Here is a 109,922-nt window from a genome sequence, read left to right on the forward strand (position 1 = left end):
CCACTTCTCCCGCACGACGACCCGGTCGAGCCGCCAGCCGTCGTCGGTGCGGGTCATGCCGAAGGCGTACCGGCCGCCGCAGACGAAGTCGGGGGCGGCGGAGGGCTCGCCGTCGCGGGCGAGGCGCATCGGGTTGACGTAGTCGGCCTGCACCTGGGCGGTGTCCCCGGTGTCCTGGTCCAGGGTCCCGAAGCGCACGCGGCGGTTGACGATGAGGTGCTGGCGCATCGGGAAGAGCCGCATGTTCTCCGCGAGCCACTCGGCGATCTGTCCGGCGTCCCCCTCGATACCGCCCGCGGAGCGGTAGTCCGCGCGCCCCGCGGGGGCGAACAGCCCGCGGTACGCCTCCCAGTCGCCGTCGTCCACGGCCACCGCGTACTCGGTGATCAGACCGTCGACGGCCAGCCGGTCCATCACGGTCGCGAGCTCCACACGCTGCGTCATCGGCTCAGTGTTGGGCATGGGACGAACGACGCCAAGAGGCATGCCGCGACTGCGTCGCCCTATGCCGCCTCGATGACCTCGCAGCGGATCGCGGACGCCCATTCGACGACCAGCAGTTCGTACTCGGCGCGCTCCTGGGCGGACAGGGTGCCGCCCGCACGCACCCACAGGGCGCGGATCTGCTCGTTCACCTCGGCGGCCGAGCGCACGGAACCAGGGGTTAAGAAATCCGGGGACATGCGGGCAAGCCTAGGGGCAAGCACTGACACTGCGCTACCGAACGGCTACGCATCCCGTATGTGATGAGTCACGGAAAATTCCGCCGCGGTCAGTGCGCAGGCTCGCCCGCGTGAGGGCTCAGCGCACCGGTGGCCACCAGCACGATGATCAGGATGCCGAGGGCGATGCGGTAGTAGACGAAGGGCATGAAGCTCTTGGTGGAGATGAATCGCATGAACCAGGCGATGACTGCATATCCGGTGAAGAAGGCGATGACCGTCGCGAAGATCGTCGGGCCCCAGGTGACGTGGCCGCCCTCCATGGCGTCCTTGAGTTCGAACAGGCCGGAGGCGAGGACCGCGGGGATCGCGAGGAGGAAGGAGTAACGGGCCGCCGACTCGCGGGTGTAGCCCATGAACAGGCCGCCGCTGATGGTGGCGCCGGACCGGGAGACGCCCGGGACCAGGGCCGCGGACTGGCAGAGGCCGAAGATCAGGCCGTCGCGGACGTTGAGGTCCTTGAGCTCCTTGCGCTGCTTGGCGGCGCGGTGCTTGCCGCCGCTCTCGTCGCGGGCCGCCATGCGGTCGGCGATGCCGATGATGATGCCGACCACGATCAGCATGGTCGCGGTGATGCGCAGATCGCGGAACGGGCCCTCGATCTGGTCCTTCAGCGTCACGCCGAGGACACCGATCGGGATCGAGCCGACGATCACCAGCCAGCCCATCTGAGCGTCGTGGTCGCTGCGCATCGCCTTGTTCGTGAGCGATCTGGACCACGCCAGGATGATCCGCCCGATGTCCTGGCGGAAGTAGATCAGCACGGCCGCTTCCGTGCCGATCTGGGTGATCGCGGTGAAGGCCGCGCCCGGGTCCTCCCAGCCGGAGAACGCCGCGGTCAGCCGCAGGTGGGCGCTGGAGGACACGGGGAGGAACTCAGTCAGCCCCTGGACGAGTCCGAGGATGAGGGATTCAAACCAGGTCATGAAAGTACGACGTCCAAGTGCTGATGGCGGTAGGCGAGAACGGCCACACCGCGCCACGGGGGCACGGTGATCACAGTGGTCGAGGGCAGCGTAGCGCCCCTCGGTGACGGCCATGGCACAGGGGTTTGGCAGAGAGCGCCCGGCCCCGCCCGTCGCTAGCCTGGATTCATGGCTACCGTGCGGGTCAGAGGGGTCGAGGTCGCCTACGCGCGCGTGGGAGACGGACCGGGGCCGCCCCTGGTCCTGGTGCACGGCGCGGGTCTGGACGGCCGGATGTGGCGGCCGCAGACCGAGGCGCTGGCCGGCGACTTCACGGTCGTCGCCTGGGACGAACCGGGCGCCGGGCGCTCCTCGGACGTGCCCGGCGGATTCGGGCTCGCCGACTACGCCCGCGCCCTCGCCGCCGTCATCGAGGACCTGCGGCTCGGCCCGGCCCATGTCGCCGGGCTCTCCTGGGGCGGCACCGTGGTGCTGGAGCTGTACCGGCAGCGGCCGGAGCTGGTCAGGACGCTGCTCCTGGCCGGCACCTACGCGGGCTGGCAGGGCTCGCTGCCGGCCGACGAGGTGACCGCGCGGGTGGTGGCCGCCGAGCGGATGCTCGCCGCGCCGCCCGAGGAGTTCGATCCGACGCTGCCGGGGCTGTTCGCCACCGGCGCTCCGCCCGCCGAGTTCGCGGCCCTGCTCGACGCGATGCGGCGTGACGTGCGCCCCAGGACGCTGGGGGCACAGCTGCACCTGATGGCCGAGGCCGATCTCCGGGACGTGCTGCCTCGCGTCGCGGTGCCGACCCTGCTGCTGTGGGGCGAGGCCGACGCCCGGTCGCCGCTGGCGGTCGCCCGGGACTTCGCCGCGGAGATCGCGGGCGCCGAGCTGGTCCTGCTGCCCGGGGCGGGGCACTTGAGCAACCTGGAGGACCCGGAGGGGTTCACGCGGGCGGTGCGCGCCTTCTGCCACGCCCACGCGTGAGGGCTCAGGCCGCCGCCGTCGGCCCCGCCACCGTCCAGCCCTCGGCCTGCGGATGGGCGCTGAGGTCCTCGTGGCGCACCTCGTCGCCGCAGGCCGAGCAGGTGACCACCGGGAGCAGTTCGTTGCCGCAGACGTGCTCGATCACCATCGGCCGGTTCTCGTCCCCGCGCAGATGCCGGTCGCCCCACGCCATGAGGGTCACCAGGACCGGTTCCAGTTCCAGGCCCGCCCGGGTGGGCCGGTACTCGAAGCGCTGCGGCCGTTCGCTGTAGGCCCGCTTGGTCAGGATCCCGGCGTCCACGAGGCGGCGCAGCCGGGTGGCCAGGATGTCGCGCGGGGCGCCGATGTTGCGCACCAGCTGGTCGAAGCGGCCGTTGCCGAGGCACACCTCCCGCAGGACGAGCAGGGAGTACTTCTCGCCGACCAGTGCCAGGGCGTCGGCGATGGAACAGGGGCGCGGGTCCTTGGGGGCGGGCATGACGCCAAGCCTAATAGAGGGTTTGTTTTTCCAACTCACCGGTCTATGGTGAGTTTGGATTTCCTACTGACCAGTAGTCGCGGAGGCCGCTCCATGCGTGACGCAGTGATCGTCGAAGCCGTACGCACCCCCCTCGGCAAGGGCAAGCCCGGCGGTGCCCTCGCCCACGTCCACCCCGTCGAACTCCTCGCCCACACCCTGCGCACCCTCGTCGAGCGCTCCGGCGTCGACCCCGCGCTGATCGACGACGTCATCGGCGGCACCGTCGACCAGGTCGGTGAGCAGGCCATGAACACCACCCGCTACGCCGCCCTGTCGGCCGGCTTCCCCGAGTCGGTGCCGGCGACCACCGTGGACCGCCAGTGCGGCTCCTCCCAGCAGGCCGTGCACTTCGCCGCGCAGGGCGTCGTCGCGGGCGCCTACGACCTGGTGGTGGCCTGCGGGGTGGAGTCCATGAGCCGGGTGCCGATGTGGTCCAACGTGCCGCCCGGCAAGGACCCCTTCGGCCCTGGCATCGCCGAGCGCTACCCCGAGGGCCTGGTCCCACAGGGCATCAGCGCCGAACTCATCGCCGCCAAGTGGTCGCTCACCCGGGACCGGATGGACGCCTTCGCGGTCTCCTCCCACCACAAGGCCGCCGAGGCCTGGGCCACGGGCCGCTTCGACGCCGAGGTCGCCCCCCTGGACGGGGTCGCCCGCGACGAGTGCGTCCGCCCGGACAGCACCACCGAGATCCTGGCCGGACTGAAGCCCGCCTACCACGACCCCGCCTTCGCGGAGCGCTTCCCCCAGATCGAGTGGAACGTCACCGCGGGCAACGCCAGCCCCGTCAACGACGGCGCCTCCGCGGTGCTCATCACCTCCGCCGACACCGCGGCCCGGCTCGGCCTGCGCCCGCTCGCGCGGCTGCACAGCTTCGCCGTGACCGGCTCCGACCCGCTGCTGATGCTCACCGGAGTCGTCCCCGCCACGGAGCAGGTGCTGCGCCGGGCCTCGCTCACCCTGGACGACATCGACCTGTTCGAGGTCAACGAGGCCTTCTCCAGCGTGGTCCTGGCCTGGCAGCAGGAGACCGGCGCCGACCTCGCGAAGGTCAACGTGCACGGCGGCGCCATCGCCCTCGGCCACCCGCTCGGCGCCAGCGGCACCCGGCTGACGACGACCCTGGTGCACGCGATGCGCGAGCGCGGCGCCCGCTACGGCCTGCAGACGATGTGCGAGGCGGGCGGCCTCGCCAACGCGATGATCCTGGAGTCGGTCTGACCGCTCAGTGGCCGCGCAGGTGATGACGCTTGCGCCAGGCCACCACCACGCCCGCCAGAGCCGGTACGGCGATACAGGCCAGCGCGATCAGGAAGGCGGGCGAGGTCGGCGCCGAGGCACGGGCGCCGGCCACCACGTAGGCGGCGGTGTTCGGGATCGAACCGAGCGCCGTCGCCAGCAGGAACGGCACATAGCCCATGCGGGAGACGGCGGCGCAGTAGTTCGCCGCCCAGAACGGCACCCCGGGGAACAGCCGCACCGCCAGCATCGAGCGGAAGCCGTGCCGGGACAGCTGCCCGTCCGCCGCCTTCAGCCAGCGGCCCCGCAGCAGCGGACGCAGCGCCTCCTGGCCGAGGATCCGGCCGAGCCCGAAGGCGAGCCCCGCCCCGAGCACGGTCCCCGCCACCGCTGCGGCCAGACCCAGCTGGGAACCGAAGAGCGCGCCCGCGCCGAGGTTCAGCAGCGGCCGCGGCACGAACGCCACCGTGCACAGCCCGTACACCACCGCGAACACCACCGTCGCCGCGGCCCCGCTCACCTGCGGGGGCCAGCCGTCCGCCAGCAGCCGCTGCGGCTCGAAAAGCAGCACGGTGACCGCGGCCGAGGCCAGCAGCGCGACCAGCAGGGACAGCCGCGTCCAGGGCGAGAGCAGCGCTCTGGTGCAGCGCGCGGCGAAGCTGGAGGGTACGGCGACGGCGAGCTCCGAAGTGGCGGCCCGGGGAGAGACCACGGCAGTGCCCCCAGAGCGGGTGTGGGCATCGAGCATCCGGTGACACTAACCGACAAATGTGTGTGATCGCCGTATGGTTCGTCTCATGAGCGTGACAGGCGGGAGAACCCCCGAGGTCCCCGACAGCGCGTGCACGGCGCCGCGGCCGATCCGGAACGGGCCGCGCCCATGCGGGCGTACATGAAGGACGTGGCCCACCCCGTCCTGCGCTGCTGGCGGCTGCCGGAGCGCGAGTACCAGTACTGCGCTACCGCCCTGCTCCACCAGCTGCGCTACCGGCAACACACCGACAGGGACGCTTCGTGCCACTGTCGGTGCGGGAGGCGCTGAAGAACATCGGGGCCTGAAGTCCCGTATCCCGGGCGGCGCCTGGGGTGATACCGCCGAAAACCATTCGACGTCGGACACCGCGTCGACGAGTATCGGCCTCATGTTCCGGCACGCCTTCGTCCTCGCAGCATCCGCGGTCGCGGATGCCCCGAAGGCTGCCGTCCTCGTCTTCCCGGCCGCAGTCGACGGCGCCCGAAGCTGACCCTCTCCGGATCGTCCGGCGGACCCCGCAGGGGGAGGGTCGGCCGCTTCCCGGGGTCCCACCGCCACTTCTGACGCTTCGAGGTACCGCCATGTCCAAGACGGCTTACGTTCGCACCAAACCGCATCTCAACATCGGCACGATGGGCCATGTCGACCACGGCAAGACCACCCTGACCGCCGCCATCACCAAGGTCCTCGCCGAGCGCGACTCCGGCACCCGTTACGTGCCCTTCGACCGCATCGACCGGGCGCCGGAGGAGGCCGCGCGCGGCATCACCATCAATATCGCGCACGTCGAGTACGAGACCGACACCCGGCACTACGCCCATGTGGACATGCCGGGCCACGCCGACTACGTCAAGAACATGGTCACCGGCGCCGCGCAGCTCGACGGGGCGATCCTCGTCGTCTCCGCGCTCGACGGGATCATGCCGCAGACCGCCGAACACGTACTGCTGGCCCGGCAGGTGGGCGTGGACCATGTGGTCGTCGCGCTGAACAAGGCGGACGAGGCCGACGAGGAGCTGGTCGAACTCGTCGAGCTGGAGGTTCGCGACCTGCTCACCGAGCACGGATACGGCGGTGACAGCGCCCCTGTCGTACGGGTCTCGGGGCTCCGCGCCCTGGAGGGCTACCCGAAGTGGACGGCGGCCGTCGAGGCGCTGCTGGACGCGGTGGACACCTACGTCCCGACACCGGAGCGGTATGTGGACGCGCCGTTCCTGCTGCCCGTCGAGAACGTGCTGACCATCACCGGCCGCGGCACCGTCGTCACCGGCGCCGTCGAGCGGGGCACCGTGCGGGCCGGCGACCGGGTGGTGGTGCTCGGAGCCGGCGTCGAGACCGTCGTCACCGGCGTCGAGACCTTCGGCAAGCCGATGGCTGAGGCGCAGGCCGGGGACAGTGTGGCGCTGCTGCTGCGCGGGGTGCCCCGGGACGCGGTGCGGCGCGGGCACGTGGTGGCCGCGCCGGGGAGCGTGGTGCCGCGCAGGCGGTTCACCGCGCAGGTGTATGTGCTGTCGGCTCGTGAGGGCGGCCGTACGACCGTGGTCTCCACCGGCTACCGGCCGCAGTTCTACATCCGTACGGCGGATGTGGTGGGCGACGTCGACCTCGGTGCGGCGGGGGTCGCGCGGCCCGGGGAGACGGTCACGATGACCGTGGAACTGGGGCGCGAGGTTCCGCTGGAGCCCGGGCTCGGGTTCGCCATCCGTGAGGGCGGACGGACCGTGGGCGCGGGGACCGTGACCCGTGTGATGGCCGGCTGATGTGCGTGGGGGACTGCCGGCCCGGTCGTGGCTGGTCGCGCAGTCCCCCGCACCCCTTCCCGGCGTTCTCCGCCCCGCACAATGGGGACGTGACCGAAGCCCTCCCCGTCAGCCGGACAGTCGACCACGGCACCGCCAAGCTCATGCCCGACGTCGACCGTGAGCGGGCCTGGCTGCTCACGGTCGACGGGGCTCCGCAGTCCTACGTCGACCTCGACGAGCCGGCTCATCTGGAGTTCGAGTACGCGCGGCGGCTCGGGCATGTGCTGGATGTCGTGGCGGAGCCGGGTGCGGCCTTGGACGTGCTGCATCTCGGGGGCGGGGCGCTCACGATGCCCCGGTACGTGGACGCCACCCGCGCGGGGTCACGGCAGGACGTCGTCGAGGCCGACCGGGGGCTGCTGGAGCTGGTCGTCGAGCACCTGCCGGTTCCCGAAGGCGTACGGCTGCACCCCGCGGACGCTCGTGCCTGGGTGGAGGCGGCCCCCGCCGACTCCGTCGACGTCCTCGTCGCCGACGTCTTCGGGGGGTCCCGGGTCCCGGCGCATCTGACGTCCCTGTCCTACGCCCGCGCGGCCGAGCGCGTGCTGCGCGGCACCGGGGTGTACCTCGCCAACCTCGCCGACGCCGCGCCGTTCACGTTCCTGCGCTCCCAGCTCGCCACCTTCGCGGCCGTGTTCGAGGAGCTGGCGCTGATCGCCGAGCCGGGGGTGCTGCGGGGGCGGCGGTTCGGCAACGCCGTTCTGGTCGCCGCGCACCGGCCCGTCGACCTCGCCGCCCTGACCCGGCTCACCGCGTCCGACGCCTTCCCGGCCCGGGTGGAACACGGGCCGGCCTTGCGGAGGTTCATCGGCGGCGCGCGGCCGGTACGGGACGAGGACGCCGTACCGTCACCCGAGCCCCCCGACGGGGCTTTCGGCATCGGCTGACGGCTGCGCGGAGGCCGCGGTCACGTGCTTGGTACGGCGGCGCAGATTCCGTACGTCCGGGACGCACAGCACCGCCGCCGTGACCACGACGACCAGCACCGCGCAGCCCCACAGTGCCGACGTCCGCCCGAACGCCGACTCCGCCGGGCCCGCCAGCGCGGCGGTCAGCGGGACCAGGGCGACCGAGCCGAACCAGTCGTAGGCGGAGACCCGGGAGAGCTTGTCCTCCGGGATCTCCTGGTGGAGCGCGGTCATCCAGCTGACGCCGAACACCTCGAGGGTCACCCCGGTGAGGAACATCACGGCACACAGGACGCCCACCGAGGTGGGGATCGCCAGGGCGGCGGAGGGCAGGGCCAGCGGGAAGACGCACAGGGAGCCGGCGAGGAGCAGCCGGCGGGGTTTCCAGCGGGTCATCAGCAGGGCGCCGGCGACCGTGCCCGCGCCGAAGAAGCCCAGGGCGAGGCCCCAGGGCGCGGCGCCGCCCAGATGGTCGCGGGCGACCAGGGGGCCGTAGACCGCGTCGGCCGCGCCGACCACCGCGTTCGCGATCGAGAACTGCACGACCACCGCCCACAGCCACGGCCGGCCGCTGAACTCCTGCCAGCCCTCCCGCAGATCGGAGAGCAGGCCGCCGCCGGGGGCGCGCGGCGCGATATGGCTGACGTCGAGGAAGGCGCGCAGCGACCCGGCGACGGCGAAGGCGGCGGCGTCCGCCGCGAGCACCCAGCCGGGACCGATCGCGGCGACCATCGCACCGCCCAGGGCGGCACCGCCCACCGCGGCGCCCTGCATGGCCATCCGGAACATGGCGAACGCGCGGCTCACCTGGTCGCCGCTGACCGAGGACATCAGCATGCCCTCGGCCGCGGGGGAGAAGAAGGCGTGGCCGGTGCCGCCGAGCGCGGTCAGCAGCATCATCTGCCACAGCTGCGGCTCGCCGGTCAGCACCAGCACCGCGAAAGCGGCCTGCGACACGCAGTTCAGGGCGTTGGCCGCGACCATCACCCGGTGCCGGGGCAGCCGGTCCGCCACGGCTCCGCCGATCAGCAGGAACAGCACCAGCGGCAGGGTCCGGGCGGCCGCCACCAGGCCCACGTCGCCGCCGTCCCCGCCCGACTCCAGTACGGCGAACGCGGCGGCGATCAGCGCGCCGTGGCTGCCGAGGTTGGTCACGACCGCGGACGCGGTCAGCAGGGTGTAGTTGCGGCCCGCCCAGGTCGGGCGGCGGAGCGGGATGGTGGGCTTCACCCGGCGACTATCGCCGCGGCGGGGCCGACTTGCCAAATACGATTCCGGGCAACTTCGGTCCCCGCCGGCTGCGCCTAGGTGTCGGTCGGCATGGCCTCGGTGAGGCGGACGGTGCTCAGGATCTTCTGGATCGTCGCCTCCGGGATCTCCTCCTTGACGCCCTTGGCGCCGAAGAGGTTCCAGGTGACGAAGTCGCCCGCGCCGTTCTCGAACGCGAAGGTGATCGCCTTGCCCTCGCTGTCGCACTTGCCGTTCTGCGGGGTGTTCTCCGAGTGGGCGGTGGCCACGCTGCCCTCGATGCCCGAGGTCGTGGTGTACGGCTTGGGCTTGGTGAACTTCACGCTCTTGCGGTCCGGCTGGGTGTACCCGCCGAAGATCCACCACGGCACCCGGGTCTCCGCGGCCTCGGCGAGGTCCTTCGCGCCGTTCTCGCCGCGGGTACCGGCGGTGACCAGGGCGGTGTCCTCGGTGCGGCCGTCCTTGTCGGAGTCGACCGTGCACCACTTGGACTTGAGGTAGGCGGGGGCGGTGACGGTGGACCGGTCGAGCTTGCCGTCCTTGTCCTCCCACTCGAAGCCGACGCTGGTGTCGGCGTTGTCGATCTCCCAGTCGGCGGGCACGTCGAACATCGTGCCGAAGCGCGGGTTGACGACGACCTTCCAGCCCTCGACGGTCGGCTCCAGCTCCTCCTCGCCGCGCGGGTCGGCCTCAGAGCCGGACTCGGAGGCGGTGGGCTCGGCCGACTTGCTCACGGTCGGCTTCGGCGACGCCTTGCCGTCCGCCTTGTCGCTGTCGTCGCCGCCCAGCACCAGGAGCCCGGTGACACCGGCCGCCACGACCACGGCCGTGGCCGCCACGATCGCCACCAGCTTGGTCCGGTTGCCGCCGCCCCCACCGCCCTGCGGAGCCGGCGCCCCGGCCGGGGTCGGCGCGCCCCACTGAGGCTGCTGACCGTAGGCGTTGGGCTGCTGATAGCCCGGCTGCTGGTACGGATTCGGCTGCTGGTACCCCGGCTGCTGGTACGGGTTGTTCTGCTGCTGCGGGTTCTGCTCGCCCCCGGGCGGCTGCTGTCCTGGCCACATGGGCAGCAACCCTAACGGCGCCAGGGACACGATTCGGTCACCGGACCTTGTCAGGGACGTAGCAAAACGGTGGCGGATCGGCGGAACGTCCGTACGGCGAGCGGGACGGGAATCTGGCCAGCGACGCTACTCGTGGGTAACATGCCGCCATGAGCGCAGATCAGATGTCGATCGGCGAGTTGCTCGCCGCCACGGTGCCGATGGTTCGGACGCTGAACCTGGAGTACCTGGAGACCACCCCGGAGAAGGCCGTGCTGGCCCTTCCGGACCAGAGCGAGTACCGCAACCACGTCGGCGGACCGCATGCCGGCGCGATGTTCACGCTGGGGGAGTCGGCCAGCGGGGCGATCGTGCTCGCCGCCTTCGGGGACCAGCTGTCCCGGGCCGTCCCGCTCCCGGTCACCGCGGAGATCGCCTTCAAGAAGATCGCCCTGGGGGCGGTCACCGCCACCGCGACGCTGGGCCGTCCGATCGACGAGGTCGTCGCCGAGCTCGACGCGGGCGAGCGGCCGGAGTTCCCGGTGAGCGTGGCGATCCAGCGCGCGGACGGCGCGGTCACGACCGAGATGACCGTGGTGTGGACGCTCCGCCCCAACGGCTGACCGGACACAGAGTTCTTCCGCAGAGGGTCCCCGGTGGGGGCCCTCTGTGTCATGTGCGGAGAATCCGTGCGGTAATCCCCTTGCCGTGCGCACACCTTCGGGATTGGTTCGGACCACAGCTTCGAATGCCGGTGCGGATACCGGCGGTAACTATTCTGCATTCCAAGGCACTTGCCTAACGGGCCCTTCGAACTCCTTGTTTCCCGTCAGTCGTTTGTGCGAAAGTGAGCGCCCCCTCACGGGGTGTGCCGCAAGCGGCCTGGAAGGAAATGATTCCGTGCAATCCCCTTACCCCCCACGCCCCCCGTACCCCCCACGCCCAGGACTGCGCCTCGAAGACTCCGACCGTGATCTCCTCGCCCGTCTCGCACCGTCAGGCACTGGTGCCGACGGTGTTCCGTTGCTGATGGCCCGGCACTGGCGGCCCGCCCACGAGTACGCCGTGATCTGCCTGGCCGTGGCCGGTAGCCCGGCGTCCATGGTGACCGCGAACGCCTTCCACCGGGTCCTCGGCAAGCCGGCCGGCGGCGCGCTGCGTCCCCAACTCCTCATGGCCGTACGCGAGACGGTCAAGGAGTGGGCGGCCGACGAAAGGATTTCCGCCGCCCTTCCGGAACTCCGTAAAACGACCGGAGCCCGTGGGCTTCGGGCGGCGAGGTCCGTGACCCCTGAAAGGCGACGGCTCGCCGAACACGCATTCCGGGCCCTTCCGGGCGCCTCGCAATGCCTCTTGTGGCACACCGAGGTCGAGGCGGAACCCATATCCGTACCGGCTGGTCTGCTGGGCGTGGACGGCGTGACGGCATCGGCCGCCCTGGAGCAGGCCCGCGAGCAATTCCGCACCGCCTGTGTCCGCGCCCACCATGAACTCGCGCCCACCCGGGAATGCCGCTTCTACAACCGCCTCCTCGATGTCCCGATCCGCCGGGGCGGTTCGCTGCTGCCCGATGTCCAGCGGCACCTGACCGAGTGCCGCTACTGCCGGCAGGCCGCCGAACAGCTCAGCCACTTCGAGGGCGGCCTGGAGGAACTGCTCGCCGAGACGGTCCTCGGCTGGGGCGCCCGGCGCTATCTGGACTCCCGCCCCGGCCGCGCCCACGAGCACCCGACGACATCGGCACGCGCGCGTGGCGGACGCCACCGGCCCGTCGCGGCACGGAAGACGACCCGGCCCGCCGGGCGGACCAAGGTCGTCGTCGGTGTCGGTCTGACCTCCCTCGCCCTGCTCGCGACCGTCCTGATCAGCAAAGGCTGGACGGATGACAACGGTGTCCCCGCCCCGCACGCCACCTGGGGCGCGCCGAGCGCGGCCACCGAGCCGCCGACGCCGGACCCCGCCTCCGTGAGCCGTTCCCCGGAACTGGGCCACGGCCGACTGCGCAACCTCGGCACCGGACTCTGCCTCGACCTCCACGGCGCGGCGCCCCGGCCCGGCGTGGCGACCGTCCTCGCGGGCTGCTCGGCCGCCGGATCCCAGCGGTGGTCGTACCGAAGCGACGGCCTGCTGCGCAGCGCCGCCGATCCCACCCTCTGCCTGAACTCCCGCGCCGAGGAGGGCACGGTCGTGCTCGATGACTGCCTGGTGCACGCCGGCGAGGTGCGCCACGACCTCACCGTGCACGGCGAGCTCCTGCTCCGCGGCGGCCAGGACCGAGTCGTGGCGCCCGGCGACGAAAAGGACGTGACGGTCGCGGGGCGGGACGGATCCGCGGACCAGCGCTGGGCGTTCGACACCCCGGAGGTGAGGAAGGAGCGGCAGACCCCCGACCGGAGCCGGCAACAGGAGCCGTACGAGACCCGCGTCGCCCAGGCCGACACGCGTACAGAACCCGAACCGGCAGCTCAGCCCGACCCCGTGGACGGGGCCGCTTTCCTCCCCGCCGGGGCGCTGGACACCCTCTCCGCGGTCACCGAGCCGCTCGACTCGCTGCTCTCCTAGACCAAGGGGCCACTCCCACCGGGGTGGCCCCTTCTCTGCTCGGCTTATTGACACGAGTCACCGCCGGTCCTACGTTTCCGACGCGCCGGTGGCGTCGCTCACGGGGTGTCAAGTCCGATTGACGCATAGTGCGTTCAAAGGGCGAAGACAGACCGGGCGCTCCAGCGCACCGCGGTTCACATCGTCGTGCCCGCACACCGAAGGAGTGACGGCTGCCATGACCGACACTGTTTCCCGGCGATCCGCCCTGCGGCTGGTGGGCGGCGCCGTCGCCGTCGCCGCCGCGGCGACCGGTGGACCGGCCCCACTGTCCAGCGCCCACGCGCACGGCCGAACCGGCCCGAGCGCCGGGCGGCGCGTCGAGAGCCTCCTCGCCCGGCTCACCCTCGACGAGAAGATCTCCCTCCTGCACGGCGCCACCGACCCCGCCCCGCTCGGCCAGGCGGGCTACCTCCCGGGCGTCGAGCGCCTGGGCATCCCGCCCCTGCGCCTGGCCGACGGCCCGGCCGGGGTCCGGGTCACCGCACATGCCACCGCCCTGCCCGCACCCGTCCTGCTGGCCTCCGCCTTCGACCCGGAGCTGGCCCGCCGCTACGGCCGGGTCATCGGGCACGAGGGCCGCGCCCTCGGCCAGGACGTCCTGCTCTCCCCGATGGTCAACCTCATCCGCACCCCGTACGCCGGGCGCAACTTCGAGACGTTCAGCGAGGACCCGCTGCTCGCCTCCGACCTGGTGGCCGCCGAGATCGAGGGCATCCAGGGCGAGGGACTCGTCGCCACCGTCAAGCACTTCGCCCTGAACAACCAGGAGCGGGACCGCGAGACCGTCGACGTCCGGGTGGACGAGCAGACCATGCACGAGGTCGAACTGCGCGGCTTCGAGGCCGCCGTCGGCGCCGGCGCCGGCGCGGTCATGGGCGCCTACAACAAGGTCAACGGCACCTACGCCTGCGAGAACAAGGCCCTCCTCACCGAGATCCTGCGCACCCAGTGGGGGTTCGAGGGCCTGGTGATGACCGACTGGTTCGCCGCCCACAGCACCCACAAGGCCCTCACCGCGGGCCTGGACCTGGAGATGCCGGACGGCACCCACTTCGGCCCGGCGCTGCAGCGGGCCGTACGCGACGGCAGCGTGGCCGAGCGGTCCGTCGACCGGGCCGTACGCCGGATCCTGTCGGTGATGGACCGGTTCGGTCTCCTCGACGGCAGCGCACCGCCGAGACCCGCTCGCGACAGCCGGGCGGGAGCGGCCGTGGCGCTGGAGGTCGCCAAGGCGGGCGCCACCCTGCTGCGCAACGAGCGCGGCACCCTCCCGCTGACCGGCGGCAGCATCGCCGTGATCGGCCAGCCCGGGTCCCTGCCCTTCATCAGCGGCGGCGGCAGCGCCCATGTCGTGCCCGACCGCGCCGACAGCCCCCTCGACGCCCTTCGCGCCCGCGGCGGCCGGGTGACCCATGCCCTGGGCGAGGACATCTTCGGCAAGCCCCTCCCCGCCGCCGCGCTCAGCCCCGGCTTCGCCAGCGAGGGCAAGCGGGTCGAGGCGGGACGGACCTGGTCGTACGACGGCACGCTCACCGTCGACGAGGACGACGAGTGGACCTTCGTCATCCACTACTCCGGCGCGCCGACGATCCGGCCGAAGGTGGTCCTCGACGGCGAGGAACTCTTCCCGCTCGTGCCGGGCTGGGGCGAGTACTTCATGGGCGGTTACGTCACCACCGCCGCTGACGGGATGTCCGTGCGCCGCAGGACGGTCGAGCTCGCCCGGGGCCCGCACAAGCTGAGGATCACCGCACCGGGCGGGGACACCGGGCAGGAGTTCCGGTTGCGCCGTATCACCAGCGCGACCCGGGCCCAGGACGTCGCCGAGGCCGTACGGGCCGCACGCGCCGCCCGCCAGGTCGTCCTGTTCGCCTACGAGGACGCCACCGAGGGCCAGGACCGCACCACCCTCGAACTCCCGGGTCAGCAGGCCGACTTGATCGAGGCGGTGACGGCGGTGAACCCGCGCACCACCGTGGTCCTCAACACCTCCTCCGCCACCTCGATGCCCTGGCTGGAGCGCACGGGAGCCGTGCTCCAGATGTACTACCCGGGTCAGGAGGGCGCGGCCGCCACCGCCGCCGTCCTGTTCGGCGACTGCGATCCCGGCGGACGCCTCACCCAGACCTTCCCCGTCGACGACGACCGCCATCCCGTCGCCGGGGACCCGCGCCGCTACCCGGGCGTCGACGGCACCGAGGTCTACTCGGAGGGCGTCCACGCCGGACACCGCTGGTACGACGCCGAGGGCGAGCGCCCGCTGTTCCCCTTCGGGCACGGGCTGTCGTACACCTCCTTCACCTACGAGGACGTCTCCGCGCAGTGGAACCGGCGCGGCCTCGACGTGCGCTTCACGGTCCGCAACACGGGGCGGCGCGCCGGGATCGCGGTACCGCAGGTGTACGTGGGCCGCTCGCCCGACCTGGAACTCGACCAGGCGGTACGGGTGCTGGGCGGATACCGGCGGCTCGCGCTGGGCGCGGGGCGGCGGCGCCGGGTGACCGTGCGGGTCGCGGCGCGGACGCTGTCGTCCTGGGACGCGGACCGCCACGACTGGGTGCTGGGCACCGGGCGGCGCAGCGTGTGGGTAGGGGCGTCCGCGGGGGATCTGCGGCTTCGTACGAGTGTGGAGGTGCACGGGTGATACGTCGTGTCGTGACAGCACTGGCGGCCCTCGCGGCCGCGGTGATCGTCCCCGCTCCGGCGCAGGCGGCCGAGGGGCAGCGGGGGCCGGTCGTACGCACCGAGGCGGGGCTGGTGCGCGGTGAACGCACCGCCGAGGGGCGGCAGTTCCTCGGCATCCCGTACGCCGAGGCGCCCGTCGGCGCGCTGCGCTGGAAGGAGCCCCGGCCGGTCCGCCCCTGGCAAGGCGTCCGCGGCGCCCGCGACTTCGGCAACAAGTGCGTGCAAGGCGCGAGTTGGGACCCCGGGTACGAGCGGCCCAGCCACACCGAGGACTGCCTCGACCTCAATGTCTACGTGCCCGAGGGCTCCCGGCAGCGGGCGGTGCTCGTCTGGTTCCACGGCGGCGGACTCACCGCCGGAGCCGGTCAGGACGTCGTTCCCGACACCTTCGCCCGGCAGACCGGCACGGTCGTCGTGACCGTCAACTACCGCCTCGGGGCGATGGGCTTCCTTGCGACAGCCGGCCTCGACGACGCGGCCCAGGACGGCGTCTCCGGCAACTTCGGCATGCTCGACCAGCAGGCCGCGCTGCGCTGGGTGCGCGCCAACATCGGCCGCTTCGGCGGCGACCCTCGCCGCGTGACCATCGCGGGCGAATCGGCGGGCGGCCGCTCGGTCTGCACCCAGCTCGCCTCGCCCACCGCGACGGGCCTGTTCCGGGCGGGCATCATCCAGAGCGGCGCCTACGACGACTGCGCCGCCCGCACCCGGGAAACGGCGGTGGAACAGGGCGCCGCCTTCGCCGAGAAGCTCGGCTGTGCCACGGTGGCGTGTCTGCGCGGTAAGTCGTCCGCCGAGATCCTGGCCGCGCAGGGCGGCTTCGACTGGGGACCGGTGACCGGCGGCGCCTTCCTGCCCGTGCAGCCCGCCGCGGCCTTCGCCTCCGGAACGGCGGCCGGGGTGCCGGTGATGAACGGCGCCAATCTGGACGAGGGGCGGCTGTTCGCCTTCGGCCGCTTCGACGGGGCGGGCGCTCCGCTCACGGCCGACCGGTACCCGGCGGTGATGCGGGCCTCCTTCGGCGAAGAGGCGCTCGCCCGCTACCCCCTGACCGCCCACCCCTCCCCGACGATCGCCTTCGGTACCGCCCTCGGCGACCGGATGTTCGCCTGCTCCGCGCTCCGGCTCGACGGCACGCTCGCCGGACGCGGCCCGGTGTACACGTACGAGTTCGCCGACCGCACCTCCCCGCCCTTCGCCTCCCTGCGCGGCCTCGGCACCGACTTCGACTTCGGCGCCACCCACGTCAACGAGGTGCAGTACCTCTTCAAGCACTTCGGGCTGAAAACCCCGCTCAACGCCGAGCAGCGGGCGCTGGCCCGGCAGACGGTCCAGTACTGGGGCTCCTTCGTCCGCACCGGAGTGCCCCGCGCCCACGGGCAGCCCGCCATGCCGGAGGGCGGGCCGGAGCGAGTGCTGTCACTGCGGACGGCGTCCGCGGGCGGCAACGCTCCGACCACGTCCGTGTACGGCGACCACCAGTGCGACCTGTGGGACGCGGAGCCACCGCGCTGACCAGGTAGGCTTCCCCGGCGCGCGCTCGCCCACGAGCGCGCGCCGGGGACACGCCCGGAGGAGAGGAAGCGGTGTTGCACGTCCAGGAATGGCTCGAAACGGTGCCCCCGCTCGCCATCTATCTGCTGGTGGGCGTAGTCATCGGTCTGGAGAGCCTGGGCATCCCGCTGCCCGGCGAGATCATCCTGGTCTCCTCGGCGCTGCTCGCCTCGCAGCACGGTGAGATCGACCCCGTGATCCTCGGCGCCTGCGCCACCGCGGGCGCCATCATCGGTGACTCCATCGGCTATGCCATCGGCCGCAGGGGCGGCCGGCCACTGCTGGCCTGGCTGGGCGGCAAGTTCCCCCGGCACTTCAGCGAGGGGCACATCGCGACCGCCGAGCGCTCCTTCCAGAAGTGGGGCATGTGGGCCGTCTTCTTCGGCCGCTTCGTCGCCCTCCTGCGCATCTTCGCGGGCCCCCTCGCGGGCGTCCTGCACATGCCGTACTGGAAGTTCCTCACGGCCAACGTCCTCGGCGGCATCCTCTGGGCGGGCGGCACGACGGCGGTCATCTACTACGTGGGCGTGGTCGCCGAGTCCTGGCTGAAGCGGTTCTCGTGGCTGGGCCTGGTGGCGGCGGTCCTGATCGGCCTGACGTCGTTCCTGATCCTGAAGCGCAAGGCGAAGCGGGCGCCGTCCGCGGAGCCGGAGCTGGTGAGCGCCGGGGAGTAGGGCTCCCTCCGGGGCGCGGGGAACCGCGCGATCGACCCCCGCGCCGCCGCAGACCGCATACGACCCCTAGTGACCGTGCTCTTCTCGGTGAGCCCCTGCCAACTGCGCATACATCGTCCCGTTGAGCGTGATCCCCTGACGCTCCTCTTCCGTGAGCTCCCGCTTGACCTTCGCAGGCACTCCGGCCACGAGCGACCCGGGCGGCACGATCATCCCCTGCGGTACCAACGCCTGCGCGGCGACCAGGGAACCGGCCCCGATCACCGCCCCGTTGAGCACGGTCGCCCCCATCCCGACGAGGCAGTCGTCCTCCACGGTCGCCCCGTGCACCACGGCGTTGTGCCCGATGGAAACACGTTCCCCCACGGTGACCGGAAAGCCGGGGTCCGCGTGCAGGGTGCAGTTGTCCTGCACGTTGCTGCTCGCGCCGACGGAGATCCGCTCCACGTCACCGCGCAGCACGGCGCCGTACCAGACGCTCGCCCCCGCCCGCAGCGTCACGTCACCGATCACCGAGGCGGTGGGCGCCACGAAGACGTCCTCGTCCACCTTCGGCTCCCGGCCGCCGATTCCCTTGATCATCATCGCCTCCCGGTCATGTGACTCAGGGCACCGTACGCCACCGGTTGGGGTGAAGATCACAGGCCCTCCGGCTCATCAGGGCGCCGGACGCTCAGTACGGTGAGCGCGTGCCGAAGAGCAAGAACACGTTCTCATCCTGGCGTCGCCGAGTGGCGCAGCGGGCCGTCCACGCGGGCTGGGCCTGGGTGCAGCGCACCGGCTCGGTGACGGCCGAGCGGCCGGGGCGCTTCCACTTCGGCGCGATCGGCGAGGCCACCCGCCTGGCGTTTCCGCTCGGCACGGTCTTCGGCGAACCGTGGATCCACCTGGGCTCCCACTGCATCGTGGGCGAGCAGGTGACGCTGACCGCGGGCCTGATGCCCGACCTCGACCTCGGCCCCGAACCGATCCTGCGCATCGGCGACGGTGTCGTCCTCGGCCGGGGCAGCCATGTCATCGCCGACACCACGGTCACCATCGGCAGCGACTGCTACTTCGGCCCGTACGTCTACGTCACGTCCACCAACCACTCCTACGACGACCCGCACGAGCCCATCGGCAAGCAGTGGCCGCGGATGGAGCCGGTGTCGATCGGACCGGGCTGCTGGATCGGCACCGGCGCGGTGATCCTGCCGGGTGCGCGGATCGGCCGGAACGTGGTCGTGGCGGCCGGGGCCGTGGTCCGCGGCGCGGTCCCCGACCACGCGGTCGTGGCGGGCGCGCCCGCCCGGGTCGTACGCCGCTGGACCCCCACGGACGGCTGGCAGCCCCCCTTGCGGACACCGGCACCGGTCCCCATACCGGACGGCGTGACCTCGCAGCAACTGGCGGCCCTGGCGGACCTGGACGAGGAGTCGGTGGCGCGACTGGCGGAGCTGGACGCGGAGGGGTGAGCTGAGGGGTGCAGAGCCTGGGCATGGGCGTGGTGGCAGTCGCCAGGGCGGGAGTGTCCGCCGGTCCTGGTGTGGGCTGTGCTGGCCCGGTGCCGGTGCCGGTGCCGGTGGCGGGCGCCGAGGGTTGATGGGGCGGGCCGTCCTGGATTGAGCGGGCGCTGCCCCGGGCGCCTCCCGGCGGGGGCGGCTGCGTCGGTGTTGCTAGCGGGCGGCGACAGCCGGGCCGGGTCGGGCGGGGTTGGACCCCATGACGGGTGGCCGTTGCGGTGGGGTGTCGAGGTCTGTGGGCGTGGGCGTTGCTGGGCATCCCTCCGAGTGGCTGTGCTGGACGTGCCCGGCGGTTGGGGCTGATGTGGGCGGGCGCCAGTGGGGCCTATGCGGGTGGGCCTCTGCGCCGGTGTCGATCCCGGGCGGGATGGTCGCCGTCGGGGGCGGCGAGATGGTTCAGCCCGTGGCCAGCAATAGCGTGCCGGCCAAGGCCAGGCCTGCTCCCGCCGCCTGGATCCCGCGGAGCCGTTCGTTCAGGGTGATGCGGGCGGCCAGGGCCGTCACCACCGGGAACAGGGAGGCGAGGACCGCCGCCACGGTGACCGGGCCGTTCTGGGCGGCGATCGAGTACGTGCCGTTCGCGGCGACATCGGCGAGCCCCACGAAACCGAGCGCCGGCAGCGCGCGCCAGGGGAAACCGCCCTCGGGCAGGGCGGGGGAGCCGCGCCGCACCGAGACGTACAGGGCCGTGCCGCCCACGACGACATTGGTGACGCGCTGGACGAACAGGGCCAAAAACAGGCCCGTGAGGGACGTCGACGCTTCGGAGATCAGCGCCATCACCGCGCCGAACCCGAGCGCGGCGACCAGCGTCAGCACGATGGCCCGGCGCTGCACCGAGGCGCCCTTGACCTGCGGCCCGCTCGCGAGTACCACCCCCGTCACGGCCGCCACGATCCCGCCGAGCTGGAACATCCCGGGACGCTCGCCGAGCGCGAGGCCCACGCCCACGGGGACGGCGACGCTCAGTGAGCACAGCGGGGACACCACCCCCATCGGGCCGAGGGCGAGCGCCTTGTAGAAGGCGAACATCGCGACCGGTCCGACCACCCCGGCGGCGACCGCGAACCACAGCTGCGGGCCGATCTCGGTCCAGCCGCCGGTCGCGAGGACCATCACGCCCAGCACGACCACGGCGACCGACTGCGAGACGACCACCACGGTGAGCGCCGGGATGCGCCGGGCCAGCAGTCCGCCGCCGAAGTCGGCCAGCCCCCAGAGCAGACTGGTGGCCAGGGCGAAGAGTGCTGTCACGGGGCTGCCTCGCAGTACAGTTCGGTGCACGATCGGGTGCACCCCACCGTAGTGCAGTAAATTGAACCGTGCCATTCACTGTGATGGACCAAACGTTGGACGGAACGTGTCGGACCTCGCCCTGCTGACCCAGTCCCTGGCCCGCAACGTCAAGCACTGGCGTGCGGTACGCGGCTTCACCCTGGACGTGCTCGCCACCCGGGCCAACGTCAGCCGCGGGATGCTCATCCAGATCGAGCAGGCGCGCACCAACCCCAGCCTCGGCACGGTCGTGAAGATCGGCGACGCGCTCGGCGTGAGCATCACCACGCTGCTGGAGTACGAGCAGGGCCCGCAGGTCCGTATCGTCCCCGCCGACCAGGCCGTACGGCTGTGGCGCACCGACACCGGCAGCTACAACCTCCTCCTCGCCGGCACCGAGGCACCGGGACCGCTGGAGCTGTGGGAGTGGCGGCTGATGCCCGGCGAGAGCAGCGCCTCGGACCCGCATCCGACCGGCACGGCCGAACTGCTCCACGTCCTGGAGGGCGAGCTGACCCTCACCGTGGACGGCGTGGAGTACCGCGTCCCGGCGGGCGCGACCGCCTCCTTCGAGGCCAACACCCCCCACACGTACGGCAATACCGGCGAGGTGCCGATGCGCATGGTGATGGCGGTCTCCGTCCCACCCGTCAACTGAGCGGCGCCGCACGCTTGCTACCGTGCGGCCATGCGCGCACCCATCGGACACTTCGACCGGGCCGTCCCGGCCCCCGACTGCCTCGACGAGCTGACCGCCCCGGTCGCCGACGCCGTACGCCACTGGAGCGGCGCCGTCCCCGCCGACCAGATCGTCTACGTCGACACCGACCCGCAATGGGCCGACACCGCCGTGTTCGTCGAGCACTACGGCCAGGAGCTGCTGGAGCAGTCCGCCAACTGTGTCGTGGTGGCGGGCAAGCGCGGCGGTGAGACCACACTCGCCGCCTGTGTCGTGCTCTCCACCACTCGCGTCGACGTCAACGGTGCCGTCCGCCGCCAACTCGGCGCCCGCAAGGCATCCTTCGCCGCCATGGACACCGCGACCGGCGAGACCGGCATGGAGTACGGCGGCATCACCCCGATCGGACTGCCCGCCGACTGGCCGGTGCTGGTGGACTCCGCCGTGGTCGACCTTCCTTACGTCCTCGTCGGCAGCGGACGCCGCCGCGGCAAGCTGCTGGTGCCGGGCAAGGCATTCGCCGAGCTGCCCGGAGCCGTCGTACTGGAAGGGCTCGGGCTCGCCTGAGCTCAGGCCGCCGTGTGGTGGGCCAGCGGCAGATGTGGATCCGCCTCGCCGGGCACGGGCGCCGGGTCCGCGTGGACCAGGGCCGCGGTGAGCCGGGGGACGGCGTGCAGCAGGGCGTGCTCGGCGTCGACCGCGATCGCGTGGGCCTGCCGTACCGTCGCCTCGCCGTCCACCACGACCGCGACCTCCGCGCGCAGCCGGTGCCCGATCCAGCGCAGCCGCAGCTCGCCCACCCCGCGCACCCCGGGCACCTCCCGCACCGCCCGCTCGGCCCGGTCCACCAGGGCCGGGTCCACGGCGTCCAGCACCCGCCGGAACACCTCCCGCGCCGCGTCCCGCAGCACCAGCACGATCGCCGCGGTGATCGCCAACCCGACGACCGGGTCGGCCAGTTGCCAGCCGAGCGCCGCCCCGCCCGCGCTCAGCAGCACCGCGAGCGAGGTGAATCCGTCGGTACGGGCGTGCAGACCGTCCGCGACGAGTGCGGCCGAGCCGATCGCCCGGCCGACCCGGATCCGGTACCGCGCCACCCACTCGTTGCCCGCGAACCCCACCAGCGCCGCCGCGGCGACCGCGGGAAGATGCTGGACGGGGCGGGGGTCCAGCAGCCGGTCGAACGCCGTCCACGCGGCGAACGCCGCCGACGCCGCGATGGTCAGCACGATCACCAGCCCCGCCAGGTCCTCCGCGCGGCCGTAGCCGTAGGTGAAGCGCCGGGTAGCCGCGCGGCGGCCCAGCACGAAGGCGATGCCGAGGGGTACGGCGGTCAGCGCGTCGGCGGTGTTGTGCGCGGTGTCGCCGAGCAGGGCCACCGAGCCGGACATCGCCACGACGACCGCCTGGACGAGTGCCGTCGCGCCCAGCACCGCGAGCGACACCCACAGCGCGCGCATGCCGCGGGCCGATGACTCCAGGGCGTTGTCGAGCTTGTCGGCCGTGTCGTGGGAGTGGGGCCGGAGGAGGTGGGTGATGCGGTGGCGGCGTGTGGGGTGGTGGTGCGGTGGGCGGTGCGGGTGGCTCACGGGGCCCCCTTGCGGTGACGGCGGTTCCGGTGGCGGGCGGTTCCGGTGACGGCGGTTCCAGTGACGGTGGTGGACTTACCCGGTCCACGGCGTCATTATGTGCGTATGAGCGCACGCATGCACCTGTCATCTGCGCACGATGCGCATCCGCGCACCCCCGGCGAGGAGCAGTTCGCCCTCGCCGCCGAACTCCTCGCCCTCCTCGGCGACCGCACCCGCCTTGCCCTGCTGCACGCGCTGACCCGGGAAGAGGCCGACGTCAGCACGCTCACGGAGGCATGCGGAGCGGCCCGGCCCGCCGTCAGCCAGCATCTGGCACGGCTGCGTCTCGCCGGTCTGGTGAACACGCGCAAGGAAGGCCGCCGGGTGATCTACTCCCTGCACGACGGCCATCTGCGGCGGCTGGTGGAGGAGGCGCTGAAGGTGGCGGACCACCGGATCGGCGACCGGCCCCCGCATGACTGAGCCGGCAGTACGGGTGCTTGTGACCTAGCCGTACGTGTTCTTGCCCAAGTACTGCTCCGCGAAGGCGAGTCCCGCGGACGGGGAGCCGAGCAGACGGTGCAGCCGGGCCAGCGCGGTGCCCGCGCGATGCGGGTCGCCGGAGGAGGCGCCGTGGTACACCTCCGACAGCCACTGCGAGAACTCCTGGTAGTCCCAGACTCGGCGCAGACAGGCCGCCGAGTAGCCGTCCAGGCCGCTCCCGTCGCCCTTGGTGAGCTGTGCGACGAAGGCGTCGCCGAGCAGGAAGGCGTCGTGCAGGGCGAGGTTCATGCCCTTGGCCGCGATCGGCGCGGTGAGATGGGCCGCGTCCCCGGCCAGGAAGAGCCGGCCGAACGCCATGGGCTCCACGACGTAACCGTGCATGTCCAGCACGCGCTTCTCGATCAGCCGTCCCTCCGTCAGCCGGGGCGCGCCGGCCGCGCCGAGCCGCTGCTGGAGCTCGGACCAGACCCGTTCGTGGGACCAGTTCTCCGGGTCGTCGCCGGGCGGGCACTCCAGGTAGTAGCGGGTCACCTCGGGGCTGCGGGCCATGTGCCCGGCGAATCCGCGCGGATGCATCCCGAACACCACGCAGTCGTTGGACGGCGGCGCCTCGGCGAGCAGCGCCAGCCAGCCGATGCCGTAGTCGTAGCGCGAGACCTGGGCGCGGCCGGGCGGCAGTGCGTCCCGGCTCACCCCGCGCGCGCCGTCGCAGCCCGCGACGAAGTCGCAGTGCACGGTGTGCCGTTGGCCCGAGCCGGGGTCCGTGTACGACACGGAGGGGCGGTCCGAGTCCAGGTCGTGCAGCTCCACCTCCCGCACGCCGAAGCGGATCGCGCCGCCGCGCACGTCCGCGTACTCCCGCGCCAGGTCCGTCACCAGCAACGGCTGCGGATAGACGTAATGGTGATACCCCGTCAGCTCGGCGTACTCGAACCGGTGACGCCGCCCGGCGAACCGGAACTCGCACTCGTTGTGCACCTGGCCGTGCGCCAGCAGGTGCGCCGCGAGGCCGCGCTGATCGAGCCCGCGTACGGCCCACTCCTCCAGGACGCCGGCCCGCGGCCGCCGCTCGATGAACTCACGGCTCTCGGTCTCCAGGACCAGACAGTCCACGTCGGCGGCGCGCAGGACGTTGCCGATGGTGAGCCCGGCCGGTCCCGCGCCGACGATGACGACCGGAAAGCGGTGTGCGGCACCGGGGTTGGGGTGGGTGGGGAGGGAAGTCACCCGAGCATTATGTGCGCGCCGGGCCTCAGGCGTCCGCCGCGCAGCGGAATCCCGCGTGGCCGCTGGCGCTGTCCGGGGTGTTGGCGCTGCGGGCGGCCACCCGGTAGCGGTTGCAGTAGGAGGCGTGGCACAGGTAGGAGCCGCCGCGGATCACCTTGGCCGTGCCCTCGGCCGGGCCTACCGGGTCGACCGCTCCGCCCTGCTCCCCGGCGCGGTGCTCCGTGGACCACCAGTCCGCGCACCACTCCCACACGTTGCCCGAAGTGTTGTACAGGCCGTAGCCGTTGGGCTCGAAGGCGGTCACCGGAGCCGTGCCGGAGTAGCCGTCGGCGGCGGTGTTCCTGGTGGGGAAGGTGCCGCGCCAGATGTTGCAGCGGTGGGTGCCGTCCGGGTCGAGTTCGTCGCCCCAGGGGTAGCGTCGCCGGCTGAGGCCGCCGCGGGCCGCGTACTCCCACTCGGCCTCGGTGGGCAGCCGCTTGCCCGCCCAGGCCGCGTAGGCGGCGGCGTCGTACCAGGAGACGTGGACCACGGGATGGTCGCCGCGCCCGGCGAGATCGCTGCCCGGGCCCTCCGGTCGGTCCCAGGCCGCCCCCGCGATCGCGCACCACCAGGGCGTCCGCTCGGGCCGCGGGGCGCCTTGGCGCAGCGCGGCGGGCAGGAACCCGGCGAAGACGTACGACCAGTCCAGGCGCTCGGCGTCGGTGAGGTGGCCGGTGTCGGCGACGAAGGCCGCGAAGTCGTCGTTGGTCACCGCGCAGGCGTCGATGCGGAAGGGGTGCAGCCGCACTGTCCGGACCGGGCCCTCGGCGTCGTCCGGGAAGCCTTCCGAGTCCTCGGCGCCCATGAGGAACTCGCCGCCGGGGAGCAGGATCATGCCGTCGGTCGAGGCGGGGCGGCCGTCGGGGAGGGCTGGGCGGCTTGTGGCGGTCTGCGGCGGCGGGTTGAGCGGGCCGCCGGTCGCGGACGACGGCGTGCAGCAGCGGTTGGGGGAGCGGGGGTCGGGCATCGATGCTTCCTCGGGGGCGGACGAGCGGGCGGGCGCGGACCCTGTCTACGCCCTGCTCTTGTGCGTCACCGGTTGAACGTCACCGCTTGTGCTTTACCGCAGGAGGGGGATCTCGATGGCCGGGCAGCGGTCCATGACCATCTCCAGGCCGGCCGCCCGGGTGCGGTCGTAGGCGGCCTCGTCGATGACGTCGAGCTGGAACCACACCGCCTTGGCGCCCTTGGCCACGGCGTCGTCGGCCACCGGTCCCGCCAGCTCGCTGTTGACGAAGACGTCGACGACGTCCACGTCGAAGGGGATGTCCGCGAGGGAGGCGTAACCCTGCTCGCCGTGCACCGTCTCCGCCTTGGGGTGGACCGGCACCACGCGCTTGCCGTAACGCTGGAGCACCTGGGCGACGCCGTACGCCGCACGCCGCTGGTTCGACGACAGACCGACCACGGCCCAGGTGTCGCCGAGCTCGGTGAGGATCTTGCGGACCGTCGCTTCATCGCCGTACACCCAGGGCCTCCTCGACCTCATGACGTGCCTGTTGTCCGCACAACGGCCAACGGGGCGGGGAGATTCCCGGGCCGAGGTGCGGTTTCCCGGGCGGATGGGCCGCTCCCTGTCCGGAAAACCGCGCCGCGTGCTGCGCCGGGGCGCGCGCCCGCCTAGGCTCGGGGAGTGCTGCGCATCATCGACTCCCGAACGGGGGTCCCCGTCGAGGCCGCGCCCACCCGGCGCGGACTGACCCGCGTCGAGGCCCACGCCCCGGGCTTCGACACCGGCGCCCTCCGCGTGCTCCTCGTCGCCGATCTCCTCGTCCGCGCGCTGGAACTCGGCGGTACCCCGGTCTGGGCCGTGCTCCACGGCGAACGGGAACAGCCCGAGCTGCGGGCCGGGGCCGCGGCCCTGGGGATCCGCCCGCTGGAGGACAGCCGTGAGGCCGGCCGTGGGCTCGGTGAGAAGCAGGTCATCCATGTCGTGCCGGAGGACGGCCCGGCCCCGGACGGCGTCCGCGTCCACGTCGCGCCCGTCCACGCCACGTCACCCGCGCCGCTCACGGGCGCCGACCCCGTCGCCCTGCGCCTCGCCCTGCTCAGCCGGCGCCGGGACCGGCCGGTACGGCTCGACACGGCCGCCCTGACCGAGGCCCACGACACCCTCGTCCGCTGGCGGCGCGCGGTCGCGTCCTGGGCGCGGCACCCCTCGCGGCCCATCCCCGAGGAGGTGCGCACCGATCTGCGCGGCGCCTGGGAGGACGACCTGGACCTGCCCGGCGTACTGCGGCTGCTGGCCCGCGTCGAGACCGACCCGGACCTCCCGGACGGCGCCCGCTTCGAGACCTACGCCTACGCCGACCGACTCCTCGGCCTGGACCTCACCCGCGACCTGGGATCCCCCGAGTGATCGCGTACTCGGGGACGGGTCGGCGGGGTTGCCGGGTGGCGCGGTGGGGGGTGCGGCGCGAAGGGATGCCGGATCGGCGCCGCCGGACGGTGTCCGCCGCGGGTCGGCCGGCTGTTCGGCCTGGAACGTCCCTGCGGTTGGGGGTCCCGGACGTGATCGCGAGCATCGGAGCGGGTCGCTGGGTCGAGGTGCGGCGGTCGTGGGCTGTCGGCGTGCTCGATCGGTGCCGCCGGACAGCGCCCGTCGCGGGTCGGCCGGCCGCTCGGTCCGGTCGGCCCCAGCGACCTGGGTTCCCCAGCGGGATCACGCCCCTCGGGACGGGCCCGTTGTGCCGTGCGGGCGTGTCCGATCAGCGTCGCCGGGGCACCGCCGTCCCGAACCGCACCCCCGACCGCGTCTCGGACCGTGCCCGGGGCCGCGTCCCGGACCGCGTCCTCGCTGAATTCGGCCGGCCGGATTCGATCCCCGCCCCAGGAGCCCCCGAATGATCGCGCGTGCCGGGACGGGCCCGTTGCGGCGGCTGGTGGTGTTGCGGCACGCCAAGTCCGCGTGGCCCGACGGGGTGCCCGATCACCGGCGGCCGCTCGCCCCGCGCGGGCGACGGGACGCCCCCGCCGCGGGCCGGGCGCTCGCCGAGGCCGACCTGCTGCCCGACCTCGCGCTGTGCTCCACCGCCGTACGCGCCCGACAGACCTGGGAGCTGGCCTTCGCCGAGTGGGGCACCCCGCCTCCGGTGCGCTACGAGCCGCGGCTGTACGCGGCCGACGTACCGGAGCTGCTCGCCGCCGTGCACGAGACGCCCACCGCCGTGGAGACGCTGCTGCTGGTCGGCCACAACCCCGGGCTCGAGGAACTGGTGGTCGAGCTGGCCGGGGACAGCCTGGACGACGCGCTGGAGCAGGTGAGGGTGAAGTTCCCCACCTCCGCCGTCGCCGTCCTGGCCTGGCGCGGCAGCGACTGGACCGCCCTGACCCCCGGTACCGCCCTGCTGACCTGGTTCACCGTGCCCCGGGGAAAGAAGCGCTGACGGCGCCTGGCATAGGCTGACCGGATGCAGGACGAGTACCGCACAGTGGCCCACGCGGGCGTGCACGAGACCGAGGTCAACCGCTCCCGCTTCCTGTGCGCCCTCGCCCCGGCGGCCACCGAACAGGAGGCCCAGGACTTCGTCGCGGCCGTCCGCAAGGAACACGCCGACGCCACCCACAACTGCTACGCCTACGTCATCGGCGCCGACGCCGGCATCCAGAAGGCGAGCGACGACGGCGAACCGGGCGGCACCGCGGGCGTCCCCATGCTCCAGATGCTGCTGCGCCGCGACATGCGGTACGTCGTCACCGTCGTCACCCGCTACTACGGCGGCGTCAAGCTCGGCGCGGGCGGCCTCATCAGGGCCTACGGCGGTGCCGTCGGCGAGGCCCTGGACAGCCTCGGCACCCTCACCCGCCGCCGCTTCCGCCTTGCCACCGTCACCGTCGACCACCAGCGCGCCGGGAAGATCCAGAACGACCTGCGCGCCACCGGACGCGAGGTACGGGACGTGCGCTACGGCGAGCACGTCACCCTCGACATCGGCCTCCCGGACGCCGACGTGGACGCCTTCCGGTCCTGGCTCGCCGACGCGTCCGCGGAGACGGCCCGGTTCGAGCTCGGGGGAGAGGCCTACGGAGACGCATAACGGATGGAATCGGGCGCAACGGGCGTCGCCCGGTGCGGTCATGACGGGCTGATACGGGAGTAACCGCCCGTGATGTCAGACCCGGCCGTTAGTCTTCGGGGATCATGAGGCTCCTGCACACTTCCGACTGGCATCTGGGCCGGGCGTTCCACCGCGTGAACATGCTCGGCGCCCAGGCCGGGTTCATCGACCACCTCGTCGCCACCGTGCGCGAGCGCGAGGTGGACGCGGTGCTCGTGTCGGGAGACGTGTACGACCGCGCGGTCCCGCCGCTCGCCGCCGTGGAACTGTTCGACCGGGCCCTGCACCGCCTCGCCGATCTCGGGGTGCCCACGGTGATGATCTCCGGCAACCACGATTCGGCCCGCCGGCTCGGTGTCGGCGCCGGGCTCATCGACCGCGCGGGCATCCATCTGCGCACCGAACCCTCGGCGTGCGGGACACCGGTGGTGCTGGCCGACCGCCATGGCGAGGTGGCCTTCTACGGCCTGCCCTACCTCGAACCGGCCCTGGTGAAGGACGAGTTCGCGGTGGAGAAGGCAGGGCACGAGGCGGTGCTGGCCGCCGCGATGGACCGCGTCCGCGCCGACCTCGCCGCACGCGCGCGCGGCACCCGTTCCATCGTACTGGCGCACGCTTTCGTCACCGGCGGCGAGGCCAGCGACAGCGAGCGGGACATCACCGTCGGCGGGGTGGCCGCGGTCCCGGCCGGCGTCTTCGACGGCGTCGACTACGCGGCGCTCGGGCATCTGCACGGCTGTCAGACCATCACCGAGCGCGTGCGCTACTCCGGCTCCCCGCTGGCGTACTCCTTCTCGGAGGCCGACCACCGCAAGACCATGTGGCTGGTCGACCTGGACGCCGACGGCGTCGTGACGGCCGAGCGGATCGACTGCCCCGCGCCGCGCGCCCTCGCCCGGATCCGGGGGGAGCTGGCGGACCTGCTCGCCGATCCGGCCCTCGCCCGGCACGAGGACGCCTGGATCGAGGCCACCCTCACCGACGCGGTCCGTCCGGCCGACCCCATGGCCCGGCTCACCGAGCGCTTCCCGCACACCCTCAGCCTTGTCTTCGACCCCGACCGCGCCCCGGACGACCCGGACGTCTCCTACGCCAGACGGCTGGCCGGACGCAGCGACCAGCAGATCGCCGAGGACTTCGTCGCCCATGTGCGCGGCGCCGGACCGGATGAGGACGAGCAAGGGGTGCTGCGGGACGCGTTCGACACCGTGCGCGCGGACGCGGTGGTGCGGGAGGTGGCCCGATGAGGCTGCACCGCCTCGACATCACCGCTTTCGGCCCCTTCGGCGGCTCCCAGAGCGTCGACTTCGACGACCTGTCCGCGGCCGGACTGTTCCTGCTGCACGGCCCCACCGGCGCGGGCAAGACCTCGGTGCTCGACGCCGTGTGCTACGCGCTGTACGGCGCGGTGCCCGGGGCCCGGCAGAGCGGCCAGGGCCTCACCCTGCGCAGCGACCACGCCGCGCCGGGCACCCGTACCTCCGTCACCCTCGAACTGACCGTCGCCGGACGCCGGCTGGAGATCACCCGGCAGCCGCCCTGGGAGCGCCCCAAGAAGCGCGGCTCGGGCACCACCCTGGACAAGGCACAGAGCGGGCTGCGCGAGTACGACGCCACGACCGGCGCCTGGAAGGACCTCAGCCGCTCCCACCAGGAGATCGGCGAGGAGATCACCCAGCTGCTCGGCATGAGCCGCGAACAGTTCTGCCAGGTCGTGCTGCTGCCCCAGGGTGACTTCGCGCGCTTCCTGCGCGCCGACGCCGAGGCGCGCGGCCGACTGCTCGGCCGGCTCTTCGACACCCACCGCTTCGCCGAGGTCGAAAAGCGCCTCGCCGAGCGCCGGCGCGCGGCCGAGGCGGAGGTCCGCGAAGGCGACGCCGCCCTGCTGGCCGACGCCCACCGCATGCAGCAGGCGGCGGGCGACTTCATGGAGCTGCCCGAGCTGACGCCGGGCGAACCAGGACTCGCCGAGGCCGTCCTGAGCGCCGCCGCCGTGGCCCGGAGCACCGCCCGCGAGGAACTGACCGTCGCCCACTGCCGCCTCGCCGCCGCCGAGTCCGCCCAGGCCGGCGCCGAGCGCGCACTGGCCGACGTACGCGAAACCGCCCGGTTGCAGCGCAGGTTCGCCGAGGCGCGGGAGCGGGCGCGGTCACTGGAGGAGCGCGCCGACGGCCACCGCGCGGCGCAGGCGCGGATGGAGCGGGGCCGCAAGGCCGAGGCGGTGGCCCCCGCCCTGGAGCTGCGGGACGCCGCCGAGGCCGAACACCGGCGGGCGTCGGCGGCCGGGGCCCACACGCGTGGCCTGCTGCCGGCCGCCTTCGCCGACGCGGGCGCCGCCGGACTCGCGGCCGCCGCGCGCCGGGCCGCCGAGGAGCTGGGCGGCCTGGACTCGGCCCGCCGTGCCGAGCGGCGGCTGGCCGAACTCGCCGAGGAGCGCACCGGGCTGGACCGCCAGGAGCGGGCCGACGAGGACATCCTCCAGGAAGCCGAGAGCTGGCTCGCCGGGTGGGACGCGACCCGCGCGGGACTCCAGGCGCGGATCGACAGCGCCCAGGAGGCCGCCTCCCGCGCCGAACAGCTCGCCGTCCAGCGGGAGTCCGCGGCCGTACGGCTCAAGGCGGCCAGACTGCGCGACCAGTTGGCGGAGGACACCGACACCGCCGCCGACGGGGCCCGCCGTGCGCAGGACGACACGCTGGCCGCCAAGGCGCACTGGCTGGAGGTGAAGGAGCGCCGCCTGAACGGTATCGCGGCCGAACTCGCCGCCCAGCTCACCGACGGCGAGCCCTGCGCCGTCTGCGGCGCCACCGAGCACCCCGCGCCCGCCCGCAAGGACGCCGGGCACGTCGACCGCGAGGCCGAGGAGACGGCGCTTGCCGCGTTCCAGGCCGCGGAGGAGCGCCAGACCGAGCGGGAACGGCGGCTCGGCGTCGTCCGCGAGGCGCTGGCCGCCGCCACCGCCGAGGCCGGGGACACGCCCACCCCCGCACTCGCCGACGAGGTCGCGGAGCTGGAGCGCCTGTTCGCCGAGGCCCGCCGGGACGCCTCCGCGCTGCACCCCGCGCACGAGGAACTGCGCCGCGCCGAGCAGGAGCACGAGCGGCGGGTGGCGGCACGTCAGCAGGCGGAGGTCAGGGCCGCCGCGCGGATCGGCCACCGGGACCGCCTGGACCGCGAACGGGCCTCCCTGGAAGCGGTGTTGACCGAGGCGCGCGGCGCCCTGGACAGCGTGGCCGCCCGGGCCGCCGAGCTGGAGCGCCAGGTCGCTCTGCTCACCGACGCCGCCGACAGCGCCCGCGCCGCCGAGGACAGCGCGCAGCGGCTCAAGGCCGCCGACGCGCGCCTCGCGGACGCCGCGTTCCGCGCGGGCTTCGCGACACCGCAGGCCGCCGCCGACGCCCTCCTGGACGACACCGCCCACCGGGAACTGCAACGGCGCCTGGACGCGTGGCAGTCCGAGGAGGCCGCCGTACGAGCCGTGCTCGGGGAGGCCGACACGACGGCCGCCGCCCAGCGACCCGCCGCCGACCTGGCCGGGGCGGAGGAGGCCGCGGCCGAGGCGGGCCGGAGGCTGCGGGCCGCCGCCTCCGCGCGGGACGCCGCCGAGCGGCGCTGCGCCGAACTCGACCGGCTCTCCGCCCGCTCGACCCAGGGCGCACGCCGGCTCGCGCCACTGCGCGCCCAGTACGACCGGGTCGCCCGCCTGGCCGCCCTCACCGCGGGCACCTCGGCGGACAACGAACGCAAGATGCGCCTGGAGTCCTACGTCCTCGCCGCCCGCCTGGAACAGGTGGCCGCCGCCGCGACCGTACGGCTGCGGCGCATGTCGTCCGGCCGGTACACCCTCGTCCACTCCGACGACCGCGCCGGACGCGGCCGCAGCGGTCTCGGGCTGCATGTCGTCGACGCCTGGACCGGGCGCGAGCGGGACACGGCGACGCTCTCCGGCGGCGAGACCTTCTTCGCCTCGCTGGCCCTCGCCCTCGGCCTCGCGGACGTCGTCACCGACGAGGCCGGCGGGGTGCGCCTGGACACCCTCTTCATCGACGAGGGCTTCGGCAGCCTCGACGACCAGACCCTGGACGAGGTCCTCGACGTCCTCGACTCGCTGCGGGAACGCGACCGCAGCGTCGGCATCGTCAGCCACGTCGCCGATCTGCGGCGGCGCATCCACGCCCAGCTGGAGGTCGTGAAGGGCCGCTCGGGATCGACCCTGCGGCAGCGCGGCGCCGGCTGAGCGGCTACCGGCCCAGCGGTCGGCGGGGCAGCGGGGAGGAGTAGACGACGGACGTGGTCACCGAGCCGAGCGCGCCGATCTTGCCCGAGACCTCCTCCAGGTGGCGCATCGAGCGGGCGGCGACCTTGATCACGAAGCAGTCGTCGCCGGTGACATGGTGCGCCTCCAGGATCTCCGGCGTCACGGCCACCAGGTCGTGGAACGGCTTGTAGTTGCCGGTCGGATACCGCAGCCGGACGAAGGCCAGGATCGGCAGGCCCAGCTGCTCCGGCGCCACCACGGCCGAGTAGCCCTGGATGACACCGGCCTCCTCCAGCCTGCGCACCCGCTCGGTGACCGCGCTCGCGGACATCGACACGGCCCGCGCCAGCTCGGCGAAGCTGGCCCGGCCCTCGCGCTGGAGGACATCGAGGATGCGCCAGTCGGTGGCGTCCGGTGAATACGTGGTCATGGCCGGAGCTAACAGGGAATTCCCCGGCCGATCAAGAGGAGTGCCGGGGATCGGCCCTTCAGGGAGTTGATCTTCGGGCCGTAGATTTCTGGTCAGGAGCCTTCGGGGCAGCCGTGACCGCGGCGACCGCGAGGCCGAAGGAGCGACCACAGAAGGGCTCGAGCATGAGCAGCGTCACCACCGCCGTCAACCCCGTCCTGCGGGTGGCCCCGGCGGACCCGGCCGCGGCCGCCGCCTACTTCCGCGCCAGCATGGTCTTCCACGCCGACGTCTCCGACGTGGCCGCCGCCCTGGCGGCCGACGGCGACCCCGGGTTCGTCGTCCTGGACTCCCGGTCCACCGCCTCCTGGGACCAGGGCCACATCCCCGGCGCCGTCCACCTGCCCACCGCGCTCATCCCCGAGCAGGCCGAGCAGCTCCTCGACAAGTCCGTGCCCGTCGTCACCTACTGCTGGGGCCCCGGCTGCAACGGCGCCACCCGGGCCGCCCTCGCCCTCGCCGAACTCGGCTTCCAGGTCAAGGAGATGCTCGGCGGCTTCGAGTACTGGGCCCGCGAGGGCTTCGCGTACGAGACCTGGCAGGGCCCCGCTCGCGGCGCCGCCGACCCGCTCACCGCGCCGGTCGACAGCGAGGACTGCGGCTGCTGACAGCGCCCGCCCACAGGTGCCGGGGACACCGATTCCGTACGCCGGCCCGGCGAGGGGGTTGCCGGGGCTGTCGAGGGCGGCGGCCCGGTCCGCCTCGTCGCGTGGCTCGCGCCGGACGAGGCGGACCGGGCACCGCTCAGGCGGGCGGCTGCCGCCGCTCGGTCCGGTTCACAGCCGGGCGAGTTCGTCGACCAGGTCGTCCAGGCCCAGCGAGCCCTGCGAGAGGGCCGCCATGTGCCAGGCCTTGAGGTCGAAGGCGTCGCCGTGGCGCTCGCGCGCCTTCTCGCGGCCCAGCAGCCAGGCCCGTTCGCCCAGCTTGTAGCCGATCGCCTGCCCCGGAATCGTCAGATAGCGCGTCAGCTCGCTCTCCACGAACTCCGCCGGACGGCTGCTGTGCGCCCCGAAGAACTCCTCGGCCAGCTCCGGCGTCCAGCGCTCACCCGGGTGGAACGGCGAGTCCGCCGGAATCTCCAGCTCCAGGTGCATGCCGATGTCGACGATGACGCGGGCCGCGCGCATCATCTGCGCGTCGAGGTAGCCGAGCCGCTCCTCGGGGTCAGTGAGGAAGCCCAGCTCGTCCATCAGCCGCTCCGCGTACAGCGCCCAGCCCTCGCAGTTGGCGCTGACCTGGCCGACGGTGGCCTGGTAGCGGGAGAGCCGGTCCGTGACGTGCACCCACTGCGCCAGCTGGAGGTGATGGCCCGGAACTCCCTCGTGGTACCAGGTCGACACCAGGTCGTAGACCGGGAAGCGGGTCCTGCCCATCGTCGGCAGCCAGGTGCGGCCCGGACGGGAGAAGTCCTCGCTCGGACCGGTGTAGTACGGGGCTGCCGCGCCACCGGGCGGGGCGATACGGGACTCCACCCGGCGCACCCGCTCGGCGAGCTCGAAGTGGGTGCCGTCCAGCTCCTCGATCGCCCGGTCCATCAGGCCCTGGAGCCAGGCCCGCACCTCGTCGACGCCCTCGATGTGCCGGCCGTGCTCGTCGATATGCGCGAGCGCCACCCACGGCGTTTCGGCGCCGGGCAGGATCTTCTCCGCCTCCTGCCGCATCTCGCCGAGGAGACGGTGGAACTCGGACCAGCCGTACGCGTACGCCTCGTCCAGGTCGAGATCGGTGCCGTTGAAGTAGCGCGCCAGCCGGGCATAGCGCTCCCGGCCCACCGTGTTCGGGGCGCCCTCGATGGCCGGGGCGTACACGTCCCGCATCCAGTCCCGCAACTCCACCACGGCCGCGGTCGCCCCGCGGGCCGCCTTGCCCAGCTCGCCGCGCAGCGCCTCGGGGCCCGCGGCGGCGAAGTCCTCGAACCAGCCCCGGCCCGCACCGGTGTCCGCCCACTCGGTGAGCTGCTGCAGGAAGGTGGCGGTCGGACGCGGTGCCGCGTACAGCTTGCGCTCCAGGCCCAGCGTGAGCGACTCGCGGTAACCGGTCAGCGCCGCGGGCACCGCGCGCAGCCGCTCGGCGATGGCCGCCCAGTCCTCCTCGGTCTCGGCCGGGGTGATGGCGAAGATCTCCCGCACCGAGTGCGCGGGCGTGCCCAGGTTGCCGACCGCGCGCAGCCCCTCGTCGGCCTCGTGCACGGCGAGTTCGGCGGTCAGCCGTTCCCGCAGCAGGCGGGCGCACCGGCGCTCGATGTCGCTGTCCGCGCCGGGCTGCCGCTCGGCCTCGTCGAGCCGTGCCAGGGTGGCCCGGGCCAGCTCCGCCAGCGCTTCCTGGCCGGCGGGCGAGAGGTCGGGCAGACGGCTCGAACTCTCCTTCACACCGAGATAGGTACCGGTCACGGGATCGAGGGCGATGAGGTCGTCGACATAGGCGTCGGCGACCGCGCGGGGCAGCGGGCTCTTGGTCTCTGACATGCGGACCATCCTCGTACGGCGCCCGCCGGGCGTCACCCGGATTGAGCCGAGGGCGAAGGCGGGAGCAGCGGGCCGCACTCCCACTGCTGGAAGATCAACCGGGTTTCCACGCGCGCCACTTCCCGCTGCGAGGTGAACTCGTCCAGAACCAGCCGCTGAAGATCGGTCATGTCCGCCACCGCGACATGGACCAGGTAGTCGTCGGGACCGGTGAGGTGGAAGACGGTCCGCGACTCCGGCAGGGCCCGGATCCGGTCCACGAACGGCCCGACCAGCTCCCGCCGATGCGGTCTGACCTGCACGGACAGCAGGGCTTCTAGCCCACGCCCGAGCTTCGCCGGGTCCAGCCGCAATTGATGGCCGAGAATCACCCCCGCCCGCCGCAGCCGGGTCACCCGGTCGAGGCAGGTCGACGGCGCGACCCCGACCTGCGCGGCGAGGTCCCGGTACGTCGTCCGGGCGTCGTTCTGCAACAGCCGCAGCAGATGAAGATCCACCGGATCCAGTACGACAGTTTCGGCCACCGGCCGAACGTAGCACGGTGTTCGCCTCCGGTGACCCGGTCGGCGTTCACTCTTCCGCCCATGGAGATCCCTGTGCGCTCGAGAGCTCTGGCCACCGAAGCCGTGCACGCCGGCCGCGACGACCTCGCCGGTCTGGGCCTGCACGCCCCGCCGATCGACCTGTCCACGACCTACCCCTCCTACGACAGCCGCGGCGAGGCCGCCCGCATCGACGCGTTCGCCGAGACCGGCGCCGATCCGGACGGACCGCCCGTCTACGGACGCCTCGGCAATCCGACCGTCGCCCGCTTCGAGACCGCCCTGGCCCGGCTGGAGGGCACCGACTGCGCGGTGGCGTTCGCCAGCGGCATGGCCGCGCTGAGCGCGGTGCTGCTGGTACGGGCCTCGATGGGCCTGCGCCATGTCGTCGCCGTACGCCCGCTGTACGGATGCAGCGACCACCTGCTGACCGCCGGTCTGCTCGGCTCGGAGGTGACCTGGACGGACCCGGCCGGCATCGAGGACGCGCTGCGTCCCGACACCGGCCTGGTGATGGTGGAGTCCCCGGCCAACCCGACCCTCGCCGAGGTCGACCTGCGTGCCGTCGCCCACGCCTGCGGCTCGGTCCCGCTGCTCGTGGACAACACCTTCGCCACCCCGGTGCTCCAGCGCCCCGCCGAGCAGGGGGCGCGCCTGGTGCTGCACAGCGCGACCAAGTACCTCGGCGGACACGGCGACGTGATGGCGGGCGTGGTGGCCTGCGACGAGGAGCTGGCCGGACGCCTGCGGCAGATCCGGTTCGCCACCGGCGGGGTCCTGCACCCGCTCGCCGGCTACCTGCTGCTGCGCGGCCTGTCCACGCTCCCGGTGCGGGTCCGCGCGGCCTCCGCGACCGCCGCCGAACTGGCCGGCCGCCTCGCCGCCGACCCCCGGGTGACCCGGGTCCACTACCCGGGCATCGGCGGCGCGATGGTCGCCTTCGAGGTGGCGGAAGACCCCCACGAGGTCATCGCCGCGGTCCGCCTGATCACCCCGGCGGTCAGCCTCGGCAGCGTGGACACCCTCATCCAGCACCCGGCGTCCATCAGCCACCGCATCGTGAACGAGGGTGACCGAAGGGACGCCGGGGTGAGCGACCGACTGCTGCGCATGTCGGTGGGCCTGGAGGACGTGGAAGACCTCTGGACGGATCTGGACAACGCCCTGGGCGGGAACCCACCTAGGGGCGCGGGGAACTGCGCGACAAGCCACAGAACACCCGCACCCGCCATACGGCATTAGCTCCTACGGCGCGCGGCCTCTTCCACACCCACCCGCACCTGCGAGGCGAGCCTGGCCGTGATCACCAGCGTGCCCTCCTCGATCTGGTAGTCGAGCGGCAACCCGAGCCCTCGCATGGCAGCCACCATCCCGGTGTTCGACGACTGAGTCACCGCGTACACGCTCTCGCACCCGGCCTCGACAGCCATCCCCACCAGCCTGCGCAGCAACTCCGTCCCGATCCCGCGCCGCTGCCACGCGTCCTCGACCAGCAGCGCGACCTCCGTCTCGTCCCCGTCCCACAGGAGGTGGCCGAGTCCCACGATCCGCCCGGACGCCGTCCGAACCGCGAGCGTCCGCCCGAACCGCGGGCTGAGGAGGTGGTTCAGATACCGGTCCGCGTCACCTACGGGCCCGTGGTACCGCATGCCCAACGTCCGCGACGAGCACCGCTCGTGCATGGCCTTCGCGGCCTCGACATCGCCGGTGTCGGCCCGCCGGACGGTGATGTCGCTGCCCTCCTGCAGCGTCAGCACGTCCTGGCTGCGCGGCACCCGGGGGCCGAGCCGGGCGTCCAGTTCCACCAGGGCCCGCGCCCGCGCGAACTCGGTGGGGGTGAACGGCAGATAGGGCCGCTCCACGGTGATCACTCCGCCCTCGGGGGCCCGCAGCCGCATCACGGTGTCCTCCAGGACGCCCTCCACCGGAACGCCCTCCGGCGCCCGTCCGGCGACCGGCGCTGCGGGCAGCTGGCGGATGGTGCAACGGCCCAGCAACTGGCGTAGCGCGAGCGGCAGTTCCGCCGCGTCCAGGGCGGTGCGGGTGGCGAGGCCCAGGACCCGGGTCGGCGCGTCCACCAGGTCGTGGGCATCGGCGCGCTCGGTCCAGGTGCTGGTGCCGCCCGCCCGGGAGACGGCCCGGGTGATCTCGGCGACCGGGAGGTCGCCGGGGGCGCGCAGCAGGAACTCGTCCACCGTGCCGTCGCCCAGCGGATGGGTCTGGAGGCTCAGGATGTCGACCCGCCGCTCGGCGAGGGCCGTGCAGAGCACGGCCAGGGATCCCGGCTCGTCCTTCACGGTCGTCCGCATCCGCCACAGCGTGCTCTCGCCGGGGGTGCCCCCGGCCGGCTGCTGCGACGAAGGGTCCGACGGCCCGGCCTGCCGCTCAGCGGCGGGCCGGGCACCGGTATCGTCCGTCGGCGGTGCGTGGCCGTGGCGGCGTGACCACCACGTGTGGAACGCGGCCGTGGCGACCAGCAGGACCGCCGACACCAGCAGCAGCTCCGGTCCGTCCGGGCCGTGCCCGACCAGGTTGGCCACGGCGTCCGCCACCGCGACGGCCGTGAAGAGCGCGGCGAGTTCGATGACGTCCCGCCGCCAGTGGTGGACGGGGCGCCCGTGCTTCGCACGCGTCACATCAGACATGTCTCGACTCATGCAGCCACTGTGAAGGAATGGTGTTGCGTGATCACGAACGCTTTGTGTCCGGGCGGTAAAGATCGATTCTGCACCTTTTGTCGTTTCTGTTGCTGTTGTGTCGCTGGCGTCGGCCGACCTCCGCCTCCTGCCCGGTCGTCCGCCCGTGTCCACGCCGGGCCCCGGGCATACGGCGTAGTGGGCTACGTCAGGCGGCCACTTCCGTGACCAGCGTGCTGCGCAGCCGACGGGCCTGGGCCACCAGACGGGAGGAGCCGCCCCGCCCGGCCGTCTGCGCCAGGTGCGGCACCTCGCCCCGCGCACCGGCCCGCTCGGCGCAGTCCGCCGCCAGGGCCAGCAGATCCGCGAGCCCGCGTGGCGGGGCGGGCGGCCGGTCACCGGCGAGGCCGGCGAGCAGGGCGGGCAGCGTGTGCCGGAGTATCTCCCAGACCGTGGAGTTCGCCCCGGTCGCCGCCGCCGTCCGCACGGACTCCACGAGCCGCACCGGCTTGACCGCCCCCCTGCCCATCAGCTCCCCGAGGTCGGCACCCAGCCGCTCCGCGTCGAGCTGTCCCCGTGCGGCCAGCACCAGCAGGGCGTCCACGGCGGCGAGCCGGTCCTCCTCGTGCCGCGCGCCGAGCGCGTACGCGACGCCCAGATGCAGGGCGGGACCTGCCGCGCCGTCCGACTCGGCGAGCCGGGGGAGTATCCCGGCGGCGCCCCGGGTGTCGTCCACGGCCAGCGAGGAGAAGTCCCGCAGCAGCCGGACCGCCACGAGTTCGCGCCGCTCGGGCAGCAGGGCCGTCCAGTGCGGGCGCAGGTCGGCGTCCCAGTGGTAGCAGCGCCAGCGCTCCTGGTAGACGGTCACCGGTCCGCCCAGGGGCTGGAAGTCCGGCGGGAAGTCCTGCTGCAGCTCCGCGAGTTCGCCGGACTCCAACAGGACCCGGGGCCCCACGGTGCGCCGTCGCACGGGTGGCAGGGCCGGCCCGTCGGCGGTGAGCCACTGTGCCAGACGCGTGCCCTCGGGGCTGCCGAGCGCCGCCGCCCGCTGCGCGGCTGCCCCGGCCGCCGTGTGGTCCTGGCGGCGGACCCGCAGCAGTGCCTGGGCGAAGTCGGCGGGCACCACCCGGACGCCGAGCTCGCGGTAGCTGCCGAGCCGGGTGACCAGCTCGTCAGGCTCGAGAATGCCGGTGCTCCAGGTGGGGGTGGACAGGAGGAAGGGCGGCGGATCGGCGTGGACCCGGTGCGCGATCTCCCATATCCGGGCGTTGAAGGCGCGACCGAGAGGGCTGTGCACACAGCCCGCCCCGGACAGCGGGTCCTGGAGCGGCGCACGGAAGCCCTCACCCGGTGACGTGCGCAGCAGGCCCGCGAGGACGACCTCCAGATGACGGTGGCCGAAGAAGCTGCTCGCATGGACGGTGTCGGCGGTGAACCAGCTCAGTCGGCTCACCACCGGTTCGAGGGCTTCCCGCAGGGCGCGCGGGTTTCGGTGGGCATGGCGCACCAAGCCGTCGAGGGTGCGCTCGAAGGCGACCATGTCATCGGCGCCGCCCGCCAGCAACGCCCCCACCTCTTCGGCGAGTTCGGCCGCAGACTCCGCGGCGGGCGCCAGGCGCAACGGCACCGGTACCGGTGGCAGCGCCTCCTCGTACCCCTGCGTCGGGACAGGGACGCTGCCCAGGGCCTCGGCCATCCGGGCACGCAGGACCGGACCGGCCTGTTCGGCGCCGGCGAGGAGTACCTCCCGCACTCGCGGGTCGCCGATCCTCGGCGCGTGCCGCTCCACCAGCTTGACCGCGCGTTCCCGCACCTCGGAGTCCGGGTGCCCGAGGGCCTGTGCCAGGGCGGGCAGCAGCGCGTCGACCCCGGAGGCGTCCTGGGCGAGGACCTTGCCCAGCAGCACGAGCTGGGCCCGCAGCAGCTTCTTCTCGGTGCGGAACAGCACCGCCTCCGACATCTCCGCCAGCCGCCGGGGCGGGAGTTCGCCGGCCAGGGCGAGCCCGGCCAGTACCGACTGGGCGTGCCCGGCGACCGGGGAGGCGGCGTCCGCCGCGAGCGCCGTCCAGTCGGCCACCCGCTCCCGCTCCTCCTGAGGGGTCGGGGCCAGCGCCTGCAACAGCTGGAGGAACACCCGCACGTCGGACGCCCGGCCGCCCCGCAGCAGGCGCGCCACACAGCCGTCCAGCATCGACTTGCGGTCCAGGGTGCCGTCCTCGGTGAGGCGGGCCAGGGACGCGGGCCAGCTGTTGTGTCCCTCCCCGGCGATCCAGCCGAGCACCGAGCCGATGTCCTCGATCTCGAAGAGCGCGGCCACGAGCTCCGCCAGCTGCGGCTCCTGACGGAGCCGGTCGGAGAGGGAGCCCAGGCGCGCCCAGGTGCTGCCGACGTGCCTCAGCCAGCCCTGGAGGTAGGCGTCGGTCGTGGGCACCGGGCAGGCGGCCAGCCGTACCAGGCCCGTCATCAGCTCGAAGGGGACGCGGGCACCGACCGGACGCCGGGCGAGCCGGTGGATGACATCGGCGATCCAGACGAGGTCCCGGTCGGCGAGGGCGTCGACCAGCCGGGCCGGCGAGGCGGACGCCCAGAGGAAGTCGGTCGCCGCCAGCCAGTTCGCCACGGCCGCGGCCCCGGTCTGGCAGGCGGCGCCGGCCAGATGCAGGGCGGGCAGGATGCGCTGCCCCCGCTCGCTCCAGCGGTCCGGACGCAACTCCTTGCGCAGCGCCTTCAACTCGGGGAAGACGTCCCGCCGTTCGGCGTCCGTCATCCCGTCCAGCAGGCTCGCCACCTCGGCGATCCGTCCCGCCCGTACCGCGTCCATCAGCGAACTCATCGCACACCCCCGTCGACTCGTGCCGTCGCCGCTGCCGTCCCCTGCTCAGCCGCGGCGCCGCGCCGCACCATCCGTACCGCCAGGGCGTGCTTGCAGGGTCCGCGCCCGCCCCGGTACTTCCCCCACCACAGGCAGGTGCAGCTCAGCACCCCCGCCTCGTCCCGCACCCGGTGCAGATGGCCGTCCTCCGCGGTCACCGTGCCGAGGGCGCCGTCCAGGGCGACCGCACCCGCCGCCACCAGGGCCCGGGCGGAGCGCAGCCGGGGATTGTGCCGCTCCACGCGCGCGGAGTCGTACGGCAGCTCCCGGTGGAAATGGGCCGCCTCCGCGGTGTCGTAGCCGACCCGGCCCGAGGTGCCCAGGCGGACCAGGGCCGCGCGCACCCGGTCGGGGGCGAGGCCCGAGGCGGCGGCGAGGTCGGTGACGTCGATGCGCGGCTCCCAGGAGAGGAGCACCGAGATCAGCTCCGCGTCCCCGGCGGCCTCGTCGGTGGCGAGCGCGTCGAGGACGCCGCCCTCGCCGGAGAAGCCGCGGGAGGCGTCGGGCGACAGGGTGAGGGTGAGCCGCATCCCCGGGAGCACCATCTCCCAGGCACTGGCGGTCGCCGCCGAACCCGCGCCGACCGCGGGGCCGTACACCCGCAAGGTGGTGGCGTGCCGGAGGACCCGCTGGAGCGCGCTCAGCCGCTCCGGGCCCGGCAGACAGACCGCGCCGGGCACCGCGCGGGTGGTCGGGCGCAGTCCGCGGCCCGCCGGGACCACCCAGCGCGGACCTCCCACCGCGCCGCGCGGTCCGGCCTTCGGCAGCGCGCGCAGGAACCGCACCGCCTCGGCGGCGGGCAGTTCGGCGCGCAGGTCGAAGCCGGCGGCGATCACCTGGGACTCGGCGAATCCGCGCAGCCAGCGGTCGGGGAGCGGGACCTTCTTCTCCACCACCGGCCCGTCCAGCGTGGTCACCGTCAGGTCGTCGGGACCGACGCGCAGGTGCAGCGGATCGTCCGTGCCGATCCTGGACAGCGCCTCGCGCAGCGGGTTGTTGACGTCCACGTTGGTCGTGCCGTGGCCCACCTCGTCGCCGTCCAGGCCCGCCGTCAGCACGTCGAGCCGGGCGTATACGCCGCCGCAGCCGGAGAACGACTCGAAGCGCAGCCGGTCGCCGTTGCCGGTCACCACCGGATCGAGCGAGGCGCGCAACTGCCGCTGGAAGTAGCGCGCCGCCGCCACGTCGGCCACCGCCAGCAGCCCGGCGGAAGCCGCCTGAGGGGCCGTCAGGAACCCCGTGAAGAAGCGGGGATGGTCGGTGGTGCCGGTGGGCGTCGCGCCCCGTGAGGTCTCCAGGCCCAGGCGCCGGCCGTCCGCGGTGGAGTCCAGCACGGAGGGTCGGCGATAGGCCACTGCGTGCAGTGATCGCGTCATGGGAAAACCGTAGAGGCCACCACTGACAACCGGTTCCCACCTGCGAAAACGCCCTCAGCGAGGCCGTCTTGAAGGTGCCGCGCGCCGGGGGATGACGCCGGTGCGCGACACGGGTGAAGGGTACGCCGCCTACTGGCCGACCCGCCCCGGCTGGAGCACCTGGGTGAACAGCACGGTGCCGTCCTGCTCGCGCAGCCGTACCGTCAGCTCGCCGCTGTCGCCGTCGATGTCGACCTCGCCGAAGAACTGGTAGCCGTCGGCGGGGGAGACGTTGGCGACCGCCGGAGCCTTGAGGAAGACCCGCTCCGGCCCGAAGGTGTTGTCGAGCGCGTTGGCGGGGAAGGAGCCGGCGTTCAGCGGACCCGAGACGAACTCCCAGAACGGTGCGAAGTCGGTGAACGTGGCCCGCGAGGGCTGGTAGTGCTGCGCCGAGGTGTAGTGGACGTCGGCGGTCAGCCAGACCGTGCCGGTGATCCGCCGGTGCTTGATGAACCGCAGCAGCTCGGCGATCTGCAGCTCCCGGCCGAGCGGGGCGCCCGGGTCGCCCTGCGCGACCGCCTCGATGTTCGGCTTCCCGTCGCCGGTGTCCGGCACCACCAGGCCGATCGGCATGTCGGAGGCGATGACCTTCCACACCGCCCGGGAGCGGGACAGCTCGCGCTTGAGCCACTCCAGCTGCTCCTGGCCGAGGATGCCCACCGGATCGGTGGTCTGGTCGTCCGGCGAGTTGGCGTTGCGGTAGGTGCGCATGTCCAGCACGAACACGTCCAGCAGCGGGCCGTGGTGCTGGGTGCGGTAGACGCGGCCGTCGGGGCGGCGCAGCGTGGAGATCGGGTAGTACTCCGCGAACGCTTGCCGGGCACGGGCGGCGAGCACGTCGACGCGCTTCTCGGTGTAGCGGGAGTCGCCGAGGATCTCGCCCGGGTACCAGTTGTTGGTGACCTCGTGGTCGTCCCACTGGATGATCGAGGGGACCCGGGCGTTGAAGGCGCGCAGGTTCTCGTCGAGCAGGTTGTAGCGGAAGTTGCCGCGGAACTCCGCCAGCGTCTCGGCGACCTTCGATTTCTCCTCGGTGGTGATGTTCCGCCAGGTCCGGCCGTCGGGCAGGGCCACGGTCGGGCTGATCGGGCCGTCGGCGTAGATGTTGTCACCGCTGCAGAGGAAGAAGTCCGGGTCGAGGCCGGCCATCGTGTCGTAGATGCGGAAGCCGCCGAGGTCGGGGTTGATGCCCCAGCCCTGGCCCGCGAGGTCGCCGGACCAGACGAACCGGACACCGTCGCGCCGCCTGGCCGACGCGGTGCGGAAGGTACCGGTCACCGGCTCGCCGGTGCGGCGCGGGTCGTCGGGGTCGGCGAGCAGGACTCGGTAGTGGATCTGCTCGCCGGAGGGCAGCCCGCGCAGCCGGGTCGTACCGGTGAAGTCGGTGCCCGCGCCGAGCAGGGGGCCGTGCCATCGGCGCGGGTTGCGGAAGGACTCGGTGGCGGACGTCTCGACGATCATCCGGGCGGGCCGGTCGGAGCGGACCCACACCAGGCCCGAGTCCGTCGTCACATCGCCCGTCTGCACGCCCCAGGCCGCCTCGGGCCGTCCGGACAGCGCGAACGCGGGCGCCGCGCCGAGCGTGGTGGGCAGGGACAGGGCCGCGGAGGCGGCGAGCGAGCCGCGCAGAACGCTGCGGCGGCCGGGGAGCGGACGGTGTGACATGGATGAGCCTCCAGGACGGGATCCGGCCAGTGTGCAGTGCCACACCTACTGGGGCGCCGCAGCGCCCACGGAAACCGCAAGTGAACAACTGACCGCCGGGACAGAGGAACCGGCGGCCGGTTCACACCGCCTCGGCCATGGCCCGTACGCCCTCCCGGATCCGGGCCGGGGACAGGTGCGCGTACCCCAGGACCAGCCGTACGTCGTCGTGCTCCCCGCGCGCGTGTGCGCAGTGGGAGAGCAGGCGCACGGCCACGCCGGCCGCGGCCGCGCGCGCCAGGAAGTCCTCCTCGGGCCCGAACCGTTTCGGCAGGACGGCGATCACATGCAGCCCGGCGGCGATGCCCGACACCCGGGACCCCGGGAAGTACTCCTCCAGCGCGGCGACCAGGGCGTCGCGCCGCTCCCGGTAGGCGCGCTGGCAGCGGCGCAACTGCCGGTCGTAGTCCCCGCGCTCCACGAACCGGGCGAACAGCGCCTGGTCGATGGTGGGATGGCCGAGATCCATCGTCCGCTTGCGCTCGACGACGTCGTCGGCGAGCGCCTCCGGGACGAGCAGCCAGCCGAGCCGCAGTCCCGGCGCGAGCGACTTGCTGACCGAGCCCGCGTAGGCCACCCGCTCCGGGTCCAGGCCCTGCAGCGCGCCTACCGGAGCGCGGTCGTAGCGGAAGTCGCCGTCGTAGTCGTCCTCCAGGACGAATCCGTCCACGGACCGCGCCCAGTCCAGCAGTTCGGCGCGGCGCCGCGCGGAGTACGCGATCCCGGTCGGGTACTGGTGCGCGGGGGTGGTCACCACGGACCGGGCGTCCGAGGCCCGCAGCGGGTCGAGGGCGAGGCCCTCCTCGTCCAGGGGCAGCGGCACGGCGGCGACGCCCGCGGCGGCGTAGAGCGCGTTGTGCTGGGGGCTGCCGGGGTCCTCCACGCCGACCGTGCGCATCCCGCGCGCGTGCAGCGCGAAACCGAGCAGCGTCGTCGCCTGCGCCACCCCGGAGACGACCACCAGCCGCTCCGGGTCCGCGACCACACCCCGTCGCCGGGCCAGCAGTTCGGCCAGCGCCGTACGGAGCCGGGGCAGCCCGCGCGGGTCGGGGTAGCCGAGGTCCTGGTGCGGCAGCTCGGCCAGTACGCCCCGCTGCGCCGCGGCCCAGGCGGCGCGCGGGAACAGCGACAGGTCGGGGGTGCCGGGCACGAAGTCGGCCCGGGCGCCCGGAGAGCGCGGCGCGAGGTCGTGCGCACGGGGCCGCGCCGACCGTACGGCACCGCCCACCCAGGTCCCGGCGCCCCGGCCACTGCGCAGATAGCCCTCCGCCGTGAGCTGCTCGTACGCCTCGGTGATCAGCCCCCGGGACACCCCGAGGTCGGCGGCGAGGTCGCGGCTCGAGGGCAGGCGCGTTCCCGGAGTGAGCTGCCCTGAGCGCACCGCCTCCCGCAACGCGGCCTGCAACGCCCGCCCACGCGCGCGGGCCGGCGCGGAGGCGGCGGGCAGCAGCAGTTCCCACGCGGCCGAGCCCGTGCCCGTCCGGGCCGCCTCCGTGTGGTCATCCGGATTGGTCTGTGACGCCGTCATGAAAGTGGACCTTAATCCGGACCGCCGCACTTCCTAGCGTCGCTCCCATGAACTCCACCACGCGCGGGTCCCTGCTCGCCGCGCTCGCCTGTGTCCTCGTCGGAGGGTCCTTCACCGCCAACAGCGTCCTCGGCGACTACCCGTACGCGGGCGGCCAGTTCCTGCGCTACGCCCTGGCCTGTCTGCTGCTCGTCCCGCTCGCCGGCCGGGGCGCCACGGCCCGGCTGAGGAGGCTCACCGCCCGCCAGTGGGGGCGCCTGGCTATGCTCGCGGCCGTCGGCATGGTCGGCTTCAACCTGGCCGTCATCGCCGCCGAACGCACCGCCGAACCGGCCGTCCCGGGCGTGATGGTGGGCTGCGCCCCGGTGGTCGTCGCCGTCCTCGTCCCGCTGCTGGACGGCCGCCGTCCGCAGCGGGTCGTGCTGTACGGGGCCACCCTTGTCGCCGTCGGCGCCCTCACCGTCCAGGGCTGGGGTCGTACGGACGCGGCGGGCATCGCCTTCTCGCTGTGCGCGCTGGTCGGCGAGGTCGGGTTCGCCGTCCTCGCCGTGCCCGTCCTGCGCCCCCTGGGCCCGCGGCTGCTGTCCGCCACGGTGTGCGGTGTCGCCGCCGTCGAGTCCGCGGCGGCCGCGCTGCTCGTCGACGGCACCGGGTGGCTGCGCCGGCCGGACGCCACCGAGACGGCCGCGCTGCTGTGGCAGGCGGTGATCGTCACCGTGATCGGATTCGTCTGCTGGTACATGGGCATGCAGCGGATCGGCGCAGAGCGCGCCACGCTGTTCTCCGGCCTCATCCCGGTCGCCGCGGCCTGCACCGCGCCGCTGGTCGGCACGGGCTCCTACGGCGCCGCCCAGGCCGCGGGCAGCGCCCTGGTCGGCGCCGGAGTCGCCCTGGGATCGGGCGCGTTCGCCCGGCGCGGGTCGGCGGCCGCCGTCTCAGCGGCTGCCGTCGAGGAGCACGCGCGCGACGAGCGCGGGGTCGTCGTTCATCGGGACGTGACCGCAGCCGGGCAGCCGGATCAGCCGCGCGCGGGGGATGATCCGCTTGGCGCGGACCCCCTGGCGGCGGATCAGCACCCGGTCCTTGCTGCCCCAGGCCACGGTGACCGGAAGGCCGGGGAGGTCATCGGTGAACTGGACCGCGTTCCCGGCCCGGAGGGTCTCGGTGAAGCTCGTGGCGTTCGCGAGGGCCAGCGTCTCGGCGACCACGGCCTCGGGTGAACGGCGGTGCGGCCGGGCGTAGATGGTGCTGGTCAGCGCGGTGCGGCCGGCCGCCGTGCGGGACAGCCGCTCCACCAGGGGCAGCGGCATGCCGCGGGCGATCCGCCGCATCGACAGCAACAGGGTGAAGGCGTACCGGCGTTCGGCTTGCGTCCAGAACCCGGCGGGGGACAGGGCGGTGACCGACCGCACGAGCTTTTCCCGGCCGAGTTCCAGGGCGAGCAGCCCGCCCAGCGAGTTGCCCGCGACATGCGGCCGCTCGATCTCCAGCGCCTCGCACAGGGCGCCCAGCGCGGCGGTCATCGTGGGCAGGTCGTGCGCGAGCCCTTCGGGCAGCGCGGGGGACGCGCCGAACCCGGGCAGGTCGACGGCGATCACCTCACGCTCGGTCGCGAGGATGTCCAGCACCGGGTCCCAGGCCTGCCGATGGTGACCTATGCCGTGCAGAAGAAGCAGCGGCTCGCCGCGGCCCACGCGCGCGTAGGAGAGGGTCACGGGCCGCGGGCCCTGCGCGGAGGGGACCTCGAAGGAGACGGTGGCGGACAATGGAGTGCTCCTCGTCTGGGACTCGTCGAACGTCGTAGACAGCTTGTCAGCAATTACTACCGACGGGTAGACCCCGGCGTGCGCCGTTGTCGGCGGCCGTGAACACGGCGTGATTCGAGCGGTGTTCTTTGCGTCTGCGATGCCTCGCCTGGACACGGCCGGACAGGTCGGCTGGGATGGTGGCGTGAGCACCGACACCGTGACCGATCTCTTCGAAGAGCACCGCCCCGTCCTCCTGGAGGTCGCGTACCGCATGCTCGGACGCGTCGCCGACGCCGAGGACGTGGTCCAGGAGGCCTGGCTGCGCTGGACGGCCGCGGACCACGCCGAGGTGCGCGACCCGCGCGGCTACCTGGTACGGGTCACGAGCCGACTGGCCGTCGACCGGTTGCGCCGGCTCAAGGCACGCAACGAGGCGTACGTCGGGCCCTGGCTGCCGGAGCCGTACGTCACCGATTTCGGCGACACCGTTCCGGACACCGCCGAACGGGCCGTCCTCGCCGACACCGTCTCCCTCGCCGTGCTCGTCGTCCTGGAATCGCTGTCGCCGCTGGAGCGGGCGGTGTTCGTGCTCCGGGAGGCCTTCGGCTACCCCTACGCGGACATCGCCTCGATGCTCGACCGGGGCGAACCCGCGGTCCGTCAGCTCGCCGGGCGGGCGCGCCGGCACGTCGACGAGCGCCGCCCCCGCTACGACGTCGACCCCGCCGAACGCCGTGATCTCACCGAACGCTTCCTCGCCGCCGCCTCCGAGGGTGACCTGGAAGGACTCATGGCCCTGCTCGCCCCGGACGTACGCCTGGTCGGCGACAGCGGCGGCAAGTCCCGGGCGCCCCTGCGCGTCGTGGAGAGCGCCGACAAGGTGGGCCGCTTCCTCGTCGGCGCCGCGGACAAGGGCGCACCCGACGTGTCGTTCCGCTTCCTGGAGGTCAACGGCGGCCCTGCCGTGCTCGCCCTGGGCGACGGCAGGCCCGACAGCGTCTTCCAGCTGGAGGTCCTGGAAGGCCGCATCCAGTCGATCTACGTCATCCGCAACCCCGACAAACTGCGGTCGCTGGAGCTCGGCCGAGGCGACGGATCTTTGCCGTCGTGTCAGGAAAACAGCCCTGTGCGAACGCCCCGTGAACGCTCCGCTGCACGGCCGACGCGCCGCCCATAAGGGGCCGAGGATTGGTATTGACCAAGGGTGGGGGCCGCCCTATGGTCGCAGAGAAGTGCAACAACCTTTAATAAACAAGGCGCTGAAACGCTGCCGGACCACGGCGATTGCGGAGGACAGGGTGGGGACCACGCAACTGGAACCGGTGCCGGAACCGAAGTACTGGCATCTCAAGACCGTGCTCAGCGAGGCGCTGGACTCCGAGTTCGCGGTGGGCGAGATCCTGCCCAACGAACGCGATCTCGCCGCTCGCTTCGGCGTGGCCCGCGCCACGCTCCGACAGGCTCTGGAACAGCTCGAACTGGAAGGCAGGCTGCAGCGTCGCCGCGGGGTCGGCACGACGGTGGCGCCGCCGCGCGTGGGGGTCGCGGTCGGCACCGAGCAGCACGTCTGGCCCGGGGGGACCGGCGACGACTGGCAGCCCGTCGACAGCACCCTGGAGGTGCCGCCGGCGTCCGTCGCCGCGGCCCTGGAGACCGGCGCCGACGAGGCGGTGCACCTGGTGCGCCGCTCGCGGGTGTCGCACGGCCAGCCCGTCGCCGCGGAACTGCTCTACGTGCCCGCGTCCTCGGTGCCCGACCTGACCGCCATCGACGCGCCCGCCGGAGCGGCACGCGCGCGTGCGGTACTGCGCGAGCTGCAGCGACGGGAACTCGAGGGCCGGGAGCGGGCCGTCGAACTCGGCTCGGCCCGCGCGGACGACGCCAAGCAGCTGGACCGGCTCCCCGGGGCGCCCGTCCTCGTCGTCACCACCCGCTACGTCGCCGAGGGCCGCACCGCGGCCCTGTCGGTGGCCACCTACCGGGCGGACACCTGCCGGCTCACCTTCGGCGACTCCGGCGGTGTGGAGATCGACGAGGGCCCCGAACGCCGGGCGTCGTGACCACGGTCAGCCCGCATCACTCCTCGCGCCCCGGAACTCCACCGGGGCGCGCGGCGTTGCACGGTCAACGCCGCGCCGTGACCGTCCCCTCGACCGCGAACAGCTGCTCCTCCACATGGTCCAGCGCCAGCCGCAGCGCCCCCGTCGCGACCGCCGCCTCGCCGAGCAGGGACAGCGTGACCTTCGGCGGCCGCAGACAGTAGCGTGCCAACTCCCGGCGCAGCGGCTCCAGTACGCCGTCCAGACCGGCCGCCCAGCCGCCCACGACGACCAGTTCCGGGTCGAGCGCCAGCACCAGGGCGGCCACGTCGTGCACGAGCCGGTGGTTGAACCGGTCCACGGCCGCGCGGGCCCGCTGGTCGCCCTGGTGCGCCTTGGCGAACACCTCGGCGACCGCCTGTTCGTCGAGCGGGTGCAGCGGCTCGTCCGTGGTGGACAGCAAGGTCTCCGGCGTCGCCTCCCGGCCCAGCAGGTGCAGGGCGCCGATCTCGCCCGCCGCCCCGCCGAACCCCCGGTGCAGCCGCCCGCCGATCAGCGAACCCGCGCCCGGACTGAGCCCCGCCAGCACGAACACGATGTCGTCGGACTCGGTCGCCGCGCCCTTCCAGTGCTCGGCCACGGCGGCGGCGTTGGCGTCGTTCTCGACCAGCACCGGGCACTTGAAGGACCGGCTCAGCCGCTCGCCCAGCGGCAGCCCCGACCACTGCGGCAGCGCCGTGCTCAGCCGCACCGTGCCGTCCGCCTCCACGATCCCCGGTGTCGCGGCGCCCACGGCCCGCAGCGAGCCGCGTGCCACCCCGGCCCGGCGCAGCAACTCGGCGACCGCGGTCCGCAGCTTCTCCAGCCGCTCGTCGGCGGTGGCCGTCTCCTCGACGTCCTTGGCGATCGAGCCGAGCACCCGGCCGTCGAGGTCGGACAGGAGCGCGGCCACCCGGTGCGGGCCGATGTCCAGGCCCAGCAGATGCCCGGCCTCGGCCCGGAACCGGTACCGCCGGGCCGGCCGCCCCTGACGCCTCGCGACGCTGTCGTCGGCGGCCTTCTCCACGACGTAGCCCGTGCCGATGAGGTCCTCGACCACGCCCTCGACGGTCGGCCGGGACAGCCCGGTCACCCGGGTGATCTCGGTCAGCGTCGCGCAGTCCGTGGCACGCAGCGCGTGCAGCACCACCGCGGAGTTGATCCTTCGCAGCAGCGAGGGATCCCCGCCGGTCAGCCGCCCCACCGTCCGTCCTCCCAGCTCGTGCGCGTGTTGGCCGGATCGTACTCGGCCCGGCGGACCCCGGCGAGCGCCGGGCAACCTGCCGCCTACCGACCGGTCCGTCCAGGCCGTCCCGGGCGCCGGATCAGCCCGGCGCCACGAACCCCGACTCGTACGCCGCGATCACGGCCTGCGTCCGGTCCCGGGCCCCCAGCTTCGCCAGTACGCCGCTCACATGCGACTTCACCGTCTCGGTGCCGACCACCAGCCGCTGTGCGATCTCCGCGTTGGACAGCCCGCGCGCCATCAGCCGCAGCACCTCCGCCTCCCGCTCGGTCAGCTGCGCCCGCTCCATCGCCGCGCGCGCGGCGGGGTTGCCGCCGTCCTCGCCGTGCTCGGCGGCGAGCTGCCGCACCGATGCCGGGAACAGCAGCGACTCGCCCTCCGCGACCAGCCGGACCGCGTGCACGATCTCGGCGGGCCGGGCCCGCTTCAGCAGAAACCCGTCGGCCCCGGCGCGCAGCGCCTCGTAGACGTACTCGTCGTTCTCGAACGTCGTCACCACGAGGATCTTCGGCGGATCGTCGATGGTCCGCAGCACCGCGCGCGTGGCCTCGATCCCGTCCAGCAGCGGCATCCGTACGTCCATGGCGACGACGTCCGGCCGCAGGGTCCGCACCAGCGGGATCACCGCCGCACCGTCCGCGGCCTCCCCGACGACCTCGATGTCGGGCTGCGCGTCCAGCACGGCCCGCAGGCCCGCGCGTACGAGGGGTTCGTCGTCGACGAGGAGAACGGTGACCGGCATCCGGCCAGCGTAGATCAGCGCAACGGCAGCTCGACGTGCACCTGCCAGTCACCGTCGGCGGGGCCGGTGCGGGCCCGCCCGCCGAGCAGGGCGGCCCGCTCCCGTATGCCCCGCAGCCCGCTGCCCCGGCCCGGACCGGGTGTCGCCGCCGTCAGCGGATTGCGGACCTCCAGGACGAGCGCGCGGTCGGTGACGTCGACGCGCACCCCGGCGGGGACCGTTCCCGCGTGCCGCAGCACATTGGTCAGCGACTCCTGGAGGATGCGGTACCCCTCGCGGGAGACCGGCCCCGGCACGGTGTCCAGCGGGCCGGTGATCTCGGCGTCGACCTTCGCCCCGGAAGCACGCGCCGACTCCAGCAGCCGGCCGGCGTCCACCATGGTCGGCCGGCCGCTCACGGGCCGGTCGGACTCCCGGAGGATGCCCAGGACGCGCTCCAGATCCTCGAGCGCGGCCCGGCCGGTCTCCTCGATGGCGTCCAGGGCCCGGTCGGTGAACGCCGGGTCGCCGGCCGCGCGCGCCGCTCCGGCCTGGACGACGGCGACGGTCAGCGCGTGGCCGATCGAGTCGTGCAGTTCCCGGGCGATGCGGTTGCGCTCCAGCAGCCGCTCGGTGCGCTCCTCCAGGGCGGCGAGCCGCTCGGCGGCGGACGGACCGAGCAGCCGGCGGGCGGCATGGGTCACCAGCTCGCCCAGCCCCGTCACCACGCCGTACAGCAGGACGAGGGGGAGGGGCGCGAGGAGGGCGTACGCCCAGTGCGGTCGTGCGTCCCGCAGCACCGGGGTGTCTCCGGGATTCCCGCCGACCGCGACCTGTACCAGTTCCACCGTGAGGACGGGCAGCCAGACGGTGGCGAACATCGCCACCGCACCCAGCGCCATGCGCACCTGAAGCCACAGCACGGTACGCAGCCGGTCCCGCCGGCTCGCCGACGCCTTGACGGAGATGACCGACTCCTCGTCGGCCGGCATCAGCAGCAGCCGCGCCTGCACGCCCTCGCCCCTGCGGACGGCCGGGATCAGACCGAACGGCAGCAGCACCAGCGCGGGCACCCAGGGAGTCGACGGGTCGATGAACATCCACACGCTGACGAACAGCATCGGCACCCACAGGTGCAGCAGGCGGGTGTACGTCGTCCCCCGCAGCAGCGGGCGCAAGAGGCGGGCCATCGCGTCATCGTGCCAGCCGCCCCTGACACCGGGCCTCCCCCGCACGGGGGAGACGATCTCCACGCGCGGGGGAGGCCCCGGCCCCCCGCGACACCCCACGCTGAGGCCATGACCAGCATCGAAGTCCAAGCCCTCACCAAGCAGTACGGAACCCGCCGAGCCGTGGACCACCTCACCTTCAGCGTGCTCCCCGGCCGGGTCACCGGCTTCCTCGGTCCGAACGGCGCCGGGAAGTCCACCACCCTGCGGCTCGTCCTCGGCCTCGACCGGCCGACCTCCGGCACCGCCACCATCGGCGGCCGCCGCTACCGCGAACTCCACGAGCCGCTGCGCCGGGTCGGCGCCCTGCTCGACGCGCAGGCCGCGCACGGCTCGCGCACCGGCCGGGACCACCTGCACGTCCTCGCCGCCGCCAACCGCATCCCACGGGAGCGGGTCGAGTCGGTGCTGGAGCAGACGGGCCTCGCCGCGGTCGCCCGGCGCCGGGTGAGGACGTACTCCCTGGGCATGCGCCAGCGCCTCGGCATCGCCGCCGCGCTGCTCGGCGACCCCGAGGTGATCCTGCTCGACGAACCGTCCAACGGCCTGGACCCCGAAGGCATCATCTGGATCCGGGGGTTGCTGCGCACGCTGGCCAGGGAGGGGCGCACGGTCCTGGTCTCCAGCCACCTGATGAACGAGACCGCCTCCTTCGCCGACCACCTCGTGGTCCTCGGCCGGGGCCGCCTGCTGGCCGACACCCCGATGCGGGAGTTCATCCACGCGCGCGTGCGGCCGCGGGTCCGGATCCGCACGACGGACGCGACCGCCCTGAGGGCCGCCCTCTCCCGGGCCGGCCACGACCCCGTGCGGCACGAGGACGGGCACTGGACCGTGCACCACGCACGCGTGGACGACATCGGCCGCGTCGTCTCCCAGGCGGGCGTCCCTCTCCTCGAACTCGCCGCCGAAGAGGCCACCTTGGAGCAGGCCTACCTCGATCTGACGGCCGCCGAGACCGAGTTCACCGCACCCACTCAGGAGGCCAGGCCATGACGACGTTCGCCCCCGCCCTCCACGCCGAGTGGCTGAAGATCCGCACCCTGCGCTCCCTGTACGGCACGCTCGCGGCCCTGTTCGCCGCGACGACGGCGTTCTCGGCGCTGGCCTCGGCGGAGGCCCCGGAGCCCGGCCTCGACCCGCTGTTCACGGCACTGTCCGGGGTGCTGCCCGGCCAGATCGCGGCGATCAGCTTCGGCGCGCTGGCCGTCTCGGCCGAGTACCACACGGGCGCGCTCCGGCTGTCGCTGTCCGCGGTCCCGCGGCGCGGACGGTGGTTCGCGGCCAAGATGACGGCGATCGCCGTACCCGCCCTTGTCGTGGGAGTGGCCACGGCACTGTCCGCCCTCGCCGTGGGCCGCGCCGGGCTCGGCGACGCGGCGAGCGGCCTCAGCGCGGGCGAACAGGTCCGCGGTGTCCTGGGATCCGCGCTCTACCTCACACTGATGGTCCTGTTCGCGGCCGGGCTCACGGCCCTGCTGCGCAGCGGCGTGGCCACGCTCTCCCTGCTGATCCCGTTCGTGCTCGTCGTCTCCTTCGTCCTCGGCGACGCGGCCGGCACAGCCACCGGCTTCCTGCCCGACAAGGCGGGTCAGGTCGTCCTGTACGAGAGGTACGACGGGACGCTCGGCCCGTGGTCGGGGCTGGCGGTGACCGCGCTGTGGACGGCGGCCGCGCTGGTCGCCGGGGCCTGGAGCGTGCGGCGACGGGACGCCTGACCGGTCGTCGGCTGACGCCGCGCCAATTGTCAGTGGTGGCCGGTTTACTGGATCACATGGACATCGCTAAGCACCTCGCCCTGATCGACGGGCTCCGCACCGGCGTCGTTCCCGCGCAGCCGGACGAAGACCGCTACCGCCAGGCCGTCTTAGGGCCGCGCCCCTGGCGGAGCGCGGAGGACTGCTACGCCTACGAGGCGGCCCTGACCGAGCGGTTGACCGAGCGGTGGGGTGAACCGTCGCGGTGGGGCACCACCACGCTCGTCGAGCGCGCCGCGCGCGGGGAACCCATACCCGAGCCGTGGGGCATGCTCGGCGCGGTGGCGACAGAACTGCGGACCTGGGAAGTGGCCGGCCACTGGGTCGTCCTGACGGTCGTCGACCAGGACGCCGGGCATCCCCAGGTGCACGTCGTGGTCACGACGACGGATCCGCCGTGATCCGCAGCCGGGCGAACTCCTCCGCCATCGTCTGCAAGGTCCAATGCGCGTTCAGCCCGCTCGGATTGGGCAGCACCCACACCCGGGTGTCCCCGATCGTGCGCTCCTGCGGCCCCACCCGGGCCTTGCGGTCGTCGAAGGCCACGCGGTAGGCCGTCACCCCCACCACCGCCAGCCACGCCGGCCGCAGCCTGCCGACCTTCGCGGTCAGCAGCCGCCCGCCCTCCCGGTACTCCTCGGCGGTCAGCTCGTCCGCGCGAGCCGTCGCCCGCGCCACGACGTTGGTGATGCCGAGCCCGTAGGCTGGCAACTCCCCTTGCTCCGACGGCTTCAGCAGCCTCGGCGTGAACCCGGACAGGTGCAGCGCCGGCCAGAAGCGGTTGCCGGGACGGGCGAAGTGGTGGCCCGTGGCCGCCGTCATCAGCCCGGGGTTGATGCCGCAGAACAGCACGCGGAGGCCGTCCGCGACCACGTCCGGTACCAGACGGTCGCGGGCGGCCTCCAGCTCCGCGCGGGTGAAGCGGGTCAGAGGATCGCTCCGGGGGTGTAACCGGCCGCCTGCGGCCGCTGCTTGACGATCTCCTCGATCCGGCCCACGACCGTGGCGACCTGATCGGCGGCGGCGCCCGTGAAGGACAGCTTGTCGGCCATCAGCGCGTCGAGCTGAGCGCGGTCCAGCGGGATGCGCTCGTCCGCGGCCAGCTTGTCGAGCAGCTCGTTGCGCTCCGCGCCCTGTTCCCGCATGGCGAGCGCGGAGGCGACCGCGTTCTCCTTGATCGCCTCGTGCGCGACCTCACGGCCGACGCCCGCGCGCACCGCGCCCATCAGCACCTTGGTGGTGGCCAGGAAGGGCAGGTAGCGGTCCAGCTCCCGGGCGACGACGGCGGGGAAGGCGCCGAACTCGTCGAGGACCGTCAGGAACGTCTCCAGCAGACCGTCCAGCGCGAAGAACGCGTCCGGCAGCGCGACCCGGCGCACCACCGAGCAGGACACGTCGCCCTCGTTCCACTGGTCACCCGCCAGCTCGCCGGTCATCGAGGCGTAGCCGCGGAGGATGACCATGAGGCCGTTGACGCGCTCGCAGGACCGCGTGTTCATCTTGTGCGGCATCGCGGAGGAGCCGACCTGGCCCGGCTTGAAGCCCTCGGTCACCAGCTCGTGGCCGGCCATCAGCCGGATCGTCCTGGCCAGCGAGGACGGCGCCGCCGCCAGCTGCACCAGCGCGGTGACGACCTCGTAGTCCAGCGAGCGCGGGTAGACCTGGCCGACCGAGGTGAAGGCCTGCGAGAAGCCGAGGTGCCCGGCGATCCGCTGCTCCAGCTCGGCGAGCTTGGCGGTGTCACCGCCGAGCAGGTCCAGCATGTCCTGCGCGGTGCCGACCGGGCCCTTGATCCCGCGCAGCGGGTAGCGGCCGAGCAGCTCCTCGACCCGGCCGTGGGCGACGAGCAGCTCGTCCGCGGCGGTCGCGAAGCGCTTGCCGAGGGTGGTGGCCTGCGCGGCCACGTTGTGCGAGCGGCCGGCCATGACCAGCTCGCCGTACTCGCCGGCGAGCCTGCCGAGGCGCGCGAGGACCGCCACCGTGCGGTCGCGCATCAGCTCCAGGGAGAGCCGGATCTGCAGCTGCTCGACGTTCTCCGTCAGATCGCGGGAGGTCATGCCCTTGTGCACGTGCTCGTGCCCGGCGAGGTCGTTGAACTCCTCGATCCGCGCCTTCACGTCGTGCCGGGTGACCTTCTCGCGTTCGGCGATGGAGGCCAGGTCGACGGTGTCGAGGACACGCTCGTAGTCGGCGAGCGCCTGGTCCGGCACCTCGATCCCGAGGTCCTGCTGGGCCCGCAGCACGGCGAGCCAGAGCTGACGCTCGAGCTTCACCTTCTGCTCGGGGGACCAGAGCGTGGCGAGCTCGGTGGAGGCGTAGCGTCCGGCGAGGACGTTCGGGATGCGGGGCTTGGCGGGCGCTGAAGTCACGTGACCGGATTCTACTGGCGGTTCGTGCAGGTCTGCGCCGCGGGCCCCTCCGGCGGAACCTACGAGACGCGCGTCACCGCAGGTCGTACGGCAGAAGGTCCGGCCGCTTGGGCGGCAGGCCGTCGCCCGAGGAGCGCCCGGTGAGGCGGCGGCCGATCCACGGCAGCAGGTGCTGCCGGGCGAACCGGGCGTCCGCGGCCCGTCGGCTGGCCCAGCCCGGCGGCAGCGAGGCGGGCAGCGGAGTGCGCCACTGCGGGTCCTCCGGCTCGTGGCCGAGTGCCTGCCAGACCGCCTCCGCGACCCGGCGGTGGCCCTCCGCGGTCAGATGCAGCCGGTCCACGTCCCACAGGCGCGGGTCGGCGAGCGAGGGGGCGCCGTACAGGTCGACGACGAGTGCGCCGTGCCGTCCGGCCAGGTCGTCGATGTAAGTGAACAGCTCCTCCATACGCGGCCGGAACCGCTGCAGCACCGGGCCCTGGCGGCCGGGGCTGCGCATCAGCACCAGCTGCTTGCAGGCCGGCGCGAGGAGCTCCACGGCCTCCTCCAGCAGGGCGCGCACCCGGCCCATGTCGCACTTCGGGCGCAGGGTGTCGTTGAGGCCGCCGACCAGCGTTATCACGTCGGCCTGCATGGCCGCCGCGACATGGACCTGCTCCTGGACGATCTGGCCGATCAGCTTGCCCCGCACCGCGAGGTTGGCGTACCGGAAGCCGGGCGCCCGGGCCGCCATCCGCGCGGCGAGGAGATCGGCCCAGCCCCGGTAGGTACCGTCCGGGAGCAGGTCCGACATGCCTTCGGTGAAGGAGTCGCCGAGGGCGACCATGCTGGTGTAAGAGGGGTTCGTCTCCATGGCGGGAAAGATGGTATCCCGGGGCGCATACCCGTCGGTCGGTCGCCCCGGGATCCCCTGTCAGGCGCGCTGGCCGAACAGCTCCCGCAGCACGTCCTCCATGGTCACCAGGCCCGACAGCCGTCCGTCGTTCCCGAGGACCGCCGCCAGGTGGGTACGGCTGCCGCGCAGCGCGGTGAGCACGTCGTCGAGCGGTGTGCTCTCCCGCACGCGCGCGATGGGCCGCATGTCCGGCACCCGGAACGGCAGGTCCCGCGGCGAGGCGTCCAGCGCGTCCTTCACATGGAGGTAGCCGACGATACGGCGGCCCTCGTCGACCACCGGGAAGCGGGAGAACCCGGAGTCGGCCGACAGGCCCTCCAACTGCTCCGGCGTGACACCCACGCGCGCGTAGACGACGCGTTCCAGCGGAAGGACGACGTCCCGCACGGGCCGGCGGCCCAGCTCCAGGGCGTCGTGCAGCCGTTCCCTGGCGCGGTCGTCGATCAGGCCCGCCTCGCCGGAGTCCCGCACCAGACGGGCCAGCTCGGCGTCCGAGAAGGTCGCGGTGACCTCGTCCTTGGTCTCCACGCGCAACAGCTTCAGCAGGGCGTTGGCGAAGGCGTTGATGGTGAAGATCACCGGGCGCAGCCCGCGGGACAGGGTCACCAGGGGCGGCCCGAGCAGCAGCGCGCTGCGCACCGGCTCGGCCAGCGCGATGTTCTTGGGCACCATCTCGCCGAGCAGCATGTGCAGATACGTCGCCAAGGTCAGCGCGATCACGAAGGACACCGCGTGTCCCGCGCCTGCCGGCATGCCCACCGCGTGGAACAACGGCTCCAGCAGGTGCTCGATGGCCGGTTCGGCGACCACACCGAGGACCAGGGTGCACAGGGTGATGCCGAGCTGGGCAGCGGCCATCAGCGCGGACACGTGCTCCAGACCCCACAGCACGCTCTTCGCGCGCCGGTCGCCCTCCTCGGCGTACGGCTCGATCTGGCTGCGGCGCACCGAGATCAGCGCGAACTCGGCGCCGACGAAGAAGGCGTTGACGACGAGGGTCGCCAGACCGATCAGCAACTGGATCGCGGTCACAGCGTCCCCTCCTTGTCGTCGGCGCCCGCCAGGGCCTCGTCCAGCGGGGCGCGCATCAGCACCCGCGCCGCCCGGTGCCCCGAGGCGTCCGTGACGTCCAGCTGCCAGCCGGCGACCTGCACGCGGTCACCGGTCTCCGGGATCCGGCCGAGCTCGTTCGCCACGAGCCCGGCCAGCGTCTCGTACGGCCCCTCGGGGGCCCGCAGGCCGACGCGAGCGAGCTGGTCGACGCGGGCGGAGCCGTCGGCCGAGAACAGGGCGCGGCCGCTGTCGTCGCTGCCGGCGGGGGCGAGGTCGGGGGTCTCGTGCGGGTCGTGCTCGTCGCGCACCTCGCCGACGACCTCCTCGACGATGTCCTCCAGGGTGGCCACGCCCGCCGTACCGCCGTACTCGTCGATGACGACGGCCATGGTGCGCTTGCCGGAGAGCCGGTCCAGCAGCCGGTCGACGGTGAGGGTCTCCGGCACGAGCAGCGGTTCGCGCATCAGCTCGGCGACCCGTACCCGCGGCCGCCGGGCGGCGGGCACGGCCAGGACGTCCTTGATGTGCGCGGTGCCCACGACCGAGTCGAGGGTGCCGCGGTAGACGGGGAACCGGGACAGGCCGGTCGCGCGGGTGGCGTTCGCCACGTCCTCGCAGGTCGCCGACGCCTCCAACGCGATGACCTGCACGCGCGGGGTCATCACGTTCTCCGCGGTGAGATCCGCCAGGTTCAGGGTCCGCACGAAGAGTTCGGCGGTGTCCGCCTCCAGGGCGCCCTCCTTGGCGGAGTGCCGGGCGAGCGCCGCCAGCTCCTGGGGACCGCGCGCGGAGGCGAGCTCCTCGGCGGGCTCCACGCCGAAGCGGCGGACGATCCGGTTGGCGGTGTTGTTCAGATGGGTGATGAACGGGCGGAAGGCGGCGCTGAACCAGCGCTGCGCGTTGCCCACGCGCTTGGCCACGGCCAGCGGCGAGGAGATCGCCCAGTTCTTCGGGACCAGTTCGCCGACGACCATCAGGACCACCGTGGACAGCGCGGTGCCGATCACCAGGGCGATCGAACTCGCCGTGGAGGGCGAGGCGCCGAGCGATTCCAGCGGCCCCGCGAGCAGCCGCGCGATGGACGGCTCCGCGAGCATGCCGACCACCAGGTTGGTGACGGTGATGCCGAGCTGGGCGCCGGACAGCTGGAAGGTCAGATTCCGTACGGCCTTCAAGGCCCCGGAGGCGCCCCGCTCGCCGCGCTCCACGGCCGCTTCGAGCTCGCCGCGCTCGACGGTCGTGAGCGAGAACTCGGCGGCGACGAAGGCGCCGCAGGCCAGTGAGAGCGAAATCGCCACGAGCAGCAGAAGCACTTCGGTCATCGGGTCACCTCCGTCCCATGATCGGACAGGGTGGCTGGGAACGCGCGATGTCGCGTACTGGGAGGCTCGCCCATGGGCGGACGCTCACACACCTTTCGTTCGAGGACCGTAAGTGGTCCCCCAAGGGTAAAGGAGCAGCAAAAGGGTCAGTCCGCGAGGGGTTTGACCCACCGCCGCCAGTGCTCCTCCGGCACGTACCCGGCCGCGCGCCAGGCATGCTGCGCTCGTTCGTTGCGCTGGAGCACCATGGCGTCCCCGCGCCGGCCGCCGAGCCGGACGAAGCGCTCCTCGGCGGCGGCGAGCAGAGCCGCGCCGATGCCCTGGCGGCGATGGTCCGGGTGCACCGCCAGCCGGTACAGATGGCAGCGCCAGCCGTCGAAGCCCGCGATCACCGTGCCGGCCAACGCGTCGCCGCGCTCGGCCAGGATCAGCGCCTCGGGGTCGCGGTCGACCAGCCGCTCCACCCCGTCCCGGTCGTCGCTGATGCTGGTGCCCTCGGCGGCGACCTTCCAGAAGGCCAGTACGGCGTCCAGATCCTCGGGGCCGGCGGCCCGTATCCGTAGCTCAGTCATGCCATGATCACATCACGCGGTCTCGGCCGGGAGCCCGGAATTCCGCAGTACGGACAGTCACTCGTGCGCGATGGCCGTCAGCACGTTCATCCGCGAGGCGCGCAGCGCGGGCAGCAGGGCCGCCACGATGCCCACCACCGCCGAGCCGATCACCACGGCGACGATCGTGCCCCACGGAATCGCCAGCGCGGTCATGCCCTGCAGGGCCAGCACCTGCTGGGTGCACACCCCCCACACCAGGCCGAGCGCGAGCCCCAGCACCGCCCCGAACACCGCGATCACCACCGACTCCAGCCGGATCATCCGGCGCAGCTGGACCCGGGACAGGCCGATCGCCCGCAGCAGGCCGATCTCCCGGGTCCGTTCCACGACCGACAGGGCGAGGGTGTTGACCACACCGAGCACCGCGATGACGATCGCCAGCCCGAGCAGCGCGTAGACCAGGTACAGCAGGACCGCGATCTGGTCGCGGACCAGCTCCTTGTAGTCGGCCAGGTCCCTGACCTGCACCTGGGGATAGGTGTCGAGCGTCCGCTCCAGATTCGCGCGCAGGTCGTCGGCGCTGGTGCCGGACGCCGCGTTGACGTACACCGCCGCGTCCTGGCCGCCCGGCGCGTACCGCTCCAGGGTGCCCAGGCCGACGTACATGCCGCCCTGGGTGCCGAAGCCGTCGGCGGCGTCCTGGTCGGTCAGCGCCGCCACCGTCAGCTCGGCCGTGCGCCCGCCCTGGAACTCCAGCGGGATCGTGCTGCCGACGCGCACCCCGTGGTCCCGGGCGAACTCCCGGTCCATGGCCATGCGGCCGTCGGCCAGCGCGGCGGCCGTGTCGCCCCGCGCGTAGGTGATGTTGGCGACCTCGTCGAGCTGCGGATCGTAGCCCGCGGCGGTCGTCTCGATACGGTCGCCGTCGGGGAGCCGTGCCGCGACGGGCGTGAGCCGGGAGCGGACCACCAGGCCGACGCCGTCGGTGTCGCGCACCTTCTCGGTGACCTCCCGGGGGAAGGGCACGAAGTTGGTGTTCTGCACGACGAAGTCGGCGCCCAGCGTCTTGTCGATCTGCTCGTCGAACGACTCGGTCATCGAGGCGCTCGCCACCGACATCCCGCCGACCAGCGCCAGCCCCACCATCAGGGCGGCCGCGGTGGCGCCGGTACGGCGTGGATTGCGCAGGGCGTTGCGCTGGCTCATCCGGCCGACCGGGCCGAACAGCGCCGGGAACGCACCTCCCAGCACCCGGATCACGGGCCGCACCAGCAGCGGCCCCGCGATCACGGTCGCGATCAGGGTCAGCAGCACACCGAGGCCGAGCAGGGAGGCGGACGAGGAGGTCTCGGAGGCGGTGGCGCAGCCCACGAGCGCGGCCACGCCGAGCGCCCCGACGACCGTGCCCGCCACCGCGCGCACCCGCAGCGGCCGGCCCACCCCGGCGATCTCGGCGTCCGCCAGCGCCGCCATCGGGGAGACGGTCGCCGCGCGCCGGGCCGGGAGGTAGGCGGCGACGAAGGTGACCCCGAGGCCGACGACGTACGCCGAGACCGGGGTGGCCCAGCCGATCACCATGTCCGCGGAGCGGATGTTCATGCCGAGCAGGCCCATCAGCTCGATCAGCCCGATGGCCAGCCCGATCCCGGTGGCCAGCCCCAGCGTGGCGCCGACGAACCCGAGCAGGAACGCCTCGGTGAGCACCGAGCGCCGCACCTGGCGCCGGTCCGCGCCGAGTGCGCGCAGCAGGCCCAGTTCGCGGGTGCGCTGGGCGATCAGCATCGAGAAGGTGTTGACGATCAGGAACACCCCGACCAGCACGGCGACCCCGGCGAAGCCGAGCATCACGTACTTGATGATGTCGAGGAATCCGCCGAGCTGTTCGACGTCCGACTCGGCCTGCTCGTCGGCCGTGCGGATGTCGTAGCGTCCGGCGCCGAGCGCCTCGGCGACCCGCTGCTTGAGCTGCGGGTCGCTGACGCCCTCCGCGGCCTCGACGGAGATGCTGGTGGCGGCGTCCGCGTCGCCCAGCAGCCTGGTCTGCGCGGTCTTGGTGTCGAAGAAGACCAGCGCGGCGCCGGGGTTGGTGGTGGTGAAGGTGGCGATGCCGACGACCTCGGCCCGGAACGAGCCCGGCGCGGCGATGACCGTGAGCGTGTCGCCGATGCCGACGTTCCGGGAGTCGGCGGTGTCCGCGTCGATCAGCACCTGGCCCGGGCCCTCGGGCGCGTGCCCCGACGTCAGCTCGACCGGACTGCGGTCGCTGGGGCTCCAGTTGGTTCCTATGGTGGGCGCGCCGGTGGTCGGCCCGACGGACTCGTTGTCCTCGTCGGCGACGGTGATGCCCTCCACGTCCACCTCGAGGCGCACCGAGGCGGCGCCCTCGACCCTGGCCGCCCGGTCCACCAGGGAGGCCGGCAGGGTGGGCGTGAATCCGGAGGGGATCGCCTCGTCCAGGTTCTCCTTCGGGCTGACCGTGACATCGGCCGCGGTCGAGGCGAAGAGCCGGTCGAAGGTACGGCCGACGGTGTCCGAGAAGATCAGGCTGCCCGCGACGAACGCGACGGACAGGATCACCGCGAGCGCGGAGAGCAGCAGCCGTCCCTTGTGGGCGAGGAAGCTGCGCAGGGTCGCCTTCAGCACCGGGTCAGTCCTCCTCGGAGGAGTCGGCGGCCCCCCGGATCACGTCGAACCGCTTCATGCGCTCCAGCACCGCCTCCGCCGTGGGGCGGGCCATCTCGTCGACGATGCGTCCGTCCCCGAGGAAGAGCACCAGGTCGGAGTGGGCGGCGGCGCCCGGGTCATGGGTGACCATCACGACGGTCTGCCCGAGCTGGTCCACGGCGTCACGCAGGAAGCCGAGCACTTCGAGGCCGGCCCGCGAGTCCAGGTTGCCGGTGGGCTCGTCGGCGAAGATCAGCTCGGGACGGGAGGCGAGGGCCCGGGCACAGGCGACGCGCTGCTGCTGGCCGCCGGAGAGCTGGGCGGGCCGGTGCTTGAGGCGGTCCCGCAGACCGAGCGTGTCGATCACCTGGTCCAGCCACTTCTCGTCGGGTTGCTTGCCCGCGATGTCCATGGGCAGGGTGATGTTCTCGGCGGCGTTCAGCGTCGGTATGAGGTTGAACGACTGGAACATGAACCCGATCCGGTCCCGGCGCAGCCGGGTCAGTTCGCGCTCCTTCAGGCCGGTGATCTCGGTGCCGCCGAGCCAGACCTGTCCGGCCGAGACGTTGTCGAGCCCGGCGAGACAGTGCATGAGCGTGGACTTGCCGGAGCCGGAGGGGCCCATGACCGCGGTGAACCGGCCGCGCGCGATGTCCACGTCCACCGCGTCCAGGGCCAGCACCGTGGTCTCGCCCGAGCCGTAGGCCTTGGTCAGACCGCGGGCCCTTGCCGCGATCCCGTCGGCCGGGTCGTGTGCCGCAGCAGGAGTGGACAAGGGTGCCTCCTCGATCCTGGACATCGCGACGTCCTTGTCAGGGCCCCGAGCGTAGTGTGATCCGGCGCACACCGGATATCCCCCGTGGGTCCGAGCCGGTCTCCACCCCAGGAATGACGCCCTTGCCACTGCTAGCGTCTCGGCGCTGGCTTCGGGACATGGCGAAGACCCAGCTGAACGTCCGCGTCGACGAGGGCACCGCCCGCGCGGCCCGCGAACGCGCCCTCGCGCGCGGCATGAGCGTCAACCGGTACATCGAGGAACTGGTCCGGCAGGACACCGGCGAGACCGGCCACACCTTCGTGGAGGCCGCCGCCGACTTCATGAAGCAGTACGAGTCCGTGTTCGCCGAGGAGTTCGGCGCCGAGCGCGAAGGCCGTCGCCGATCCGTTGAGCACCGTGAGGATCGACCTCGCCTGGCTGCTGATGCTCGCCGAGCAGAACACCCCCGGGGATCCGCGGGTCACCGACTGGGGCGCGCTGATCGCCGCCGTCGCCCGGCACGAGGCCGAGATCTTCGACGTCCCTGTCTGCGACGGCCCGTACGCCCGCGCCGCGGCACTGCTCCAACTGCTGATCCACGTCCCCGCGCTGGAGCGCTCCAACGCCCTGTTCGCCTCCGCCGTGGCCTACGCCTATCTGGTCGCGAGCGGCCTGAAGGTCGTCACCTCGCCGGAACGGGTCCGCGAACTGGCCCGGCTGGTCAAGAGCGGTGAGGCCACGGTGCAGGACATCGCGGACGAACTGCGGCAGTGGTGCGAGTGAGCCGCGACGCGGTGATCAGTCCGGGGCGCCGGGCCGCCACGCCGTGCCCAGCACGCAGTACGACGTCGGCAGCACCGGTCCCTTCTCCGGGATCAGCATCCGCCGGTAGGGGCCGAGTTCGAACCCCGCGCCGCGCAGGGACGCGATCGGTTCCCGGCCCACATGGCAGCCGCCGGTCAGCAGTGGCCACACCGTACGGTCGAGTGCCTGCTGGGTGAACGTCATCACCCGTCCGCCGCCCCGGCCGTGCTCGAGGAACCGCACGACGCCGCCCGGCCGCAGCACCCGCCGGATCTCCCCGAGCGCGCGCGGCACGTCACGGACGCTGCACAGCACCAGCGATACCACCGCCGCGTCAAAGGTTGGAAGACACCCCTCTTAAGGGATACCGTCACCCGGCATGAAGACGGAAGCCCAACCGGGCGGGCGGCGCCGCCTGGTCATCTACTGCAGAATCAGTGACGACCGCGAGGGCCGCAAGTACGGCGTCAAGCGCCAGGAACGGGACTGCCGGCAGCTCGCCAAGGAGCTGGAGCGCCGGGGAATTCCGAACGAGATCGTCGCGGTCCTGGTCGAGAATGACACCTCTGCCTACACCGGCAAGCCGCGCCCCAAGTACGAGCAGCTCATACAGATGCTGCGAGGCGGCGAGGCCGATGGGGTGCTTGCGCTGACCTCTCGGCGCCTGCAGCGCCGGTTCCGTGAGGCGTTCGAGTTCCTCGACCTGGTGGAGCAGAAGGACCTGCTGGTAGCCACGGTCAAGGGCGGCACGTATGACCTGACCACCGCAGACGGGCGCCGCGAAGCGCGCCGCAAGGCGATCGATGACCAGCACGAAGCAGAGGAGACCGCCGAGCGCGTGCGCGATGCGAAGGCCGACAACGTACGCGAGGGAACCTACCGCGGCGGGCCGCGGCCCTTCGGGTACGAATCAGACGGGAGGACTCCTCGGAGCCTGCGCTGCCCTCGCTGCCCCTCACAGGACTTCACCATCGTGCTCTTGTGCACTCGGTGCGGGAGCGGGCACGACCTCACCCCGGACCGGGTGTGCCTGCGTTGCGAGACTGGTGACGGCTTCACCGCGAAGGCCGTGTGTGAGGAGTGCGGCGCCGATGCGGAGATTGCCGAGGGATCCGAAGCGTGGGAAGTCGACAAGGCGCTCGATCTTGTTCTGGCCGGGGAATCACTGCGCAGTGTCTGCCGCAGCTGGAAGGCGAAGGGGATCAGCAGCGCCCCGCGCCGCCGGCGCCTTCCGGACGGTACCCGCACTGAGCCGATCCCGGGCGAGTTCGTGCCGACCACTCTGCGGCGCCTTTTGCTGAGGCCTCGCAACGCAGGGCTGCTCGAGGTGAAAGGTGAGATCGCCGGCCGCGCTGCGTGGCCGGCCATCACCTCGGAGGAGAAGTGGCGAGCGGGCAAAGCGATTCTCGAGCAGCCTGAGCGGCGCAGTACGGAGAGCACGGCACGGAGGTGGCTCGGCGGCGACCTGTACCGGTGCGGCGCGTTGGAGGTTCGCTTGGAGACAGGCGTTGGGCGCGTGTTCGAGCACACTGGGGAGTTCACTGACCAGGACCTGCCGCTGTATGTGGAGGTGGGCGATGGCGCCTCTGAGCGTGCCGGCTTGACGAAGGAGGAACTCGTGAAGGCCTGTGGCGAGGACTTGGCCGTCGTGGAGGTCACTGCCGCGCAGGGCCGGGGAGGCTGTACCGAGACCATGCAGACGCTCGGCCGGGGAGCCGGGGCCGATACGGCGTACAGGTGCCGGTCGGGCGGACATGTCTCGCGGGTCGCGAAGTACGTCGACGAGTACGTTGAGGAGTGGGCCATTGAGCGTCTCAGTCGCCCGGACGCTGCTGAGCTGCTGACGCAGCCGACGTCAGAGCAGGAGCCTGTTCAGCAGCTCGTCGCGCGTGAGGAGGCCGTACGAGGCAAACTCGCCGAGAATCAACGGGATTACGACGAGGACCTCAAGACGCGAGCCCAGTACCTCGAGAGCAATGCCCGGCTACGGGCAAAGCTCCGGGAGATCGAGACGGAGTGGGGCAGGCGCACCACCGCTCCCGTCCTCAGAGGGGTGAAGCTGGGTAGTGAGCAAGCTGCCGAGGACTGGAAGTCCTACAGCCTGGACCGCAAGCGGGCGATCATCGACGCGATCATGTCGGTGACGATCCTTCCTGCCCCGCGCGGCCGCCCCGAGGGGTTCCGGCCTGGCGACACCTACTTCGACGAGCGGTCCGTGCGTATCGAGCCGAAACAGCCGCAGGCGTAAGGCGATAGCGGGGCGGCCTCACTGGTGAAGGCCGCCCCGGCTGCACCCTTACCAGCGACTCAGCTGGTAACGGCCTGGCCAGCTGAGTGAACTCGCAAGGTGCAGGAACGTTACAGCGCGGCCAGCGGAGCCGACGGGCGCAGCACCGGCTCAGGAAGGGCGCCAGCCGGGGGAGGCGAGCACCGGAACCAGCACTGCAGGTACACCCCTTTGGAGGCGAGCCGGTACAGCAGGTCGTTCATGCCGTGCTGCAGGCGCTGGGTGCACGCGTCTTCGTTGACCAGCCATATGCAGCTGCCGGCCTCCTCCACCCCGAGGACGAGCCACCCTGTCGGCAGCCAGGAACCCGGTACGCGCTCCCAGCGGGTGACCGAAAGCCACTGCCCCTCGGGCACAGCAGACCCGCTCTGGCGCCACGCTCCGTGAGCCACCTGGTGACTGGAAAGCCGCGTGAGCTGATGGGTCAGGCGCTCATCGATCTGTGGCGGCGAAAACAGCACTGCGACGCGGTTTGCCGCCGGGGTGCGCATGTCGACAAGGCAGCCGTCGTCGAGCTCTCCGTCCTCGGCCAAGCGGTACTGCACGAGCGTATGGGGCGTGTACGACACACAGCCTCCTTGAGCTGCCGCGCAGCCCGATCCGCCCAGGGAAGGCCGCGCGTGAACTTACCGATCCGCTGCCACGCGGGGCGACATCATGCACACGACCGATCACTTTTGGCCACGGTGTAACTACGGATAGCCCATTCGAGTGAGTTCAAACCGTTGAATAAGCACACGAGTTGGATGTCCGGAAACCGACTGACTGGCCCGGAAAACGGGTCAGCCGCCCCGTCACTTCTTCGGGGCGCGCCGATACATCCGCATGAGGGCCTGGAGTTTCTGCCGGTCCTCGGCGCTCACCGGCCCGACACCAATGGCCCTGGACTGGCCGTCATCACTCCAGACGCTGTGAACGTTCATGAACTGCACGCCGGCCGCCTCCTGTACCCGCGCGGGATCCAGGTGCAGGGTGTAGGCCAGGGCGTCCAGCTGTGGGTACTCAGGGAGCTCGTCCGGCGTCAAGGACGCGCTCTCCAGGCGGCTCAGCCAGCCCTCGTCAAGCCCCGCGGGGGCGCCGGGAGCCTCGGCGGTGAGCCGCGCGACGTCCTTCAGGCTGAGGCCGGCCGCGAGCCGCGCTTCGACCACCATGACCGAGAGGTCCGGAGTGCCATAGGGCGGGAACTCGGCGGGGTCCGCGTTGCGGGCCGCCTCCGCCTGGGCGAGGTCGCTGCGCACGGCCTGGAAGACGGGTTCCAGGTCATCGGCTCCCAGTCCCAGCTTCTGGGCGGCCGCGCTGATGACGAGCCTCAGTGCTTCACCAGGGGGTGGCCCAGGGGGCTGAGTGGATGGGCTGTCCGGGTCCGGTTCACGTACGGCCGGCGTGCGGCCAGCGAGTGCCGCCCGCACGCCACCTGGCTCCCACTGCAGCGCTTCATCCAGCTTGCGAGCTGTCAGCTCGGCGGGCCTGGATGTGCCTCTGCGGATCGCACGGAGGGCCTCGTAGGAGATGCCCGCTGCCGCGGCGAGGTCGCGCCACTGCAGCCCAAGTTCCAGTCGGCGCTGGTTCATCGCATCGTCAAGCCGCTTATGCGGATCTGACATTCAAGACCCCTCCTGAGCAGGGAAACACAGGCTAGCGCAACCTGCGCAACCCCACACCGCAGGCAACTTGTGTCGACTTGCTGTCCACTGCTTGCGTTTCTGTGTTTCTCTGCGTTAACTTGTGCCGCATGCCCAGTCAGATAGCAAGTCGAGTGAAGCAGCAGCGGCTGCGGCGTGGCATGACTCAGCAGGAACTGGCCGATTTGTGTGCGGAAGCTGGCGCACCCGTGGATGAATCGCACCTGAGTCGGATCGAACGCGGCATCTACACCCCGCGACCGAGGCTCCGGAGCGTGCTCGCCACCCTGCTCGACCTGGACATCGAGGTCTTCGAACAGCGTTCGGGGCCGGACGAGATGGCCGGGAGCGCGAGGTGACGCGCGAGGAGCGGCGCCAGTTCATCCGCCGCCAGGTCGACGACTGGCCGCCGTTCACTCCGCAGCAACGGGCCCGCCTGGCCGTCCTGCTGCGGCCCGACCCCAGGCCGGCCGCTGATTCCGCGGCCGGACCGCGGAAGGCCGAACCCAAGGCTGCCTGACCCGCACAAGTACGGGGCCGTGCCCGGCTCCACCCGCGCACGACCCCTCCGGCACACCTCAACCACACAGGAATCGAGGTCACCGTGACCGCATCATCCCAGAGCCCTCCCGGGGCCCAGCCCCAAAACTTCCCGCATGACCCAGCCCCGTTGCAGGCTGCCGTCGCCTCATACTCCGCGGCGCTCCCCGTGCCCTCCGGATCGCCGATGCCAGCCCGCCCTGCGGTGGCCGCCCAGGCCGAGCCGGACGCCGGCGTGGTCGACCCGCGGCTCGCTGAGGACATCGCGGCCGAGCTCGCCCAGGCCCAGCAGGACCGCGAGACGCTGGCCTGGTTCCGCGAGCGGTGGCGCCAGGTCGGCCACCTCTGCGCCGGCCGCCCCTTGGAGCACATGCTGCAGGTGGGCGAGGTCCTGACCGCGATCGACGGCAAGACGCCCACGACTGCGCCCCTGACGGTGGAGTGGGACGGCACCGTCAGCTTTCCCGACGGCGCCATGCGCGAGGCCCGCGCCGTGGTGGAGTGCACCACCGCGCGCGGCGGCCGCGCCGACCTGATCCTGACCGGTCCCAAGCGCCAGGCCCTCGTCTCACTCCTCGACGCCGAGCTGCGCAACGTCCACGCCCCCTGCCCGACCAGGGGGTGCGGCACGGCGGATGAGTACGACGCATCCGACCCGGCCCTGTCCGGGTGGGCGCGCGTTGAGGTCGCCGGCGTCGAGGACAGCGGTGCGCGCTGGTACTGCTCGCCGATGTGCGTGTCCGACGCGCTGGCCCGGGCCGGTGAGGAACTCGCCGAGGCCGACGCCCAGGCCGAGCTGGACGGTGGCCTGTGAGCGAGAACGTCAACCCCCTGGCCGCGATCGAGGCGATGGAGGCGGCCGCGTTCCGTACCGGATCGATGGCCCGCCGCCTCCTTGCCGATCACCCGGACATCCCCATTGAGAAGATCCGCCCGGGGCCCGTGAGCGGCGGCACCGCCGAACTGCACATCACCACCGGCGACAGCGACGGCGCCCGACTCATGGCCGAGCGCCTCGGGCTGAGCGTCGAGGTGACCATCAGCAGCCACACCTTCAGCACCGGCTACGAGAGCGTCTACGGGGCCTGCGAGGCCGCGGGCCCGGTCGACGACGTCAGCATCCACCTCCTCGGTGTCCGGAACATGGACGACGCCGAGCGCGAGGCATGGATCGCCGAGCGGGACCAGGCGGCGGCTGCCCGCGCCGAGCTTGCGCCGGGTGGTGAGGGCCGGTGACCGCCCAGGCGGAGAACCTGCGCGCGGTCGAGGATGCCGGGAAGGACATCCGCGACGGCATGCAGCCGTCGGCGGACGGCGTTCACCCGGCCCTGCCGCACCTGCCGTACGGGGACGCCGTGCATGGCGAGCTGGCCGCCTCGGGGCTGGAGCCCGACACAGTCGAGGCAGGGGTGCGCCGCGAGCCGGGATGCGGGCGGGAGCTGTTCCTGACCGTGTCCTGGTCGCCCGGGCACGCCGACCTGGACCGGGAGGTATGGCCCCACGGGCTGACGCTGGCCTGGTCGCACCTGACCGGCTGGTCCACCCACGACGGCGACACCGTCCGCGCCCTCGACGGCGACCTGGACGACCTCGCGCCCCCGGCGCTGATCGCGGACGCCGTGCTGCACCTGGCCATCCACGGCCTGGACAGCGCTTGGGCGCCAGCGGTCGGCGGACGCTGGGAGCACGCCGACGTCCTCGACACCGCCCTCGACGCCTTCACCGAGCAGGAGGGGATCCGGTGATCGTGCTCACGGACAAGACGCTGGCGCAGCTGCGCAACGCGGGCCTGGTGCGGCCCCGTTCCGCCCAGCCGGGGCAGGAGTGGAAGCCGCGCACGGACGCCGAGGTGCATCTGCTGCGCGAGGCCTACCGGCTGGACCGAGCACGGCAGATCCTGCTGGAGGAGGTCGGACGGCTGCGCCAGCAGGCGGCCCTGCCCAGGCGCACGGATGTGGTGGCGGCCGCGGCCCGGGCCGCTGAGCGGCTGAAGGAGTGCCCGCTGTCCCCGGCGCAGCTGAACGTCGTTGCGGCGGCTGCCGCGGGTGAGTCGGTGCACAACATGGCGCGGCGGCTGGGCCTGTCGTTCGAAACGGTGTCCTCGCACTACCGGCGCGCGCTCAAGCGCCTGGACGCCCAGGACATGGACCACGCCGTCCGGCTCTGCCAGGCATCGGGCTGGATCCCCGCCGTACAGCCCGAGCAGGGGAGCACACCGTGATCTGGCTTATCGGGGGCGGCCTCGTCGTCGGCGCGGTGCTGCTGCTGGCGGCCGCCGCCGACGCGTGGTGCGCCCCTCCCACACAGCAGCGGATCGGGCAGCCCGTACGGCCTACCCCGCCCCCGCTGCCCCAGACGCCGGCGGGGTGGCACACCGACCACTCCCACATCGCCATCCCCGGCCCTATCCCCGGCAGCGGCCGGCACCGCCGACTGGGAGGGACCCGGTGACCCGCGCCGACTCCATCGCCTCCGTCCTGCACCGGCCCGCCCTGCACCGGCCCCTGCTCGGGCACGAGTTGCGCGGCCGCCTGGTGCAGGGCCTGGGCGCAGGGTCCACCGTCGCGGAGTGGACGGCCACCGTGCCGCAGCTGGCCGAGGCCATCGACACCGCCCTCACCGTCCACGACGCCCGGGCGGCCGCGGCCGCCGCCGACCCTGCGGCAGCCGGACACGCCCTGGGCATCCAGCACCGCGGCCCGGACATGGTCGGCGTCTGCCAGTGCGGCCGCGTCCTTGGCCGCATCACCCCCGGAACCCGCCTCGACGCGCTCGCCGTGCCGTGGGAGCGCCATACCGGCGCCGCCCTGTCGGCCACCGCCTGACCCTCCCTCAATCCCCGGGCGGGGGACGTGACCTGAACCGTCCCCCGCCCGGACACCAACAGCCCGCCTGGAGTACCCGGATGTACAACACTGCCCCGAAGCACGCCCCGTGGTTCGAGCACCTCACCGACAGCGTCCGCGGCTTGGGTGAGGCCGCCCGCGAGTGGCAGCTCGTCGCCCAGGCCGCGGTCGTCGACCATGCGCGCGCCGACCACCCGGGCATCGGCTACCACGAGGGCCGCGTGACGGGCCTGCCCCCGGCCGACGCCGTCGGCTGGCAGGCCAGGACGACCAGCCACCGGCCGCATCTGGCCGCCCAGCGCCAGGTGGAGAAGGTTTACCGGGACACCATGTACGCGGCCCGTGCCGGGTATGAGGACGCCGCGCGCCTGTACGCGTCCGGCGCGGCCTGGGCCGTGCGCCAGGTCCAGGAAGGCATGCAGCCCTCGTATGTTGAGCTCCCCCAGCGGCAGGGCACCGAGACCATGCTCGTCCTGGCCCCGTGCAGCGACCGGGTCGGCACCGAGGCCTTGACCGCGGCCCGCTACGTCGATGCCGCCAAGGTGATCGCTGCGTACGAGGCGCTGGACCGCTGCCTGTATGCCGGTCAGCTTGCAGAGGCCATCGGTTCGCAGGAGTACGTGGCCGACCACGAGGCGAGCCAGATGCACGACGCGTGGACCGTGGCCGAGGGCACCGCCGATGCCGCGTACGCCTACGGCCTGGTCCTCGAGCGGGCCCTGCAGTTCGTCCTCCTCGGGCCGAAGGAGGAGCACCGCAAGCAGCTCGCCGCCGCCCGCGCTGAGCGGGAGACGACCGGTGCCGAGGACGTGACCGAGTGAGCGCCGTGGATCCGCACGAGCAGGCGCACCGGCTGAAGTCGGAGTTCGGCTACGGCGCGCGCCGGATCGCCACCGAGCTCGGCATCAGCCGGCACGCGGCCACCCAGTTGCTCGCGCGGCCGCTGCCTCAGCCGGTGGCCGACACCGTCCGGCCGGTGGCTGAGCCGGTCGGCCGGGTGGCTGAGGAGGTGGCCGACCGGCCGTCCGCCGCGGCTGAGCAGGTGGCCGAGGAGGAGCCGTGCAGGCCTGCGCTGCGGCTGGATCTGGTGCGGCGGCCGCGGCTGCTGGCCAACCTGACCGTGCTGGTGGACCTGGGGCTGCAGGCGCCGGACGCCGTCGACATGGCGGTGGCCGCGTTCGCCGAGGCCTACCGTCACGCGCTCGCCCTGGGCGAGGTCCACCCGGGCCAGGCGGTCGAGGTGGCTGTGCACGTCCGTCCCGCGGCGGCTGACCGGCGGGCCGCCTGATGACCGGGCCGTCCGCCCCGCGGCCCCCTGCCGGGGCGGGCGGCCCACCCCTCGTACAACGACCCCGTTGGAGGTGGCCGGTGCTCATCCGCCTCAACTCCGCCCCGGCTGCGGCCGTGGGGCGGTAGCGGTGGCCGCCGAGAGGTGGGCACCGGCCACGCTGCCCGGGCTGTGGGTGGTCGCCGACTACCGGCCACCCAAGGGCTGGGTGCACACCCCCTACGCCCGCCTGACCTGCCGCTACGGCTGCGTCCTCGAATGCCGCGGCGAGCCCGTCGACGTGGCCCGCTTCGTCGCCGCCGTCCACTTCGTTCACGCCCGGCGCTGCCCGGGCCCGGCACCGGAGGAATCCCGTGACTGACATACGCCCGATACCGACCCCTGCAGACCTGGCACGCCGGCGCCCCGCCCCCGCCCCCGCGCTGGCCCCGGTCCTTGCGGTGACGCCGTTCGACCGCAACGCCTGGGAGGAGGCCGTACTGGCCGGCGGCCTGGACGCGGCCGCCAGGGCCCTGGCCTTCACCCTCGCAGAGCACGCGGACACCTCCGGGCACATCATCAAGGGCTCCCGCGTGCCCGCGGACGGACTGCGCGCTGAGGCGGGACTGAGCCAGGAACAGGCCGTGAGGGCGTTCGAGGCGCTCCACCAGGCCCGGCTGATTGCCCGCCCGTCACGGCACGCGTGGGGCCGCGGCCGCGGCCGCCGCCCGATCACCCTCATCATCCCGGCGGCCGCCGCCGCGCGCACCGAGCCTCCCCATACCGGCGAGGCCTCGTGAGCGGCCGTCAGGAGCAGTTACCGCTGCTGCCCGAGGACCCACCGCGCTGGGGCGGTCCGGCCGCCGTGCCTGCGGACCCGATCAGCACCTCGGGCCGCACCGAGTACACGGTGCGCTGCACCGGCCCCGGCGGCTGCGACCAGCTCCACCGCCACACCGGCCCCGGCATCCGCCGCGGCCCGTGCGGCGCCACCTACACCGTGCCCGCCCACAGCTCACCCGATGACGACCCCGGATAGGACCCGATGGCCCAGGCCCGCGCGCAGTCTGCCGAGCCCCGCCGCAGCCGCGGCGGGGCCGGCGGCGTGGGCCGGGCCACAGCCACGCCGGGGCAGGTGTGGCAGCGGCGCCCGATCAGCGGACGCTCACTGCGACTGCTCCTGGAGGGCGACACCGAGGGCCGCTACACCGGGCGCGACGAGGCGGACTCCGGTTACCGCCTGACGATGGCGCTGGCCGTGGCATGCTCACAGCCCGGCCGCGCATGGGCGCCGGCCGACTTCCACCAGGCCCTGATCTACACCCCCACACCGGGCGGCGTGTGGGCGCGCCGGCTGCGCGAGCGCAAGGGCGCCGAGTACGCCGAGAACAAGCTCACCGCGATGCTCGCCAAGGCGGCCCGCTTCGTCGGCGAGACCCCGGCGGTCACCGGCCGCCAGGACGCCGTCGAGCAGCTCGGCCACATCCGCCGGGCAGTGGAAGCGCTGGCCTGGCCCGCCCGCGGCGGCAAGGCCGTCGACCAGAAGAACCTCGCGGCGCGCCTGCGCCTCGCCGAGTCCGCCGGCGGAGTCGACCACTTCAGCGCGGTGCGCCCGCTCGCCGAGCAGATGGGCTGCGCCCGCTCCACCGCCGAGGCCAGCAACGCCCGCCTCGTCCGCGAGGGCTGGCTGGTCCTGCTGGAGCCCGGGACCGGCCGCGAGCGGCCCTCACGGTGGCGGCTGGCCATCCCCCCGCACGTGCGGACACTCCTCGCACGTGCACGGCCGGGACAGGCACTGCCCCCCCAAGGCCCGCAGCTGGCGACTGTCCCGGACGTGCACACCACCCCCGCCACCAGCGACACCGTGGCGGTCGACACCGTGGCGCTGGCCTCGGTGATGGCCCACGACGCATGCCACCACTGGGCCCACGGCACCAGCGGCGCCCGCATCCTGGCCTGCCTCGACGCCACCGAAGGCCTCAGCCGCACCCAGATCCAGCAGGCCACCTCCCTGCACCGCACGACCGTCGCCCGGCGCATGGAACGGCTCACCGCTGACGGCCTGGTCCACGAACGCGAAGGCCTGTACTACCTGGCCCCCGAGATGTCCGGCCACGGCCGCCTGACGCCCGACGAAAGCCTCCTGGCCCAGGCCGCTGACCAGCGCGGTACCGAAGGCCTCGGCGCCCGCCGGGCGCGCCGTCACGCGGACGAGCGCGCCGCGTTCGAACGCCACCTCGAAGAACGCGCCCAGCAGCGCGCCCTGGCCCGGCCCCGGCTCCGGCTGGTGCCCGAGGGCGTCGTCGACCCGGTCACCGGCGAGCTCCTCGATGAGCGCTGGCACGGCTGGGACCTCTCCGACCCCCACCGCCCCACCTGGCACGGCAGTGACCTCCAGGTGTGGCGCGGCCCGCCACCCGCCGCGTGCGCCTGACCCCGCTGACCCGCCCACTCGAAACGGACACCCGATGTATCCGATCCCCGACCGCCGGACCACCACCGGCTACGGCACCTGCGACGACTGCGGCCGCAGCGTCCTGTACGCCCTGACCACCAAGCACCGCAAGATCATCCCGATCGACCCGCCCGAGGACCCCAAGGGCAACCAGGCCGTCAGCGTCCGGGAGAGCGTCTACTGGACACGCCAGCTCAGCAGCGACCGCCCCCGCCCCGAGGAACGCGAGGTCCTGCGCCGCCCGCACATCGCCACCTGCCCCGTCGCCCTCGCCCGGGCGCGAGCACGGCGCACCACCCCCCGCGCCCGCACCGGCGTACGACCCGTCAGGTGGCAGCGATGAGCCAAGCCATCCGCCTGCTGTACACCGCCACCTCCTCCGGCCTCGGCACCTGCGCTGTCATCTCCCACCTCAACCGCGGCCCCGCACACGCCCTGTACACCGCGGCCTGCGCCCTGGCGGCCGTCCTCCTGATCGTCGCTGTCCATCGCGAGACCTCATGTGCCGACGATCACCAGCCCACCGGCGCGCCCGAGCCCACCGACGAGCACGACGAGCCCGCAGGCGACCCCGCAGCCACCCAAGTCCAGGCGTGGCTCCACGCCCTGAACGACCTCGACGCCGCCTGCTGCGAACGCTGGTGGACATCCCTCGCCACCGACCACGACCCCACATGCCCCCACCAGCAGCCATGGAGTACCCGATGACCCACACCGACGACCCCGACGCGCGCGCCGGCGCATTCGGCGCAGCACACCGCATCCCCCGCCACGCCTACCGCAACCCCGCCCCCGCCACCCTCGACGCCTGGATCATCACCTCCCCCTACTGGCACCCCATCTGGCACCAGTACCAGCTCGCCGTGATCTCCCTCGCCGACATCGCCGGCGCACCCCCAGCTCGGCTACAGCGACCCGGCGTCACCCACGAAATCCTCGTCGTCGCCCTCAACCCCGAACACGGCCCCTACACCGCCGACGACCTCCCCGCCGACGGCCTGCCCTTCCTCACGCCCATCAACATCGCCGAGCAGGTCACCAGCACCGACCACGAGGCCCGCAGGCTCGGCGCCCTGTGCGTGCAGGCCGTCGTCGACGGACTCCTGTGCCCCGAAACCGCCGACGCCCCCGACCGCATCCGCGCCACCTGGAGCACCGCCATCCACCAAACCCTCGACCACAGCCGCGACCCCCACCACGGCCGCCACAACTAGCACGGCCGGAAAGGGCGACCATGAGCACCTGCACCACCTGCCCCCGCAGCGCCGCCGACCATCACCACCTGTGCCAGCTTCACGCCGGCGAACTGCGCGCTTGGCTGGCCGAGCTGCCCGGGCTGGCCGAGCTCCTGGCGGAGTTCCTCGCCTCGGCCGGCGCACCCGTCCAGGGCCGCCTCGGCAGCACCGGCCGCGCCCACGCCCCCGCACCCGTCGACCTACGCGTCCTGGCCCTCCTCGGCCCGGGTCACGCCGACACCGTCGGCCCCGACGACGACGGCACCGTGCCGATCCTCGTGCTCTTGTACAGCTGGGCCGGATACATCGCGTACAGCTACCCCGCCGTCCACCGCGACCTGTACGGCACCCAGCACACCGCACCCTGCGAGCAGGCCAGACCCCGCCGCGGTGACAGCATCACCGGCTGGTGCGTGTGGCTCACTGCCTACCTCCCGTACGTGCTCGCCCACCCCTGGGCGGGCGAACTCCACCGCCAGCTCGGCGACCTGATCGCCCGCCTCCGTGACCTCACCCACTCCACCCCCCACGAGCACCCGATCACCGTGGCGGCCTGCCCCACCTGCAACCACTTCGCCCTCGCCCGCATCGACGGCCACGACGGCGTCACCTGCCAGGCCTGCGGTCACCACCTCGACCCCGAGGCGTACCGCGAGCACGCCGCACGCATCCTGGACGCACACCAGACCGCCACCGCCGCCTGACCAGAACACGTTGAAAGGACCCGCCCATGTCCACCGAACGCATCCCCGTCCGCGTCCTGCTCCTCATCGGCGACGAGGCCGAGATCGTCGCCGACGTCCCGGCCGACGAGCGCGACGAGCCCCAGCGCTACCCCGCGGCCGCCATCAGCGAGGCCGTCGGCATCCCCCTCGACAAGCTCGCCGGAGCTCGGCTGACGGCCGAAGTCGGCGAGGACGACCGCCTGTCCGGCTGGCGCCTGGCGTAGGACGAACATGCCCCCGGATCCCTGCGAGATCCGGGGGCATTTCCCCGCCCACGGGTGTTGCAAAGCACTACCCGTGGGCTGTAAAGTACTACTCAAGAGGGAGGGGCCGCGAACCCCGAACTCGGATCCATCTCAACTCAACAGTGGAAGGACAGTCACATGGCTGACCGTAATGACGAGAACATGGAAGCGCTCGCGTTCTCCATCTCGTTCATCTACACGATGCTCGTCGACATCTGCCGGGCACTCCCCGTGCCGATCGGTCTCCCGACCGACCAGCACATCCCGGCATCGGACGCAGTCCCCGCCATCAAGCGGGTGACCGAAGTCGCCGGAGACCAGCCGATGGGTGAGACCCAGGCTCTGCAGCTCTACACCGGCTGCATCCACCTCCTGGCCGCCATCGACCTCTACGGCCTCTGCGCCATGAGGTACGAGGAGACCAGGGCCGAGGGCTCGGGGCTCAACCTCTTCCTCGCAGAGCAGGAGCTGAAGGCTCTGGCTCTGTGGCTGGTGATCAACGAGGCTGACTGATCCACTACCGCCCCCGGCACCCGGCCGGGGGCGGTATCCACTGAAGACCAGAGACCGGCAAGGGCCAGGCCGAAGCCTGCGGCGCACGCGCCGTCGCGAAACCCCTGCCGGTCAGATCCATCCATCTCACAGGAAGGACAGGGCCCCATGGTAGACCGCGAGCAACCCGCGGCCCCTCGCTCGCCCGAAACCGTTGAGGAGGCCGCCGAACGCCTCGGACGGCCACTCACCACCGTCAAGAACACCTGGCGCCGCCACCCTGCATGGCCCAAGCCGCTGCCGGAAAAGCGCGGCCGCCGAGTCCAGTACGACCCCGCCGCCGTCGACCAGTTCGTCCGCACCCACATCGACCGCGACACGACCACCCTGGACCCCCAGCACCTCTACACCGCCCGCGAGCTCGAGGCCGCCGGGATCGGCATCACCGCCGGCACCATCCGCGCCGACCGCGCCCGAGGCCGCTGGCCCGCCCCCGACGACACCACAGACGGCACCAACCGCTGGCGCGGCGCCACCGCGACCAAGGCCCTCGAGGGCCGCCGCGGATACCACCGAGACCGCTCTCAGTGATGTGGCAGCCGTTTCGTGCTGGACAAGATCGGCACGTAGCGTGAACATGGTGCCAGTAGCACACGTGTGCCCATCGACCCCCGACAGCCCCCGCTACGACCGGGGGCTGTCGCATGTCCGCAGGGAGGTACACGTGGCCAACCTCTACACCGGCGCCCAGGCCGCCGAACTCGCCACCCAGTGGCGCCGCACAGTCAGCGCCACCGCGGCCGCCGTCACCCGCTCCGCCATCTGCAACTGGGTCAACCGCGGCCACCTCCAAGTCGCAGGCCTCGACGAACACGGCCACCCCCTCTACGCCCTCGCCGACCTCGCCCGCGCCGAACACGCCACCCGCGCCCGCGCACTGCGCCTCGTAGGCATCAGCGCCCCCTAGACCCCCGCTGCCCGGCGAGGCGGCCGGAGCCCCCGCGAGGCGCCCCAACGCCCGCGGTGAGGGCCCGGGACCGGGCAGCGGGACGACGTCACAGAACAGCCACACCGGCCTCACGCAGCGCACACAACACGCGATGATGCACCCCCGACGCACACCATCCTTGGGGGGATCATGCGCATCCGTACGGCACTCGCCGGCGCCCTGCTCGTCCTCGCGGCCGCCACGGCAGGCTGCAGCAGCGACAAATCCGAAGAAGAGATCGCAGTCGACTGCCAACAGGCACTCGCCGACGGCGCCACGGCCACCAAGACCGAACGGCCCGAGGCCTGCGAGGGACTGACGCAGGACGACTACGACGCCCTGCTGATGTCACAGGCACTGCAGGACAGCGGAGTTGTGGACGATGACGGCAACGTCGACGTGGACGAGCTGCTCGACAGCGACCAGTAGCAGGGAGGGCGCCCGTGGCCGGCAACCCCCGCAACGGGCGCCCCTACCGCAGACTCACCGCCCAGCAGCGCGCCCTCGGCCTGCCCTGCTGGCGCTGCGGCCACCCCATCGACTACAGCCTCACCGGCTACGCCGCTCAGCGCTCCCGCTGGGCCTTCACCCTCGACCACGCCATACCCCTGTCCAAGGGCGGCAGCCTCCTCGACCCCACCAACGCGCGCAGCGCACACCGCAGCTGCAACAGCGCCCGCGGCAACCGCACCACCCAGCCGCAGACCCGAGCATCGAGGAGATGGTGACCATGAGCGACCAAGAGCAGGACTACGGAGCGCGACGCGCCTACCAGCACCAGCAGGCCCAGGTGCAGGCATACGACTGGGCCACCCGCGCCACCGCTGAGTACAACCGGGCCGTCCAGCACGAGGACGACGCCCGCGAGCGCCAGCAGTACGACTCCGGCTGGCAGCGCGACCGTGCGGCCGAATCCCGCGCCCTGGCCCAGTTCCACGGCGTACGGTCCACCGAAGCCCTCAAACTTGCCGAGATGTGGGCACGCGTCGCCCCCGCCCTCGGCGACGGTGAGCCGCCGGTCACCAACGTCCTTGAGGTCCGCGGCTCGCACGACGGCCATGGCAGCCTGACCGACAGACTCGCCAACCCGAGCATTGTCGGGCGCTTCCACTCCGGGTGACACAGCGTGCTGTATGTCATCACCGGTCCGCCCGCCGGTGGCAAGTCCACGTGGATCCAGGCGCACGCCACAGCGCGTGACATCGTCATCGACCTGGACCGTATCGCCGTGGCACTCACCGGCCCGGGCGCACCGCAGTGGAACCACGACCCGCTCGTGCAGCGCGTCGCCCAGCGCGCACGGTTCGCCGCCATCGAGGAGGCCGTGAAGCACCTCGACGACGTCGACGTCTACCTCATCCACACCATGCCCAGCCCCAAGGCCCGGGCCAGGTACCGGCGCCTCGGTGCGCGCATCGTGGTGGTGGATCCCGGCGAGGAAGTCGTGCGTGAGCGGGTGAAGGCGATGCGCTCCGACGGCATGGACCGCGTGGTCACCCGGTGGTACCGGGACTACCGCAAGGGTGGGTCACGCCCCGTCACTGCCCAGTCGTCCCGTGATTGGTGACGCAGCGCGCCCGGACGCCGTGGGCGGTCGGTGCCTGCAGCCGATCAGTGATTCGTGTCCGATTCGCCCTATCTGCTGGGGTGGTTGAGGTGGAGGGGAGGGGGGCCGTGCTCCGACGTGGAATGAAGAGGCGGGCGACCCAAAAGCCCTTGTCGCCCGCCTCTCTCCCCGCGGCGGTGCATCCTGATCCGCCGACGCACGCTCCAGCGAATTAGTGACACTCTGTTACCTATTGAGTCGTAACGCTCAGTCACTCCCTGTCTGTCACATTCAGTGACGTTCTGGCTTGTTACGGGGGGTGATGTCCGAATGGATGACGCCCCGAAGCGGCGCCTGCGCCGCGGCGCCGTCGCGAAGGCGACCACGGCCGAACTCGCCGAGCTCGGCGTCGATCCCGCGGCGAACGCTCAGGCCGCGGCCGCGCTGCGCCTGGCCGCCGAGCTCGACTCCGCCCCCGACCCGAAGGCGGCCGCCACCGCCGCCCGCGAACTGCGCCAGGCCATGGCTGTGGTGCGCGCGGCCGCCCCGCCGCGGGAACGCGGCGACAAGGTCGACGAGATCGCTGCCCGGCGGGAACAGCGGCTCTCTCCTCGGGCCGGTAAGGGCGCCGGGTGATCGGCTGCCAGACCCCGCGGATCCTGTCCGCGCCGTGGCGGCGGCGCGTCGACACCAGGCGGTGGGACGGGGTCGAGGACCAGGAGGCCCTGGACTTCCGGTCACCGGCGGGAACCGAGTGCATCGAGCTCGCCGAGGACGCAGGCCTCTTCCTGGACCCGTGGCAGCAACTCGCCCTGCACCACTCCCTCGTCGAGGACGACGAGGGCCGGTGGTCCTCCCTCGACGTCGTCCTCAACGTCGCCCGCCAGAACGGCAAGGGCGGATTCCTCGAGGCCCGCCAGCTCGGCGAGGTCATCCTGTTCGGCGGCAAGCTGGTCATCCACACCGCCCACCAGTTCAACACCGCGCAGGAATCGTTCCTGCGCCTGGACCAGGTCATCGAGGGCTCGTACGCCCTGTCCCGCCGCGTCAAGCGCGTACGCCGCTCGCACGGCGAGGAGGGGTTCGAGTTCTTCAACGGGGCCCGGATCAGGTTCCTGGCCCGCGGCGGGGACTCCGGCCGCGGGTTCTCCGGCGACCTGGTCCTGATGGACGAGGCGATGAAACTGCGGGCAGCGCCCATCGGCGCCCTCATGCCGGTTCTCTCCGCCCGCCCCAACCCGCAGCTGGTGTTCACCGGCAGCGCGGGCCTGGGCGACGAGAGCGAGCAGCTGGCGCTGCTGCGGGCCCGCGCCCTGGCCGAGGGCGCACCGGACCCCTCGCTGTGCTACCTCGAATACTCGATCGCGCCGCACACCAAGGACTGCCCGCGCGATGCCCAAGACCGGATCGTCTGCGACCAGCACGACAACCGCGACGAGGAGCGGTCGTTCGCCCGGGCCAACCCCGCGCTCGGCATCCGGATCCGCACCGCGTACGTGCTGCGGGAGATGCGCGGCATGCGCCCGGACCTGTTCGACCGTGAACGTCTTGGCGTCGGTGACTACCCCGAGGTCACGGACGAGACCTGGCAGGTCATCGCCAAGGACAAGTGGGAGGCCCTGGAGGCCCCCTCGTCCAAGCCCGCGGACCCGGTGGGGTTCGCCATCGACACCAACCCCGAGCGGACCTGGTCGTCGATCTCCGTGGCCGGTGCGTCCGGTGACGGCGTGCACGTCGAGGTCGTCGACCACCGGCCGGGGACGGACTGGGTGATCGAGCGGGCCAAGGAGCTCGACCTGAAGTGGTCCCCGTGCGCGTGGGTGATCGACGAGGGCGGCCCGGCCGGCTCGCTCGTGCCGGGCCTGCGCAAGGCGCTGGAGTACGAGGACGACGAGGACCGTGAGGACCGCTCTGAGCTGGTCTTCTGCCCGAAGGTGCGCGAACTGACGCAGGCCTGCGGGCAGTTCTACGACCGCGTCGAGGAAGGCACGCTCGCCCACCTCGGCCAGGCGAACATGACGGTCGCGCTCGCCGGCGCACGCAAGCGGGAGGTGGGCGACGCATGGCTGTGGACCCGCAGGTCGGACGGCGTCGACGTCAGTCCGCTCGTGGCCGGGACGTACGCGGTGTGGGGGTGGGAGATGCACCACGACGACGAGCCGGAGGAGGCGGAGGCATGGGGCTTCTACGCGTGAGCCGGTGGCCGCGGCTGGCACGGGTGAGGCTCGGCTACTGGTCGGGCTGTGCAGGTCTCTCCGCGGGCGCAGCCGTGCAGTTCGGGGTTGGGGTGGGGCTCATGGCCGGCGGGGCGGTGACGGCCGCCAGTTTCCTGTTCGTGGTCGACGTCGAGGGCGACGAGGACGAGGGGGACGACGGTGAACGGTGACCTGACCTTGCAGCAGGTGCCCGGCGGGATCAGGGTGCTGCACGCGCCCCGGCTCGCGTGTATTTCGCTGGAGGCCCTCGCGGACGCGTGCGGCCATGCCCTGCGGGTGACCGGGGACCGGATCACGATCGCGGACCAGGTCGTCTACCAGGTGACCGCGTGGCAGGCCTCGCCGCCCGGTCTGACGGTCGCGCTGATCGAGGACCTGCGGCCCGAGGGGGAGCGTTGACGAGCCTGTGGCAGCACGCGCGGCGTACGGCTGCACGGGACGACGAGTCGTGGATGGTGGACGGGAACGTCTACTACGGCACCGGGCGCCCCGTGGACGGCAAGGAGCGGCCGCTCCCGCTGGAGTTCGAGGCCAAGGTCCGGCACGCCTACAAGTCCAACGGCCCGGTGTTCGCACTGATGATGGTGCGGCAACTGCTCTTTTCCGAGGCACGGTTCCAGTTCCGGCAGATCCGCAATGGCCGCCCGGGTGAGCTGTTCGGCACCGGCGACCTGGCGCTGCTGGAACGGCCGTGGCCCGGCGGCACCACCGGGAATCTCCTGTCGCGGATGATCCAGAACGGGGACCTTGAGGGCAACGGGTACGTCACGAACTACAACCCCGGCAGGCTGAAGATTCTTCGGCCGGACTGGGTCACGATCATCACCGGCTCGGACGAAGAACCGGGCCTGCCCAGCGAGGCGATCGACTCGCAGCTGGTCGGCTACATGTACGACCCGCCCACCGGCAGCGAGCCGTGGTTCCTGCTGCCCGAGCAGGTCGCGCACTTCGCCCCGATCCCCGACCCGGAGTTCCAGTTCCGGGGCATGTCCTGGGTGACCCCGGTGATCCGGGAAATCGTCGGGGACACCGCGGCGACCCGGCACAAGCTGAAGTTCTTCGAGAACGGGGCAACGCCGCAGGTCATCGTGTCGTTCGATTCGTCCGTTTCGATGGACAAGGTGAAGCGGTTCCAGGCGCTGATGGACTCGCAGCACCGCGGCGTGGATACCGCCTACCGGACGCTGTACCTGGGCGGCGGGGCGGACGCCACGGTCATCGGCAAGGACCTGCAGCAGATCGACTTCAAGGCCACGCAGGGCGCCGGCGAAACGCGGCTGGCGGCCGCGGCCGGTGTGCCCCCGGTCGTCGTCGGGTTCTCCGAGGGACTGGCGGGCTCGTCGCTGAACGCGGGCAACTACGCCTCCTCCAGGCGCCGTCTGGCGGACGGCACGATGCGGCCGCTGTGGCGCGAGGCCGCCGGATCGCTCGCGCAGATCATCAACGTCCCCGCCGGCGCCGAACTCTGGTACGACGACCGCGACATCGCGTGGCTGCGAGAGGACCGGCGGGACGCGGCCGAGATTCAGGGACTGCAGTCCCGCACCATCCGCCAGCTCGTCGATGCCGGATACGAGCCCGACAGTGTGCGTGTCGCCGTGGAGGCCGAGGACTGGTCTCTGCTGCGGCACACCGGCCTGTACTCCGTGCAGCTGCAGAAACCCGGCAGCGCCCAGGGCGCCCCGACGACGACCCCGGAGGAGGGACCATGAACGACACATTCCTGCGGTACTTCCCGCTGGAAGACATCCGCGTCCGCGCCGGCGGGGACGGCCGCACCGTCGAGGCCTACGCCGCGGTGTTCGACACCCCCGTCGAGATTCACGACCAGGACGGCGACTACGTCGAGCAGATCGACCGCCGCGCCTTCGACCGCACCCTGCAGCAGCTCGCCCCCGCCGGATCCCGCAGCACCTGGCGCGTCGGGGTGTTCTACAACCACGGCCGCACCCTGTGGGGCACCCCGTCCGAGCGGGGCAGCATGCCGATCGGGACCCCGGTAGAACTCAAGGCGGACTCCCGAGGCCTGCTCACGATCACCCGGTACAACCGCACCGAGCTGGCCGACGAGGTCCTGGAGAACATCCGCGAGGGCGCCATCACCGGGCAGTCCTTCACCGGCCGGTTCACCCGCTCGGATCCAGGCCGTTCACCACGCGGCGGCTACCGCGCCGACCGCGACGGCCGCCTCAAGGCCGTGCGCCGTCAGGAGATCGCGCTCAAGGAGTACGGGCCCACCCCGTTCCCCGCCTACCCCGACGCCGCGGTGATCGGCGTACGGGCCGAGCAGGTCATGCCCCTGCTCTCGGAGCTGACCGCCGACGAGCGGTGCAAGCTCGCCGACATGCTTCGGACCGGCACTCCGCTGGACTCGCCCGACCCGGGCACTCCGACGGACCCGCCGGCCGCCGGTGATCCCGACCCCGGGGCCACCGCCGAGGACCCGCCCGCCGCAGGGCACTCCGCTCGGCAGAAGATCGCGTGGGCCAAGGTCCGCGCTGAGATCAAGGCCAGGAGGGCCCTGTGACCACCACGAAGAGGAAGAAGAAGAGCGACAAGCTCAAGGAGCAGGTGGAGTCGATCCGCTCCGAACTCCTGCAGCTCGAAGAGCTGGAGGAGCCGACCGACGAACAGGCCACCCGCGCCGGCGAACTCCTCGGCGAGTTCGACACCGCGCAGGAGGCCTACAACGAGCAGCTCGCGCACGAGCAGCGCGTCGACGCCGTCCGGGCGGCCGCGCTCACCCCGGGCAGCCAGGAGCGCACCCCCGGCGACGGACCGGAGTTCATGCGCTCGCGCGGCAACCCGTACGAGGAGCTCGACCGCGTCCGCGGCGCGAACCTCGCCGACCGGGCGACCCGCAGCGATCTGCGCGGTCGCGCCCTGTACGCGGTGGAGCTCGCGGCCGAGCAGCTGACAGAGGACCAGCAGGAGCGCATCGAGCACCTGGTCCGCACCGAGCGGCGCGGCCGGATCGCGCAGCACGTGCTCCTGACCGGCTCGGACGACTACATGCGGGCGTTCGAGTCGCTGCTGGAGAACGCCGGCAACCCCGCGCTCCTCGAGGAAGAGGAGTACGCCGCCTACCGGCTGGCCGAGGCGCACCGGCGGGCGATGTCTCTGACGGACGCAGCGGGCGGGTTCCTGGTGCCGTTCACCCTCGACCCGACGATCATCCTCACGAACGCCGGCAGCGCGAACCCCTTCCGGCAGGTGTCCACGGTCAAGACCATCACCACGGACACGTGGAACGGCGTCTCTTCGGCCGGTGTGACCGCCGGGTGGCTGGCTGAGGCGAACCAGGTGGGGGACAACTCGCCCGGCTTCGCGCAGCCGTCCATCAAGCCGGAGAAGGCCGCGGCCTGGGTGCAGGGGTCCTTCGAGGTCCTGGCGGACTCCGGGTTCGGAGCCGAGGTCGGCCCGCTCCTGGCGGACGCCAAGGACCGCCTGGAGGCCACGGCGTTCGCCACCGGCACCGGTGCCGGGCAGGCCAAGGGCGTCGTCACGGCAGTCTCCGCGGTCGGCGGGTCGGTCGTGGCCACGGCCACGGCCGACACCTACGCCGTGGCGGACGTGTACGCCGTCGAACAGGCGCTGCCGCCTCGGCACCGGATCACCGGCCGCCCGTCCTGGATGGCGTCCAAGACGATCATCAACAAGACGCGGCAGTTCGACACCGCCGGCGGATCCAGCTTCTGGGCGAACCTCGGCATGGGCCAGCCCGAGCAGCTGCTCGGCGCCCCCATCTACGAGGCGTCCGCGATGGACGGCGTGATCGACGCGGGCCAGAACAACCACATCCTGCTGCTCGGCGACTTCCGCAACTTCTACATCGTCGACCGGGTCGGGATGACCATGGTCTACGAGCCGCTCGTCAAGGGCGCGAACGGCCGCCCGACCGGCGAGGCCGGCTGGTTCGCCTACTGGCGCACGGGTTCCGACGTCGTCAACCCCGACGCCTTCCGGCTGCTCAACGCCTGATCCCACCCCGTCCCGGCGCGGGCAGCCGTACACGCAGCTGCCCGCGCCCTGCTGTGCGAGGAGCACCCGTGATGTACCGAGCGAAGGAAACATTCTGGGCGCCGGACAACCGGCGCATCGTCAAGGGCGACCTGGTCGCCGCCCACGATCCGGTTGTCACCGGCCGCGAGGACCTGTTCGAGGCTGTTGTCATCCCCCAGGCCCTCACTCCCGCCGAGGCCGCCACGGCCCAGGAGAGCGAGCACAACAGCGACAGCCCCGAGGCCACGGCCGGTGACACCGCCGCCTCCGGACAAGCCCCCAGCAAGGAGGCCGCTGGTGCAGCCGCCACGGCGCCCGGGGACGGAAGCGGCCGCGGCGACCAGCCGCAGCCTGCGGCGGCCGCGAAGAAGACCGCGGCGAAGAAGCCCACCCCCGTGCTGCGTAAGCCCGCAGGAGGTGACGCGCAGTGAGGCGCACCGTCTACAACTACGTCCGGTCCAAGGCGACCCTGGCCATTGCGACCCGCAACGCCACCGCCAACGGCACGTCCGTGGACCGGATGTCGTCCGGGGCCAGCGGCACGAACGAATGGCACCAGTCCGCGATGCTGCTGGTGCACACCGGCACTGTCACCGACGGAACCCACGCCATCACCTTGCAGGAGAGCGACGACAACGCGGCCTGGGCCAACGTCGCCGCCACCGACCTGCAGGGCGCACTGCCCAGCATCACCGCCACCGACGACGACAAGGTCTTCGAGGTCGGCTACACGGGCACCAAGCGCTACCTGCGCGCGGTGACCACCGTCACCGCTGGGGCGACCGGCGGGATCTACGGCGCGCAGATCCTGCTTGGCTTCCCCAACACCACGCCGATCTCCCGCACATGAGGAGGCTGGTGTGGCGCTGCTGACCCTGGCCGAGGCGAAGAAGCAGCTCAACCTCACCTCGAACACGGACGACGACGAGCTGCAGGCATACGTCGACGCGGTCACCGAGCCGATCGAGGAGTACATCGGGCCGGTCGAGCCGCGCGCGGTCCTCGAGCGCCACGACGCCGAAGCAGGCCGCCGGCTCCTGGTGCTGCGCACCATGCCCGTGCTGTCGCTGACCTCGGTGACACCGGTCCTCGCTGGCGGCGCCTCCTACCCGGTCGACGGCCTGACCCTGGATCCGGACACCGGGGAACTGCGGCGCCTCGACGGGGGCGTCTTCCGCGGCCTGCTCGACGTCGCCCTGCAGGCCGGACGCCCCGCGGTCACGCCGACGATCAACCTCGCCGCGCGGATGCTGGTGCAGCACCTCTGGCGCACCCAACGGCCCAGCCGCGGCGGAGGCCTGGCCGGCGGCGGCGACGACTACAGCGTGGGCGAGCCGATCGTCGGCTACGGCTACGCGATCCCCAACCGCGTCCTCGAACTGCTCGCCCCCTACCGGCTCCCCCCTGGAGTGGCATAAATGGGCTCCCGAGTCCCCGAAGTGATCGCAGCGCTGGTGGCGCTGGGCAAGACGGAACCGCAGTACGAGGCGGACGCGGACGGCGCCGGTGGCGTCGTCGTTGCGGACGGCCCGCAGGTCACCGACAACACAGCCCCCGACTGGCTGGTCGTCGGCTTCGACGGTGACCCCGACGGCGACTTCGAAGCGGCGCAGACGATGGGCGGCTGGTCCGACCTGGGCGGCGGCCGCGAGGAAGAATTCCAGGTCACCGTCGCGGCAATCGCGAACCGCGGCGACACCGACATCGTCTCCGCCCGTCGGCGCGCCTACGAAATCGGCGCGTGCGTGGAGGCCTGGCTGCGGGCGTCCCCGGACCTGGGTCTGCCCTCGCTCGAGGCTGCCATCGCCGGCACGCGCCTGGTGCAGGACCAGACGGATCAGGGCGCGAGCGTCCGGTTGCTGCTGGTCGTGGCCGGCCGCGCCTTCACCTAAGGAGAACGAGCACATGGCTGCACTGAACACACAGGTCACACCCCTGACCGGGCTGACCGTCGATTTCGACCCCGCGGCCGCGGGCGGAGACACCTGCCAGACGGGGGCCGGTGTCCTGCTGCTCGTGAAGAACGGGGACGCCGCCAGCCACACGGTGACCCTGGTGACCCCGGGCACCGTCAACGGTCTGGCGATCGCCGACCGGGCCATCCCGGTGGCGGCCGGTGCAACGAAGGCGATCCCCGTCACGAGCGACTACCGCAACCCGTCCACGGGCCGCGCTGACATCACCTACGACGCCGTCAACCTGGTCGAGGTCGCTGTGATCCGGGTGCCGGTCTCATGAGCGCGACCGTGACGATGACGCACCCCGACCTGCCGAGCCAGCCCATCACCGTGCACGCGGAGTCGGTAGCGCACTACCAGGCGTCGGGCTGGCAGGTGGCCGACGAGGCGCGGACAACCACACCGGCCACAACGCGCCGGCCACGAACCACGAAGGGAAACTGACGGCTGATGTCCACTCCGATCAACGCCTCGGTCCGGTACTACCGGCGCGGCACCACGAAGGTGCTGTGGGTGCCGGCGATCGCGAACAAGAACAGCCCGACCCGCGCCGAGATCAACGCGGGCACCGCGCTGGAGGGCGAGACCGGCGCCATGTCCGGCTGGCAGACCACATCCGGCACCGTGCCCACCCCCGCCCTCGGCTCCCGCTTCACGCCGGTGGTGGGCGGTGAGATCACCGCCGCGGACTCGTCGCTGACGTTCTGGGCGTCGAAGAACGGCACCGACGTTCGCAGCCTCCTGATCCGCGAGGCGCCCGGGTTCATCGTGTGGATGGACGAGGGCGACGTCGCCGGTCAGACGATGGACGTCTACCCGGTCACGGTCACCTCGCAGGCCAAGGTCCGCGAGCTCGACCAGGCCGCCCAGATCATGGCCCAGTTCGCCATCACCAGCGAGCCGGCCGAGAACGTCACGATCCCCGCCTGATCATGCCGGTCTCCGTGCAGATCGTCGGCACCGGGCAGCTGGTGGAGCTGTCCCGCCGACTGCGCAGGGCAAGCGGCCCGCGGGTGCGGGCGAACACCTCCCGCCGCATCCGGCGGGCGGCCGAGCCCTTGCAGAAGGACCTGCAGCGCTCCATCCGTTCGGTGCAGCTGCCCGGCTCGGGCCGCAAGAAGCGGGGCGGTCCGTCGCCGACCACCAGGCCGCTGCGCCAGGCGCTGGCGGGCGCCGTACGCATCAGCGTCCGCCAGGGCTCCGCCCCCGGTGCCCGGGTGTGGCTGGACCACTCCCGCCTGCCCGATGACATCACGGCAGGAGTGGCGGCCCGGATCGACGAGGGCCGGCTGAGGCATCCGGTGTTCGGCAACAACAAGCGCTGGACGAATCAGTGGGCGCGGCCGACCGGCTGGTGGTCGAAAACCGTCGACGCCGGCGTGCCGCGGATGCGGGCCGAGGTGGAGCGGATCCTCGACGACGTACGCCGGGATCTCCAGTAAGAGAGGCAATGATGATCATCACTCATGTGCAGGACGACGGGACCGAGCGGCGGGTATCGACCGACGACCTGTCGGCCCTGGAGGCGGCCGCGATCGAGGAAGCCATGGGTGATGTCCCCTGGCGGGGCATCGAGGCGCGGCTGCAGGTGCAGGACCCCACCGCCATGCGCGCGGTGCTGTGGGCGTTTCGGCGCCGCGACGAACCCGACCTGGAGTTCGCCACGTTCGATGTCCCCGGGTGGCGCCGCCGTCTTCGGGCACGCATCGAGCGCGCCGAGATCGACGAGGCGCTGACCAACGTGATGCGTGAGGCCCTCGCCAAGAACGAGGACAGCACGATCGACGTGCTCACCCCGCACCTGCGCAAGCTGGCGCACAACCCCGACGACGTCGACCAGGCCCTCGACGCTCTGGGAAAAGGCCACTTGGTGCGCCGGCGGAAAACCTCCGCGGCCTGATCCACGAGTACCGGTGGTTGCTCGCGCACTACCTGCACATCAGGCCATGGGAGATCCGGCGGCTGTCCGTCGAGGAGTTCGAGTCGGCGGTCGACTGGCTGCGCCGTCACGTCGCCGCACGGGGAATGAGGGGGTGAGCGGTGCCGGAGCGTTTGACGTTCACCCTCGCGGGCCGTGACGAGCTGAGCCGGGTCATGGACGGCAGTGCCGACTCGGCGGACCGGCTGCGGCTGCGGCTGGCCGGCATCGCCGCGGGCGCCGACGGCAGCCTGCGGGATCTGCAGGGCCGGTTCCTGACGCTGGCCGAAGCGCAGCGTCTGGTCGATGACCGGGCATCCATCGTCCGCCGCAGCATGGGCGATCTGTCGGATGCCTCCGACCGGCTCGGCGAATCCCTCAAGGCGAACCTGATCAGCCTGCTGCCCGCTGCCATCCCGGCGGCCGCCGGGATGGCGAGCTCGGCGGCCGCGCTCGCCGGGCAGCTCGGCGCCGTCGCCGTGGCGGCCGGTGCCTACGCCCTCGCGCTCGGCCCGCAGATCTCCGCCATCGGCGAGGCGGTCGACGCCCAGGGGAAGTACGAGGAGGCCGTCAGGAAGTCCGGCGCCGGGTCGCAGGAGGCCGTCAAGGCGCAGCAGGAGTATCAGCGGCAGCTGGAGAAACTTCCCCCGGCCACACGGGAAGCAGCGGTCGCCGTCGGCATCCTGAAGGACAACTACCAGGAGTGGTCGGACTCGCTGTCCGGCGACGTGATGGCCCCGTTCACCAAGGGCGTCGCCGTCGCCAACGCACTGCTGCCGCGCACCACGGGCCTGGTCCAGGGTGCCTCGACCCAGTTCGACCGGCTGATCACCCTCGTCGGGGGCGCCATCAGCACCCCCGGGTTCGACGCGCTGACCGGCCGGTTCGAGAAGTTCACGAACCAGACCCTGGACCACGGCATCGACCGGCTGACCGTGTTCCTCGCCAAGCTGGAGTCAGGCGAGTACGACGACTCTGAGCTGCGGCAGTGGTGGGACTACGCGCAGCAGGCCGGGCCGGTTGTGTTCGACACGCTGGAGAACGTGGCCGAGGCGCTGCTGCACGTCCTTGAAGCCGGAGCCGGTGTCGGCGTCGGCATGCTGGAGGTCGTCAACGTCCTGTCGGGGATCGTCTCGGCTGTACCTCCCGAGGCCATCGCCACGATCCTGCAGCTGGCCATTGCGATCAAGGCCGTCAACCTTGCGGCGGCCGGCGGTGCCGTGGCCGGCGCAGCCGTGGCTGCGCTCGGCGTTCAGATCGGTGCCATGCGCGCGGCCGCGGCGGCAGCACCTGGCCCGCTCGCTGCCACGACGGCGGCGGTCGGTGCCCTGTCCCGAACGGCCAAGCTCGCCATGGCGGGCACGGGGATCGGGCTGTTGCTCCTGGGCCTGGACTACCTGTCGTCCAAGAGCGAGGAGCCGAAGGCCGACGTCGAGAAGCTGTCGACGTCCATCATCGAGCTCGGCCAGTCGGGCAAGGTGGGCGGCGAGGCGCTGCGCGTCTACGGCAACGACCTCGCCGGCCTCGGCGACAGTCTGCAGAAGGTCGTCGACCCCGAGGGCCTGGACCAGGTCCAGCAGTCCATCGTGTCGTTCTTCGGCACGGACTCGACGCCGGTAAAGCAGGCGAAGGAGGACATCGACGCCCTCGACCAGGCGCTGGCCCGTCTCGTGTCGAACGGGCAGGCCGACCTTGCGGCCGCGGGCCTTGAGAACGTCATCAGCAAGCTGGAGAAGCAGGGGTTCACCAGCGAGGAAGTGACCAGCCAGCTCGACGCCTACAGGGACGCGCTGGCCGGGCAGCGCCTCGAGCAGGAGCTGGCGGCGCAGAGCATGGGGCTGTTCGGTGAGCAGGCCCAGCAGGTGCAGGCCCAGCTCGATGAACAGAAGGCCAGCGCCGACGGACTGCGCCAGAGTCTCGTCGCCCTCAACGACGTCAACCGGTCCGGACTGTCGGGGATGATCGGGTTCGAGGCCGCCATCGACGCCGCAACCCTGGCGGCGCAGGAGAACGCCGGCGTCCTCGACATGCAGGGCGGGAAGCTGGTCCTGAACACCGAGCGGCAGCGCGAGGCGGCGAGCTCGCTGACCGACCTCGCGGCGAAGACCGACGAGGCCGCCTCGGCCGCCCGCGAGTCGGGCGAGTCGTGGGAGACGGTCAACGGCATCTACGAGCGCGGCCGCCAGCAGCTCATCGCCAACGCCATGCAGATGGGCCTTAACCGGGAAGAGGCCAGGGCGCTGGCCGACCAGATCCTCAAGACCCCGGACAAGACAGCCAAGCTGAAGGGGAACCTGGAGGACCTCAAGGAGAAGCTGGCCGACGCCAAGGAGCGGCTGCGCAAGGCGCCCTCGGAGAAGAAGGCATACCTCAAAGGCGAGATCGAGGACCTGAAGAGGAAGATCGCGGACGCCGAGGCGCGGCTGAGGAAGTTCGACGGCAAGAGCGCCTCCGCCACCGTGACGGTCACCTACCGGTCGGTGTTCCAGACGATCGGGTCGGCGCCGTCCACGACGGCGGACCTGCTGGAGCAGCAGGCCAACATGTTCCGCGCGCAAGGCGGCCCGATCCGCCGTGCGCACGGCGGCCCCATCCCCGGCTTCCCCGGCGGCGGACTGCTGCGCGGCCCGGGCACCCCCACGTCGGACTCCATCCTGCTGTGGGGGTCGACCGGCGAGTACATGATCAAGGCGGCGGCCGTCGACCACTACGGCCAAGCACTGTTCGACGCCCTCAACGCCAAGACACTGCCCGTGCCAGCAGCCCGGGCCGCAGCCCCCGGACGGCCCGCTGCACCCGTCGCATCCACGGCCAGCACCGAACAAGGATCCCGGGTGACGTACAACGTCTACCCCCGCCAGTCGGTGATCGGCGTCGAGGACCTGCGGCTGCTGCAGCGGCAGGAGGAGGCGCGTCAGCGCGTAGGGAGGCCTCGGTAGATGCCACTGATCACCGCACCGGTCGTCACCCCGGTACCGGAGACACCTCCGGTCGAGCTGCCGGAGATCGGCTACGCGTCGGTCACCTACATCGACCCGGCCGGTACGCGCTGGCCGATGACCGACATCACCGGCGACTGGTACACGCTCGCCGAGGGCGTGTCAGGGCTGGGCGCGGCCCCGTACAAGCTGACGTCGGATGCGCATCCGCGGGGCGGTGAACGGCTGCGGCACGTTCAGCCGCAGGCCCGCACGATCGTGTGGCCGCTCCTCGTCAAGGGCGCCGACCACCTGAAGTTCACGGCGAACTGGCGGGCCCTGGCCCGGGCCTTCACCCGCACCCTGCGGGAGGGGCCGGGCCTGCTGGAGGTGGCCCGGCCGGACGGCACGGCCCGCCGCATCGCCGTGCACTACAGCAGCGGCTGGGACGGCCGCGGGCAAAGAGCATCCGGCATCACCTGGGACAGCGCCGTCGTCACCCTGTGGTGCGAGGACCCGTACTGGGTGGACCTCCAGCCGCAGACGGTGCACCGGGAGTCCGGCGCGCAGGTGGACTTCCTGGTGCCGTTCCCGTCGGTGTCGTCCTCGCAGGTCCTCGGCGCCACCACGGTGACCAATCCCGGCGACGTCGACGTATGGCCGGTGTGGACGATCACCGGTCCCGCCTCCGCGATCACGTTCACCCGCGGGGACACCGGCGAGGCCTTCACCCTCACCATGGCGCAGACCGTGCACGGGCCGCTGCTGGCAGGCGAAACCGTGACGGTGTCCACCGATCCGCCGCGTGTCCGCTCCGGCACCGGCGAGAACCTCGGCACCGGGCTGAACTGGCCCGCCGCGGTGCTGTGGTCGCTCCCGCCGGGTGAGACACCGGTGACCTTCCAACTCGGCGGTGCGGCGGCCGGCAGCGCCGTCGACCTCACCTTCCATCCGAGATACGAGACGGCATGACGATCCAGCTGCTGGTCACCGACCGCAACCTCAACGTCCTGGGCGACCCGCTTGCCGGGTGGACGAAGCTGTCGTGCGACCTGAACTTCAACCAGCCCGCCTCGGGGGAAGTGACGCTGCCCGCACGGGCGGAGTACATGCAGGTGCTGCAGCCCGGCAACCGCCTGGTCGTGATCCGCGACGGCGGCATCTGGTGCGCCGGACCGCTGGAGCAGCCGCAGAACTATGTCTGGGACCTGGAGCAGAACCCCGACCCAGGCACGGTCACGGTGAGGTTCAGCGACGACCTGGCGCGCATCGCCGGATACCTCACCTACCCGGAACCGGCGCTCGGGTTCGGCCTGCAGAATCCCGCAGCGGATGTGAGGTGGACGCGCAAGAGCGTCAACGCCGAGCTCATCATCCGGGCGCTGGTGGATGAGAACTGCGGGCCGGGCGCTCTGTCTGCCCGGCGGATCGAGCGGCTCGTCCTCGATGCCGTGGCGGGGGTCGGCAGCACCAGGTCCATCAGTACACGGTTCGAGCCGCTCCTGGACGCGTGCCGCACGGCCGCCGCCTGGAACCGGCTGGGCTTTCGCACCAGGCAGGACGGCAGCCTGATCAAGTTCGGGGTGTACGCGCCGGTCAACCGGACCAGCACCGCACGGTTCTCCGCCGGGCTCGGCAATCTGCGCTCCGTCGCTTTCACCCAGGCCGCACCCCTGGCCACGTCGGAACTCGTGCAGGGCGGCAACGATCCCAAGGTGCCGGCGCTCGCGGGCGAACCGGCCAACGCCCGCGTCTACGTCGAGGTCACCTCCGGCGCACAGGCCGACTGGTACCGGGTGGAGAAGCTCATCGAGGAGAGCGGCAAGGACGACACCGACGGCGAACTCACCCAGGCCGGAGCGCTCGCGCTGGGCGAGGACAACCCGCAGAGCTCCCTCGCCACGGTGACCGTCGACACCGAGGACCTGAAAGCCGGACGCGACTACGGGCTCGGCGACCTGGTCACGATCGTCCTGCCGAGCGGCCTGGAGATCGCGGACATCGTCCAGACCATCCGCCTGGACGTCACCCCCGACGACGGCGAGGTCGTCACCTCCGTCATCGGCGACTCCGACAAGACGACCGTGTCGGCCGTAGCTCGCACCGTGCGTGAACTGGGCCGCCGAGTCGGACGACTGGAAACGAGGTAAGCGCCAGTGGCACAAGCTTCATGGCCCAGCCCGGGCCACAACGCACGGGCCGTCACGGACGTGGAGTACGAGCGGATGGCCGCACGGTTCTCCGACAACGGCGTGTACGGGATCCCCTCGGACCCCGCGGTGATCACCGCAGGCGTGGGCCTGTCCGTCACGGTGCGCGCCGGCGTCAACGCCAGCGTCCGCGGGCACGGCTGGACGTCCGGCGCCGACGGCGACACCCTGCCCATCGCCGCCAACTCCAGCGGGCAGACCCGCACCGACCGCGTGGTGCTGCGCCTGGACCGCGCGAACTGGACCGTCCGCGCGGTCGTCAAACAGGGCACACCCGGGGCGGGTGTGCCTTCGCTGTCGCAGTCGACCGGGGACACCGGCACCTACGAGATCGCCCTCGCCGAGGTGAGGATCCTCAACGGCGCCGGCTCGGTCACCGTGACCCGCAAGGAGCTGTACGCCGGCAGCAGGGTCCGCCCCTGCACCTCGTCCACACGCAACCCCGTCCCGGTCGTCGGTGAGATCAACTTCGAGACCGACACCGGGCGGGCGGTGCAGTGGACCGGCAGCAGCTGGCGGGTCATCTTCGACGACTCGGGGATCATCAACGTCAACGCGCCCAACTCGGCCTGGGCGAACGAGGTCGACTCCGTCCTGGAGAAGCGCAACGGCAACGTGCACCTGCGGCTGGGTGGCTTCCAGCGTGCGGGGGGCACCCTTGCCGCGGACATCGAGTCCCGGCTGCCCGCGATCATCCCCGAGGCGTATCAGCATCCGACGCGCGATCAGTACGTGCTGGCCTACATCACCGGCGTCGACATCGGACGGATCATCGTCTACAACAAGTCCAGCAGCCGGGCCGGTCAGGTGTGGCTGGTCAACAAGCCGACCATTTCCAGCGGGGACAACGTGCTTCCCGCGTCAGGTATCAGCTGGGTGGTGGACTGAGTATGGCCAGGCACGAGTTCGGCGCCGGCATTGCCGACTACGTGGTGCAGCCCACCGATGGCCTGTGGTCCGTCGCCCCCGGGGCCGTGATCACATTCTGGTCCGCGGCCGACGGCGGCACCCAGTACACCGACCTGCTCGACGAGCTGAGCATGCCGGTCGTCCAGGTCACCGCGGACGACCAGGGGTTCATCCCCACCTACTACGGCCCCGACGGCATCACCGGAATGTGGGCGGACGCCGGCGGCACCAGCCGCGCCTGGGTCCAGGCCCGCAACCTCACCGGCTCCTCGGCCCCGGCCGGATCCGTGCGGGACTGGCTGAACGTCAAGGACTTCGGCGCGCAGGGCGACAACGTCACCGACGACACCACGGCGATCCAAGCCGCGCTCGCCGCCTGCCCCATGGGCGGGATCGTCTACCTGCCCGCCGGCGCCTACCGCACCAGCGCGCCCCTGACGATCCCGCCGGCGGTCACCCTCATGGGCACGCACACCAACCTGATGGCGGTGCCCGGCCTCGTCGATCCGCCGTGCTACATCAAGCCGCTCGCCAGCCACTCGGGCGGAGCGGTCATCAGATTCCTCGACGCCGCGACGGGCGGCTACTCCACCATCTCGGCCGAGCACCGGATCCTGAATCTGATGATCGACGGCTCGGACTACATCAACCCGGGCCTGGACGGAATACGCGCCGACGGCAACGTCCAGAACGTCGGCCTGCGGGACGTGACCATCCGGCAAGTCACCGGCGCAGGAATCAACACCGGGCAGAACGCCGGGTTCTTTCCCTACTCGTGGCGCTGCCACCGGGTGATGGTCGACAACTCGGGCTGGCACGGCTTTGCCGTGCAGGTCATGACGGACGTCACCCTGATCGACTGCCAGGCCATCGGGTGCGGGGCAAATGGATTCGAGATCGCCAACGCGGCGAACTCCCAGATGATCGGCTGCCGCGCGGAGTGGAACGACAACAACGGCATCCACGTGACGGGCGACTGGGCGACCGGCACCGGCTCCGGCGGCATGCTGATCGGCGACTGCAGCACGGACCGCAACAACTTCAACGGCGTCCTCATCGACGCGACCGGCAACCCGCCCATCCAGATCGACAACCTGCACACCAGGAGGGACGGCCGCAACGGCGGCGCGGGCGGCGGCGGATACGCAGGCCTCAAGGTGGACGCCGCCACCGTGCCCGTCCTGGTCAGCGCCGTCACCTGCTACCCCGGCGTCGACGACAACGGCAGCCAGACCAACAGCCCCCAGTACGGGGTACGCATCGAGGACAGCACGTACGTGTCGGTCGCCAGCGGGTTCCTCCACGCAGCCACGGCCGGCTGGTCCGACGGGGGCGGCAACACCGCGCTGCGCCGAGGCCCGAACATCCACGAACGCACGGGCAGTACCGCCGCGCCGGTCGACCAGCCCGCCGGGCAGTGGCATGCGGCCGGCCCGCTCAGTGCCGATTCCCTCAGCGCGGACGCCAGCGCGCTGGGCGCCGTACAACCGGTCAACCACGGCCTGGCCGGGTGGGCGTTCGACCCGCAGCTCGCGCTCAACAGCAGTCTGCTGACGAACGGCACCGTCTACCTGACGAAGATCCACGTCTCCAAGACGCAGGCCGTCACCAAGCTGAACTGGTGGGTCACAACCGTGGGCGCGACCCCGGCCGCCGGCCAGTGCCAGGTAGGACTGTACGACTCGGCAGGGACCCGGCTCGCCGTCACCACCGTGGACGCGGACATCTCCTCCACCGGCATGAAGACCACCACGATCCCCAGCACCACGCTGCAGGCCGGGCAGTGGTACTGGGTGGCCATGGTCTTCAACGCCAGCACCGCGCCCACCCTGGCCCGAGCCACCGGCAGCGCGGGCCTGGCAACCGCGGTCAACCTCAACCTCAGCGCGAGCGCATACCGCTACGCGACCAACGGCGTGGGCCAGACCAGCCTGCCCGCGACCATCAACCCAACCGCCAACGTAGCGACGGGATTCGCCGGGCCCTGGGCCGCAATCGGCTCCTGACCCTGCCATTCCCACCCCGCGCCCCGCGCCGTCGCCCGGGGCCTTTCTCATGTCTGGAGGCCCCATGGCCTGGTACAAAAACGCCGTCCGGCTGGAGCTCCAACCCGAAGCCCACGACCAGCCCTCGATCCGCCCCACCCAGATGCTCTTCCACAGCATCGTCGCCCCGTGGGACGAGCACCGCCTGTACGCCTACTGGAAGAACAGCACGTCCCTCGAGTCGCACTTCGGTGTGGACTTCGACGGCAGCCTCGGCCAGTACCTCTCCACCACCACCCGTGCCGACGCCAACTACCAGGCGAACCGGCGCGCGGACGGATCCGGCGCGATCAGCGTCGAGACCGCCTCCAACACCCGCGCGTCCGATCCGTGGACAGACGAGCAGCTCGACGCCCTGGCCGACCTCGGGGTGTGGGGGCACCGCACCCACGCCATCCCGCTACGGGCCTGCCGCAGCGGCTCGGACCCCGGGTTCGGCATCCACCGCATGTTCCCGCAGTGGTCCCCGTCAGGGACCGCCTGCCCGGGCGACAAGCGCGCCGCGCAGTTCCGCAGCGAGCTGCTGCCCGAGATCCTCAAGCGGACCGGGAAGCCCACCGCCCCCGCGCCGGGCAGCTCAAAACCGGCCGTCTCGCTGGCGCACATCCAAGCCGCGCAGCGCCGGGACCCGGGCCTGCCGCAGGGCGGCACCACCTACCGCGCTGAGGGCCTGGTCGTCGAGACCGCGCTGTACAAGGCGGGCCTGCTCGCCAAGCGCTGGGTCGACGGCTCCCTCGGCTCCCGCACACGGCCGGCCGTCTCGGAGTGGCAGGAGCGGTGCGGCTTCCGCGGTGCAGACGCGGACGGCTACTTCGGCAGGACATCACTCACCCGCCTGGGCACAGCCCATGGCTTCACCGTGAAGGACTGATTCACATGGCACGCATAGAGACGAAGGTCACCGCCGCGACCGCCGCGGCGTACGCCGGCAGCACCGGCCTGCTCGCCTCCCTGGAGGCCGTGCAGGACCATGCCGAACTGGTCGGGTGGATGCCGTCCGGGCTCGCCCCGTTCGTCCTCGCCCTGGTCCCGGCCGCCATCACGCTCGTGTCCGGCTGGGCGGCCAAGCACACCCCGCGTCGCCCCGGCCTGGACATCTGATGCTCGCGGGGGCTCGGCTGCTGACCAGGCGGCTGGGCCGCCGCGGCGCCCTTCTCACGATGAAGGGCACCATCGCCACCCTCTACGGGTCCGGTCAGCTTGCCGAGCCAGTCCGGGACACCAGCGGCCTGCGCCTGCTGCTTAAGCTCTGGCCGCTGGAGGTCTGGGGCTGGGCATGGATCACGGCCGGAGCCATCGCCCTGGTCTGCGCGTGGCTCCCACCGCGCCGGGACTGGCCCGGGTTCCTCGCCGTCTGGGCAATCACCGCGCCCTGGTCCATGTCCTACCTGGTGGCCTGGTGGCCGCTCGACGACAACCAGCGGGGATGGGTGGCGGCCCTGATCTTCGGCGCGTTCGGCGCGGTCTGCTTGGTCGCGATCGGCTGGGACGAGCCTCCGGCACGGACGGAGCGACCGCGTGAGACCTGAGATGCTGACCGCCCTGAGCGCCCTGGCCGTCGCCCTCGTTACGGCGGCCGGCGGCGTCATCACAACCGTCATCGGCCGGCGGCAGCCTCGGCGCGGGAGGGGGGCCGAGAGACGCGATGACTTCAGCGCGGTGACTGACAAGCTGGGCGAGCACATCGCGCGCCTGGAGCGGGAGGCCGAGCAGGACCGGCAGCAAGCCGAGGCCGACAGAGTCCGCATCAACGCCCAGGACTACGCGCTGCGGTACATCGCCGGTTGGGCGCGCTCCCTGGTCGCATACATGCGGCAGCAGAGTCTCGAACCCCCGCCGCCTCCCCAGCCCATACCTGACGAGGTCCGCCCGTACCTTCACGACATCGGATCATGACGTCGGCCCTGCTCTCCCTCGGGAGGGCAGGGCCGCTTTCGTGCGTCCAGGCGTACCGTGGCCGAGTGGCAAATGAAGACCTGGGGCGAACTCTCCGACGACTGCGCCGCCTGGCCTCACTGACCCAAGAGGAACTGGCTGAGCGCTCGGGCATCTCCGTCGATGTAATCCGTCAGCTAGAGCAACGCCGGAAGCACTCGGCCCGCCTGCCCACCCTGCACGCGCTGGCGAACGGCCTAGGCGTGGAGCTGACGACGCTGCTGGGAGACCCGCCAGCAGTGGCCGCGACCGGAGAGAACGACGGCCCGCGCTTTGTGGCCGTGCGTCGCGCCATCATGCCCGCATTGTGGGGGCCGGAGCCGAAGCCGCCAGAGCCTGGCTTCTCCCTGGAGCACCTGCGCGAGCAGATCGCTGACGGCTGGACGCAATACCACTCGGCCGAGTTCGACACGGTGATGAAGGCGCTTCCTGACCTGATCGCGGACGCGCGCACCGCCGCGGCCTCTGTCGATGACGACGACCGGGGCGCCGGTTTCGCGGCGCTGGGCAAGGCCCTCCAGCTTGCCGGGCACGTCGCCGTCCGGATGGGGAAAACGGACCTCGCGCTGATCAGCCTGGAGCGGGCCATAGAGGCGGCGGGGCGATCGTCTGATCCTCTGCTGCGCGCCATGATCGTGAACTCTGTCGCGTGGACCTACCAGCGGCAAGGGCGCCTCAGCGATGCCTTGAGCATCGCCCTGCACGCCGCAGGCGACATCAAGGACGGTGGACACACGGGCACTGCGGACGGCCTGAAGGTCTGGGGCGCGCTGACCATGTCCGCGGCCACCTCGGCCGCGCGCAGCAACGACTACGACCGAGCCTCCGCGCTGATGGCGCATGCAGAGGAGCAGGCGGCCCAGGTTTCCAAGCTGCCGCAGGGCAGCGACAGTCGCATGGTCAGCGTGTTCAGCCCGTCATCGGTACGCATCGAGCGTGTCCGGCTGGCCGTTCAGTACGGCCATCCCGAGGAAGCCTTGACGCTGGCGAAGGGGATGCGGCTAGGCAAGGACGTGCCCCCGTCCTGGCGGACGTGGCTGCTACTGGACGTAGCCCGCGCGCACACCGACCTCGGAGACGCGGCGGGAGCCGTGAAGGCACTGGAGTCGCTTCGACGCGTGGCGCCGGCATGGATGCAGCACCACACCTTGGCCGTGGCCATCGTGCGCGACCTGTGGGCCCTCCCCAACCACCCGCCGGGGCTGCGGCCGTTGGCAGAGTTCCTGGGGGTCGGCGCCTAGCGTCGCGAAAGTGGGACGTTCCGTCCCTGTCACCCTGTGTAGCCCGCCGATTCCATGAGTCGTGCAATGCCCCGGCGACCGCGCGAACGGCCCCGGGGCTTGGCCGACTACTGAGGAGTCGACATGGCCGAGAGTACGCAGAGCACAGCGCCCGCGCACAACTCCCCGGCGCCGAGCGCCCCACCGGCGGACATCCCCACGATGCGCGCGACTGTGGCCGAGGTACTGCCACCTGACGTGACCCCTGTCGACCTCACCACGCTGGAGACGCTGACCGGCCTGATGGTGGGCCACATGCAGCTGCTCATCCCGGAGATCGAGCGGGCCGCCGCGGCACTGTCCGCCGACGACGTGCCCCGCTACGTCGCTCTCGCCTGCGTCCGCGAGGCCCGCGGCAAGCTGGCCGCCCGCCCCGGACTGTTGCCGCACGACACGGCCGCGCACGTGCGGAGACTCGGCCGCTCGCTCCTCGCGCTGTGCGACCACTACGAGACGCTCACCGGCGTCCGCATGTGCCTGGCCTGCGACCAGCCCCTCAAGCCGGGCGAGCCGACCCGCCCCTTTGATCAGGGCAGCCAGTCCGGAGGCGCGGCGGTCTCCGGCCGGATCCACGAACGCTGCGCCAACACCGTCCGCATCCGCTGACCAGCGGCGCCTCCCCGGCGCGTAAAGGGGCCTAGGCGACCGAGTCGGGACAGGGTCGCACCCACAAACCCCCGCCCTGGGGGAGGTTGCGAAGGCTGCCCCGGGGGCGGGCCAGCCCGCTGTCTTCCGTCACGGGAGCGGCGGCGAGCACGATGAATCCGACACGTACGAGGAGAGCGCGATGAAGGCAGATCTGACCGACCGAATGGCCGGCGGCGACGGAGGCGGGGACGGCGGCGACAGCCTGCCGGGCGAGCCGTGGCCCGGCCCGCAGGAGCCCCCGTCCCCCGACGGCGGGCCGAAGGTCTGCGACTGACATGACCTTTAGCAAACTGGAGGAGGGGCGGTCCGAACTGGGCCGCTCCCTCCTGGAGCGCAAGGCCCTGACATCCGACTGGGCCCCTACGTTCGCTGCCGTTCCCCGGAGCGCGTTCCTGCCCGAGGTGATGTGGCCGCACGACATGGACACGGGCACCACCGCCACCGTGGACCGCAAGGAGGACCCTGCTCGATGGTCCGCCTACGCCGACGCCGACGTACCGATCGTGACGCAATGGGACGACGGTGCGAGCGACGAGCCCGGAAAGGCGCCCACCTCGTCGGCGTCCATGCCGTCCGTGGTCTTCCGCATGCTGGCTGACCTGGACGTACGCGAAGGGCACCAGGTCCTGGAGATCGGCACCGGCACGGGGTGGAACGCGGCTCTGCTCGCCCACCGCCTCGGTGTCGCCAACGTCGTCACCATCGAGATCGACCCGGTCGTGGCGACTGAGGCACGCACCCGGCTTGCGCGGGCAGGGTTCCCGGTGCTTGTGCTGACGCGGGACGGGGCTGAGGGAGACGTCCAGGGCGCGCCGTACGACCGGATCATCGTCACCGCAGGGGTGCGCAAGATTCCACCTGCCTGGATCGACCAGCTCCGGCTGGGCGGCATCATCGTCGCCCCCTGGGGGACTCACTACGGCCACCAGGACGCGATCGTGCGCCTGGAGGTCGCCGAGGACGGAGCGAGCGCGTCCGGGCCGTTCACGCGGCCCGCCGAGTTCATGAAGCTGCGCTCCCAGCGTCTCCCCTTCGCCGGCCATCACGCGTACGCGCCCGACGGTGTGGGCGCGGCGGAGCGCAGCACGACAGCGGTCACCGCGGACGAGTTGCTCGGTCCGGACCAGTTCGCGGCGAGCACGTTCGCTGTCGGCCTGCGCGTGCGGGACTGCCACCAACGTGCCGCCGACAAGCGGGACGGCGTCCGGCCCGTCTGGTTCTACGGCCTGGCAGACAACTCGTGGGCCTGCGTCATGTTCCACGACGAACAGTCCGAGGCTCAGGTCTGGCAGTCCGGTCCACGCCGCTTGTGGGACGAGGTGGCCGCCGCGCTGGACTGGTGGCGGGATGCGGGGAAGCCCACCCATGAGCGATTCGGCCTGACCGTCACTACCGAGGGCACGCAGCGGGCGTGGCTGGACGACCCTGCAGACAGCTGGAAAGTCTGAGTCACCTCGGTCTGGTCGCCTCGATCAGGGGGTGACCAGACCGCGGTCAGCCGACCAGGTCAGCGAGAGACACATCAAGAACGTGGGCGACTCGCAGCAGAACCCGGAACGTCGGATTGCCCCGCCCGGCTTCGAGGTTCTGCAGGGTCAGCCGGTCGATACCGGCCGTTAGGTAGACGGCCTCCTGCGTGAGGTTCTGGTGAAGCCGCTCAGCTCGGAATCGTTCGCCCATAGCCTGTAGCCGCTCGATCAGCCAGGTGTCATCTTCGGGTAGATCTTGCACCCCGCTAACGCTTGACGGGACCCAAAAACTTGTCGGCTGAATCTAATCAGCTTTGCATGATCTTGGAGGGGGCGGGTATCCAGAGCTGTGCACCCCCCTCATCGGTCGGCCCGCCCCGGTACCAGCTGCCACGCGGGAGGGGCAGGGCCAAGCGCCCCCGGTCTACGGATCGGGGGCGCCGCCTTTCCCTTAAGAGGGTTCCTATTCGACCTTTGACGCGTCGAACGCCTCGCTCTTGACCGGCAGGGCCTCCGCCGCGCCCGGCACCACGTCGACCGGCACCTCGGCGCGCAGGGCCGCCTCCACGGCGAGCTTCCGCAGCACCCGTTCCGGCTCGATCGCCACGACTTCCGAGACGGTGCCCGGATAATGGGCGAAGTTCAGGCCGTTGCCCGCGCCGATCTCGATCACCCGCCCGGACAGACCGGTGAGCAGCCGGTCGCGTACGGCGCCCATGCCCAGCTTCGTCTCGGCGCTCACGCTGAGGCGGGCGTAGGAGCGGGCGAACAGCGGATGGTGCACGGCATCCCGCGGCACCTTGCCGGTACGGGCGGACCGAAGGGGCATGAGGACCTCCCGGGCAGGACGGGCACTACCCCGATTGTCCCCCCCGTCGGCCCCGACGCACCCCCGCTGTGCACCCACGGAACCGTGCCGACGAAGCCGGCCCACGTCACAGCCACAGTCACCGGGCTTCCCGGCACCCGGGCGATCAGATGCCGTCCCGGAAGGCCCCGCCGTCCCACGTCCCGCCCAGCTCGGCAGCGAGCCACGTCGGTGCCGTCGTACGGAAGTCGGCCGGTGTCAGCGCCCCGAATCCGGCCGGGAGGGCCCCCAGCAGCGGTGCCCGGGCCACCTCCGGCAGATCCGTGACGTTGCAACGCGAGGCCAGATCGGGGGAGTCGGGCCAACTGCCGATCACCACACCGAACAAGTTCAGCCCGCGTGACCGCAGTTCACGGGCCGTCAGCTCGGTGACGTTCAGCGTGCCCAGGCCCGCCGACGCCACCACCAGGACCGGCGCGGCCATCAGTTCGGCGGCGTCGGCCAGCGTGCCGCCCTCGTCGTCGAAGTGGACCAGCAGTCCGCCCGCTCCTTCCACCAGCACCAGGTCGTGCTCGGTGGCCAGCTTCGCGGCGGCCTCGGCGATCTCGTGCGGACGCACCGGCGGCAGCCCCGCCCGGCGCGCCGCCGTCGCCGGGGCCAGCGGCTCCGGGTAGCGGGCGAGTTCGGCCGTCGTCACCGCGCCGGCGAGCCGCGCGCACTCGTCCGCGTCCCCGCGCTCGTCCGGCCGCAGCCCCGTCTGCGCGGCCTTCAGCACGGCCACCGTGCGCCCGGCGGCGAGAGCCGTGGCGGCGACGGCGGCGGTCGTGACCGTCTTGCCGATCTCCGTGCCGGTGCCCGTGATCACCAGAATCGTCATCTCAGCCCTCCCGTGCCGCCGCGCACACCGCACGTGCGATCCGCGCCAGATCGGCGTCGCCCGTGACATAGGGCGGCATCGTGTAGATCAGATCGCGGAACGGCCGCAGCCACACGCCCTCGCGCACGGCCGCCGCCGTCGCCGCCCGCATGTCCACCGGGTGGTCCAGCTGGACCACGCCGATGGACCCGAGGACCCGCAGGTCCTTCACCCCCGGCAGCTCCGCCGCGGGCGCCAGCCCTTCCCGCAGGCCCGCCTCGATCCGCTTGACCTCCGCGAGCCAGTCCTGGCCGAGCAGCAGCTCGATCGACGCGCAGGCGACGGCCGCCGCCAGCGGATTGCCCATGAACGTCGGCCCGTGCGCCAGCACCGGTACCTCGCCCCGCGAGATCCCGTCGGCCACGCGCGCGGTGCAGAGCGTGGCGGCCATCGTCAGGTACCCGCCGGTCAGGGCCTTGCCCACGCACATCACGTCCGGCGTCACCGCCGCGTGGTCCGCTGCGAACAGGGCGCCGGTGCGCCCGAACCCGGTCGCGATCTCGTCGAACACCAGCAGCACGCCGTGGGCGTCACACGCCTCGCGCAGCACCCGCAGATACGCGGGGGAGTGGAACCGCATCCCGCCCGCGCCCTGCACCACCGGCTCGACGATCACCGCGGCCAGCTCGTCCGCGTGCCGCTCGATCAGTGCGCGCAGCTGGTCGGCGTAGGACTCCTCGTACTCGGCCGGTGGCGGATCCGCGAAGACCTGGCGCTGCAGCACGCCCGTCCACAGGTCGTGCATCCCGCCCTCGGGGTCGCACACGGACATCGGCTGCCAGGTGTCGCCGTGGTAGCCGCCCCGCCAGGTCAGCAGCCGCTGCTTGCCGGGACGGCCGAGGGAGCGCCAGTACTGGAGGCACATCTTGACGGCGACCTCGACCGACACCGAGCCGGAGTCGGCGAGGAACACATGCTCCAGACCTTCAGGCGACATGTCGACAAGGAGCTTCGCGAGGCGGACGGCGGGCTCGTGGGTGAGCCCGCCGAACATCACATGGCTCATCCGGCCGAGCTGCTCGCGCGCCGCCTCGTTCAGCACCGGGTGGTTGTAGCCGTGGATGGCCGACCACCAGGACGACATCCCGTCCACCAGCTCGCCCGAGCCGTCCGCCATCCGCAGCCGCACCCCGTTCGCCGACTCCACGACCAGCGGCTCCTGCCGGCCCGGCATGGGACCGTACGGATGCCACACGTGCCGACGGTCCAGGTCCAGCAGCTCGGGCACGCTCAGGTCAGGCATTGGGCGCGAGGTCCGTTCCGGCACCCCGACGGCGTACGGCCACCAGGTCGGTGCGGGCCTCGCCCGGCTCCGGCTGCGCGGCGGAACCACAGCTCCCGCCACCCTCCGGCTGCGCGGCGGAACCGCAGCCCCCGCCGCCCTCGTGCGAACCGCACCCACCGCTCACCCGGTGCTCGGGCAGCGTCACCTCGCCGGCGCCCTCGATCTCGAACCCGGCGTCCGCGATCATCTCCAGGTCGGCCTTGCCCGCCTGGCCCTCACTGGTGAGGTAGTCACCGAGGAAGATCGAGTTGGCCAGGTGCAGCGCGAGGGGCTGCATCGTGCGCAGGTGGACCTCACGGCCGCCCGCGATGCGCACCTCGACGTCCGGGCAGACGAACCGCACCATCGCCAGGATCCGCAGACAGCGCTGCGGGGTGAGGTGCCACTCCTTGGCCAGCGGGGTGCCCTCGAACGGGATCAGGAAGTTCACCGGCACCGAGTCCGGGTCCAGCTCGCGCAGCGAGAAGACCACGTCCACCAGGTCCTCGTCGCTCTCGCCCATGCCCGCGATCAGACCGGAGCAGGCGGACAGACCGGCGCCGTGCGCCTTCTGCACGGTGTCGACGCGGTCGGCGTAGGTGTGGGTGGTGGTGATGTCGCCGTAGGTGGCCTCGGAGGTGTTGAGGTTGTGGTTGTAGGCGTCGGCGCCCGCCTCGCGCAGCCGCTCGGCCTGGCCGTCGGAGAGCAGCCCGAGGCAGGCGCACACCTCGACACCCTCGTTCTGGTCCTTGATCGCCTTGATGGTGTCCGAGACCCGGTCCACGTCACGGTCGGTCGGGCCGCGTCCGCTGGCCACCAGGCAGACCCGCTTGGCGCCGCCCGCGAGACCGGCGGCCGCCGCCTTGGAGGCCTCGTCCGGCTTGAGCCAGGTGTACTTGAGGATGCCGGCGGTCGAGCCGAGCCGCTGCGAGCAGTAGGAGCAGTCCTCGGGGCACAAGCCGGACTTGAGGTTGACCAGGTAGTTCAGTTTCACCCGGCGGCCGAACCAGTGCCGGCGCACCTTGCCGGCCGCGGCCACCACATCGAGCAGGTCGTCGTCGGAGGTGGCGAGGACGGCCAGGGCCTCCTCGCGGGTCGGCAGCTCGCGCCGCAGCCCCTTGTCCAGCAGCGTGTTCAGCAGGTCCATGAGAGCTGATCCTGTCCTAAGGAGTGGTCCCCGGCCAAGGAGAGTTCGTACAACTCGGCCCCTTCGACGTGTGGGTATTGCCACACCGTGGGTGCCTGGTCGTCCCGCTAGTGTCTGTGCGCTGCCTACAAAATCTCCGGAGGACTCATGGCGTTCGGCTGGATCGACGAGCAGGCGGAGCTGCGCCGCCGCGCCGGACTCGTACGGACGCTGCGCCCTCGCCCGGCCGACTCGCCGCTGCTGGATCTGGCCGGCAACGACTACCTGGGCCTGACCCACCACCCCGACGTCACTGAGGGCGCCGCGCGCGCGGCGCGGACCTGGGGCGGCGGCGCCACCGGCTCCCGGCTCGTCACCGGTACGACCCAGCTGCACGGCGAGCTGGAGCGGGAGCTGGCGGACTTCTGTGGCTTCGAGGCGGCGCTGGTCTTCTCCTCCGGCTACGCGG

At 72.3% G+C, this 109,922-nt stretch carries 122 protein-coding genes and 4 pseudogenes (2 of these 126 only partly in view); 85 read left to right on the forward strand and 41 right to left on the reverse strand.

Going from position 1 to position 109,922, the window contains the following annotated elements; genetic code table 11:
- The 3 genes from ACWD11_RS22280 to ACWD11_RS22290 all read right to left on the reverse strand — a co-directional run.
- Positions 1–444: the 5' portion of a nuclear transport factor 2 family protein gene (locus tag ACWD11_RS22280; protein WP_389417539.1), read on the reverse strand. The gene continues 24 nt to the left of window position 1, outside the view; only the first 444 of its 468 coding nucleotides appear in the window; the start codon lies at positions 442–444; the stop codon falls past the left edge of the window.
- 59 nt (positions 445–503) lie between these two features.
- Positions 504–683, reverse strand: coding sequence for a hypothetical protein (locus ACWD11_RS22285; protein ID WP_389417540.1), 180 nt, complete (start codon positions 681–683; stop codon positions 504–506).
- Positions 684–772: 89 nt separating this feature from the next.
- Positions 773–1,648 (reverse strand): undecaprenyl-diphosphate phosphatase, encoded by an 876-nt coding sequence (locus tag ACWD11_RS22290; protein WP_451284936.1) that lies wholly within the window; start codon positions 1,646–1,648, stop codon positions 773–775.
- Positions 1,649–1,816: 168 nt separating this feature from the next.
- Here ACWD11_RS22290 and ACWD11_RS22295 point away from each other — a divergent pair, with 168 nt between their 5' ends.
- Positions 1,817–2,614 carry an alpha/beta fold hydrolase gene (locus ACWD11_RS22295; RefSeq protein ID WP_451284938.1) on the forward strand — a complete coding sequence of 266 codons (798 nt, stop codon included), beginning with the start codon at positions 1,817–1,819 and terminating at the stop codon, positions 2,612–2,614.
- A gap of 4 nt (positions 2,615–2,618) precedes the next feature.
- On the opposite strand, the gene ACWD11_RS22300 is transcribed toward ACWD11_RS22295, so the two are convergent.
- Positions 2,619–3,092 carry a winged helix-turn-helix transcriptional regulator gene (locus ACWD11_RS22300; RefSeq protein WP_451117034.1) on the reverse strand — a complete coding sequence of 158 codons (474 nt, stop codon included), beginning with the start codon at positions 3,090–3,092 and terminating at the stop codon, positions 2,619–2,621.
- Positions 3,093–3,185: 93 nt separating this feature from the next.
- Here ACWD11_RS22300 and ACWD11_RS22305 point away from each other — a divergent pair, with 93 nt between their 5' ends.
- Positions 3,186–4,355: a thiolase family protein gene (locus tag ACWD11_RS22305; RefSeq protein WP_451284940.1), complete on the forward strand. Its 1,170-nt coding sequence runs from the start codon at positions 3,186–3,188 to the stop codon at positions 4,353–4,355.
- Positions 4,356–4,359: 4 nt separating this feature from the next.
- Here the strand turns inward: ACWD11_RS22305 and ACWD11_RS22310 are convergent, their stop codons facing one another.
- Positions 4,360–5,121 (reverse strand): TVP38/TMEM64 family protein, encoded by a 762-nt coding sequence (locus ACWD11_RS22310; RefSeq protein WP_389417545.1) that lies wholly within the window; start codon positions 5,119–5,121, stop codon positions 4,360–4,362.
- A gap of 587 nt (positions 5,122–5,708) precedes the next feature.
- Between ACWD11_RS22310 and tuf the strand changes: the two genes are divergently transcribed.
- On the forward strand, positions 5,709–6,887 hold the full coding sequence (tuf, locus tag ACWD11_RS22315; protein ID WP_451284943.1) for an elongation factor Tu: 1,179 nt from the start codon (positions 5,709–5,711) through the stop codon (positions 6,885–6,887).
- 89 nt (positions 6,888–6,976) lie between these two features.
- The gene (locus tag ACWD11_RS22320) at positions 6,977–7,816 is read left to right on the forward strand and encodes a spermidine synthase (protein WP_451284945.1); all 840 of its coding nucleotides are present in this window, start codon (positions 6,977–6,979) and stop codon (positions 7,814–7,816) included.
- On the opposite strand, the gene ACWD11_RS22325 is transcribed toward ACWD11_RS22320, so the two are convergent.
- A complete protein-coding gene (locus ACWD11_RS22325) occupies positions 7,778–9,067 on the reverse strand; it encodes an MFS transporter (RefSeq protein ID WP_451284947.1) in 1,290 nt (429 codons plus the stop codon). The two genes, ACWD11_RS22320 and ACWD11_RS22325, sit on opposite strands and share 39 nt — an antisense overlap.
- Before the next feature lie 74 nt (positions 9,068–9,141).
- Complete coding sequence (locus tag ACWD11_RS22330) at positions 9,142–10,149, reverse strand: hypothetical protein (protein WP_389417549.1); 1,008 nt, start codon at positions 10,147–10,149, stop codon at positions 9,142–9,144.
- A gap of 164 nt (positions 10,150–10,313) precedes the next feature.
- Here ACWD11_RS22330 and ACWD11_RS22335 point away from each other — a divergent pair, with 164 nt between their 5' ends.
- From ACWD11_RS22335 to ACWD11_RS22355, 5 genes are all read left to right on the forward strand, one after another.
- Positions 10,314–10,751, forward strand: a complete 438-nt coding sequence (locus tag ACWD11_RS22335; protein ID WP_389417970.1) for a DUF4442 domain-containing protein — start codon at positions 10,314–10,316, stop codon at positions 10,749–10,751.
- Between the two features lie 406 nt (positions 10,752–11,157).
- The gene (locus ACWD11_RS22340; RefSeq protein ID WP_451284949.1) at positions 11,158–12,690 is read left to right on the forward strand and encodes an RICIN domain-containing protein; all 1,533 of its coding nucleotides are present in this window, start codon (positions 11,158–11,160) and stop codon (positions 12,688–12,690) included.
- A 217-nt stretch (positions 12,691–12,907) separates the two neighbouring features.
- Positions 12,908–15,376 (forward strand): beta-glucosidase, encoded by a 2,469-nt coding sequence (locus tag ACWD11_RS22345; protein WP_451284951.1) that lies wholly within the window; start codon positions 12,908–12,910, stop codon positions 15,374–15,376.
- Between the two features lie 11 nt (positions 15,377–15,387).
- Positions 15,388–16,932 (forward strand): carboxylesterase/lipase family protein, encoded by a 1,545-nt coding sequence (locus ACWD11_RS22350; protein ID WP_451284953.1) that lies wholly within the window; start codon positions 15,388–15,390, stop codon positions 16,930–16,932.
- 74 nt (positions 16,933–17,006) lie between these two features.
- Positions 17,007–17,645 (forward strand): DedA family protein, encoded by a 639-nt coding sequence (locus ACWD11_RS22355; protein ID WP_451285245.1) that lies wholly within the window; start codon positions 17,007–17,009, stop codon positions 17,643–17,645.
- Between the two features lie 66 nt (positions 17,646–17,711).
- Here the strand turns inward: ACWD11_RS22355 and ACWD11_RS22360 are convergent, their stop codons facing one another.
- Positions 17,712–18,230: a gamma carbonic anhydrase family protein gene (locus tag ACWD11_RS22360; RefSeq protein WP_389417554.1), complete on the reverse strand. Its 519-nt coding sequence runs from the start codon at positions 18,228–18,230 to the stop codon at positions 17,712–17,714.
- Positions 18,231–18,334: 104 nt separating this feature from the next.
- Between ACWD11_RS22360 and ACWD11_RS22365 the strand changes: the two genes are divergently transcribed.
- Positions 18,335–19,099: an acyltransferase gene (locus ACWD11_RS22365; RefSeq protein WP_389417555.1), complete on the forward strand. Its 765-nt coding sequence runs from the start codon at positions 18,335–18,337 to the stop codon at positions 19,097–19,099.
- 444 nt (positions 19,100–19,543) lie between these two features.
- Here ACWD11_RS22365 and ACWD11_RS22370 read toward each other — a convergent pair whose 3' ends face one another.
- Positions 19,544–20,401, reverse strand: a complete 858-nt coding sequence (locus ACWD11_RS22370; RefSeq protein WP_451284956.1) for an EamA family transporter — start codon at positions 20,399–20,401, stop codon at positions 19,544–19,546.
- A 106-nt stretch (positions 20,402–20,507) separates the two neighbouring features.
- Between ACWD11_RS22370 and ACWD11_RS22375 the strand changes: the two genes are divergently transcribed.
- Positions 20,508–21,080, forward strand: coding sequence for an XRE family transcriptional regulator (locus tag ACWD11_RS22375; RefSeq protein WP_451284958.1), 573 nt, complete (start codon positions 20,508–20,510; stop codon positions 21,078–21,080).
- A gap of 30 nt (positions 21,081–21,110) precedes the next feature.
- On the forward strand, positions 21,111–21,668 hold the full coding sequence (locus tag ACWD11_RS22380) for a YbaK/EbsC family protein (protein WP_451284960.1): 558 nt from the start codon (positions 21,111–21,113) through the stop codon (positions 21,666–21,668).
- Positions 21,669–21,670: 2 nt separating this feature from the next.
- Here the strand turns inward: ACWD11_RS22380 and ACWD11_RS22385 are convergent, their stop codons facing one another.
- A complete protein-coding gene (locus ACWD11_RS22385; protein ID WP_451284961.1) occupies positions 21,671–22,690 on the reverse strand; it encodes a cation diffusion facilitator family transporter in 1,020 nt (339 codons plus the stop codon).
- A gap of 105 nt (positions 22,691–22,795) precedes the next feature.
- Between ACWD11_RS22385 and ACWD11_RS22390 the strand changes: the two genes are divergently transcribed.
- The gene (locus ACWD11_RS22390) at positions 22,796–23,155 is read left to right on the forward strand and encodes an ArsR/SmtB family transcription factor (RefSeq protein ID WP_389417560.1); all 360 of its coding nucleotides are present in this window, start codon (positions 22,796–22,798) and stop codon (positions 23,153–23,155) included.
- A gap of 24 nt (positions 23,156–23,179) precedes the next feature.
- Here the strand turns inward: ACWD11_RS22390 and ACWD11_RS22395 are convergent, their stop codons facing one another.
- From ACWD11_RS22395 to ACWD11_RS22405, 3 genes are all read right to left on the reverse strand, one after another.
- The gene (locus ACWD11_RS22395; RefSeq protein ID WP_451284963.1) at positions 23,180–24,403 is read right to left on the reverse strand and encodes a 4-hydroxybenzoate 3-monooxygenase; all 1,224 of its coding nucleotides are present in this window, start codon (positions 24,401–24,403) and stop codon (positions 23,180–23,182) included.
- A 25-nt stretch (positions 24,404–24,428) separates the two neighbouring features.
- On the reverse strand, positions 24,429–25,409 hold the full coding sequence (locus ACWD11_RS22400) for a formylglycine-generating enzyme family protein (protein WP_451284965.1): 981 nt from the start codon (positions 25,407–25,409) through the stop codon (positions 24,429–24,431).
- A 93-nt stretch (positions 25,410–25,502) separates the two neighbouring features.
- A complete protein-coding gene (locus tag ACWD11_RS22405; RefSeq protein WP_389417563.1) occupies positions 25,503–25,910 on the reverse strand; it encodes a CoA-binding protein in 408 nt (135 codons plus the stop codon).
- Positions 25,911–26,075: 165 nt separating this feature from the next.
- Between ACWD11_RS22405 and ACWD11_RS22410 the strand changes: the two genes are divergently transcribed.
- The 5 genes from ACWD11_RS22410 (at position 26,076) to ACWD11_RS22430 (ending at position 32,737) form a co-directional block, all read left to right on the forward strand.
- Positions 26,076–26,801: a hypothetical protein gene (locus tag ACWD11_RS22410; protein WP_451284967.1), complete on the forward strand. Its 726-nt coding sequence runs from the start codon at positions 26,076–26,078 to the stop codon at positions 26,799–26,801.
- Positions 26,802–27,285: 484 nt separating this feature from the next.
- Positions 27,286–27,828, forward strand: coding sequence for a SixA phosphatase family protein (locus ACWD11_RS22415; RefSeq protein WP_389417566.1), 543 nt, complete (start codon positions 27,286–27,288; stop codon positions 27,826–27,828).
- Positions 27,829–27,852: 24 nt separating this feature from the next.
- Positions 27,853–28,479 carry a YigZ family protein gene (locus tag ACWD11_RS22420; protein WP_451284969.1) on the forward strand — a complete coding sequence of 209 codons (627 nt, stop codon included), beginning with the start codon at positions 27,853–27,855 and terminating at the stop codon, positions 28,477–28,479.
- A 104-nt stretch (positions 28,480–28,583) separates the two neighbouring features.
- Positions 28,584–29,747: an exonuclease SbcCD subunit D gene (locus ACWD11_RS22425; protein WP_451284971.1), complete on the forward strand. Its 1,164-nt coding sequence runs from the start codon at positions 28,584–28,586 to the stop codon at positions 29,745–29,747.
- A complete protein-coding gene (locus ACWD11_RS22430) occupies positions 29,744–32,737 on the forward strand; it encodes an AAA family ATPase (protein WP_451284973.1) in 2,994 nt (997 codons plus the stop codon). Before ACWD11_RS22425 ends, ACWD11_RS22430 begins: the two co-directional genes overlap by 4 nt.
- Positions 32,738–32,741: 4 nt before the next feature.
- Here the strand turns inward: ACWD11_RS22430 and ACWD11_RS22435 are convergent, their stop codons facing one another.
- Positions 32,742–33,188: an Lrp/AsnC family transcriptional regulator gene (locus ACWD11_RS22435; RefSeq protein WP_389417570.1), complete on the reverse strand. Its 447-nt coding sequence runs from the start codon at positions 33,186–33,188 to the stop codon at positions 32,742–32,744.
- 164 nt (positions 33,189–33,352) lie between these two features.
- Here ACWD11_RS22435 and ACWD11_RS22440 point away from each other — a divergent pair, with 164 nt between their 5' ends.
- A complete protein-coding gene (locus ACWD11_RS22440) occupies positions 33,353–33,835 on the forward strand; it encodes a rhodanese-like domain-containing protein (RefSeq protein ID WP_451284975.1) in 483 nt (160 codons plus the stop codon).
- Between the two features lie 168 nt (positions 33,836–34,003).
- Here the strand turns inward: ACWD11_RS22440 and ACWD11_RS22445 are convergent, their stop codons facing one another.
- Both ACWD11_RS22445 and ACWD11_RS22450 read right to left on the reverse strand, forming a co-directional pair.
- Entirely contained in the window at positions 34,004–35,692 is a 1,689-nt protein-coding gene (locus tag ACWD11_RS22445) for a DUF885 domain-containing protein (RefSeq protein ID WP_451284977.1), read from the reverse strand.
- 32 nt (positions 35,693–35,724) lie between these two features.
- Complete coding sequence (locus ACWD11_RS22450) at positions 35,725–36,216, reverse strand: Lrp/AsnC family transcriptional regulator (protein ID WP_389417573.1); 492 nt, start codon at positions 36,214–36,216, stop codon at positions 35,725–35,727.
- Positions 36,217–36,276: 60 nt separating this feature from the next.
- On the opposite strand from ACWD11_RS22450, the gene ACWD11_RS22455 reads away from it, so the two are divergent.
- Positions 36,277–37,476, forward strand: coding sequence for a trans-sulfuration enzyme family protein (locus ACWD11_RS22455; RefSeq protein ID WP_451284979.1), 1,200 nt, complete (start codon positions 36,277–36,279; stop codon positions 37,474–37,476).
- Here the strand turns inward: ACWD11_RS22455 and ACWD11_RS22460 are convergent.
- The 5 genes from ACWD11_RS22460 to pdxR all read right to left on the reverse strand — a co-directional run bounded on the left by ACWD11_RS22460 (position 37,473) and on the right by pdxR (position 46,389).
- Entirely contained in the window at positions 37,473–38,879 is a 1,407-nt protein-coding gene (locus tag ACWD11_RS22460; RefSeq protein ID WP_451284981.1) for a GNAT family N-acetyltransferase, read from the reverse strand. The two genes, ACWD11_RS22455 and ACWD11_RS22460, sit on opposite strands and share 4 nt — an antisense overlap.
- Before the next feature lie 199 nt (positions 38,880–39,078).
- Positions 39,079–41,703, reverse strand: coding sequence for a DUF7824 domain-containing protein (locus tag ACWD11_RS22465; RefSeq protein WP_451284983.1), 2,625 nt, complete (start codon positions 41,701–41,703; stop codon positions 39,079–39,081).
- The gene (locus ACWD11_RS22470; protein WP_389417577.1) at positions 41,700–43,118 is read right to left on the reverse strand and encodes an SWIM zinc finger family protein; all 1,419 of its coding nucleotides are present in this window, start codon (positions 43,116–43,118) and stop codon (positions 41,700–41,702) included. Before ACWD11_RS22470 ends, ACWD11_RS22465 begins: the two co-directional genes overlap by 4 nt.
- A 129-nt stretch (positions 43,119–43,247) precedes the next feature.
- A complete protein-coding gene (locus tag ACWD11_RS22475; protein ID WP_451284986.1) occupies positions 43,248–44,822 on the reverse strand; it encodes an alkaline phosphatase D family protein in 1,575 nt (524 codons plus the stop codon).
- 121 nt (positions 44,823–44,943) lie between these two features.
- A complete protein-coding gene (pdxR, locus tag ACWD11_RS22480; protein ID WP_451284988.1) occupies positions 44,944–46,389 on the reverse strand; it encodes a MocR-like pyridoxine biosynthesis transcription factor PdxR in 1,446 nt (481 codons plus the stop codon).
- Between the two features lie 47 nt (positions 46,390–46,436).
- Here pdxR and ACWD11_RS22485 point away from each other — a divergent pair.
- Positions 46,437–47,222 (forward strand): annotated as a pseudogene (locus ACWD11_RS22485) (DMT family transporter); the annotation flags it as partial.
- Positions 47,223–47,324: 102 nt separating this feature from the next.
- Here ACWD11_RS22485 and ACWD11_RS22490 read toward each other — a convergent pair.
- On the reverse strand, positions 47,325–48,155 hold the full coding sequence (locus ACWD11_RS22490) for an alpha/beta fold hydrolase (protein ID WP_451284990.1): 831 nt from the start codon (positions 48,153–48,155) through the stop codon (positions 47,325–47,327).
- A gap of 184 nt (positions 48,156–48,339) precedes the next feature.
- Here ACWD11_RS22490 and ACWD11_RS22495 point away from each other — a divergent pair, with 184 nt between their 5' ends.
- Together ACWD11_RS22495 and ACWD11_RS22500 are read left to right on the forward strand one after the other, a co-directional pair.
- Entirely contained in the window at positions 48,340–49,314 is a 975-nt protein-coding gene (locus ACWD11_RS22495) for an RNA polymerase sigma-70 factor (RefSeq protein ID WP_451284991.1), read from the forward strand.
- A 121-nt stretch (positions 49,315–49,435) separates the two neighbouring features.
- On the forward strand, positions 49,436–50,197 hold the full coding sequence (locus ACWD11_RS22500; RefSeq protein WP_389417582.1) for a GntR family transcriptional regulator: 762 nt from the start codon (positions 49,436–49,438) through the stop codon (positions 50,195–50,197).
- A gap of 64 nt (positions 50,198–50,261) precedes the next feature.
- Here ACWD11_RS22500 and ACWD11_RS22505 read toward each other — a convergent pair whose 3' ends face one another.
- From ACWD11_RS22505 to ACWD11_RS22515, 3 genes are all read right to left on the reverse strand, one after another.
- Positions 50,262–51,419 (reverse strand): ROK family protein, encoded by a 1,158-nt coding sequence (locus ACWD11_RS22505; RefSeq protein ID WP_451284993.1) that lies wholly within the window; start codon positions 51,417–51,419, stop codon positions 50,262–50,264.
- Between the two features lie 121 nt (positions 51,420–51,540).
- Positions 51,541–52,203, reverse strand: a complete 663-nt coding sequence (locus ACWD11_RS22510) for a response regulator (protein WP_451284995.1) — start codon at positions 52,201–52,203, stop codon at positions 51,541–51,543.
- A 14-nt stretch (positions 52,204–52,217) separates the two neighbouring features.
- Positions 52,218–53,372 carry a sensor histidine kinase gene (locus tag ACWD11_RS22515; protein ID WP_451284997.1) on the reverse strand — a complete coding sequence of 385 codons (1,155 nt, stop codon included), beginning with the start codon at positions 53,370–53,372 and terminating at the stop codon, positions 52,218–52,220.
- Positions 53,373–53,480: 108 nt separating this feature from the next.
- Between ACWD11_RS22515 and ACWD11_RS22520 the strand changes: the two genes are divergently transcribed.
- The 3 genes from ACWD11_RS22520 to ACWD11_RS22530 are packed head-to-tail and all read left to right on the forward strand — an operon-like array spanning position 53,481 to position 55,569.
- The gene (locus ACWD11_RS22520; RefSeq protein WP_451284999.1) at positions 53,481–54,407 is read left to right on the forward strand and encodes an ABC transporter ATP-binding protein; all 927 of its coding nucleotides are present in this window, start codon (positions 53,481–53,483) and stop codon (positions 54,405–54,407) included.
- Positions 54,404–55,129, forward strand: a complete 726-nt coding sequence (locus tag ACWD11_RS22525) for an ABC transporter permease (protein WP_389417587.1) — start codon at positions 54,404–54,406, stop codon at positions 55,127–55,129. Before ACWD11_RS22520 ends, ACWD11_RS22525 begins: the two co-directional genes overlap by 4 nt.
- 56 nt (positions 55,130–55,185) lie before the next feature.
- Positions 55,186–55,569, forward strand: a complete 384-nt coding sequence (locus ACWD11_RS22530) for a hypothetical protein (protein ID WP_451285001.1) — start codon at positions 55,186–55,188, stop codon at positions 55,567–55,569.
- Here the strand turns inward: ACWD11_RS22530 and mug are convergent.
- The 8 genes from mug to ACWD11_RS22570 form a co-directional block, all read right to left on the reverse strand.
- On the reverse strand, positions 55,547–56,098 hold the full coding sequence (mug, locus tag ACWD11_RS22535) for a G/U mismatch-specific DNA glycosylase (RefSeq protein WP_389417971.1): 552 nt from the start codon (positions 56,096–56,098) through the stop codon (positions 55,547–55,549). The two genes, ACWD11_RS22530 and mug, sit on opposite strands and share 23 nt — an antisense overlap.
- Positions 56,095–57,537 (reverse strand): adenylosuccinate lyase, encoded by a 1,443-nt coding sequence (purB, locus tag ACWD11_RS22540; RefSeq protein ID WP_451285003.1) that lies wholly within the window; start codon positions 57,535–57,537, stop codon positions 56,095–56,097. Before purB ends, mug begins: the two co-directional genes overlap by 4 nt.
- Before the next feature lie 73 nt (positions 57,538–57,610).
- Complete coding sequence (locus ACWD11_RS22545) at positions 57,611–58,387, reverse strand: SGNH/GDSL hydrolase family protein (RefSeq protein WP_451285005.1); 777 nt, start codon at positions 58,385–58,387, stop codon at positions 57,611–57,613.
- A gap of 60 nt (positions 58,388–58,447) precedes the next feature.
- Positions 58,448–59,461, reverse strand: a complete 1,014-nt coding sequence (locus ACWD11_RS22550) for a hemolysin family protein (RefSeq protein WP_389417591.1) — start codon at positions 59,459–59,461, stop codon at positions 58,448–58,450.
- Positions 59,458–60,804 carry a hemolysin family protein gene (locus ACWD11_RS22555; RefSeq protein WP_451285007.1) on the reverse strand — a complete coding sequence of 449 codons (1,347 nt, stop codon included), beginning with the start codon at positions 60,802–60,804 and terminating at the stop codon, positions 59,458–59,460. The genes ACWD11_RS22550 and ACWD11_RS22555 overlap by 4 nt, the downstream gene beginning before the upstream one ends.
- 146 nt (positions 60,805–60,950) lie before the next feature.
- A complete protein-coding gene (locus ACWD11_RS22560) occupies positions 60,951–61,376 on the reverse strand; it encodes a GNAT family N-acetyltransferase (RefSeq protein WP_451285009.1) in 426 nt (141 codons plus the stop codon).
- 57 nt (positions 61,377–61,433) lie between these two features.
- Entirely contained in the window at positions 61,434–64,001 is a 2,568-nt protein-coding gene (locus ACWD11_RS22565) for an ABC transporter permease (RefSeq protein ID WP_451285011.1), read from the reverse strand.
- Positions 64,002–64,005: 4 nt separating this feature from the next.
- On the reverse strand, positions 64,006–64,821 hold the full coding sequence (locus ACWD11_RS22570) for an ABC transporter ATP-binding protein (RefSeq protein ID WP_451285013.1): 816 nt from the start codon (positions 64,819–64,821) through the stop codon (positions 64,006–64,008).
- A 134-nt stretch (positions 64,822–64,955) separates the two neighbouring features.
- Between ACWD11_RS22570 and ACWD11_RS22575 the strand changes: the two are divergent.
- Positions 64,956–65,180, forward strand: a pseudogene (locus ACWD11_RS22575) (antitoxin); the annotation flags it as partial.
- A gap of 7 nt (positions 65,181–65,187) precedes the next feature.
- Complete coding sequence (locus ACWD11_RS22580) at positions 65,188–65,562, forward strand: fic family toxin-antitoxin system, toxin component (protein ID WP_451285015.1); 375 nt, start codon at positions 65,188–65,190, stop codon at positions 65,560–65,562.
- A gap of 15 nt (positions 65,563–65,577) precedes the next feature.
- Here ACWD11_RS22580 and ACWD11_RS22585 read toward each other — a convergent pair.
- Positions 65,578–65,922 (reverse strand): annotated as a pseudogene (locus tag ACWD11_RS22585) (class I SAM-dependent methyltransferase); the annotation flags it as partial.
- Positions 65,923–65,962: 40 nt separating this feature from the next.
- On the opposite strand from ACWD11_RS22585, the gene ACWD11_RS22590 reads away from it, so the two are divergent.
- Positions 65,963–67,831 (forward strand): recombinase family protein, encoded by a 1,869-nt coding sequence (locus ACWD11_RS22590; RefSeq protein ID WP_451285017.1) that lies wholly within the window; start codon positions 65,963–65,965, stop codon positions 67,829–67,831.
- Between the two features lie 110 nt (positions 67,832–67,941).
- Here ACWD11_RS22590 and ACWD11_RS22595 read toward each other — a convergent pair whose 3' ends face one another.
- Together ACWD11_RS22595 and ACWD11_RS22600 are read right to left on the reverse strand one after the other, a co-directional pair.
- A complete protein-coding gene (locus ACWD11_RS22595) occupies positions 67,942–68,439 on the reverse strand; it encodes a hypothetical protein (RefSeq protein WP_451285019.1) in 498 nt (165 codons plus the stop codon).
- 225 nt (positions 68,440–68,664) lie between these two features.
- Positions 68,665–69,474 (reverse strand): helix-turn-helix domain-containing protein, encoded by an 810-nt coding sequence (locus tag ACWD11_RS22600; protein WP_451285021.1) that lies wholly within the window; start codon positions 69,472–69,474, stop codon positions 68,665–68,667.
- A gap of 128 nt (positions 69,475–69,602) precedes the next feature.
- On the opposite strand from ACWD11_RS22600, the gene ACWD11_RS22605 reads away from it, so the two are divergent.
- The 55 genes from ACWD11_RS22605 to ACWD11_RS22875 all read left to right on the forward strand — a co-directional run bounded on the left by ACWD11_RS22605 (position 69,603) and on the right by ACWD11_RS22875 (position 105,318).
- Entirely contained in the window at positions 69,603–69,851 is a 249-nt protein-coding gene (locus ACWD11_RS22605; protein ID WP_451285023.1) for a helix-turn-helix transcriptional regulator, read from the forward strand.
- Positions 69,848–70,012: a hypothetical protein gene (locus tag ACWD11_RS22610; protein WP_451285025.1), complete on the forward strand. Its 165-nt coding sequence runs from the start codon at positions 69,848–69,850 to the stop codon at positions 70,010–70,012. Before ACWD11_RS22605 ends, ACWD11_RS22610 begins: the two co-directional genes overlap by 4 nt.
- Before the next feature lie 207 nt (positions 70,013–70,219).
- On the forward strand, positions 70,220–70,846 hold the full coding sequence (locus tag ACWD11_RS22615) for a hypothetical protein (protein ID WP_451285027.1): 627 nt from the start codon (positions 70,220–70,222) through the stop codon (positions 70,844–70,846).
- Positions 70,843–71,268 carry a hypothetical protein gene (locus ACWD11_RS22620; RefSeq protein WP_451285029.1) on the forward strand — a complete coding sequence of 142 codons (426 nt, stop codon included), beginning with the start codon at positions 70,843–70,845 and terminating at the stop codon, positions 71,266–71,268. Before ACWD11_RS22615 ends, ACWD11_RS22620 begins: the two co-directional genes overlap by 4 nt.
- Entirely contained in the window at positions 71,265–71,777 is a 513-nt protein-coding gene (locus ACWD11_RS22625; protein ID WP_451285031.1) for a hypothetical protein, read from the forward strand. Before ACWD11_RS22620 ends, ACWD11_RS22625 begins: the two co-directional genes overlap by 4 nt.
- Positions 71,774–72,253, forward strand: a complete 480-nt coding sequence (locus ACWD11_RS22630) for a LuxR C-terminal-related transcriptional regulator (RefSeq protein ID WP_451285033.1) — start codon at positions 71,774–71,776, stop codon at positions 72,251–72,253. Before ACWD11_RS22625 ends, ACWD11_RS22630 begins: the two co-directional genes overlap by 4 nt.
- The gene (locus ACWD11_RS22635) at positions 72,250–72,483 is read left to right on the forward strand and encodes a hypothetical protein (protein ID WP_451285034.1); all 234 of its coding nucleotides are present in this window, start codon (positions 72,250–72,252) and stop codon (positions 72,481–72,483) included. Before ACWD11_RS22630 ends, ACWD11_RS22635 begins: the two co-directional genes overlap by 4 nt.
- Positions 72,480–72,857: a hypothetical protein gene (locus ACWD11_RS22640; protein WP_451285036.1), complete on the forward strand. Its 378-nt coding sequence runs from the start codon at positions 72,480–72,482 to the stop codon at positions 72,855–72,857. Before ACWD11_RS22635 ends, ACWD11_RS22640 begins: the two co-directional genes overlap by 4 nt.
- An 80-nt stretch (positions 72,858–72,937) precedes the next feature.
- Entirely contained in the window at positions 72,938–73,699 is a 762-nt protein-coding gene (locus tag ACWD11_RS22645; protein WP_451285038.1) for a hypothetical protein, read from the forward strand.
- Positions 73,696–74,166, forward strand: coding sequence for a hypothetical protein (locus tag ACWD11_RS22650; protein WP_451285040.1), 471 nt, complete (start codon positions 73,696–73,698; stop codon positions 74,164–74,166). Before ACWD11_RS22645 ends, ACWD11_RS22650 begins: the two co-directional genes overlap by 4 nt.
- A gap of 130 nt (positions 74,167–74,296) precedes the next feature.
- Positions 74,297–74,527 carry a hypothetical protein gene (locus tag ACWD11_RS22655; RefSeq protein ID WP_451285042.1) on the forward strand — a complete coding sequence of 77 codons (231 nt, stop codon included), beginning with the start codon at positions 74,297–74,299 and terminating at the stop codon, positions 74,525–74,527.
- A complete protein-coding gene (locus tag ACWD11_RS22660) occupies positions 74,520–74,945 on the forward strand; it encodes a hypothetical protein (RefSeq protein ID WP_451285044.1) in 426 nt (141 codons plus the stop codon). The genes ACWD11_RS22655 and ACWD11_RS22660 overlap by 8 nt, the downstream gene beginning before the upstream one ends.
- Positions 74,942–75,184: a hypothetical protein gene (locus ACWD11_RS22665; RefSeq protein WP_451285046.1), complete on the forward strand. Its 243-nt coding sequence runs from the start codon at positions 74,942–74,944 to the stop codon at positions 75,182–75,184. Before ACWD11_RS22660 ends, ACWD11_RS22665 begins: the two co-directional genes overlap by 4 nt.
- Before the next feature lie 6 nt (positions 75,185–75,190).
- A complete protein-coding gene (locus ACWD11_RS22670) occupies positions 75,191–76,579 on the forward strand; it encodes a winged helix-turn-helix transcriptional regulator (RefSeq protein WP_451285048.1) in 1,389 nt (462 codons plus the stop codon).
- Between the two features lie 34 nt (positions 76,580–76,613).
- On the forward strand, positions 76,614–76,943 hold the full coding sequence (locus tag ACWD11_RS22675) for a hypothetical protein (RefSeq protein WP_451285050.1): 330 nt from the start codon (positions 76,614–76,616) through the stop codon (positions 76,941–76,943).
- Positions 76,940–77,308 (forward strand): hypothetical protein, encoded by a 369-nt coding sequence (locus tag ACWD11_RS22680; protein WP_451285052.1) that lies wholly within the window; start codon positions 76,940–76,942, stop codon positions 77,306–77,308. The genes ACWD11_RS22675 and ACWD11_RS22680 overlap by 4 nt, the downstream gene beginning before the upstream one ends.
- Positions 77,305–77,814 carry a hypothetical protein gene (locus ACWD11_RS22685; protein ID WP_451285054.1) on the forward strand — a complete coding sequence of 170 codons (510 nt, stop codon included), beginning with the start codon at positions 77,305–77,307 and terminating at the stop codon, positions 77,812–77,814. The genes ACWD11_RS22680 and ACWD11_RS22685 overlap by 4 nt, the downstream gene beginning before the upstream one ends.
- Positions 77,815–77,834: 20 nt before the next feature.
- Positions 77,835–78,539, forward strand: coding sequence for a hypothetical protein (locus tag ACWD11_RS22690; RefSeq protein WP_451285056.1), 705 nt, complete (start codon positions 77,835–77,837; stop codon positions 78,537–78,539).
- A gap of 26 nt (positions 78,540–78,565) precedes the next feature.
- Positions 78,566–78,784, forward strand: coding sequence for a hypothetical protein (locus tag ACWD11_RS22695; protein ID WP_451285058.1), 219 nt, complete (start codon positions 78,566–78,568; stop codon positions 78,782–78,784).
- 159 nt (positions 78,785–78,943) lie between these two features.
- Positions 78,944–79,318 (forward strand): hypothetical protein, encoded by a 375-nt coding sequence (locus tag ACWD11_RS22700; protein WP_451285060.1) that lies wholly within the window; start codon positions 78,944–78,946, stop codon positions 79,316–79,318.
- Between the two features lie 147 nt (positions 79,319–79,465).
- Positions 79,466–79,888 carry a hypothetical protein gene (locus tag ACWD11_RS22705; protein ID WP_451285062.1) on the forward strand — a complete coding sequence of 141 codons (423 nt, stop codon included), beginning with the start codon at positions 79,466–79,468 and terminating at the stop codon, positions 79,886–79,888.
- A 133-nt stretch (positions 79,889–80,021) separates the two neighbouring features.
- Complete coding sequence (locus tag ACWD11_RS22710; protein ID WP_451285064.1) at positions 80,022–80,264, forward strand: MerR family transcriptional regulator; 243 nt, start codon at positions 80,022–80,024, stop codon at positions 80,262–80,264.
- Between the two features lie 171 nt (positions 80,265–80,435).
- Positions 80,436–80,714, forward strand: a complete 279-nt coding sequence (locus ACWD11_RS22715) for a hypothetical protein (protein ID WP_451285066.1) — start codon at positions 80,436–80,438, stop codon at positions 80,712–80,714.
- Positions 80,715–80,728: 14 nt separating this feature from the next.
- Positions 80,729–81,013, forward strand: a complete 285-nt coding sequence (locus ACWD11_RS22720) for an HNH endonuclease signature motif containing protein (protein ID WP_451285068.1) — start codon at positions 80,729–80,731, stop codon at positions 81,011–81,013.
- Between the two features lie 2 nt (positions 81,014–81,015).
- Positions 81,016–81,405, forward strand: a complete 390-nt coding sequence (locus ACWD11_RS22725; RefSeq protein WP_451285069.1) for a hypothetical protein — start codon at positions 81,016–81,018, stop codon at positions 81,403–81,405.
- A 6-nt stretch (positions 81,406–81,411) separates the two neighbouring features.
- Positions 81,412–81,852, forward strand: coding sequence for an AAA family ATPase (locus ACWD11_RS22730; protein ID WP_451285071.1), 441 nt, complete (start codon positions 81,412–81,414; stop codon positions 81,850–81,852).
- 309 nt (positions 81,853–82,161) lie between these two features.
- The gene (locus tag ACWD11_RS22735; RefSeq protein ID WP_451285073.1) at positions 82,162–82,467 is read left to right on the forward strand and encodes a hypothetical protein; all 306 of its coding nucleotides are present in this window, start codon (positions 82,162–82,164) and stop codon (positions 82,465–82,467) included.
- Complete coding sequence (locus ACWD11_RS22740; RefSeq protein ID WP_451285075.1) at positions 82,464–84,026, forward strand: terminase; 1,563 nt, start codon at positions 82,464–82,466, stop codon at positions 84,024–84,026. Before ACWD11_RS22735 ends, ACWD11_RS22740 begins: the two co-directional genes overlap by 4 nt.
- Entirely contained in the window at positions 84,008–84,217 is a 210-nt protein-coding gene (locus ACWD11_RS22745; RefSeq protein WP_451285077.1) for a hypothetical protein, read from the forward strand. Before ACWD11_RS22740 ends, ACWD11_RS22745 begins: the two co-directional genes overlap by 19 nt.
- The gene (locus ACWD11_RS22750; RefSeq protein WP_451285079.1) at positions 84,207–84,446 is read left to right on the forward strand and encodes a hypothetical protein; all 240 of its coding nucleotides are present in this window, start codon (positions 84,207–84,209) and stop codon (positions 84,444–84,446) included. Before ACWD11_RS22745 ends, ACWD11_RS22750 begins: the two co-directional genes overlap by 11 nt.
- A complete protein-coding gene (locus ACWD11_RS22755) occupies positions 84,443–85,759 on the forward strand; it encodes a phage portal protein (protein ID WP_451285081.1) in 1,317 nt (438 codons plus the stop codon). Before ACWD11_RS22750 ends, ACWD11_RS22755 begins: the two co-directional genes overlap by 4 nt.
- Positions 85,756–86,574, forward strand: a complete 819-nt coding sequence (locus ACWD11_RS22760) for an HK97 family phage prohead protease (protein ID WP_451285083.1) — start codon at positions 85,756–85,758, stop codon at positions 86,572–86,574. Before ACWD11_RS22755 ends, ACWD11_RS22760 begins: the two co-directional genes overlap by 4 nt.
- Complete coding sequence (locus ACWD11_RS22765) at positions 86,571–88,028, forward strand: phage major capsid protein (protein ID WP_451285085.1); 1,458 nt, start codon at positions 86,571–86,573, stop codon at positions 88,026–88,028. The genes ACWD11_RS22760 and ACWD11_RS22765 overlap by 4 nt, the downstream gene beginning before the upstream one ends.
- A 71-nt stretch (positions 88,029–88,099) precedes the next feature.
- Positions 88,100–88,480 carry a hypothetical protein gene (locus ACWD11_RS22770; protein WP_451285087.1) on the forward strand — a complete coding sequence of 127 codons (381 nt, stop codon included), beginning with the start codon at positions 88,100–88,102 and terminating at the stop codon, positions 88,478–88,480.
- Positions 88,477–88,899 (forward strand): hypothetical protein, encoded by a 423-nt coding sequence (locus tag ACWD11_RS22775; protein WP_451285089.1) that lies wholly within the window; start codon positions 88,477–88,479, stop codon positions 88,897–88,899. The genes ACWD11_RS22770 and ACWD11_RS22775 overlap by 4 nt, the downstream gene beginning before the upstream one ends.
- Before the next feature lie 10 nt (positions 88,900–88,909).
- Positions 88,910–89,467, forward strand: a complete 558-nt coding sequence (locus tag ACWD11_RS22780) for a head-tail connector protein (protein ID WP_451285091.1) — start codon at positions 88,910–88,912, stop codon at positions 89,465–89,467.
- Positions 89,468–89,941 carry a hypothetical protein gene (locus ACWD11_RS22785; RefSeq protein ID WP_451285093.1) on the forward strand — a complete coding sequence of 158 codons (474 nt, stop codon included), beginning with the start codon at positions 89,468–89,470 and terminating at the stop codon, positions 89,939–89,941.
- 13 nt (positions 89,942–89,954) lie between these two features.
- Positions 89,955–90,287, forward strand: a complete 333-nt coding sequence (locus ACWD11_RS22790) for a hypothetical protein (protein ID WP_451285095.1) — start codon at positions 89,955–89,957, stop codon at positions 90,285–90,287.
- Entirely contained in the window at positions 90,284–90,451 is a 168-nt protein-coding gene (locus tag ACWD11_RS22795; protein WP_451285097.1) for a hypothetical protein, read from the forward strand. The genes ACWD11_RS22790 and ACWD11_RS22795 overlap by 4 nt, the downstream gene beginning before the upstream one ends.
- A 6-nt stretch (positions 90,452–90,457) precedes the next feature.
- The gene (locus ACWD11_RS22800; protein ID WP_451285099.1) at positions 90,458–90,937 is read left to right on the forward strand and encodes a phage tail tube protein; all 480 of its coding nucleotides are present in this window, start codon (positions 90,458–90,460) and stop codon (positions 90,935–90,937) included.
- 2 nt (positions 90,938–90,939) lie between these two features.
- Complete coding sequence (locus tag ACWD11_RS22805; protein ID WP_451285101.1) at positions 90,940–91,449, forward strand: hypothetical protein; 510 nt, start codon at positions 90,940–90,942, stop codon at positions 91,447–91,449.
- 8 nt (positions 91,450–91,457) lie between these two features.
- Positions 91,458–91,907: a hypothetical protein gene (locus ACWD11_RS22810; RefSeq protein WP_451285103.1), complete on the forward strand. Its 450-nt coding sequence runs from the start codon at positions 91,458–91,460 to the stop codon at positions 91,905–91,907.
- A gap of 140 nt (positions 91,908–92,047) precedes the next feature.
- On the forward strand, positions 92,048–94,864 hold the full coding sequence (locus ACWD11_RS22815) for a hypothetical protein (protein ID WP_451285105.1): 2,817 nt from the start codon (positions 92,048–92,050) through the stop codon (positions 94,862–94,864).
- A complete protein-coding gene (locus ACWD11_RS22820) occupies positions 94,865–95,815 on the forward strand; it encodes a phage tail protein (protein WP_451285107.1) in 951 nt (316 codons plus the stop codon).
- The gene (locus ACWD11_RS22825) at positions 95,812–96,993 is read left to right on the forward strand and encodes a siphovirus ReqiPepy6 Gp37-like family protein (protein WP_451285109.1); all 1,182 of its coding nucleotides are present in this window, start codon (positions 95,812–95,814) and stop codon (positions 96,991–96,993) included. The genes ACWD11_RS22820 and ACWD11_RS22825 overlap by 4 nt, the downstream gene beginning before the upstream one ends.
- A gap of 6 nt (positions 96,994–96,999) precedes the next feature.
- Positions 97,000–97,941, forward strand: a complete 942-nt coding sequence (locus ACWD11_RS22830; protein ID WP_451285111.1) for a hypothetical protein — start codon at positions 97,000–97,002, stop codon at positions 97,939–97,941.
- Between the two features lie 2 nt (positions 97,942–97,943).
- Entirely contained in the window at positions 97,944–99,968 is a 2,025-nt protein-coding gene (locus ACWD11_RS22835) for a glycosyl hydrolase family 28-related protein (protein ID WP_451285113.1), read from the forward strand.
- A gap of 64 nt (positions 99,969–100,032) precedes the next feature.
- Positions 100,033–100,878 (forward strand): N-acetylmuramoyl-L-alanine amidase, encoded by an 846-nt coding sequence (locus ACWD11_RS22840; protein ID WP_451285115.1) that lies wholly within the window; start codon positions 100,033–100,035, stop codon positions 100,876–100,878.
- Between the two features lie 5 nt (positions 100,879–100,883).
- Positions 100,884–101,108: a holin gene (locus ACWD11_RS22845; RefSeq protein WP_451285117.1), complete on the forward strand. Its 225-nt coding sequence runs from the start codon at positions 100,884–100,886 to the stop codon at positions 101,106–101,108.
- On the forward strand, positions 101,108–101,536 hold the full coding sequence (locus ACWD11_RS22850; protein WP_451285119.1) for a hypothetical protein: 429 nt from the start codon (positions 101,108–101,110) through the stop codon (positions 101,534–101,536). Before ACWD11_RS22845 ends, ACWD11_RS22850 begins: the two co-directional genes overlap by 1 nt.
- A gap of 130 nt (positions 101,537–101,666) precedes the next feature.
- Positions 101,667–101,903: a hypothetical protein gene (locus ACWD11_RS22855; RefSeq protein WP_451285121.1), complete on the forward strand. Its 237-nt coding sequence runs from the start codon at positions 101,667–101,669 to the stop codon at positions 101,901–101,903.
- Between the two features lie 65 nt (positions 101,904–101,968).
- Positions 101,969–103,183 (forward strand): helix-turn-helix domain-containing protein, encoded by a 1,215-nt coding sequence (locus ACWD11_RS22860; protein WP_451285123.1) that lies wholly within the window; start codon positions 101,969–101,971, stop codon positions 103,181–103,183.
- Between the two features lie 123 nt (positions 103,184–103,306).
- The gene (locus ACWD11_RS22865) at positions 103,307–103,828 is read left to right on the forward strand and encodes a DUF6415 family natural product biosynthesis protein (protein ID WP_451285124.1); all 522 of its coding nucleotides are present in this window, start codon (positions 103,307–103,309) and stop codon (positions 103,826–103,828) included.
- Positions 103,829–104,009: 181 nt separating this feature from the next.
- Positions 104,010–104,144: a hypothetical protein gene (locus ACWD11_RS22870; RefSeq protein ID WP_451285126.1), complete on the forward strand. Its 135-nt coding sequence runs from the start codon at positions 104,010–104,012 to the stop codon at positions 104,142–104,144.
- Position 104,145: 1 nt separating this feature from the next.
- Positions 104,146–105,318, forward strand: a complete 1,173-nt coding sequence (locus ACWD11_RS22875; protein ID WP_451285128.1) for a methyltransferase domain-containing protein — start codon at positions 104,146–104,148, stop codon at positions 105,316–105,318.
- A 46-nt stretch (positions 105,319–105,364) separates the two neighbouring features.
- On the opposite strand, the gene ACWD11_RS22880 is transcribed toward ACWD11_RS22875, so the two are convergent.
- The 5 genes and pseudogenes from ACWD11_RS22880 to bioB form a co-directional block, all read right to left on the reverse strand.
- Positions 105,365–105,601, reverse strand: coding sequence for a helix-turn-helix domain-containing protein (locus ACWD11_RS22880; RefSeq protein ID WP_451285130.1), 237 nt, complete (start codon positions 105,599–105,601; stop codon positions 105,365–105,367).
- A gap of 207 nt (positions 105,602–105,808) precedes the next feature.
- A pseudogene (locus ACWD11_RS22885) lies at positions 105,809–106,168 on the reverse strand (class I SAM-dependent methyltransferase); the annotation flags it as partial.
- A 145-nt stretch (positions 106,169–106,313) separates the two neighbouring features.
- Positions 106,314–107,024 (reverse strand): dethiobiotin synthase, encoded by a 711-nt coding sequence (gene bioD / locus ACWD11_RS22890; protein WP_451285132.1) that lies wholly within the window; start codon positions 107,022–107,024, stop codon positions 106,314–106,316.
- A 1-nt stretch (position 107,025) separates the two neighbouring features.
- Entirely contained in the window at positions 107,026–108,306 is a 1,281-nt protein-coding gene (locus ACWD11_RS22895; RefSeq protein WP_389417599.1) for an adenosylmethionine--8-amino-7-oxononanoate transaminase, read from the reverse strand.
- Positions 108,299–109,474: a biotin synthase BioB gene (gene bioB, locus ACWD11_RS22900; RefSeq protein WP_389417600.1), complete on the reverse strand. Its 1,176-nt coding sequence runs from the start codon at positions 109,472–109,474 to the stop codon at positions 108,299–108,301. The genes ACWD11_RS22895 and bioB overlap by 8 nt, the downstream gene beginning before the upstream one ends.
- Before the next feature lie 147 nt (positions 109,475–109,621).
- Between bioB and ACWD11_RS22905 the strand changes: the two genes are divergently transcribed.
- Positions 109,622–109,922: the 5' portion of an 8-amino-7-oxononanoate synthase gene (locus ACWD11_RS22905; protein ID WP_451285135.1), read on the forward strand. Its footprint extends 827 nt past the window's final position; the window shows 301 of its 1,128 coding nt (coding positions 1–301); it begins with the start codon at positions 109,622–109,624; its stop codon lies beyond the right edge, outside the window.

It is taken from the genome of Streptomyces sp. NPDC002776 (genome assembly GCF_053592195.1).

What these genes read in the sequence shown, in the direction of transcription:
- ACWD11_RS22285 (WP_389417540.1), bottom strand. Translation starts at nt 683, where the DNA reads ATGTCCCCGGATTTCTTAACCCCTGGTTCCGTGCGCTCGGCCGCCGAG.
- ACWD11_RS22290 (WP_451284936.1), bottom strand. Translation starts at nt 1,648, where the DNA reads ATGACCTGGTTTGAATCCCTCATCCTCGGACTCGTCCAGGGGCTGACT.
- ACWD11_RS22295 (WP_451284938.1), top strand. Translation starts at nt 1,817, where the DNA reads ATGGCTACCGTGCGGGTCAGAGGGGTCGAGGTCGCCTACGCGCGCGTG.
- ACWD11_RS22300 (WP_451117034.1), bottom strand. Translation starts at nt 3,092, where the DNA reads ATGCCCGCCCCCAAGGACCCGCGCCCCTGTTCCATCGCCGACGCCCTG.
- ACWD11_RS22305 (WP_451284940.1), top strand. Translation starts at nt 3,186, where the DNA reads ATGCGTGACGCAGTGATCGTCGAAGCCGTACGCACCCCCCTCGGCAAG.
- ACWD11_RS22310 (WP_389417545.1), bottom strand. Translation starts at nt 5,121, where the DNA reads ATGCTCGATGCCCACACCCGCTCTGGGGGCACTGCCGTGGTCTCTCCC.
- tuf (WP_451284943.1), top strand. Translation starts at nt 5,709, where the DNA reads ATGTCCAAGACGGCTTACGTTCGCACCAAACCGCATCTCAACATCGGC.
- ACWD11_RS22330 (WP_389417549.1), bottom strand. Translation starts at nt 10,149, where the DNA reads ATGTGGCCAGGACAGCAGCCGCCCGGGGGCGAGCAGAACCCGCAGCAG.
- ACWD11_RS22335 (WP_389417970.1), top strand. Translation starts at nt 10,314, where the DNA reads ATGTCGATCGGCGAGTTGCTCGCCGCCACGGTGCCGATGGTTCGGACG.
- ACWD11_RS22340 (WP_451284949.1), top strand. Translation starts at nt 11,158, where the DNA reads ATGGCCCGGCACTGGCGGCCCGCCCACGAGTACGCCGTGATCTGCCTG.
- ACWD11_RS22345 (WP_451284951.1), top strand. Translation starts at nt 12,908, where the DNA reads ATGACCGACACTGTTTCCCGGCGATCCGCCCTGCGGCTGGTGGGCGGC.
- ACWD11_RS22360 (WP_389417554.1), bottom strand. Translation starts at nt 18,230, where the DNA reads ATGATGATCAAGGGAATCGGCGGCCGGGAGCCGAAGGTGGACGAGGAC.
- ACWD11_RS22380 (WP_451284960.1), top strand. Translation starts at nt 21,111, where the DNA reads ATGCGCGCACCCATCGGACACTTCGACCGGGCCGTCCCGGCCCCCGAC.
- ACWD11_RS22390 (WP_389417560.1), top strand. Translation starts at nt 22,796, where the DNA reads ATGAGCGCACGCATGCACCTGTCATCTGCGCACGATGCGCATCCGCGC.
- ACWD11_RS22400 (WP_451284965.1), bottom strand. Translation starts at nt 25,409, where the DNA reads ATGCCCGACCCCCGCTCCCCCAACCGCTGCTGCACGCCGTCGTCCGCG.
- ACWD11_RS22415 (WP_389417566.1), top strand. Translation starts at nt 27,286, where the DNA reads ATGATCGCGCGTGCCGGGACGGGCCCGTTGCGGCGGCTGGTGGTGTTG.
- ACWD11_RS22420 (WP_451284969.1), top strand. Translation starts at nt 27,853, where the DNA reads ATGCAGGACGAGTACCGCACAGTGGCCCACGCGGGCGTGCACGAGACC.
- ACWD11_RS22425 (WP_451284971.1), top strand. Translation starts at nt 28,584, where the DNA reads ATGAGGCTCCTGCACACTTCCGACTGGCATCTGGGCCGGGCGTTCCAC.
- ACWD11_RS22430 (WP_451284973.1), top strand. Translation starts at nt 29,744, where the DNA reads ATGAGGCTGCACCGCCTCGACATCACCGCTTTCGGCCCCTTCGGCGGC.
- ACWD11_RS22435 (WP_389417570.1), bottom strand. Translation starts at nt 33,188, where the DNA reads ATGACCACGTATTCACCGGACGCCACCGACTGGCGCATCCTCGATGTC.
- ACWD11_RS22440 (WP_451284975.1), top strand. Translation starts at nt 33,353, where the DNA reads ATGAGCAGCGTCACCACCGCCGTCAACCCCGTCCTGCGGGTGGCCCCG.
- ACWD11_RS22445 (WP_451284977.1), bottom strand. Translation starts at nt 35,692, where the DNA reads ATGTCAGAGACCAAGAGCCCGCTGCCCCGCGCGGTCGCCGACGCCTAT.
- ACWD11_RS22455 (WP_451284979.1), top strand. Translation starts at nt 36,277, where the DNA reads ATGGAGATCCCTGTGCGCTCGAGAGCTCTGGCCACCGAAGCCGTGCAC.
- ACWD11_RS22460 (WP_451284981.1), bottom strand. Translation starts at nt 38,879, where the DNA reads ATGTCTGATGTGACGCGTGCGAAGCACGGGCGCCCCGTCCACCACTGG.
- ACWD11_RS22465 (WP_451284983.1), bottom strand. Translation starts at nt 41,703, where the DNA reads ATGAGTTCGCTGATGGACGCGGTACGGGCGGGACGGATCGCCGAGGTG.
- ACWD11_RS22470 (WP_389417577.1), bottom strand. Translation starts at nt 43,118, where the DNA reads ATGACGCGATCACTGCACGCAGTGGCCTATCGCCGACCCTCCGTGCTG.
- ACWD11_RS22475 (WP_451284986.1), bottom strand. Translation starts at nt 44,822, where the DNA reads ATGTCACACCGTCCGCTCCCCGGCCGCCGCAGCGTTCTGCGCGGCTCG.
- pdxR (WP_451284988.1), bottom strand. Translation starts at nt 46,389, where the DNA reads ATGACGGCGTCACAGACCAATCCGGATGACCACACGGAGGCGGCCCGG.
- ACWD11_RS22510 (WP_451284995.1), bottom strand. Translation starts at nt 52,203, where the DNA reads ATGCCGGTCACCGTTCTCCTCGTCGACGACGAACCCCTCGTACGCGCG.
- ACWD11_RS22515 (WP_451284997.1), bottom strand. Translation starts at nt 53,372, where the DNA reads ATGGCCCGCCTCTTGCGCCCGCTGCTGCGGGGGACGACGTACACCCGC.
- ACWD11_RS22520 (WP_451284999.1), top strand. Translation starts at nt 53,481, where the DNA reads ATGACCAGCATCGAAGTCCAAGCCCTCACCAAGCAGTACGGAACCCGC.
- ACWD11_RS22525 (WP_389417587.1), top strand. Translation starts at nt 54,404, where the DNA reads ATGACGACGTTCGCCCCCGCCCTCCACGCCGAGTGGCTGAAGATCCGC.
- ACWD11_RS22530 (WP_451285001.1), top strand. Translation starts at nt 55,186, where the DNA reads ATGGACATCGCTAAGCACCTCGCCCTGATCGACGGGCTCCGCACCGGC.
- ACWD11_RS22545 (WP_451285005.1), bottom strand. Translation starts at nt 58,387, where the DNA reads ATGGAGACGAACCCCTCTTACACCAGCATGGTCGCCCTCGGCGACTCC.
- ACWD11_RS22555 (WP_451285007.1), bottom strand. Translation starts at nt 60,804, where the DNA reads ATGACCGAAGTGCTTCTGCTGCTCGTGGCGATTTCGCTCTCACTGGCC.
- ACWD11_RS22560 (WP_451285009.1), bottom strand. Translation starts at nt 61,376, where the DNA reads ATGACTGAGCTACGGATACGGGCCGCCGGCCCCGAGGATCTGGACGCC.
- ACWD11_RS22570 (WP_451285013.1), bottom strand. Translation starts at nt 64,821, where the DNA reads ATGTCCAGGATCGAGGAGGCACCCTTGTCCACTCCTGCTGCGGCACAC.
- ACWD11_RS22590 (WP_451285017.1), top strand. Translation starts at nt 65,963, where the DNA reads ATGAAGACGGAAGCCCAACCGGGCGGGCGGCGCCGCCTGGTCATCTAC.
- ACWD11_RS22600 (WP_451285021.1), bottom strand. Translation starts at nt 69,474, where the DNA reads ATGTCAGATCCGCATAAGCGGCTTGACGATGCGATGAACCAGCGCCGA.
- ACWD11_RS22605 (WP_451285023.1), top strand. Translation starts at nt 69,603, where the DNA reads ATGCCCAGTCAGATAGCAAGTCGAGTGAAGCAGCAGCGGCTGCGGCGT.
- ACWD11_RS22615 (WP_451285027.1), top strand. Translation starts at nt 70,220, where the DNA reads ATGCCAGCCCGCCCTGCGGTGGCCGCCCAGGCCGAGCCGGACGCCGGC.
- ACWD11_RS22645 (WP_451285038.1), top strand. Translation starts at nt 72,938, where the DNA reads ATGTACAACACTGCCCCGAAGCACGCCCCGTGGTTCGAGCACCTCACC.
- ACWD11_RS22670 (WP_451285048.1), top strand. Translation starts at nt 75,191, where the DNA reads ATGGCCCAGGCCCGCGCGCAGTCTGCCGAGCCCCGCCGCAGCCGCGGC.
- ACWD11_RS22675 (WP_451285050.1), top strand. Translation starts at nt 76,614, where the DNA reads ATGTATCCGATCCCCGACCGCCGGACCACCACCGGCTACGGCACCTGC.
- ACWD11_RS22680 (WP_451285052.1), top strand. Translation starts at nt 76,940, where the DNA reads ATGAGCCAAGCCATCCGCCTGCTGTACACCGCCACCTCCTCCGGCCTC.
- ACWD11_RS22685 (WP_451285054.1), top strand. Translation starts at nt 77,305, where the DNA reads ATGACCCACACCGACGACCCCGACGCGCGCGCCGGCGCATTCGGCGCA.
- ACWD11_RS22690 (WP_451285056.1), top strand. Translation starts at nt 77,835, where the DNA reads ATGAGCACCTGCACCACCTGCCCCCGCAGCGCCGCCGACCATCACCAC.
- ACWD11_RS22695 (WP_451285058.1), top strand. Translation starts at nt 78,566, where the DNA reads ATGTCCACCGAACGCATCCCCGTCCGCGTCCTGCTCCTCATCGGCGAC.
- ACWD11_RS22700 (WP_451285060.1), top strand. Translation starts at nt 78,944, where the DNA reads ATGGCTGACCGTAATGACGAGAACATGGAAGCGCTCGCGTTCTCCATC.
- ACWD11_RS22705 (WP_451285062.1), top strand. Translation starts at nt 79,466, where the DNA reads ATGGTAGACCGCGAGCAACCCGCGGCCCCTCGCTCGCCCGAAACCGTT.
- ACWD11_RS22715 (WP_451285066.1), top strand. Translation starts at nt 80,436, where the DNA reads ATGCGCATCCGTACGGCACTCGCCGGCGCCCTGCTCGTCCTCGCGGCC.
- ACWD11_RS22725 (WP_451285069.1), top strand. Translation starts at nt 81,016, where the DNA reads ATGAGCGACCAAGAGCAGGACTACGGAGCGCGACGCGCCTACCAGCAC.
- ACWD11_RS22735 (WP_451285073.1), top strand. Translation starts at nt 82,162, where the DNA reads ATGGATGACGCCCCGAAGCGGCGCCTGCGCCGCGGCGCCGTCGCGAAG.
- ACWD11_RS22745 (WP_451285077.1), top strand. Translation starts at nt 84,008, where the DNA reads ATGGGGCTTCTACGCGTGAGCCGGTGGCCGCGGCTGGCACGGGTGAGG.
- ACWD11_RS22760 (WP_451285083.1), top strand. Translation starts at nt 85,756, where the DNA reads ATGAACGACACATTCCTGCGGTACTTCCCGCTGGAAGACATCCGCGTC.
- ACWD11_RS22770 (WP_451285087.1), top strand. Translation starts at nt 88,100, where the DNA reads ATGTACCGAGCGAAGGAAACATTCTGGGCGCCGGACAACCGGCGCATC.
- ACWD11_RS22785 (WP_451285093.1), top strand. Translation starts at nt 89,468, where the DNA reads ATGGGCTCCCGAGTCCCCGAAGTGATCGCAGCGCTGGTGGCGCTGGGC.
- ACWD11_RS22790 (WP_451285095.1), top strand. Translation starts at nt 89,955, where the DNA reads ATGGCTGCACTGAACACACAGGTCACACCCCTGACCGGGCTGACCGTC.
- ACWD11_RS22795 (WP_451285097.1), top strand. Translation starts at nt 90,284, where the DNA reads ATGAGCGCGACCGTGACGATGACGCACCCCGACCTGCCGAGCCAGCCC.
- ACWD11_RS22800 (WP_451285099.1), top strand. Translation starts at nt 90,458, where the DNA reads ATGTCCACTCCGATCAACGCCTCGGTCCGGTACTACCGGCGCGGCACC.
- ACWD11_RS22805 (WP_451285101.1), top strand. Translation starts at nt 90,940, where the DNA reads ATGCCGGTCTCCGTGCAGATCGTCGGCACCGGGCAGCTGGTGGAGCTG.
- ACWD11_RS22810 (WP_451285103.1), top strand. Translation starts at nt 91,458, where the DNA reads ATGATGATCATCACTCATGTGCAGGACGACGGGACCGAGCGGCGGGTA.
- ACWD11_RS22820 (WP_451285107.1), top strand. Translation starts at nt 94,865, where the DNA reads ATGCCACTGATCACCGCACCGGTCGTCACCCCGGTACCGGAGACACCT.
- ACWD11_RS22825 (WP_451285109.1), top strand. Translation starts at nt 95,812, where the DNA reads ATGACGATCCAGCTGCTGGTCACCGACCGCAACCTCAACGTCCTGGGC.
- ACWD11_RS22835 (WP_451285113.1), top strand. Translation starts at nt 97,944, where the DNA reads ATGGCCAGGCACGAGTTCGGCGCCGGCATTGCCGACTACGTGGTGCAG.
- ACWD11_RS22840 (WP_451285115.1), top strand. Translation starts at nt 100,033, where the DNA reads ATGGCCTGGTACAAAAACGCCGTCCGGCTGGAGCTCCAACCCGAAGCC.
- ACWD11_RS22845 (WP_451285117.1), top strand. Translation starts at nt 100,884, where the DNA reads ATGGCACGCATAGAGACGAAGGTCACCGCCGCGACCGCCGCGGCGTAC.
- ACWD11_RS22850 (WP_451285119.1), top strand. Translation starts at nt 101,108, where the DNA reads ATGCTCGCGGGGGCTCGGCTGCTGACCAGGCGGCTGGGCCGCCGCGGC.
- ACWD11_RS22865 (WP_451285124.1), top strand. Translation starts at nt 103,307, where the DNA reads ATGGCCGAGAGTACGCAGAGCACAGCGCCCGCGCACAACTCCCCGGCG.
- ACWD11_RS22870 (WP_451285126.1), top strand. Translation starts at nt 104,010, where the DNA reads ATGAAGGCAGATCTGACCGACCGAATGGCCGGCGGCGACGGAGGCGGG.
- ACWD11_RS22875 (WP_451285128.1), top strand. Translation starts at nt 104,146, where the DNA reads ATGACCTTTAGCAAACTGGAGGAGGGGCGGTCCGAACTGGGCCGCTCC.
- bioD (WP_451285132.1), bottom strand. Translation starts at nt 107,024, where the DNA reads ATGACGATTCTGGTGATCACGGGCACCGGCACGGAGATCGGCAAGACG.
- ACWD11_RS22895 (WP_389417599.1), bottom strand. Translation starts at nt 108,306, where the DNA reads ATGCCTGACCTGAGCGTGCCCGAGCTGCTGGACCTGGACCGTCGGCAC.
- bioB (WP_389417600.1), bottom strand. Translation starts at nt 109,474, where the DNA reads ATGGACCTGCTGAACACGCTGCTGGACAAGGGGCTGCGGCGCGAGCTG.